The 113,441-nt window shown below is 67.5% G+C and carries 108 protein-coding genes and 1 tRNA gene (1 of these 109 running past the window's edge); 65 read left to right on the top strand and 44 right to left on the bottom strand.

What is annotated here, in order from left to right; genetic code table 11:
* Positions 1-233: 233 nt before the first annotated feature.
* Both LTI14_RS09650 and LTI14_RS09645 read right to left on the bottom strand, forming a co-directional pair.
* Positions 234-1,013, bottom strand: a complete 780-nt coding sequence (locus tag LTI14_RS09650) for a rhomboid family intramembrane serine protease (RefSeq protein WP_241476382.1) — start codon at positions 1,011-1,013, stop codon at positions 234-236.
* Between the two features lie 129 nt (positions 1,014-1,142).
* Positions 1,143-1,676 (bottom strand): peptidylprolyl isomerase, encoded by a 534-nt coding sequence (locus LTI14_RS09645; RefSeq protein ID WP_274616090.1) that lies wholly within the window; start codon positions 1,674-1,676, stop codon positions 1,143-1,145.
* Positions 1,677-1,811: 135 nt separating this feature from the next.
* Here LTI14_RS09645 and LTI14_RS09640 point away from each other — a divergent pair, with 135 nt between their 5' ends.
* Positions 1,812-2,774 carry a hypothetical protein gene (locus tag LTI14_RS09640; RefSeq protein ID WP_241465666.1) on the top strand — a complete coding sequence of 321 codons (963 nt, stop codon included), beginning with the start codon at positions 1,812-1,814 and terminating at the stop codon, positions 2,772-2,774.
* Between the two features lie 124 nt (positions 2,775-2,898).
* Here the strand turns inward: LTI14_RS09640 and LTI14_RS09635 are convergent, their stop codons facing one another.
* Genes LTI14_RS09635 through LTI14_RS09625 form a run of 3 tightly spaced genes read right to left on the bottom strand, consistent with a single transcriptional unit; the run spans position 2,899 to position 4,500 of the window.
* Positions 2,899-3,540, bottom strand: coding sequence for an anthranilate synthase component II (locus tag LTI14_RS09635; RefSeq protein WP_241476381.1), 642 nt, complete (start codon positions 3,538-3,540; stop codon positions 2,899-2,901).
* Entirely contained in the window at positions 3,537-3,737 is a 201-nt protein-coding gene (locus LTI14_RS09630) for a hypothetical protein (RefSeq protein WP_241476380.1), read from the bottom strand. Before LTI14_RS09630 ends, LTI14_RS09635 begins: the two co-directional genes overlap by 4 nt.
* Position 3,738: 1 nt before the next feature.
* Positions 3,739-4,500, bottom strand: coding sequence for a class E sortase (locus LTI14_RS09625; RefSeq protein WP_241476379.1), 762 nt, complete (start codon positions 4,498-4,500; stop codon positions 3,739-3,741).
* Between the two features lie 146 nt (positions 4,501-4,646).
* Between LTI14_RS09625 and LTI14_RS09620 the strand changes: the two genes are divergently transcribed.
* A complete protein-coding gene (locus tag LTI14_RS09620) occupies positions 4,647-4,943 on the top strand; it encodes a cell division protein CrgA (RefSeq protein WP_241476378.1) in 297 nt (98 codons plus the stop codon).
* Positions 4,944-4,979: 36 nt separating this feature from the next.
* Here LTI14_RS09620 and LTI14_RS09615 read toward each other — a convergent pair whose 3' ends face one another.
* The 9 genes from LTI14_RS09615 to LTI14_RS09570 all read right to left on the bottom strand — a co-directional run bounded on the left by LTI14_RS09615 (position 4,980) and on the right by LTI14_RS09570 (position 17,394).
* Entirely contained in the window at positions 4,980-5,729 is a 750-nt protein-coding gene (locus LTI14_RS09615) for a type 1 glutamine amidotransferase (RefSeq protein WP_241476377.1), read from the bottom strand.
* On the bottom strand, positions 5,729-7,042 hold the full coding sequence (locus tag LTI14_RS09610) for a Mur ligase family protein (RefSeq protein ID WP_241476376.1): 1,314 nt from the start codon (positions 7,040-7,042) through the stop codon (positions 5,729-5,731). The genes LTI14_RS09615 and LTI14_RS09610 overlap by 1 nt, the downstream gene beginning before the upstream one ends.
* Before the next feature lie 95 nt (positions 7,043-7,137).
* Positions 7,138-9,471 carry a protein kinase domain-containing protein gene (locus LTI14_RS13095; protein WP_274616089.1) on the bottom strand — a complete coding sequence of 778 codons (2,334 nt, stop codon included), beginning with the start codon at positions 9,469-9,471 and terminating at the stop codon, positions 7,138-7,140.
* The gene (locus tag LTI14_RS09595) at positions 9,468-11,297 is read right to left on the bottom strand and encodes a protein kinase domain-containing protein (protein ID WP_241476375.1); all 1,830 of its coding nucleotides are present in this window, start codon (positions 11,295-11,297) and stop codon (positions 9,468-9,470) included. The genes LTI14_RS13095 and LTI14_RS09595 overlap by 4 nt, the downstream gene beginning before the upstream one ends.
* Positions 11,294-12,739, bottom strand: coding sequence for a penicillin-binding transpeptidase domain-containing protein (locus LTI14_RS09590; RefSeq protein WP_241476374.1), 1,446 nt, complete (start codon positions 12,737-12,739; stop codon positions 11,294-11,296). Before LTI14_RS09590 ends, LTI14_RS09595 begins: the two co-directional genes overlap by 4 nt.
* On the bottom strand, positions 12,736-14,196 hold the full coding sequence (locus tag LTI14_RS09585) for an FtsW/RodA/SpoVE family cell cycle protein (RefSeq protein ID WP_241476465.1): 1,461 nt from the start codon (positions 14,194-14,196) through the stop codon (positions 12,736-12,738). The genes LTI14_RS09590 and LTI14_RS09585 overlap by 4 nt, the downstream gene beginning before the upstream one ends.
* 59 nt (positions 14,197-14,255) lie before the next feature.
* Positions 14,256-16,085: a PP2C family protein-serine/threonine phosphatase gene (locus tag LTI14_RS09580; protein ID WP_241476373.1), complete on the bottom strand. Its 1,830-nt coding sequence runs from the start codon at positions 16,083-16,085 to the stop codon at positions 14,256-14,258.
* Positions 16,086-16,088: 3 nt separating this feature from the next.
* Positions 16,089-16,589, bottom strand: coding sequence for an FHA domain-containing protein FhaB/FipA (locus tag LTI14_RS09575; RefSeq protein WP_241465656.1), 501 nt, complete (start codon positions 16,587-16,589; stop codon positions 16,089-16,091).
* Positions 16,590-16,602: 13 nt separating this feature from the next.
* Positions 16,603-17,394 (bottom strand): FhaA domain-containing protein, encoded by a 792-nt coding sequence (locus tag LTI14_RS09570; protein WP_241476372.1) that lies wholly within the window; start codon positions 17,392-17,394, stop codon positions 16,603-16,605.
* 259 nt (positions 17,395-17,653) lie between these two features.
* On the opposite strand from LTI14_RS09570, the gene LTI14_RS09565 reads away from it, so the two are divergent.
* From LTI14_RS09565 to LTI14_RS09540, 6 genes are all read left to right on the top strand, one after another.
* Entirely contained in the window at positions 17,654-19,024 is a 1,371-nt protein-coding gene (locus LTI14_RS09565; protein ID WP_274616124.1) for an ABC transporter substrate-binding protein, read from the top strand.
* Positions 19,025-19,026: 2 nt separating this feature from the next.
* Entirely contained in the window at positions 19,027-20,031 is a 1,005-nt protein-coding gene (locus LTI14_RS09560) for a carbohydrate ABC transporter permease (RefSeq protein ID WP_241470816.1), read from the top strand.
* The gene (locus LTI14_RS09555) at positions 20,028-21,005 is read left to right on the top strand and encodes a carbohydrate ABC transporter permease (protein WP_241476370.1); all 978 of its coding nucleotides are present in this window, start codon (positions 20,028-20,030) and stop codon (positions 21,003-21,005) included. Before LTI14_RS09560 ends, LTI14_RS09555 begins: the two co-directional genes overlap by 4 nt.
* A complete protein-coding gene (locus tag LTI14_RS09550; protein WP_241465651.1) occupies positions 21,002-22,447 on the top strand; it encodes a GH1 family beta-glucosidase in 1,446 nt (481 codons plus the stop codon). The genes LTI14_RS09555 and LTI14_RS09550 overlap by 4 nt, the downstream gene beginning before the upstream one ends.
* Positions 22,448-22,493: 46 nt before the next feature.
* Positions 22,494-23,498, top strand: coding sequence for a LacI family DNA-binding transcriptional regulator (locus LTI14_RS09545; protein ID WP_241465650.1), 1,005 nt, complete (start codon positions 22,494-22,496; stop codon positions 23,496-23,498).
* A gap of 123 nt (positions 23,499-23,621) precedes the next feature.
* Positions 23,622-24,155 (top strand): YceI family protein, encoded by a 534-nt coding sequence (locus tag LTI14_RS09540; protein ID WP_241465649.1) that lies wholly within the window; start codon positions 23,622-23,624, stop codon positions 24,153-24,155.
* Between the two features lie 179 nt (positions 24,156-24,334).
* On the opposite strand, the gene LTI14_RS09535 is transcribed toward LTI14_RS09540, so the two are convergent.
* Complete coding sequence (locus LTI14_RS09535; protein ID WP_241465648.1) at positions 24,335-24,976, bottom strand: TetR/AcrR family transcriptional regulator; 642 nt, start codon at positions 24,974-24,976, stop codon at positions 24,335-24,337.
* Positions 24,977-25,302: 326 nt separating this feature from the next.
* Here LTI14_RS09535 and LTI14_RS09530 point away from each other — a divergent pair, with 326 nt between their 5' ends.
* The 10 genes from LTI14_RS09530 to LTI14_RS09485 all read left to right on the top strand — a co-directional run bounded on the left by LTI14_RS09530 (position 25,303) and on the right by LTI14_RS09485 (position 34,787).
* Entirely contained in the window at positions 25,303-25,530 is a 228-nt protein-coding gene (locus LTI14_RS09530; protein ID WP_241476369.1) for a Flp family type IVb pilin, read from the top strand.
* 101 nt (positions 25,531-25,631) lie between these two features.
* Entirely contained in the window at positions 25,632-26,036 is a 405-nt protein-coding gene (locus tag LTI14_RS09525) for a TadE/TadG family type IV pilus assembly protein (RefSeq protein WP_342357747.1), read from the top strand.
* Positions 26,024-27,070: a TadE/TadG family type IV pilus assembly protein gene (locus LTI14_RS09520; protein WP_274616086.1), complete on the top strand. Its 1,047-nt coding sequence runs from the start codon at positions 26,024-26,026 to the stop codon at positions 27,068-27,070. Before LTI14_RS09525 ends, LTI14_RS09520 begins: the two co-directional genes overlap by 13 nt.
* Before the next feature lie 7 nt (positions 27,071-27,077).
* A complete protein-coding gene (gene cpaB, locus LTI14_RS09515) occupies positions 27,078-27,788 on the top strand; it encodes a Flp pilus assembly protein CpaB (RefSeq protein ID WP_241476366.1) in 711 nt (236 codons plus the stop codon).
* A gap of 155 nt (positions 27,789-27,943) precedes the next feature.
* Positions 27,944-28,972 (top strand): AAA family ATPase, encoded by a 1,029-nt coding sequence (locus LTI14_RS09510; RefSeq protein ID WP_241476365.1) that lies wholly within the window; start codon positions 27,944-27,946, stop codon positions 28,970-28,972.
* On the top strand, positions 28,969-30,456 hold the full coding sequence (locus tag LTI14_RS09505; protein WP_241476364.1) for a CpaF family protein: 1,488 nt from the start codon (positions 28,969-28,971) through the stop codon (positions 30,454-30,456). The genes LTI14_RS09510 and LTI14_RS09505 overlap by 4 nt, the downstream gene beginning before the upstream one ends.
* Positions 30,453-31,406, top strand: coding sequence for a type II secretion system F family protein (locus tag LTI14_RS09500; protein WP_241476363.1), 954 nt, complete (start codon positions 30,453-30,455; stop codon positions 31,404-31,406). Before LTI14_RS09505 ends, LTI14_RS09500 begins: the two co-directional genes overlap by 4 nt.
* The gene (locus tag LTI14_RS09495; protein ID WP_241476362.1) at positions 31,403-32,311 is read left to right on the top strand and encodes a type II secretion system F family protein; all 909 of its coding nucleotides are present in this window, start codon (positions 31,403-31,405) and stop codon (positions 32,309-32,311) included. Before LTI14_RS09500 ends, LTI14_RS09495 begins: the two co-directional genes overlap by 4 nt.
* Positions 32,312-32,325: 14 nt before the next feature.
* On the top strand, positions 32,326-32,955 hold the full coding sequence (locus tag LTI14_RS09490) for a prepilin peptidase (RefSeq protein WP_241476361.1): 630 nt from the start codon (positions 32,326-32,328) through the stop codon (positions 32,953-32,955).
* A gap of 353 nt (positions 32,956-33,308) precedes the next feature.
* Positions 33,309-34,787, top strand: a complete 1,479-nt coding sequence (locus tag LTI14_RS09485) for an ice-binding family protein (RefSeq protein ID WP_241476360.1) — start codon at positions 33,309-33,311, stop codon at positions 34,785-34,787.
* A gap of 126 nt (positions 34,788-34,913) precedes the next feature.
* Here the strand turns inward: LTI14_RS09485 and LTI14_RS09480 are convergent, their stop codons facing one another.
* The 5 genes from LTI14_RS09480 to LTI14_RS09460 all read right to left on the bottom strand — a co-directional run bounded on the left by LTI14_RS09480 (position 34,914) and on the right by LTI14_RS09460 (position 40,887).
* Complete coding sequence (locus tag LTI14_RS09480; RefSeq protein ID WP_241476359.1) at positions 34,914-35,915, bottom strand: sugar phosphate isomerase/epimerase family protein; 1,002 nt, start codon at positions 35,913-35,915, stop codon at positions 34,914-34,916.
* A 5-nt stretch (positions 35,916-35,920) separates the two neighbouring features.
* Positions 35,921-37,171: a Gfo/Idh/MocA family protein gene (locus tag LTI14_RS09475; protein WP_241476358.1), complete on the bottom strand. Its 1,251-nt coding sequence runs from the start codon at positions 37,169-37,171 to the stop codon at positions 35,921-35,923.
* A 9-nt stretch (positions 37,172-37,180) separates the two neighbouring features.
* On the bottom strand, positions 37,181-38,236 hold the full coding sequence (locus tag LTI14_RS09470; protein ID WP_241476357.1) for a substrate-binding domain-containing protein: 1,056 nt from the start codon (positions 38,234-38,236) through the stop codon (positions 37,181-37,183).
* Between the two features lie 66 nt (positions 38,237-38,302).
* The gene (locus tag LTI14_RS09465) at positions 38,303-39,370 is read right to left on the bottom strand and encodes an ABC transporter permease (protein ID WP_241470832.1); all 1,068 of its coding nucleotides are present in this window, start codon (positions 39,368-39,370) and stop codon (positions 38,303-38,305) included.
* Complete coding sequence (locus LTI14_RS09460; protein WP_241476356.1) at positions 39,367-40,887, bottom strand: sugar ABC transporter ATP-binding protein; 1,521 nt, start codon at positions 40,885-40,887, stop codon at positions 39,367-39,369. Before LTI14_RS09460 ends, LTI14_RS09465 begins: the two co-directional genes overlap by 4 nt.
* Before the next feature lie 108 nt (positions 40,888-40,995).
* Between LTI14_RS09460 and LTI14_RS09455 the strand changes: the two genes are divergently transcribed.
* Positions 40,996-42,213: an ROK family transcriptional regulator gene (locus LTI14_RS09455; RefSeq protein ID WP_241465633.1), complete on the top strand. Its 1,218-nt coding sequence runs from the start codon at positions 40,996-40,998 to the stop codon at positions 42,211-42,213.
* Positions 42,214-42,222: 9 nt separating this feature from the next.
* On the opposite strand, the gene LTI14_RS09450 is transcribed toward LTI14_RS09455, so the two are convergent.
* The 9 genes from LTI14_RS09450 to LTI14_RS09410 form a co-directional block, all read right to left on the bottom strand.
* Positions 42,223-42,480, bottom strand: a complete 258-nt coding sequence (locus tag LTI14_RS09450; protein ID WP_241476355.1) for a hypothetical protein — start codon at positions 42,478-42,480, stop codon at positions 42,223-42,225.
* Positions 42,481-42,600: 120 nt separating this feature from the next.
* On the bottom strand, positions 42,601-43,143 hold the full coding sequence (locus tag LTI14_RS09445) for a Na+/H+ antiporter subunit E (protein WP_241476354.1): 543 nt from the start codon (positions 43,141-43,143) through the stop codon (positions 42,601-42,603).
* Positions 43,140-44,987: a complex I subunit 5 family protein gene (locus LTI14_RS09440; protein ID WP_241476353.1), complete on the bottom strand. Its 1,848-nt coding sequence runs from the start codon at positions 44,985-44,987 to the stop codon at positions 43,140-43,142. The genes LTI14_RS09445 and LTI14_RS09440 overlap by 4 nt, the downstream gene beginning before the upstream one ends.
* A complete protein-coding gene (locus LTI14_RS09435) occupies positions 44,987-46,540 on the bottom strand; it encodes a complex I subunit 5 family protein (RefSeq protein WP_241476352.1) in 1,554 nt (517 codons plus the stop codon). Before LTI14_RS09435 ends, LTI14_RS09440 begins: the two co-directional genes overlap by 1 nt.
* Positions 46,534-48,171, bottom strand: a complete 1,638-nt coding sequence (locus tag LTI14_RS09430; protein WP_241476351.1) for a complex I subunit 5 family protein — start codon at positions 48,169-48,171, stop codon at positions 46,534-46,536. The genes LTI14_RS09435 and LTI14_RS09430 overlap by 7 nt, the downstream gene beginning before the upstream one ends.
* A gap of 8 nt (positions 48,172-48,179) precedes the next feature.
* On the bottom strand, positions 48,180-48,611 hold the full coding sequence (locus LTI14_RS09425; RefSeq protein WP_241476350.1) for an NADH-quinone oxidoreductase subunit K: 432 nt from the start codon (positions 48,609-48,611) through the stop codon (positions 48,180-48,182).
* Positions 48,608-49,552, bottom strand: coding sequence for a hydrogenase subunit MbhD domain-containing protein (locus tag LTI14_RS09420; protein ID WP_241476349.1), 945 nt, complete (start codon positions 49,550-49,552; stop codon positions 48,608-48,610). Before LTI14_RS09420 ends, LTI14_RS09425 begins: the two co-directional genes overlap by 4 nt.
* Positions 49,549-49,905: a cation:proton antiporter gene (locus LTI14_RS09415; protein WP_241476348.1), complete on the bottom strand. Its 357-nt coding sequence runs from the start codon at positions 49,903-49,905 to the stop codon at positions 49,549-49,551. Before LTI14_RS09415 ends, LTI14_RS09420 begins: the two co-directional genes overlap by 4 nt.
* On the bottom strand, positions 49,902-50,189 hold the full coding sequence (locus LTI14_RS09410; protein WP_241476347.1) for a hypothetical protein: 288 nt from the start codon (positions 50,187-50,189) through the stop codon (positions 49,902-49,904). Before LTI14_RS09410 ends, LTI14_RS09415 begins: the two co-directional genes overlap by 4 nt.
* Positions 50,190-50,431: 242 nt before the next feature.
* Here LTI14_RS09410 and LTI14_RS09405 point away from each other — a divergent pair, with 242 nt between their 5' ends.
* The 8 genes from LTI14_RS09405 to LTI14_RS09370 all read left to right on the top strand — a co-directional run bounded on the left by LTI14_RS09405 (position 50,432) and on the right by LTI14_RS09370 (position 58,037).
* Complete coding sequence (locus LTI14_RS09405; RefSeq protein WP_241465623.1) at positions 50,432-51,361, top strand: carbohydrate ABC transporter permease; 930 nt, start codon at positions 50,432-50,434, stop codon at positions 51,359-51,361.
* A 95-nt stretch (positions 51,362-51,456) separates the two neighbouring features.
* Positions 51,457-52,317, top strand: coding sequence for a carbohydrate ABC transporter permease (locus LTI14_RS09400; protein WP_241465781.1), 861 nt, complete (start codon positions 51,457-51,459; stop codon positions 52,315-52,317).
* Between the two features lie 97 nt (positions 52,318-52,414).
* Positions 52,415-53,734 (top strand): ABC transporter substrate-binding protein, encoded by a 1,320-nt coding sequence (locus LTI14_RS09395; protein ID WP_241476346.1) that lies wholly within the window; start codon positions 52,415-52,417, stop codon positions 53,732-53,734.
* A gap of 99 nt (positions 53,735-53,833) precedes the next feature.
* On the top strand, positions 53,834-54,559 hold the full coding sequence (locus LTI14_RS09390) for a dienelactone hydrolase family protein (RefSeq protein ID WP_241476345.1): 726 nt from the start codon (positions 53,834-53,836) through the stop codon (positions 54,557-54,559).
* 99 nt (positions 54,560-54,658) lie between these two features.
* A complete protein-coding gene (locus tag LTI14_RS09385; RefSeq protein WP_241476344.1) occupies positions 54,659-55,204 on the top strand; it encodes a dimethylamine monooxygenase subunit DmmA family protein in 546 nt (181 codons plus the stop codon).
* A complete protein-coding gene (locus LTI14_RS09380; protein ID WP_241476343.1) occupies positions 55,201-56,136 on the top strand; it encodes a PDR/VanB family oxidoreductase in 936 nt (311 codons plus the stop codon). The genes LTI14_RS09385 and LTI14_RS09380 overlap by 4 nt, the downstream gene beginning before the upstream one ends.
* Positions 56,133-57,131 (top strand): heme-dependent oxidative N-demethylase family protein, encoded by a 999-nt coding sequence (locus LTI14_RS09375; protein ID WP_241476342.1) that lies wholly within the window; start codon positions 56,133-56,135, stop codon positions 57,129-57,131. The genes LTI14_RS09380 and LTI14_RS09375 overlap by 4 nt, the downstream gene beginning before the upstream one ends.
* Positions 57,132-57,140: 9 nt before the next feature.
* Positions 57,141-58,037, top strand: coding sequence for a LysR substrate-binding domain-containing protein (locus tag LTI14_RS09370; RefSeq protein ID WP_241476341.1), 897 nt, complete (start codon positions 57,141-57,143; stop codon positions 58,035-58,037).
* Here the strand turns inward: LTI14_RS09370 and thiE are convergent.
* From thiE to LTI14_RS09355, 3 genes are all read right to left on the bottom strand, one after another.
* Positions 57,934-58,644: a thiamine phosphate synthase gene (thiE, locus tag LTI14_RS09365; RefSeq protein ID WP_241465616.1), complete on the bottom strand. Its 711-nt coding sequence runs from the start codon at positions 58,642-58,644 to the stop codon at positions 57,934-57,936. The two genes, LTI14_RS09370 and thiE, sit on opposite strands and share 104 nt — an antisense overlap.
* Positions 58,645-58,825: 181 nt before the next feature.
* Entirely contained in the window at positions 58,826-59,380 is a 555-nt protein-coding gene (locus LTI14_RS09360; protein ID WP_241476340.1) for a type 1 glutamine amidotransferase domain-containing protein, read from the bottom strand.
* Between the two features lie 158 nt (positions 59,381-59,538).
* On the bottom strand, positions 59,539-60,150 hold the full coding sequence (locus LTI14_RS09355; protein ID WP_241476339.1) for a malonic semialdehyde reductase: 612 nt from the start codon (positions 60,148-60,150) through the stop codon (positions 59,539-59,541).
* 202 nt (positions 60,151-60,352) lie between these two features.
* Between LTI14_RS09355 and LTI14_RS09350 the strand changes: the two genes are divergently transcribed.
* The 8 genes from LTI14_RS09350 (at position 60,353) to LTI14_RS09315 (ending at position 66,950) form a co-directional block, all read left to right on the top strand.
* A tRNA-Gly gene (locus tag LTI14_RS09350) sits at positions 60,353-60,423 on the top strand.
* Positions 60,424-60,425: 2 nt separating this feature from the next.
* Positions 60,426-61,667, top strand: coding sequence for a glycine oxidase ThiO (thiO, locus tag LTI14_RS09345; RefSeq protein ID WP_241476338.1), 1,242 nt, complete (start codon positions 60,426-60,428; stop codon positions 61,665-61,667).
* Positions 61,668-61,785: 118 nt separating this feature from the next.
* Complete coding sequence (gene thiS, locus LTI14_RS09340) at positions 61,786-62,025, top strand: sulfur carrier protein ThiS (RefSeq protein ID WP_241470852.1); 240 nt, start codon at positions 61,786-61,788, stop codon at positions 62,023-62,025.
* 12 nt (positions 62,026-62,037) lie between these two features.
* On the top strand, positions 62,038-62,847 hold the full coding sequence (locus LTI14_RS09335) for a thiazole synthase (RefSeq protein ID WP_241476337.1): 810 nt from the start codon (positions 62,038-62,040) through the stop codon (positions 62,845-62,847).
* 15 nt (positions 62,848-62,862) lie between these two features.
* Complete coding sequence (gene moeB, locus LTI14_RS09330) at positions 62,863-64,140, top strand: molybdopterin-synthase adenylyltransferase MoeB (protein ID WP_241476336.1); 1,278 nt, start codon at positions 62,863-62,865, stop codon at positions 64,138-64,140.
* A gap of 28 nt (positions 64,141-64,168) precedes the next feature.
* The gene (locus tag LTI14_RS09325) at positions 64,169-65,155 is read left to right on the top strand and encodes a carbohydrate kinase family protein (protein WP_241465609.1); all 987 of its coding nucleotides are present in this window, start codon (positions 64,169-64,171) and stop codon (positions 65,153-65,155) included.
* A gap of 4 nt (positions 65,156-65,159) precedes the next feature.
* Positions 65,160-66,116 carry an HAD family hydrolase gene (locus LTI14_RS09320; protein WP_241476335.1) on the top strand — a complete coding sequence of 319 codons (957 nt, stop codon included), beginning with the start codon at positions 65,160-65,162 and terminating at the stop codon, positions 66,114-66,116.
* Positions 66,117-66,950 (top strand): glycerophosphodiester phosphodiesterase, encoded by an 834-nt coding sequence (locus LTI14_RS09315; protein ID WP_241465607.1) that lies wholly within the window; start codon positions 66,117-66,119, stop codon positions 66,948-66,950.
* A 30-nt stretch (positions 66,951-66,980) separates the two neighbouring features.
* On the opposite strand, the gene LTI14_RS09310 is transcribed toward LTI14_RS09315, so the two are convergent.
* Positions 66,981-68,819, bottom strand: coding sequence for an alpha/beta-hydrolase family protein (locus LTI14_RS09310; protein ID WP_241476334.1), 1,839 nt, complete (start codon positions 68,817-68,819; stop codon positions 66,981-66,983).
* Positions 68,820-69,019: 200 nt separating this feature from the next.
* Here LTI14_RS09310 and LTI14_RS09305 point away from each other — a divergent pair, with 200 nt between their 5' ends.
* Positions 69,020-69,406 (top strand): PLD nuclease N-terminal domain-containing protein, encoded by a 387-nt coding sequence (locus tag LTI14_RS09305; RefSeq protein WP_241465605.1) that lies wholly within the window; start codon positions 69,020-69,022, stop codon positions 69,404-69,406.
* Between the two features lie 250 nt (positions 69,407-69,656).
* Here the strand turns inward: LTI14_RS09305 and LTI14_RS09300 are convergent, their stop codons facing one another.
* The 5 genes from LTI14_RS09300 to ectA form a co-directional block, all read right to left on the bottom strand.
* Complete coding sequence (locus tag LTI14_RS09300; protein ID WP_241465604.1) at positions 69,657-69,827, bottom strand: hypothetical protein; 171 nt, start codon at positions 69,825-69,827, stop codon at positions 69,657-69,659.
* Between the two features lie 108 nt (positions 69,828-69,935).
* Positions 69,936-71,084 carry an ABC transporter ATP-binding protein gene (locus tag LTI14_RS09295; protein WP_241465603.1) on the bottom strand — a complete coding sequence of 383 codons (1,149 nt, stop codon included), beginning with the start codon at positions 71,082-71,084 and terminating at the stop codon, positions 69,936-69,938.
* A gap of 296 nt (positions 71,085-71,380) precedes the next feature.
* Entirely contained in the window at positions 71,381-71,779 is a 399-nt protein-coding gene (locus LTI14_RS09290; protein WP_241465602.1) for an ectoine synthase, read from the bottom strand.
* A 45-nt stretch (positions 71,780-71,824) separates the two neighbouring features.
* Positions 71,825-73,111: a diaminobutyrate--2-oxoglutarate transaminase gene (gene ectB, locus LTI14_RS09285; protein ID WP_241465601.1), complete on the bottom strand. Its 1,287-nt coding sequence runs from the start codon at positions 73,109-73,111 to the stop codon at positions 71,825-71,827.
* A gap of 119 nt (positions 73,112-73,230) precedes the next feature.
* Positions 73,231-73,776 (bottom strand): diaminobutyrate acetyltransferase, encoded by a 546-nt coding sequence (ectA, locus tag LTI14_RS09280; protein ID WP_241465600.1) that lies wholly within the window; start codon positions 73,774-73,776, stop codon positions 73,231-73,233.
* Between the two features lie 287 nt (positions 73,777-74,063).
* Between ectA and LTI14_RS09275 the strand changes: the two genes are divergently transcribed.
* Together LTI14_RS09275 and LTI14_RS09270 are read left to right on the top strand one after the other, a co-directional pair.
* A complete protein-coding gene (locus LTI14_RS09275) occupies positions 74,064-75,461 on the top strand; it encodes a uracil-xanthine permease family protein (protein ID WP_241476333.1) in 1,398 nt (465 codons plus the stop codon).
* Between the two features lie 118 nt (positions 75,462-75,579).
* Entirely contained in the window at positions 75,580-75,780 is a 201-nt protein-coding gene (locus LTI14_RS09270; RefSeq protein WP_241465598.1) for a CsbD family protein, read from the top strand.
* Between the two features lie 135 nt (positions 75,781-75,915).
* Here the strand turns inward: LTI14_RS09270 and LTI14_RS09265 are convergent, their stop codons facing one another.
* The gene (locus LTI14_RS09265) at positions 75,916-77,442 is read right to left on the bottom strand and encodes an amidase (protein WP_241476332.1); all 1,527 of its coding nucleotides are present in this window, start codon (positions 77,440-77,442) and stop codon (positions 75,916-75,918) included.
* 87 nt (positions 77,443-77,529) lie between these two features.
* On the opposite strand from LTI14_RS09265, the gene LTI14_RS09260 reads away from it, so the two are divergent.
* Complete coding sequence (locus LTI14_RS09260) at positions 77,530-77,859, top strand: rhodanese-like domain-containing protein (RefSeq protein WP_241465596.1); 330 nt, start codon at positions 77,530-77,532, stop codon at positions 77,857-77,859.
* On the top strand, positions 77,856-78,818 hold the full coding sequence (gene pheA, locus LTI14_RS09255; protein ID WP_241465595.1) for a prephenate dehydratase: 963 nt from the start codon (positions 77,856-77,858) through the stop codon (positions 78,816-78,818). The genes LTI14_RS09260 and pheA overlap by 4 nt, the downstream gene beginning before the upstream one ends.
* A 199-nt stretch (positions 78,819-79,017) precedes the next feature.
* Here pheA and LTI14_RS09250 read toward each other — a convergent pair whose 3' ends face one another.
* Entirely contained in the window at positions 79,018-80,238 is a 1,221-nt protein-coding gene (locus LTI14_RS09250) for a diacylglycerol/lipid kinase family protein (RefSeq protein WP_241476331.1), read from the bottom strand.
* 124 nt (positions 80,239-80,362) lie between these two features.
* Here LTI14_RS09250 and serS point away from each other — a divergent pair, with 124 nt between their 5' ends.
* The 6 genes from serS to LTI14_RS09220 all read left to right on the top strand — a co-directional run bounded on the left by serS (position 80,363) and on the right by LTI14_RS09220 (position 88,440).
* Positions 80,363-81,652, top strand: a complete 1,290-nt coding sequence (gene serS, locus LTI14_RS09245) for a serine--tRNA ligase (RefSeq protein ID WP_241476330.1) — start codon at positions 80,363-80,365, stop codon at positions 81,650-81,652.
* A gap of 115 nt (positions 81,653-81,767) precedes the next feature.
* Positions 81,768-82,271: a Dps family protein gene (locus LTI14_RS09240; RefSeq protein WP_241465592.1), complete on the top strand. Its 504-nt coding sequence runs from the start codon at positions 81,768-81,770 to the stop codon at positions 82,269-82,271.
* A 452-nt stretch (positions 82,272-82,723) separates the two neighbouring features.
* Positions 82,724-84,016 carry an extracellular solute-binding protein gene (locus tag LTI14_RS09235; protein ID WP_241470863.1) on the top strand — a complete coding sequence of 431 codons (1,293 nt, stop codon included), beginning with the start codon at positions 82,724-82,726 and terminating at the stop codon, positions 84,014-84,016.
* 87 nt (positions 84,017-84,103) lie between these two features.
* Entirely contained in the window at positions 84,104-85,015 is a 912-nt protein-coding gene (locus LTI14_RS09230) for a carbohydrate ABC transporter permease (protein ID WP_241465590.1), read from the top strand.
* Positions 85,012-85,953, top strand: coding sequence for a carbohydrate ABC transporter permease (locus tag LTI14_RS09225; protein ID WP_241465589.1), 942 nt, complete (start codon positions 85,012-85,014; stop codon positions 85,951-85,953). Before LTI14_RS09230 ends, LTI14_RS09225 begins: the two co-directional genes overlap by 4 nt.
* 120 nt (positions 85,954-86,073) lie before the next feature.
* The gene (locus LTI14_RS09220; protein ID WP_241470864.1) at positions 86,074-88,440 is read left to right on the top strand and encodes a glycoside hydrolase family 3 N-terminal domain-containing protein; all 2,367 of its coding nucleotides are present in this window, start codon (positions 86,074-86,076) and stop codon (positions 88,438-88,440) included.
* A 182-nt stretch (positions 88,441-88,622) separates the two neighbouring features.
* On the opposite strand, the gene xylB is transcribed toward LTI14_RS09220, so the two are convergent.
* Both xylB and xylA read right to left on the bottom strand, forming a co-directional pair.
* Positions 88,623-90,068 carry a xylulokinase gene (xylB, locus tag LTI14_RS09215; protein WP_241476329.1) on the bottom strand — a complete coding sequence of 482 codons (1,446 nt, stop codon included), beginning with the start codon at positions 90,066-90,068 and terminating at the stop codon, positions 88,623-88,625.
* 204 nt (positions 90,069-90,272) lie between these two features.
* Positions 90,273-91,454 carry a xylose isomerase gene (gene xylA / locus LTI14_RS09210; protein WP_241465586.1) on the bottom strand — a complete coding sequence of 394 codons (1,182 nt, stop codon included), beginning with the start codon at positions 91,452-91,454 and terminating at the stop codon, positions 90,273-90,275.
* A 114-nt stretch (positions 91,455-91,568) separates the two neighbouring features.
* On the opposite strand from xylA, the gene LTI14_RS09205 reads away from it, so the two are divergent.
* Entirely contained in the window at positions 91,569-92,948 is a 1,380-nt protein-coding gene (locus LTI14_RS09205) for an ROK family protein (protein WP_241465585.1), read from the top strand.
* Positions 92,949-93,025: 77 nt separating this feature from the next.
* On the opposite strand, the gene LTI14_RS09200 is transcribed toward LTI14_RS09205, so the two are convergent.
* The gene (locus LTI14_RS09200; protein WP_241476328.1) at positions 93,026-94,399 is read right to left on the bottom strand and encodes an aldose epimerase family protein; all 1,374 of its coding nucleotides are present in this window, start codon (positions 94,397-94,399) and stop codon (positions 93,026-93,028) included.
* A 329-nt stretch (positions 94,400-94,728) separates the two neighbouring features.
* On the opposite strand from LTI14_RS09200, the gene LTI14_RS09195 reads away from it, so the two are divergent.
* Positions 94,729-95,517, top strand: coding sequence for an HAD family hydrolase (locus LTI14_RS09195; protein ID WP_241465780.1), 789 nt, complete (start codon positions 94,729-94,731; stop codon positions 95,515-95,517).
* Positions 95,518-95,666: 149 nt separating this feature from the next.
* On the opposite strand, the gene LTI14_RS09190 is transcribed toward LTI14_RS09195, so the two are convergent.
* A complete protein-coding gene (locus tag LTI14_RS09190; RefSeq protein ID WP_241465583.1) occupies positions 95,667-97,382 on the bottom strand; it encodes a carbon starvation CstA family protein in 1,716 nt (571 codons plus the stop codon).
* A 135-nt stretch (positions 97,383-97,517) separates the two neighbouring features.
* On the opposite strand from LTI14_RS09190, the gene LTI14_RS09185 reads away from it, so the two are divergent.
* The 17 genes from LTI14_RS09185 to LTI14_RS09105 all read left to right on the top strand — a co-directional run.
* Entirely contained in the window at positions 97,518-98,243 is a 726-nt protein-coding gene (locus tag LTI14_RS09185; protein ID WP_241465582.1) for a GNAT family N-acetyltransferase, read from the top strand.
* Positions 98,236-99,525, top strand: coding sequence for a DNA glycosylase AlkZ-like family protein (locus LTI14_RS09180; protein ID WP_241476327.1), 1,290 nt, complete (start codon positions 98,236-98,238; stop codon positions 99,523-99,525). Before LTI14_RS09185 ends, LTI14_RS09180 begins: the two co-directional genes overlap by 8 nt.
* 119 nt (positions 99,526-99,644) lie before the next feature.
* Positions 99,645-100,124, top strand: coding sequence for an inorganic diphosphatase (locus LTI14_RS09175; protein ID WP_241465779.1), 480 nt, complete (start codon positions 99,645-99,647; stop codon positions 100,122-100,124).
* Positions 100,125-100,221: 97 nt separating this feature from the next.
* Complete coding sequence (locus LTI14_RS09170; RefSeq protein WP_241466360.1) at positions 100,222-100,359, top strand: hypothetical protein; 138 nt, start codon at positions 100,222-100,224, stop codon at positions 100,357-100,359.
* Positions 100,360-100,440: 81 nt separating this feature from the next.
* Positions 100,441-101,511: a zinc-dependent metalloprotease gene (locus LTI14_RS09165; protein ID WP_241470871.1), complete on the top strand. Its 1,071-nt coding sequence runs from the start codon at positions 100,441-100,443 to the stop codon at positions 101,509-101,511.
* Positions 101,508-102,566, top strand: a complete 1,059-nt coding sequence (gene tilS, locus LTI14_RS09160) for a tRNA lysidine(34) synthetase TilS (protein ID WP_241476326.1) — start codon at positions 101,508-101,510, stop codon at positions 102,564-102,566. Before LTI14_RS09165 ends, tilS begins: the two co-directional genes overlap by 4 nt.
* 38 nt (positions 102,567-102,604) lie before the next feature.
* Positions 102,605-103,156, top strand: a complete 552-nt coding sequence (gene hpt, locus LTI14_RS09155) for a hypoxanthine phosphoribosyltransferase (RefSeq protein ID WP_241466357.1) — start codon at positions 102,605-102,607, stop codon at positions 103,154-103,156.
* A 40-nt stretch (positions 103,157-103,196) separates the two neighbouring features.
* Positions 103,197-103,841, top strand: coding sequence for a GntR family transcriptional regulator (locus LTI14_RS09150; RefSeq protein WP_241466356.1), 645 nt, complete (start codon positions 103,197-103,199; stop codon positions 103,839-103,841).
* Between the two features lie 278 nt (positions 103,842-104,119).
* Positions 104,120-105,565 carry a 2-hydroxycarboxylate transporter family protein gene (locus LTI14_RS09145; RefSeq protein WP_241476325.1) on the top strand — a complete coding sequence of 482 codons (1,446 nt, stop codon included), beginning with the start codon at positions 104,120-104,122 and terminating at the stop codon, positions 105,563-105,565.
* A 146-nt stretch (positions 105,566-105,711) separates the two neighbouring features.
* Entirely contained in the window at positions 105,712-107,673 is a 1,962-nt protein-coding gene (gene ftsH, locus LTI14_RS09140) for an ATP-dependent zinc metalloprotease FtsH (protein ID WP_241466354.1), read from the top strand.
* On the top strand, positions 107,666-108,325 hold the full coding sequence (gene folE, locus LTI14_RS09135) for a GTP cyclohydrolase I FolE (RefSeq protein WP_241476324.1): 660 nt from the start codon (positions 107,666-107,668) through the stop codon (positions 108,323-108,325). Before ftsH ends, folE begins: the two co-directional genes overlap by 8 nt.
* 29 nt (positions 108,326-108,354) lie before the next feature.
* Positions 108,355-109,179, top strand: a complete 825-nt coding sequence (folP, locus tag LTI14_RS09130; RefSeq protein ID WP_241466352.1) for a dihydropteroate synthase — start codon at positions 108,355-108,357, stop codon at positions 109,177-109,179.
* A gap of 4 nt (positions 109,180-109,183) precedes the next feature.
* The gene (folK, locus tag LTI14_RS09125) at positions 109,184-110,113 is read left to right on the top strand and encodes a 2-amino-4-hydroxy-6-hydroxymethyldihydropteridine diphosphokinase (protein ID WP_241476323.1); all 930 of its coding nucleotides are present in this window, start codon (positions 109,184-109,186) and stop codon (positions 110,111-110,113) included.
* A complete protein-coding gene (locus LTI14_RS09120; protein WP_241466350.1) occupies positions 110,110-110,658 on the top strand; it encodes a DUF3180 domain-containing protein in 549 nt (182 codons plus the stop codon). The genes folK and LTI14_RS09120 overlap by 4 nt, the downstream gene beginning before the upstream one ends.
* On the top strand, positions 110,639-111,151 hold the full coding sequence (locus LTI14_RS09115; RefSeq protein WP_241466349.1) for a PH domain-containing protein: 513 nt from the start codon (positions 110,639-110,641) through the stop codon (positions 111,149-111,151). Before LTI14_RS09120 ends, LTI14_RS09115 begins: the two co-directional genes overlap by 20 nt.
* A gap of 8 nt (positions 111,152-111,159) precedes the next feature.
* Positions 111,160-112,974 carry a PH domain-containing protein gene (locus LTI14_RS09110; RefSeq protein WP_241476322.1) on the top strand — a complete coding sequence of 605 codons (1,815 nt, stop codon included), beginning with the start codon at positions 111,160-111,162 and terminating at the stop codon, positions 112,972-112,974.
* Positions 112,964-113,441 carry the 5' portion of a Rossmann-like and DUF2520 domain-containing protein gene (locus LTI14_RS09105; protein ID WP_241466347.1) on the top strand. It continues 449 nt past the right edge of the window, so 478 of the gene's 927 nt are visible here — the first part of the coding sequence; its start codon is at positions 112,964-112,966; its stop codon lies off the right edge, out of view. The genes LTI14_RS09110 and LTI14_RS09105 overlap by 11 nt, the downstream gene beginning before the upstream one ends.

Below are 113,441 nucleotides of genomic sequence, written 5' to 3'. Positions count from 1 at the left end.
CTGGATCATCCAGCGGAACATGACGATGACGCCGAAACCACGGTCTGTGGTTTCGGCGTCGTCGTATCTGCTGTGAAAGCCCAGATCAAAAGGTTATCCACAGGGTTTATCCACAGTGTGTATAAGTTACACAGGTGTGATTCCCCAGGTCAGACCGCTATCCACAGGTTTCTGTGAATTGTGCACAAAACTGTGGATTAGTCCTGCACAGCCTGGGGAGGAAGCGGGGTGGTTCATGCGTAGGGATTCACCAGGGTCATGCCCAGGCCGGTGAGCAGCACCAGGACCACGGCGATGCCGAGCAGTCCGAAGCCCTGCCAGCGCGCGCGTCGGCGCGCGTCCTGGCGCCGGTCGGTGGAGGAGCGGGCCGGGGCCTTGGAGAACACCAGGGCGCACAGCGCGCCGATGACGAGTCCACCGAAATGCCCCTGCCAGGAGATGCCGGGGACCACAAAGCTGACCACCACGTTGATCGCGATCAGCGCCAGGATCCCGCCGGTCTGGGAGCCGGTGGCGCGCATCAGGATGAACAGCGCACCGAAGAGGCCGAAGACTGCTCCGGAGGCGCCGAGCGTCGGGGTCCACGCGGGAGTCAGGAAGAGCACAGCGACAGAGCCGCCGAGAGCGGAGAGGGTCAGCAGGGCGATATAGCGCAGGGGTCCGAGCGCCGGTTCGATGGCCCGGCCGATGAACCAGAGCGCGAACATGTTGAAGAGCAGATGCATGGCGTTGGCCGGAGAATGCACCAGCGCGGAGGTGAGCATCCGCCAGGGCTCGAAAGCCCAGGAAGACGTCTGCAGCGGGGCATACCAGAGGGCCCCGGTGACGGGGTCAGGGTTCGCGTCGGTGACGGCGCTGCCGAGCAGCTGCAGGGAGAAGAGCAGGACGCAGAGCCCGATGACCGTGAAGGTGACAACCGGGCGCTGATCGTCGCGCAGCACGGCACCGAACTGGGAGCGCGCCGGGGGCCGGCGGCGTTGGAACTCATCCCTGGCCCGGGCCAGGCAGTCCACACATTGGAAGCCGACCGGGGCCTCCCGCAGACACTCCGGACAGGCCGGCCGCTCACAGCGTTGACACTGCACGGTGGCTGGCCTGTCCGGGTGCTGCGGACAGAATGTTGCGTTGATCGGTCTAGATCCTCAGAGCTTCTCGATGTCGATCTTCTCGATGACGACATCTTCCTTTGGACGGTCCCGGTTGTCGGTGGGGACCGTGTTCAGGGCGTCGACGATCTTCTGCGAGGCGGGATCAGAGACCTCGCCGAAGATGGTGTGCTTGCCCTGCAGCCAGGTGGTGGCCACCGAGGTGATGAAGAACTGGGACCCGTTGGTGCCCGGTCCTGCGTTGGCCATGGCCAGCTTGTACGGGGAGGTGAAGTCCAGCTCCGGGTGGATCTCGTCGCCGAACTTGTAGCCCGGGCCGCCGACGCCGAGGCCCAGCGGGTCTCCGCCCTGGATCATGAAGTCGGAGATGATCCGGTGGAACACGGTGCCGCTGTAGAGCGGGGTGTCGACCATCTTCTCGCCGGACTCGGGGTGGGTCCACTCGCGCTCACCGGTGGAGAGACCGACGAAGTTGTCCACGGTCTTGGGAGCGTGGTTCCCGAAGAGCTCGACGAGGATCTCGCCCTGGGAAGTACGGATAGTTGCCTTGTGTGTTGCGATAGCACTCATGGACCCCATTCTCTCACTCTTGGTGGCGCGCGGTGCCAGCTGGGGGGATGATGAAGGGATTGGCCGTGCCATAGCAGGTCACGGAGAGACCACGTAAGCTGGAGCCAGCAACCGATCCGAATTCGGAGGACATGCATGTTCGGCAAGAAGAAGAAGCGGAACCACGGCTGGGAGCACCTGGTGCTCGCAGGGGTCGAGACCGCACGTGATTGGACCGCCCCCAAACTGGGTGCGGCAGCAGACTGGGCCGAAGACACCTACCGCAAGGGTGCCCCGAAGGTGCACGACGCTTCGGGTCGCGCACTGACGGCGGTCAACGACAGCGCCTCAGTGGCCGGCAAGAAGATCAAGGAGTACTCCTCGGTCGCCGGAGGCGGCATCTCGTCCCAGTACGAGAAGCTCCCCCCACAGGCCAAGGCTGAGGTGACCAAGATCCTCTCCAAGTACGACACTGCCAAGACGCAGTTCACCTCGGAGTACGTCCCTGCCACCTCGGCGAAGCTGGGCGGCTATGCGGACAAGACCGCGAAGCTGATCCACCGCGCTGAGCTTGATCCCCGCGTCGAGAAGGCGCTGATCAAGGCCACCGGTGACAAGAAGATCGTTAAGAAGCTGCGCAGGAGCTCCGAGCGCTACGCGAAGGACGCTGCCAAGACGCTGAAGAAGCACCAGCGCTCCAACAGCCGCAAGAAGGGTCTGCTGGTCTTTGGACTGGTGGCCGCGGCTGTGACGGCAGGGGTGGCCGCATGGCGCGCCAGCCAGCCGGTGGAGGATCCGTGGAAGAAGCCTGCGCCGGTCACCCGGCCAGCGACCTCCTCCACGGCAGCTCCCAAGCCGGTGACCTCGGCTCCCAAGCCAGCCGCCTCGGCTTCGCAGCCCGCAACATCGGCACCGAAGCCGGCTGCCCAGGGCGGTCCGGCTGCGCCGAGCACCGTCGCTGGCACCCCGGCCGCCGCGCCGAAGGCGACTCCCGATGCCCCCAAGACCTCCGGTGCGCCGGAGTCCAAGGCTGGGCCCTCGGGAGCGACCAACGTCAACGCGCAGAATGCTGACGAGGCAAAGGGCAAGAACGTTCCCTCACCGAAGCCGGCCACCTGAGCCGAGCGTCGATTGAGAACGTAGAAACACAAGAGCGGACCTGGCGTGATCGTCAGGTCCGCTCCTGTGTGTCGTGCTGTCTGCGCCGACGCGTGTCGGGCTCCTGCTGGGCCTGCGCGGGCACTCAGCGGATGGGGTTGAGCTTCGCAGCCTTCTCCGCCGCGCCGGTCTGCCCCATGGTCTCGAGCCAGTTGCCCAGCATCCGGTAGCCGCCCTCGGTGAGCACCGACTCAGGGTGATACTGCATGCCCCACAGCGGGGCCGTGCGGTGGGCCAGGCCCATGATGACCCCGTCCTCGGTGCGCGCGGTCACCTCGAGCACCTCAGGAATGGTCTCCGCGGCCACGATCAGGGAATGGTAGCGAGTGGCCACGAAGGTCTCGGGCAGTCCGGCGAAGGAGACGTGCCCGGTGTGGGTGACCGGGGAGGTCTTGCCGTGCATCAGCTGCTCGGCATGGGTGACCGTTGCGCCGAAGGCCTCCCCCAGGCCCTGATGTCCCAGACAGACCCCGAGCATCGGCTCCTGGGCCTCGGCGCACCAGCGGATCAGCTCCACCGAGACACCAGCCTCACCGGGGGTGCCGGGGCCGGGGGAGATGAGCACGCCGTCGTGCTCGGCGGCGAGCTTCTTGGCCTCCTCCACCGAGAGGTCGTCGTTGCGGATCACCGTGGTCTCGGCGCCGAGCTCGCGCAGGTACCCGACAAGGGTGTAGACGAAGCTGTCGTAGTTGTCGATGACGAGGATGCGGGCGGGGGTGTCGCTCATGCGGGGGTCCCTTCGGCCCGGCCCAGCGCCGGGAAGGTCATCGTTTCAAGCGTGGAGTCATTGAGCGGGCTGTACTGGCTCAGCCACGGGAAGGCGAACTGCATCAGGAGGAACACGATACCGGCCACGAGGGCCAGTGCCAGAAGGATCTGCACCACCAGCGGACCGGGAAGCGAGCGGAAGAGCCAGGCATACATCTCAGGAACCTCCCTGGCCGAGCGCAGCCGGCGCCTCGGCGGTCAGTGGTGCGAAGTCGACCAGCTCCGCGTGGGTGATCAGTCGCTCGCGGTTGGAGAAGAGCGGATGACAGGTGGTCAGCGTCAGCAGCGACCGATCAGCCTCTGCCTCCGGCTCGCCGGGGACCGGGAGGATGACCTCGGACTGCTGGGGCAGCACCACATGGGTCTCGTAGACCTCATAGGTGTAGTACCCATCGGGGGACTCCACGTAGACCTCGTCCCCGGGAGTCAGGCGGTCCTGATCGCGCAGCACGTCGCCATAGGTGAGTCGGTGTCCGGCCACCGCGAAGTTGCCCGGCTCTCCGGGCAGCTGGGTCTCCGGGTAGTGTCCCAGACCGCCGGTGTTCAGCGTCTGGTCGTCGACTCCGGAGCGGACAGGTGCTGACCAGTCGGCGCCGATGGCGGGGGCGTAGATCATGGCCATGGCCCCGGAGTCCACGGCGGCCATCTTCTCTGGACACGCCGCAGCCTTCCCGTTGGGAAGTTCCTGACAGTATTGCTGTGACTCCGGCTGCTCCTGCCGTGCCGGGTCAGCGTCCAGCTGTTCGATTCGGGTGTGGAACTCGTCTTCGATGGTCTGGGCCTCGCGATTCGCGTCGAGTCCGGTCCACCAGACCTCCCACACCACGAAGAGCAGCCCCAGCACCCCCAGGGTGATCAGCAGCTCGCCGGCGACACCGAGGATCCGGGCGCCTGTGCTGCGGCCGCGGTGTCCCGACATGAATCCTCCGAAGGTTGAGTGGGGCGACCATCACACCGAAACGGTAGAATGGCACGCAGACCACGGCCGGGCCCCAAGGGGGCACGGCCGTGAGACCAGGATACCGAACCGAGATCCGTGCCAGACCCAGAGGGGACCGAACCGACGTGGCTGAGTCCAAGCACCGCAAGAACCGCAGGACGCGCGACAAGACCGAGACGAAGAAGTCTCCGCTGAACGACGCCGATCCCAAGGAGGTCAAGGACCTCGAACTCGAGGACGACTCGTTGCCGCTCTGGTACCGGGCGACGATGATCGGGCTGATGATCCTGGGCCTGCTCTGGCTGATCGTCTGGTACATCACCCAGGGCGCCGCCCCGTTGCAGGCCGCCGGCGGCTGGAACGTCATCATCGGCTTCGGCATCACCATGGTCGGCTTCTTCATGACGATGCGCTGGAAGTAGTGCGTCGAGGCATCGACGATGAACTGATGTGAGGACCTAGCGGGGCCGCCGGGTCGCCGTCGTCCTGGCCTTGCGGGTCAGCTCATCGATCGGCTGGGCAGACCCGGCCGGATCGATCTGCGGCTGGATCGTCTCGGCGTAGCGGTTCTGAACGGCCTGCGCGATCAGGAAGTCCGCGATCGCCGGGTTCTTCGGCAGCAGCGACCCGTGCAGGTAGCTGCCCACGATGTTCTTCCGGCGCGCGCCCTCGTGTGAATCCCGGGCGTTGTTCCCCTCGCCCTTGGTGACCCGTGCCAGCGGCTGGACCTCAGGCCCGAGATAGGTCTGTCCGGAGTGGTTCTCGTAGCCGAGGATCTCGCCGAACTCCTTGGACTCGGCCACCACATTGCCGATCAGCCGGGTGTCGGTGCCCTCGGTTCTCAGGTCCAGGAGGCCCACGCCCTTGATCTCCCGGCCCTCCCGGGTGCGGAAGGAGTGCCCGAAGAGCTGGTACAGACCGCAGATCATCAGCATCGGGGTGCCGTCCTCGGCCAGGGCGTGGAGCTTGTCACCGATCCGCAGCAGGTCCTGCTGGATCTTGTCCTGACCGCTGTCCTGACCGCCGCCGCCGATGACGATGTCGACCTGCTCCGGGAACTCATCCTCCGGGTCGTAGCTGTGCAGGATCGGCTCATAGCCGCGCCACTGCAGACGTCGCTGGAGCACCAGCGCATTGCCGAAGTCTCCATAGATGTTCATGTCCCGGGGATAGAGCTGGAGCACGTGGATGGGCTTGGACTCTGCCATCAGAAGGCCTCGACTTCGGTATAGGCGCCAAGCCGCTTTCGCAGCCCGAGCATGGCGGTGTAGGTGCAGAAGATCCGAGCCGGCTTCCCGGGGTTCTCGTCGAGGAAGCGGGTGAGCGCGAGCGACAGGTCAGGCTCCACCGCGTCGAAGTCGACCTCGTCATATTTCAGCCGCAGAGCCATGTCGTAGGCGCGCACTCCGGAGATCATCCGCACGCCCTCCTCCGCGAGCGAGGCGAACTCCACGTCCCAGAGCCAGCTCATGTCCCGGCCGTCGGCGTAGTTGTCGTTGATCGCGATCATCGTGGCCACACCGCCGGCAGGGAAGGAGCTCAGTCCGAGCCGGAAGCCGGAGGGGTTCTTCACCAGCACCAGGTCCAGCGGACGTCCCTGCACGGTGAGGCTCTCGCCACGTCCGAAGGCCGGAGAGACCTTGGAGAGGGAGTCGATGAGCGCCGGAGGGTCCACGGTGTCGCCCAGCGCCTGGCGGACCACCGCCATCGCGGCCGCAGCGTTGAAGGTGTTGTAGGCGCCGTTGACGGTCAGTGAGGTGGTCACCGACTCACCGTCGACGGTGAACCGGCCACCGCCCTCGATGAGCTCTTCGAGGACGACATCGGCGTGCGGGTGATCCGCCGCGCTCGCGGGTCCTGAGTGGAAGTCATCGTCGCTGGGGAAGTGTCCGCGCAGCGACTCGCTGAGGCCGAAGTAGTCGACCCGCTGGGCGCCAAGGGTCTCAGCGATGGCCCGGACCCGGGGGTCCTCACGGTTGAGCACCACGGCCTCGACCGTGTGCTGGGCGATGGTGCGCAGCATCCCTGCGGTGGTGTCGATCTCCCCGAAACGGTCCAGCTGATCACGCATGACATTGAGCAGCAGGCTGTGGTTGGGGCGCACCGCCTTGACGAAGTGCACCGCGTGGGCCTCATCGAGCTCCAGCACCGCGATGTCGGCGTCGAGCTTCCCGGAGAGCTTGACCTCTTCGAGGATCGAGGCGACGACGCCGCGGGTGAAGTTGGAGCCGCTGCGGTTGGTGAAGACCTTCAACCCCTGGCCCTGCAGCAGCTCCACGACCATCTTGGTGGTCGTGGTCTTCCCGTTGGTCCCCGACACGACGATGACCCCGCGCGGGAGCCGGTGCAGCGTGCGGGCGAGGAAATGCGGGTCGAGCTTCTCGACGACCAGTCCTGGGAAGGCCGACCCGCCGCCGCCGCGCAGCTTCGTCACGGTGCGGGCGGCCCGACCGATGAGCACCGAGCCGGCCGAGCCCAGAGCCGTGCCGAGGGTTCGCGGTGAGAAGGAGAGTCTGGACATGGCGCTGATTATTTCATCTCATTTCTGGGGTGCCGCGCAGGTCGGTGCCGCGCGGTGGTCGAGGAGGTGGTCCTGGTGGCGGTCCGTGAGGCGTCTCAGTCGCCGTCGCCACCGTCACCGTTGCCACCGTTGCCGTTCGTGTCCTCCGAGTCTGCTGAGTCGTCGTCCGCGTTTCCCGGGGATTCCTCGGTGTCGCCGTTGGATCCGCCGTTCGCCTCAGGGGATTCCTCCTCTGCGGGGGACTCCTCGGGTGCTTCGGAGTCTTCGTCCGCTGCGTCTTCGTCCTCGTTGCCGGACTCGGCTCCGCCATCGTCGGCTTCCTCAGCGTCCTCACTGGGGGACTCCTCGGGGTCTTCCCTGGGGGATTCACGGTTGTCGCCGTCATCGGTGTCCGGCTCGGGCGCCTCTTCCTCTTCCGGCTCCGGGTCAGGCTCCGGCTCCGGGTCAGGCTCCGGCGCGGGAGCGGGAGCGGGAGCCGGCTCCGGGGCGACCGCGACGACCAGCGTCACGGTGGAGCGCTGCGGGATGGTGTCTCCGGCGACGACGGACGCGCCGCCCACCCGCTGGCCGACGACGGTGTCCTCGGCGTAGTCGGTGCGCTCATCTTCGACGATGGCCACGCTGAGCCCGAGGTTCTCGAGGATCGTCTGGGCCTCGGTGCGGGTGCGGTTGAAGACTCCCGGCATCTCCACCAGACCGGTGGAGAGCACCAGATCCACCTCGGATCCTGGCGCCACCGAGGAACCGGCTTCCGGGTCGGTGCTGATCAGCATGTCTTCCTCGATGCTGGGGTGATTCTCCTGGCTGATCTCGCCGACCTCCAGGCCCACCTCGTCCAGCGCCTCACGCACCTCCTCCTCGGAGGAGCCCTGCAGACCGTCGGGGATGCGCACGCTCTGCGGCCCGGTGGAGATGTAGAGCACCACGGCGCTGTCAGGAGCCACCGCGGTCTCTGCCTCGGGGTCGGTGCGGATCGCTAGGTCTTCCTCGATCTCGGGGTGAGCCTCCGTCTCCACGGTGGGGTTCAGGTTCAGCGCGGTCAGCTCCGCCCGCGCGTCCTCCTCGGTCATCCCGGTCACATCGGGGATGGAGACCTCGGGGCTGTCGAGCATGTTCATCAGCGCCCAGGTGCCGCCGCCTGCCAGCGCGAGGATCAGCAGCGTCCAGATCAGGATCAGGCCGCCACGACGACGACGCGGTCGTTCCTGAGGCTGGTCGTGGCTCTGATAGAGGTCGGGGTCCTCCGGGGTGCGCGCGGAGAGCTGGGTGGCCGGTGCGACGCCGCCGGCGGCGAGGACCTGATTGAAGTCCTGCCGGCCGCCGATGGCCGCCATCGCCGCGGTGGGGTGGTCGTCGTCGTCCACGCCGATGCCGATCAGCGCCTTCTGGATGGCCTGGTTGAACTCCTCGGCGGTCTGGAACCGGAACGCGGGATCCTTGGTCAGGGCCTTGCCGACCACTGACTCCATCGCCGGGCTGACCTGGTGGTTGAAGTCGCTCACCAACGGTGGGGCCTCGCGCACATGCTGGTAGGCCACCGAGACGGGGGACTCGCCCTGGAAGGGCGGACGGTTGGTCAGCAGCTCGAAGAGCACGCAGCCGGCCGAGTAGAGATCCGACCGGTGGTCCACCACTTCGCCGCGCGCCTGCTCAGGGGAGAGGTACTGGGCGGTGCCGACCACGGCGGAGGTCTGGGTCATGGTCGACGCGGAGTCAGCCAGGGCTCGGGCGATCCCGAAGTCCATCACCTTGATCTGTCCGGTCTGGGAGACCATCACATTGGAGGGCTTGATGTCGCGGTGGACGATGCCCTTCTCGTGGCTGTAGCCCAGTGCGCCGAGGATCCCGTGCATATAGCCGGCCGTCTCCCGCTCGGAGAGCGGCTTGTTCAGCGCATGGTCGATCTTCGACTGCAGCTGGGAGCCGACCTGCGCGGCGGGGAGGTGGTCCTCGCCGTCGTGGACCCGGCCCGTGTCGCCCAGGGCCAGGACGTCGTCGTCGGGCTCACCGGGTGCCGGTGCATGGTTCGTCTCCCCGGCGATCCGGGTCTGCTCATCATCGACGTCTGCGGTGTCGGTGATGCGCGGAGTGCCATGCAGGATATGGCGCAGGGTGACCCCGTCGACGTATTCCATGACGATGTAGGGAGTCTTGATCTCGTGGTGCGCCTGGTCCTCGACCTCGGCGCGGCCGGAGTCATACACCGCCACGATGTTGGGGTGGTTCAGCGAGGCCGACGACTGGCCCTCGCGGCGGAAGCGGCCCTGGAACTGGGGATCACGGGCCAGGTCGGGGCGCAGCATCTTGACCGCGACCTGGCGATCCAGCGTGAGGTCATGGCCCAGGTAGACATCAGCCATCCCGCCGCGTCCGATCAACGAGGTGATTCGGTAGCGGTTGTTGAGGACGCGCTCAGCAGTCTCGGTCATATGTCGGTTCCTGTCTCCGATCCTGGCCCATCCTCGGCTGAGAAGCCAGCCCGATCGGGATCCTCGGTGCCCTCGGCACCGGATTCGCCACCGGCCTGCCCGTCCTGGGGTGACTCGTCCTCGACCACGTCGGACTCCGTCGGCTCCGGCTGGGTCGCCTCGGGGTCCTCAGCCTCGTCCTGGTCCTCGGGCGAGGGGGATGGGGCGGGAGTCGGCGTGGGGGCCGGGGAGGTGTCCTGCTCGGGCTCCTCCTCCTGCTGACCGGTGCCGTTCTGCCCGTCGCCGTCCTGCTGGTCCTGGCCGTTCTGACCCTGATCGTTCTGGCCGGGGGCCGGGTCCTGGTTCTCAGGCACGGTGTCGTTCGAGACGGCGGAGTAGAACACGGTGACCGTCGACCCCGCCGGGACGCTGCCCGACGGTGCCACCCCGGTGACCACGCCCGTGGGCTCGCCTGACTCCACGGGTTCGGCCTGGACCTGGAGCCCAGCGTCCTGCAGCCGTGCGGTGACCTCCTCCAGGGAGAGTCCCAGGAAGTCGCTCTCGGAGATCTCGACCATCTCGGCGCCGGGGATGAAGGTCTCGGTGACCGTCGGCGTCGGGCTCGGCTCGTCCTCGCCGCCGTTGCCGCCGAACCGCGGGAACAGCCACGAGCCGATCAGGGCCAGCAGGACCAGCAACAGCAGTGCGATGAGCGGCCAGTACCACCGTCGACCCCCATGGAGTCGGCGCGGCTCCTTCTCCGCTCCGGCCTCCGAGCCAGCCGTGGGCGCGCCGGGGCGCGGGTGTGCGCCGCCGGCCGCGGCGGGGGCGGCTCCCTGCTGGGCAGTGTGCTCGGCGGCCTCGGCAGGCTGCTCCGGCGTGCGCGCCGACGGGGCCCGGCTGCTGCCGGGGACGACGGCGGTCGGTGTGGTGTCGGTTCGTGGGATGGCGGTGGTCGCGTCCGCGTCGGGCTCGGCGCCGTCCATATGGGCTGCCATGGCGGGAACTGCCTTCAGCGCAGACTCCGTGTCATGGCGCAGCAGGGCGTCGGCTGCTTCGGCGAGCTTGGTCGCGGTGAGCGGTCGCTTGCTGGGGTCCTTCTCCAGCATCGACATGATCAGCGCCCGCACCGGCTCAGGGACGGTGTCCGGCAGCGCCGGCGGCGGCTCGTTGACCTGTTTCAGCGCGATGGCGATCTGCGATTCGCCGGTGAACGGGCGGTGCCCGACCAGCGCTTCATAGCCGATGATGCCCAGTGCGTAGATGTCCGAGGAGCCGGTGGCGTGCTGGCCGGTGGCCTGCTCCGGGGAGAGGTACTGGACCGTGCCCATCACCTGTCCGGTGGCGGTCAGCGGCACCTGATCAGCCAGTCGGGCGATGCCGAAGTCGGTGATCTTCACCCGCCGGGTGGGGGTGATCAGCAGGTTGCCGGGTTTGACGTCGCGGTGGACCAGGCCCTGGTCATGGGCGACCTGCAGGGCGCGGCCGGTCTGGGCGAGGATCGAGAGGGTCTTCTCCCAGGAGAGCGTCTTGTCCGTCTCGAGCAGGACCGAGAGCGGGCGTCCCGGCACGAGCTCCATGACCAGGTAGCCGGAGCCGGACTGTTCGCCGTAGTCGTAGATGTCAGCGATGCCGGGGTGGTTCAGCAGGGCGGTGTGGCGCGCCTCGGCGCGGAACCGACGCAGGAACGCCTCGTCCCCGGTGTACTCCTCCTTGAGGATCTTGATCGCCACGGTGCGTCCGAGTACCTGGTCAGAGGCCTTCCAGACCTCGCCCATGCCGCCGATGGCGATGCGTTCGGTGAGCTGGTAGCGCTCACCCATCAGGATGCCGACCACGGGCCTCATTCGATCGCCGCCTCGAGCATGGTCAGCAGCTGCGGTCCGGTGAGCGAAGATCCGGTGTCGAAGTCGATCCGCTCGTAGGCCACGGTCACCGCATACTGCGGGTCGTCGGCGGGGGCGAAGCCGGTGATCCAGGAGTTCACCTCTCCGGTGTCGCCGACGTCTGCCGTGCCGGTCTTGGCCGCGACCTGGAAGCTCTCGGTCTGCGCGCGGGTGCCCGTGCCGGACTCGACGACCCCGACCATCATCTCGGTGATCTCGTCTGCCACCTGCTCCGAGGTGACCTCGGAGAGCGTCTCTGGTTCGGAGGTGGAGAGCAGCTGCAGGTCGGAGCCACGGATCGCGTTGACCAGGTTGGGCTTCATCAGGGTGCCGTCGTTGGCGATGGCGGCGGCGACCATGTTCATCTGCAGCGGGGTGGAGGTGACGTCGAACTGGCCGATGGAGGACTGGGCCAGGGCGGCGTCGGAGAGGTCGGTGGGGAAGTTCGAGGTGTCCACGCGCAGCGGGATGCCCAGGCCATCGGAGTTGAACCCGAAGGCCTCGGCGCTGTCCCTGATCGAGCCCTCGCCGAGGTCCATGGCGGCCTGCGCGAAGGGCGTGTTGCAGGACTGCGCCACGATCCACGAGAGCTCCGCCTGGGAACGCTGCGCGCAGATGCCGCGATCGAAGTTCGCCAGCTCGGTGTTCGAATCCGGCAGCGTGATCGAGTTCGGGTTGGCCAGGATCGTGTCCGGCTCGTAGTCCCCGGACTCCAGCATCGCCACCAGATCGACGAGCTTGAAGGTGGAGCCGGGGGCGAGGGTGCTGGAGATGGCCCGGGAGATGTAGCGCAGATCCGGGTCGGACTCCAGCTCCTCCTGGTTCTGGATCAGTTGGGTGGAGTCCTGCACGGCGAGAGCATTGTTGTCATAGCTGGGCTTGGCGGCCATGGCCTTGATGTCGCCGGTGGCGATCTCGGTGACGATGATGCTTCCGCGGGTCCCCTCGGGGATCTGGTCGTAGGCGAGCTGCTGCAGCTCGGCGTCGAGGGTCAGCTCGACCTGACCGCCGTCCATCGTGTCGCCGGTGAACACCGAGGTGATCCGGTCGAAGAACTGGCTGTCGGACTGCCCCGAGAGGTACTCGTTGAGCGTGCCCTCCAGTCCGGTGGGGTTCGCGGCGATGGAGTAGGTGCCGGTGATCCCGGAGTAGAGCTCGGGCTCGTGGTAGACCCGCTGGTAGGCGAAGCTGGAGTTCTCCGAGGGGACGGATTCCGCGACGGCGGTGCCGTCCACCGTGATCGCGCCGCGCGGGGCTCCGCGGTCCTCATAGACCTGCCGCACGTTGTTGGGGTTGGCATTGAGCTCATCGGTCATCGCCACCTGGATGATGGAGAGCGCGACGAAGAGCGTGAGGAACAGGCCCACCGCGACGACCCAGGTGTGACGAATGGCGTTGTTCATCTCGTCGTCCCTCCCTGCTCAGCTGGCACATGGTCGATGCCGGTGTGGTCGTCGTCGTGGCGGTCATGGTGGTCGGGCTGTCGGTGCGCACCGTGCCGGTGGACGGCGGTCTCGCGTGCCCCCGGCCCGTCGGAGTGCAGTCGCGACTCGATGCCGGAGGAGGATTCCCCGGTCGCGTTGACCATCGGTCCCACGATCACCGGCTGCCGGGCGGAGTGGGAGATCAGCAGCACCAGCGCCACGATCAGCCAGTTAGCCAACAGCGCGGAGCCGCCTGCGGCAAGGAAGGGCGTGGCCAGTCCGGTCAGCGGGATGACTCGGGTGATGCCTCCGACGACGACGAAGACCTGCAGCACCAGGACGACGGCGAGGCCCACGGCGAGCAGCTTGCCGAAGGTGTCGCGGGTTCCGAGCCCGGCGCGCATGTAGCGGCTGAAGAGCAGAAGGTAGAGCAGCAGCATGGCGGAGAGCCCGATGAAGCCGAGCTCCTCGCCGAAGGCGGCGATGATCATGTCCGAGTTGGCCAGCGAGACCATGTTCGGGTTGCCCGAGCCCAGGCCGGTGCCGGCGAGTCCGCCGTGCGCCATGCCGAACAGGCCCTGCACCACCTGGTGGGAGCCGCCGAAGGCGCGTTCGTAGATGTCCTGGTCGAAGGCGTTGAGCCAGATCTCGACCCGGTCGCGGAAGTGGGACACGAACCGATAGGCCAGGGCGGCGCCGATGAGCATGAAGACCGAGCCGATCGCGATCCAGGAGAACCGGGAGGTGGCCACGTAGATCACGGCGACGAAGAGGCCGAAGAACATCAGCGCGTTCCCGAGGTCGTTCTGCACCACGAGCACGCCGATGGCGATGATCCAGGCGATGAACATCGGGGCGAGGTCACGCAGCCGGGGGAAGGTCACGGGCCCGAACTTCCGGCCCGCCAGCAGGATCAGATCGCGGTTGTTGGCGAGGAATCCGGCGAAGAACACAGCCAGGGTGATCTTGGCGATCTCGCTGGGCTGGAAGGACAGCGGGCCGAGGTTCACCCAGATCCGGGCGCCGTGCAGCTCCTGGCCCACTCCCGGCACGATCGGAAGGAAGAGCAGCACGACGCTGGCCGCCAAGGAGATGTAGGTCAGCTGCCGGAGCCGACGGTGGTCCTTGAGCAGCCACAGCAGCGCCACGGCGGCCACGATCGAGACCCCGGTCCACATCAGCTGCCGATCGGCGACCCCGGAGTAGGCGGGGGTGAAGTCGAGCCGGTGGATCATCGCGAGGCCCAGCCCGTTGAGGGTCACCACGATGGGAAGGATGAAGGGGTCCGCGTACTTCGCGCGCAGCCGCAGGACCACATGGAAGGCGAGGACCAGTCCGGCGAAGACGGCGCCTTCGACGTAATAGTCGGCGGTGATCGGCTCGTCGAGGGCGAGCGCGACCAGCATCTGGGCGCCGATCGCCACAGTCAGGGCCATCAGGAGCAGCACCAGCTCGAGATTCCTGCGGGGCTTGTACACCTGCTGAGATGCTGCGTTCACTGGTCACCTCCCTGATTCTCGGCTGGCTGGTCCTGGGCTGGCTGATCCTCCGCGGGATCCTCGGCCGTCTCATCGGCGGGCTCGTCGGCCTCATCCGCCCCCGGCTCGTCCTCCGGGCCGGGTTCGTCCTGCTCGGCATTGGCGGTGGCCATGGCGCGCAGCTGGCTGACGATGTGTTCCGCGTGATCACGGTCGTCGGCGGCGATGCCTCGCTCGATCCGCTCCTGGTGGTACTGGGTGAGGTCTCCCAGGGCGATATCGGCGTGTTCGTCGACCTCGGAGAGCCTGATCGGCCCCAGGGACTGGGAGACGCCGCTGTAGATGGCGACCTCGCCCTGGTCCTCTCCGACGTAGTACTGGGTCTGGGTCCAGACGTACCCCAGGAAGGTGACGACGGCGACCAGCACGGCCAGCAGCGCCACAAAGGTGGGCAGGAACCAGGAGCTGCGTCGTCGAGTCGTCTCCAACGCGTCGAGCTCCTCCTCATCGAGGACCAGCTCCTCCTCCTGGATGCTCTCGGGCTCCTCGGCGAGTCCGGCGCCGGCCCGGTGCGGCCCGTCGTCACTGGGGGCCTGCGCCGCGGATGAGTCCGGATCACGTGGAGCCGGCTGATCGGCGGAGGGTTCAGCGGATTCGGGGTCGGTCGCGCCAGCGGGGTCAGCGGGGTCGGAGGCACCGACGGCGGCGCCTGAGTCGGCCCCGGTCTCGTCTGCTTCGCCGCTGGCCGCGGCGGGGTCGTGCGGATGCTCCTCGAGCAGCTCGGAGTAGGTGTGGCGCACGGGACGCAGCGGCTGGCCGGTGAGCAGCGAGGCCATCGGGTGCTCATCCACATTGCGCGCGACCACGGGAATCGTGCCGGTGTCGGCTGCCTTGTTGGCGGCGCCGACCAGCAGGTGCGGACGCGCTCCGAGCTTCTTGCGCACCATGGCGGCCGACAGCGGGGAGAGCGAGTCCTCGTCGTCGTGGGCGGAGAAGGCCTCGGAGTTGACCACTGGGACCACGTCGAGCTCCATGGTCGCGTCGGCTCCGCCGTAGTTGTGGGAGGCGGCGGCCACGGCGGCCTCGCTGAGCGGCAGTTCGTTGCTCGGTGCAAGGGCGGCCTCATCGGCCTCCACGACCTCCAGGCAGACCACTGTCACATTGTCCGGGGCGCCTCCGCCGAGGGTCAGGTCGACAAGGTCATCGACGATCGACTCCAGGGTCTGGGTGGAGCGCAGCTTCTGTTCGATCAGCCGTTCGGAGACGACGGCGTTGAGCCCGTCTGAGCAGAGCAGCCAGCGTTCACCGGCCTCCAGCGGGAAGGAGGTGATGTCCAGCTCGGGTGAGGCATCGACATCGCCGAGCACGCGCATCAGCACGTTCTTGTGCGGGTGGTGCTCGGCCTGGTCTGGATCCAGCCGGCCTTCGTCGACCAGTCGCTGGACGAAGGTGTGGTCCTTGCTGACCTGCCGGAACCGTCCACGCTTGAGCCGGTAGGCGCGGGAGTCACCGATGTGGGCGAACTGCAGCCGTTCCTGGGTGATCAGCAGCGAGGTGATGGTGGTGCCCATCCCGGCGAGCTTCGGGTTGGCCTTGACCAGCTTGTTCAAGAAGGAGTTCGCGGTCTGGATCTCATCCGGCAGCACCGTCTCGGGGTCCGCGAACCCGCGCGTGTCCAGGTGCGCGAGGTCCAGCACCGTGGAGGCGGAGGCGACGTCGCCGCCGGCGTGGCCGCCCATGCCGTCTGCGACCACGGCGAAATAGCGGCCCGCGTAGCCGGAGTCGTCGTTCTTGGAGCGCACGGCACCGGTGTCGGAGCGCGCTGCGAAGCGGAATACCAGAGCCACGGGCTAGGTCCTCAGCTCCAGGACGGTCTTGCCGATGCGGATCCGGTCCCCGGGCTCGACCGTGGAGGCGCGGGTCAGCTGCTCCTCACCGAGCCAGGTGCCGTTGGTGGAGCCCAGGTCTTCGAGGAACCAGCGGGAACCCTGCGGGAAGAGCCGGGCGTGCTTGCCGGAGGCGTAGTCGTCATCGAGCACCAGGGTGCATTCCTGTGCCCGGCCCATCATGATCGAGGCTGAGCCGAGCGGGAGCTCGGTCCCGGCCAGGGGGCCCTCGCTGACCAGCAGGCGTCGGGGTCGCGGACGCGGAGTGGGGCCGCTGTGGTTGCTGCCGGCGGGGGCGGGGGGTCCGCTGCGCGGGGCCGGTGCAGCGTGTGGGGCGGCGGCCCGGGCCCGTGAGCGCTTGGAGATGGTCATGTCCCGGCCCTGCGCTCCGATGATCGAGAGGATCAGGATCCAGAGCAGCAGCAGCAGCCCGAACTGCAGCACCGTGACAGCGAGTTCACTCATGTGTAGGCGTCCTTCAGCTCTGGCGGAAGCGCATGCGCGCGTTGCCGAGCGAGATCAGGGCGCCGTCGATGAGCTGCACCTTGGGCGTGTCACCGGTGAGCTGCTCCCCGTCCACATAGGAGCCGTTGGTGGTGCCCAGGTCACGGGCGTACCACGCGCCGCCGGAGCGGAAGAGCTCCAGGTGCTTGCGCGAGACCCCGGTGTCGGGAACGGTGACATCGGCCGAGGTGGAGCGCCCGATCACGGTGGAGTCCGGGCGCAGCGGGTAGGTCTGCTCCTCATACTCCAGGCTCGCCGTGGGCTGCGGGGCAGGAGCTGATGTCGGCGCGGGCGGAGGGGTGACCGTGGGCTGGGACATCGTGGCCGGAAGCGGGGCGGCGGCGCTGGGGCCGGCTGCCGGGGAGGACTGCTGGGGCGCGACGGGGCTGGCCAGCGGGTCCTTGTCGGTGCGCGACTCGATGCTGAGCTGACCGCGCTTGAGCTCGGTGTTCTTCACGAAGGTCGCCTTCACCGGGCCCAGCAGGGTGTACCCCTGGGATTCGGCGTGGCGCAGGATCTCCTCGCAGAGCTCCTCGGCCAGGGCGACGCCATATTTCTTGGCCTCGCTGAAGTCCTCGCCGGCGAGCCGGACCTTGTACAGGTTCGGTGCCAGGTGCTGGCCCTCGGCGATGGTCTTGGACTCTCGGTCCATATGACGGCGTACGGCGGTGGCGATCTCCACGGGTCCGAGACTCCCTCCTCGTCCTGAGAAGGCACCGCGGACGGCCTTTTCGATGCCGTGTTCAAGCTTGTCTAGCAGTCCCACCGGCACCTCCTTCTACTGATGAATGTGTGCCCAGCCTTGAAACGGCTGCGTGCTGAACTGGGCAATAAGTCCAGAGTCTACTGTCTCACCCCTGCACCGTGCCGCCCAGTGGCTCCTCCCGCAGGGCCTCAATGGCGGGACGGGGCTGTGACCCTTGCCACAGTCTTACCAGGGGTGCTACTTTCTTCTCACCGTGAGAGCGCTCTCACAAGACGGCTTGGGGACTCGCTCGCACCTCATATCGAAGGAGATTTCTGTGATGAGGACTACTGATCACGCGGAGGAGAACACCTCCGCAGCCGCCCACCCGGGGCGTCGGCCAGGCTCGGCCCGAGGCGCGCATCGCCGCGCCCATGTGCTGCGGGGCATCGCGCTCACCTCCGGCCTGGCGCTCGCCCTGACCGCCTGCGGAGGTGCCGCCGGCGGGGACGACGACGGCGGCGTGGCCGAGGGGGAGGACGTCAGCTTGAGCGTGACCACCTTCAACGAGTTCGGCTATGAGGAGCTCTTCACCGAGTACGAGGAGCTCAACGAGAACGTCACCATCGAGCACAACAAGATCGACACCGCAGAGAACGCCCGTGATTCGCTGCGCAACAGCCTCGGCGCCGGGCAGGGCGCCTCGGACATCGAGCCCTTGGAGGTGGACTGGCTCGCCGAGTTCAAGCAGTACCCGGACCGCTTCGAGGACCTCTCGGATCCCGAGGTCGAGGGCCGGTGGCTCGATTGGAAGTACGAGGATGCTCTGCTCGAGGACGGCAGCCTCATCGGCTACGGCACCGACAGCGGTCCGCAGGCCGTCTGTTACCGGGCGGACCTGTTCGAGGAGGCCGGGCTGCCCACCGACCGTGACGAGGTGGCCGACTTCCTCGGAGACACCTGGGAGGACTACTTCGCGGCCGGCCGGGAGTTCGTGGCTGAGTCCGACTCCGCCTGGTACTCCGGTTCCGACAACGTCTGGCAGGGCATGATCAACCAGGTCGAGGTGCCCTTCCAGGATGCGGAGGGCGAGGTCATCGCCGATACGAATCCCGAGGTGAAGGACCTCTACGACCAGCTGCTCGAGGCCTCGGTTCAGGACGAGCTCTCGGCGGGTCTGACCCAGTGGAGCGGCGACTGGTCTGACGCCTTCCAGCGCGAGGAGACCTTCGCCACCATGATGTGCCCGGGCTGGATGCTGGGCATCATCGAGGGCAACGCCGCGGAGGTCGAGGGCTGGGACATTGCCAACACCTTCCCGGGCGGCGGCGCCAACTGGGGCGGCTCATATCTGACCGTGCCGTCGCAGGGAGACAACGTCGAGGCGGCCAAGGAGCTGGCAGCCTGGCTCACCGCTCCGGAGCAGCAGCTGAAGGCCTTCGAGGTTGTCAACGCGTTCCCATCCACCGGGGAGGCGCTGGAGTCCGAGGAGCTGCTCTCAGCCACCAATGAGTTCTTCAACGACGCTCCCACCGGCGAGATCCTGGCCGAACGCGCCGAGGCTGTGGAGACCCAGCCGCTGAAGGGCACCGAGTACCTGACCATCAATGTGGCGATCCAGGACGCGATCAACCGGGTCGACGTCGACGGCTCCGACGATCCGGAGTCCTCCTGGCAGAAGTTCGTCAACGACATGGAAGCCCTGCGCTGATCATGACCGCACCTTCAAGGGCCGAGGCCGCCGCCACGGGATCCCGTAGCGGCGGTCCGGCGGGCCGGACCGGGACCGGTCGCCGGAAGCCGCGCATCAGCTTCCGGCACCGGGCCTCGGCCTGGGACCGCCGGTATTCGCCCTACCTCTACATCAGTCCCTTCTTCCTGCTCTTCGCCGTGGTCGGGCTGTTCCCGCTGGTCTACACCATCTGGGTCGCCGCCCACGACTGGGACCTGATCATGGGCCAGGGCGAATTCGTCGGCACGGACAACTTCGCGCACGTGCTGGGTCAGCGGGCCTTCTGGATCTCGCTGCGCAACACGCTCTCGATCTTCATCCTCTCCTCGGCCCCGCAGGTGGTGGCGGCAATCCTGATCGCCTACCTGCTCGACTACAACCTGCGCGCCAGAACCTTCTGGCGGATGGGCGTGCTGGTGCCCTATGTGGTCACTCCGGTGGCCGTGGCGCTGATCTTCTCCAACCTCTTCGGTGACCGGTTCGGGCTGGTGAACTCGATGCTCGAGACCGTGGGCATCGACGCCGTCGGCTGGCATTCGGGCGTGCTGCCCAGCCACCTGGCCATCGCCACCATGGTGAACTTCCGCTGGACCGGGTACAACGCACTGATCTTCCTGGCCGCCATGCAGGCTGTCCCGCGAGACCTCTATGAGGCGGCCGCGATCGACGGTGCGGGGAAGGTCCGTCAGTTCATCTCGGTGACCATCCCGAACCTGCGCCCGACCATCATCTTCGTGATCATCACCTCGACCATCGGCGGGCTTCAGATCTTCGACGAGCCGCGGATGTTCGACCAGTACGGCCGCGGCGGCGCCGACGGCCAGTGGCAGACCATGACTTTGTACCTCTACGAACTGGGCTGGACCCGGTCCGACTTCGGGCTCGCCTCCGCGGTGGCGGTGCTGCTGTTCCTGCTGATCGTGGCCATCGGGCTGGTCAACTTCGTCATCACCCGCCGCATCTCAAGCTCGGAGGTCAAGCGATGAGCGCGCTCGAAGAGAGGCCGCTGCCGATCATCCCGCGCACGGGACCCGCGACAGCGCCCAAGAACGACGACGACCCCTTTGGCCGCCGCGGGTCCGGATCCGGGGCAGGATCCCGACCTGAGGGACGCCGCCGCCGACGCGGAGGCTCCGGCGGGCCGGGCCGCGGACCGGGCTGGATCGTCTACGGGTGCCTGGCGGCGGTGATCCTGGGCAGCATGTTCCCGCTGTGGTGGTCCTACCTGATCGGCAGCCACGACTCGACGATCCTCTCCCGGGACTCCTTCCCGCTGCTCCCGGGCGGAAACTTCCTGGACAACGCCGCCTCGGTGATCAACACCGTGCCCTTCTGGCGGGCGACGATGAACTCGATCATCGTCTCCACCGTCACTGCGGTCTCGGTGGTGTTCTTCTCCACCCTGGCCGGCTACGCCTTCGCGAAGCTGCGCTTCAAGGGTGCCGCGCCGCTGCTGGTCTTCGTGATCGCCACCATGGCGATCCCCACCCAGCTCGGCGTCGTTCCGCTCTACCAGGTGATGGCGCGGCTGGGCTGGATCGGGGAGCTGCAGGCCGTCATCGTGCCGGGCCTGGTCACCGCCTTCGGAGTGTTCTGGATGACCCAGTACCTGCGGCAGGCGATCCCCGATGAGCTCATCGAGGCCGCCACCGTGGACGGGTGTTCCATGATCCGCACCTTCTGGCACGTGGCCCTGCCGGCCGCGAAGCCGGCGGCGGCGATGCTGTTCCTCTTCACCTTCGTCCTGAACTGGACGAACTTCTTCTGGCCGTTCATCGTGCTGGGCCCGCAGAATCCCACCCTGCCCGTGGCGCTGCAGCAGCTGCAGGCGGCGCACTTCGTGGACTACTCGCTGGTGCTGGCCGGGGCCACCATGGCCACCATCCCGCTGCTCATCCTGTTCATCTTCACGGGCCGTCAGCTCGTATCCGGAATCATGCAAGGAGCCGTCAAGCAATGAGTTCTTCCCTCACCACCCAGGCAACCAGCGCACCGCGCACCGTGGCCTTCCCCGCCGACTTCCTCTTCGGCTCCGCCACCGCGGCCTACCAGGTCGAAGGTGCTGCCGCAGAAGGCGGCCGCGCCCCCTCGGTGTGGGACACCTTCGCCCACACCCCGGGGAAGGTCCACGCCGGGGACACCGGGGACGTCGCCTGCGACCACTTCCACCGCTTCCGTGACGACGTGGCGCTGATGAAGCGGCTGAACCTCAAGGTCTACCGGTTCTCGGTCAGCTGGTCCCGCGTGATGCCCGACGGGGTGACCGTCAACCCGGAGGGACTCAGGTTCTACTCGGATCTCGTCGATGAGCTGCTCGCCGCCGGGATCCTGCCCTGGCTCACGCAGTACCACTGGGATCTGCCCCAGGCACTGGAGGATCAGGGCGGGTGGACCAACCGCCGGACCGCTGAGCTCTTTGCTGACTACGCGGTGGTGCTGCACGAGGCGCTGGGCGATCGGGTCCGACACTGGACCACCCTGAACGAGCCGTGGTGTTCGGCCTTCCTGGGCTACGCCAACGGGCACCACGCGCCGGGGCGGACCTCCCCGGAGGACGCTCTGGCCGCGGCGCATCACCTGCTGCTCGGACACGGGCTCGCGGTGAGGCGGCTGCGTCGTCGTGATCCGCAGCTGGAGCTGGGGCTGACGCTAAACTTCACCGACTACCGGCCGGCGGATCCAGAGTCACCGGGAGATGTGGATGCCGCACGCCGGCTCGATGGCAGCTTCAACCGCTTCTTCGCTGGGGCGATCTTCGACGGGGCCTACCCGGAGGATGTGCTTGCCGACCAGGCAGGGCTCTGGCGCGAGGGGCTGGTCCAGCCGGGAGACCTGGAGATCATCTCGACGCCCATCGACGTGCTGGGGGTCAACTTCTACACCGGGGAGCTGCTCACCGGTGTAGAGCCCGAACGCGCCGCGCAGGCGGCGGCCACGGCGCGGGCGACGGGGGAGCCGAACCCGAACGTGGGTTCCGAACACGTCTCGGCGGTGCCGAGGGGACTGCCGGCCACCGCGATGGGATGGGAGGTCTTCCCTCAGGGACTGCATGATCTGCTGCTTCGGCTGCACCGCGAATACACCGGTCCCGCCGGAGTGGCGCTCTATGTCACCGAGAACGGCGCGGCCTACCCGGATGCGCCCGACGCCGCGGGCTTCGTCCAGGACGATCAGCGGCTCAGCTATATCCGAGAACACCTCCATGCCGTGCATCAGGCTAGGGAGGCCGGTGCGGATGTGCGGGGATACTTCGTATGGTCGCTGTTGGACAACTTCGAATGGGCCTTCGGCTATGACCGGCGCTTCGGGATCGTACGGGTGGATTACGATACGCTCACGCGCACTCCGAAGGCCTCCGCGAACTGGTACGCACAGGTCGCGGCAACAGGTGTGGTGGACTGAGAGAAGCAACGACGCCGTGGTGACCACATCCGACGAAGGGGGACCGATGCCTGCTCGGCGACTGCCGACCCTGGAGGATGTGGCAGCCAGGGCAGGTGTTTCCCGCGCCACCGCCTCCCGGGCGGTGAACCTGGATCCACGGGTCCGCGCGCAGTCCCGGATCGCAGTGGAGGCGGCGGTGACCGAGCTCGGCTACCGCCCGAACCGGGCCGCGCGCTCGCTGGTGAACCAGGAGGTCGACTCGATCGCCGTCGTCGTGCCTGAGGCCGAGGACCGGGTCTTCGCGGATCCGTTCTTCGCGTCGATGCTCGCCTCGATCACCCAGCGGCTGGCGGATTCCCCGGTGCAGGTGCTGCTGGCCATGGGCCAGCCCGGGGGACGGCAGAAGATCGAGCGGTATCTGCGCGGCGGCTACACCGACGGCGCGATCATCGTCTCGCACCACCGCGACGATGACCTCTCCGATGTGCTCCACGAGACGAAGCTGCCCGCGGTCTACGTCGGCCGGCCCTACGCCGGAGATGTCGGCATCCCCTGGGTGGATGTGGACAACCGCTCGGGTGCGGCGCTCGCGGCAGACCACCTGATCAGTCAGGGACGACGTCGACTGGCCACCATCGCCGGTCCGCAGGACATGGCAGCCGGGTCGGATCGGTTGACCGGGTGGACCGAGGCGCTGCAGCGCGCGGGCCTGGACTCCGGCCTGGTCGAGTTCGGCGACTTCACCTCCGCCTCGGGTGCGGTGGCGATGGAGCGGCTGCTCGAGCGCGCTCCGGACCTCGACGCCGTCTTCGTGGCCTCGGATCTGATGGCGGTGGCCGCCATGCATGAGGTCCAGTCTCGAGGGATCGCCGTGCCGGAGCAGATCGCAGTCGTGGGATTCGACGACACGCACGCCGCACAGCTGACCCGCCCGCCGCTGACCACCGTGATCAACCCGGTGGGGGAGCTAGCCGGGCGTGCAGTGGACCTGCTGCTTCAGCTGATGCAGGGGGAGAACGTGGACCCTGTGGTGCTGCAGACCGCCATGGTCAAACGGACATCGGGATGACACTCAGGTGAACTTGCTTCAGTTTTGAAATAAAATGAGGCAGACTGCTGTTGTCCCCATTGACCAACCACGGTGGTTCTGCGCGTTCGGCGCGGGGCCGTAACCCTAAGAGGAGTCCCATTCATGGCACATCTGACCCCCGGCACCTGGAACCTTGATTCTTCGCACTCCGAGATCGGCATGACCGTGCGCCACGCCGGCATCTCGAAGGTGAGGGCCATCTTCGAAGAGGCCGAGGCCACCCTCGTCGTCTCCGAGGGTGATGAGGCGACTGTTGACGCGCACGTCAAGGCCGTGTCCTTCAATTCTAAGAGCCCCGACCGCGACGCCCACGTCCGCGGCGAGGACTTCCTGAACTCCGAGGCCCACCCCGAGCTGACCTTCGTGGCGAACAACATCGCCGCAAGCGGTGAAGAGTTCGAGATCTCCGGCGACCTGACCATCCGCGGCGTCACCAAGCCGGTGACCTTCGAGGTCGAGTTCGGCGGTCAGGCGGTGGACCCCTTCGGCATGACACGTGCGGGCTTCTCGGCCAACACCGTGATCTCCCGCAAGGAGTTCGGCCTGACCTGGAACGCAGCCCTGGAAGCCGGCGGCGTGCTGGTCGGCGACAAGGTCTCGATCGACCTCGAGGCAGCCTTCGTCCTGGCTCAGTGATTCGATTCTGAGGCGGTGCTCAGCGCACTGGCGATGAGGGCTCAGGCCCTCTGCTGAGAGAGGCCCGGTTCCGTGCCGGTGGAGTTGATCTCCATCGGGGCGGGGCCGGGCCTCTCCTTGTTTGGCGTCATCCGTTCGGGCGCTTCATGCTCGCAGGGCGCGTGCCGACCTGGTGGTGTTCAGGCGTCCGCGATCTGAACCTTCCTGGCCTCAGCGGGCGGGTGTGGATAGCCGGCGGTGAGGATGTTGAAGGCATCCTGGATGAGCGCCGGGAGCTTCTCATCCGGCAGGTTATTCTGCGACCAGAGGGCCAGCGAGGTGACCATCGCCGAGACCGCACCTGAGGCGGCGAGCGAGGGATAGAGGTCCGTGCTGACATTGGTGCCGGAGTGCACGGCGATGCGCGCGCTCAGAAGTTCCACCAGCTCCACCTGCTGGGTGACGCGGAAGGGGCGCAGTGAGGGATTCTTCTCCTCCAGCTGTGCGAGCTGAGAGGCCCTCCGCAGCTGCTCGGGATGCTCGCGCGCATACTCGCTGAGCTGCTCGCAGAGCACCTTCAATGGTGGCTCGTCAGACTGCTCGCCTCCGCATTCATCCAGGACCTGCTCCGCGCCGATGCTGCCGGCCGCGAGCACGGCTTCTTCTTTGGAGGGGAAGTAGTTCGAGACCGTGCGCGGGGAGACGAAGGCTTCGCGCGCGATCTCATCGATGGTGACATCACTGAGTCCTTTGGCCAAGGTCAGCTTCAATGCGGCCCCAGCGATCGCTTCTCTGGTTATCTGCTTCTTGAGCTCGCGTAGGCCCACCTGCTCTTCATCCATTGTTCAAGATTACCGCAGGCCTGCTGATTGAGACTCTTTGCCTAACCTGCAAAATTCTTTGGAATCTCGGCAGAGACGCTGCATCGTGCTCATGTCGGTTGTCCCCGATGTCCGGTCATTTTCTTTAGCTGCCCGCACACCGCATTCGCACAGGTCTGAATGCTTTCGGGGCAAGCATGCATGAAACGCAATTTCATTCAAAAAGAAACTTGCGCAAACCGCAAAACGCTGTAATGATCAAGGCGGCACCTGATTCCTGAACGGGGGCGGGGCCAAAGTCCACAGGGCCTCTCCTGGGCTTCCATTTTGATGAGAAGGAATCCGCCATGAATCGTGCATACGCGCTTGTCGCCACCCTCCAGTCCTTCATGACTGACCGCTTCGAAGGCCGCAAAGACCGCGGCGCCACCGCCGTGGAGTACGGGCTCCTGGTTGGTTTGATCGCGGTTGCGATCATTGGAGCTGTGTTGGCTCTGGGGGGGTCACTTACGGACATGTTCACCGGTGTTGAATCCAAGCTTCCTGCGGTGGATACCGGTACCGGCACCAACTAATCGTTTCCCCGCAGTGGTTGCCGGTGGAACCCTAGCGGGATCCACCGGCAACTTTGGTTGCTTCGCCCGTATAAGTTGCACTGCTCCGGAAGGTATGAGACGTGAGAATACGAGAGCGAGATCGGGGTGCTTCCGCAGTGGAATTCGCCATTGTGACTCCGGTCCTTGTACTCATGCTGCTCGGCATCATCGCCTTCGGTCACGCCTTCCACGTGCAATCCGTGCTCTCGAATGCTGCCCGTGATGGCGTCAGGGTGATGGCGTTACAGGACACTTCCGGCGGCGCGGATCCGCAGACCGCCGCAAAGAACGCCGCCATCGCCTCCGCCGCACCCTCGGCGGTTGTCTCCCCTGGACAGATCAGCATCACTCCCGCCAATTGCGCGGCGGCAGGAACCTCTGGCCCCGGTACCGCGACGGTGACTATCCGATATCCGATGGAACTTCTGGGTCTCGGTCGACCGATCGAGCTCACCGGCAAGGGGACCATGCGATGCAACGGCTAAAGTCCCTGTTCACGCGACCACCGAACCACGATGACCGCGGCGCTTCCGCCGTCATCGTCGCGCTGATGATGGTGCCGATCATGATCCTCGCCGCTCTTGCCATCGATGTCGGTGCGATGCACGCCGACCGGCAACAGTTGCAGACCGGCGCCGATGCAGGAGCCCTCGCCATTGCCCAGGATTGTGCCCGCGATGACTGCGACACCGACACCTCCCGCTCCACAGCTGAGACCATGGCTGCAGCCAACCTGAACGCCACCGGTGCCGTCGGCGATGTCACCACGCTGGATGCAAACACAGGTGAAGTCAGTGTTCGGACCAGCGCCGTCCGGGACCACTGGTTCGCCCCGATCATCGGCATCAACTCTTCCCCGATTCAGGCCCAGTCAAGCGCGCGTTGGGGATACCCCACCGGCGGAACCGCCGTCATGCCGCTGACATTCTCCTGGTGTGAACTCGAGGATCAGATCGGGATCACCGTATTGCGAGATGCGGAGAACAACGTCATCGGTGTAGACATCCCAGATGAGACCCCGGAGGTCACTCTCTTCAATAAGGGTGGCGAGCAGGACCACAACTGCCACGGAACCTCCGGGAGTCAGTCGGGTGGGTCCTCGGGAAATGTGGTCCCCGGTGGATTCAGATGGATCGTCCCGGGCCCGGGTGGATGCGGGAAGACGGAATCGATCATCGGCGGCTGGGTCAGGTCTGACACCGGTGCCAGCGTCCCGTCGGGTTGCACCAAGGGGCACTTTGAGAAGTGGGTCGGGAAGACCGTCTTGCTGCCCATCTTCGACAGGACCAACGGGCTGACGGGTAACAACGCCGAGTACCAGGTCTTTGGGTATGCGGCATTCACGCTGTCTGGCTTCTACTTCGGACAACAGATCCAGCATCCATCGCCGGCGCCCTGTGGCAGTCCAGACCGCTGCATCAAGGGAAGCTTCGACCGTTTCGTCGACCTGACCGAAGATTTCGACTACAGCCCCAGCGGTCCGCGCCTCGGCGCCGCCGTCGTCGCCCTGACCGAGTAAGGCCTAAATGTCCCGTCGCCTGATTGCCGCACTTGCCGCCGTCGTCCTCGCTGCCCTCGCGGCCATGTTGGTGATCAGCTACGTGAACCAGGCCGATGAGCGCGCCATGGCGGATATGTCTCCCGAAACCGTCTTGGTGGTGACGGAACTTGTCCCTGAGGGGACTCCTGCTGGAGAGCTGAGCGAGTTCGTCGCCTCCGATGAGGTGCCTTCAGCCGCGGTCGTCCCTGCTGGTATTGACTCTCTGGAGGAAGTGGCGGGGCAGGTCACGATCGCGCCTCTCTACCCGGGAGAACAGCTGGTGGCAGGCCGTTTCGCCTCCCCGGAGGACCTTGAAGGCGCCGGAGCGGTCGAAGTACCTGAAGGATTCCATGAGATCACCGTTCAGCTGCCTACGACCCGAGTTGTCGGTGGTCATCTGGAGGCCGGGGACACCGTGGGATTCTTCCTTACGTCCGAGAGTGAGACCGAGCTCGCGCTACAGAAAGTGCTCGTTACGCGAGTGCAGGGGGGAGTGAGCGTCGTGGAGGAGGAGGACGGAACCGAGACCACCCAACCTGCCGCAGACACTTTGATGGTCACATTCGCCGTAGAGGTCGCTGATGCGAAGCTCGTGGCCAACGCTGCGGAGTCTCTCGGCATCTGGCTTTCGCTCGAACCCGAAGACGGCCCCGAAGACACCAGCGGCTCGGTCACACCAGAGGACATCTTCGAATGATCCGTATCGCTGTAGCGGTAGCAGACGCCGATCTCGAACCTGCATACGCCCAGGCCGCGGGTGCCGGGTACCTCTCATTGCCAGTGCCTTACTCAGAGAACCCGGCAGATCTGCTGGGAAGACTCAAGGCGGGTTCCGTTCCAGGTGTCCTGGTGATGGACTCCCGGCGCGACCCCGATCTCTGCCTCGCGCTGGCAGCTCGATTCCACACCGAACATCCGGACACCGTGGTGCTGCTGATCACCGATCAGCCCGAGGCGCTCGGTCTGCGCGCCATGCGCGCCGGCGTCACCGACCTGCTCGCCCCCGGCGCTGACCTGCAAGAGGTCAATCGGGCCCTCGCCGAGGCGAAGCAACAGGCGGAGGCCCTTGCGGCTCGGCACGCCAGCACCGAATCACAGGGGCCGACCGGCCGGGTGATCACCGTCGTGGCCTCCAAGGGCGGCGTGGGCAAGACGACGGTGATGACCAACCTCGCCGTCGCCCTGGCTCAGGCCGTCCCGAACTCGACAGTGATCGTGGACCTGGACCTGCAGTTCGGCGATGTGGCCACGGCGCTGAACCTCTCCCCGGAGCATTTCCTCCCCGACGCGCTGCAGAGCGTGGCCAGCGGAGACACCATCGCGCTGAAGACCCGGCTGACGCTGCACGAATCGGGGCTCTACGTGCTGCCGGCCCCTGCAGATCCTGCCGCCGCCGATGGCATCACCAGCGCCCAGATCAGTCAGCTGCTGCAGGTGCTCACCCAGGAGTTCCCGTTCGTAGTGGTGGACACATCCCCAGGTCTGGCCGATCACACGCTGGGAGCGCTGGATCACACCACCGATCCGCTGCTGCTCACCACGCTCAGCGTGCCTGCGCTCAGCGGGCTGCGAAAAATCGTCGACACCCTTTCGGTGCTCCAGATGTTCACCGAGCGGTATCACGTGGTGGTCAACCACGCCGACGCCGCCGACGGCGTCACGCTGAGCGACGTGGAACAGACCCTCGGGGTCCTGGTGGGTACCGCGATCCCCAGGTCCAAAGGTGCACCTGCTTCGATCAACGTAGGTGTGCCGCTGATGCAGTCCCAGACGCGCGATCCGCTGGTGAGAGCGCTGGCTTCGCTGGCGAACAGGCTGCTCCCTGCGGGAGTCCAGCTCGACCGGCGGGGCCGGCTGCGCACGAAGGGGAAGAAGTCATGAGCCTCTCCGAACGGCTGAAAGCCGCGCAGGCGGGGTCCGCGCCGACGAAAGCCGAGGCAGCACCGGTGGCGGTGGACCTGGATGAACCCGCGATCGTCCACGACGCATCAACAGCAGTTCCTGCGCAGCCGATCACCCGCCGGACCGCCGCCAGTGCCCGCGAGCGACCACCCGCTTCGCCTCGTGCCGATGAGCCCGACGACGCACTGCGGCGCCTCAAAGACAGCGCCGCCGCGACGCTGTTCCAACGCATCGGAGCCCGGCTCAACGACCCCTCCCTGGATGAGCGCCAGCTCCATGCCCTGGTCCGGGCCGAGCTGAACGCCGTCATCGAGAAGTCCGCCATCCCGCTCAGCACCGAGGAGCGCAAACGGCTCACCGCCGAGGTCCAGGACGACGTGCTCGGATATGGCCCGCTCCAGCGGCTCCTCGACGACGAGACCGTCACCGAGGTGATGGTCAACGGACCGGACATGATCTACATCGAGAAGTCCGGCCAGCTGCAGCGCGCGGCCAGCCGGTTCGCCTCCGAGCAACACCTGCGCCTGGTCATCGAGCGCATCGTCTCGCGCATCGGACGTCGGATCGATGAGTCTGCGCCCATGGTTGATGCTCGGTTGCTGGACGGCTCGCGCGTCAATGCCGTGATCCCGCCACTGGCCTTCAACGGGTCCTCGCTGACCATCAGAAAGTTCAGCAAGGACCCCTTCAAGGTTCATGACCTGGTCCGCTTCGGCACGCTCAGCCCGGAGATGGCAGAACTCCTGGACGCCTGTGTCGCGGCGAAACTCAACGTCATCGTCTCCGGCGGCACCGGCTCAGGAAAGACCACCCTGCTCAACGTGCTCTCCTCCTTCATCCCCGACGGCGAGCGGATCGTCACCATCGAAGATGCGGTCGAGCTCCAGCTCCAGCAGGACCACGTGGTCCGGTTGGAATCTCGGCCGCCCAATGTGGAGGGCAAGGGCGAGGTCAGCATCCGGGATCTGGTGCGCAACTCGCTGCGCATGCGACCGGACCGGATCGTGGTCGGCGAGGTCCGCGGTGGAGAGAGCCTCGACATGCTCCAGGCGATGAACACCGGCCACGACGGTTCCCTGTCCACCGTCCACGCCAACTCACCCCGCGATGCGATCGCCCGGCTGGAGACCCTGGTCCTGATGGCCGGCATGGACCTTCCGCTGCGCGCCATCAGGGAACAGATCGCTTCAGCGGTGGACCTCATCGTGCAGCTCACCCGCCTGCGGGACGGCACCCGCCGGGTCACCGCGGTCACCGAGGTCCACGGCATGGAAGGTCAGACCGTCACTCTCCAGGACGTCTTCCTCTTCGACTACTCGGCCGGCGTCGACGACGACGGGAAGTTCCTCGGCAAACCCGTCTCAACCGGAATTCGTCCGCGGTTCACCGAACGCTTCGCTGACCTGGGCATCACCGTCTCCCCGGGCGTCTTCTCCCGGCCAGAGACCAGGCCAGGACCATGATCGGGGTCATCGCCGAGAACCTCCTGCCTACGAGCGGTGTCCTCATCGGCGCGCTCGCCGTGGGAATCACCAGTTACCTGGTGATCTCACCGGGTCCGGTGCGAGTGCCCGTGGAGCGCAGGCAGCCCGGCCACCTTCCCACGCCCAGCGCGCTGGAGCGTGGAGCTGGGATCGCGACGGCTCTGGTGGAGCGGCTCATCCACCGGCGGGGAACCCCGGTGGGTGCCTCGACCCTGGAGCTGGCAGCGGTGAAGCTGCGCCCCCAGGACTTCGTCTTTCTGGTGCTCGTCGGCTCAGTGGTGGGTTTTGCCCTGGGTCTGCTGCTCAGCGGTGTGCTGCTGGCGATCATGCTCGCCGGTGTTGTCCCGCTGGGAGCCCGGATACTGCTCGGGTTGAAGATCTCCAAAAGGCAGAAGCAGTTTGCTGATCAGCTCGATGACTCGCTGCAGCTGATGGCCTCGAATCTGCGCGCAGGGCACAGTCTTCCGCAGGCGCTGTCCTCGGTCGCCAAAGAGGCCGAGAGTCCCACCTCCGATGAGTTCGTGCGCATCGTCAACGAGACCAGAGTGGGGCGTGACCTTGGCGTCGCCCTGGACATGACCGCTGCCCGCATGGCCAGCGACGACTTCTCCTGGATCACCCAGGCGATCGCGATCAACCGCGAGGTCGGCGGAAACCTCGCCGAGGTGCTCGACGGAGTGGCCAACACCATCCGGCAGCGCAATGAGATCCGCGGCCAGGTAGCCACGCTCAGTGCCGAGGGCCGGCTCTCGGCACTGATCCTGATGGTGCTCCCAATCGGCCTTGCGGGCTTCCTGCTCATGACCAACCCTGGATACCTCGCCCCCTTCACCGAGAGCGCACTCGGCTATGGTCTGATGATCCTCGGCGTGGTCATGCTCACCATAGGTGGGCTCTGGCTTCGCAAGGTTGTGGAGATCAAGTTTTGAACTCCCTGACTACGCCCATCGCGCTTGCGGCCGCCTGCGCCGCACTCGCTGTCGGGATGGCGGTCTGGCTTATCTGGATTGCGGTGGACCCGACGCGACGCCAGGTCCGGGAGAACCTGCGGCGCGCCGGAGTCACTCTGGTGGCGGCCACAGACATTTCGGGCCAGGACGAGAGCAGCTTCTCGCTGTCCTCGTTCGCCAGGAGGGCGACGCCCTCGGTCATCGTGAAGACCCTGGACCGGCAGCACACCCTCGCCGGCCGCCCAGCCGCATGGACCGTAGAGAAACTTCTCACGCTCAAGCTCCTCTGGCTCCTCGTCGCCGGGGTGATCAGTGCATTCATCCTGCTGTCCGGACCACCGCCGCTCATGGTGCTGATGACGCTGGGCGTCACGGTGGTCGGGTACTTTGTGCCGGAGCTGCTGCTCAACAGCGAGGGGACCAAACGCAACCAGCAGATCGAGTTGGAGCTCGCCGACACCCTGGACCAGATGACCATCGCGGTCGAGGCCGGACTGGGATTCGACTCCGCCATGGCGCGCGCCGCGCAGAACGGCAAAGGACCGCTGGCCAACGAGCTGGTCCGCACGCTTCAGGACATCCAGATGGGCAACTCGCGCAGGCAGGCCTTTGAGGCATTGACCGTGCGCACCACCGTCGTAGACCTGCGCCGCTTCGTCCGTGCCGTGATCCAGGCGGATGCCTACGGAGTCTCCATCGCCAGCGTCCTGCGGACCCAGGCGGATGAGATGCGGCTGAAGCGACGCCAGCGCGCTGAGGAGAAGGCCCAGAAGATCCCGGTCAAGGTGCTTGCTCCGTTGATGCTCTTCATCCTCCCGGTGATCTTCATCGTGGTCATGGGCCCGGCCGCGATCAACATCGTCGAGTCCTTCAGCGGCATGTGATGGGTGAAGCTGTCATGATCCCTCTCCTGACCGCGTTGCTGGCCGCAGTGCTGGGTGGGCTGCTCACCCCGGCCCTGCGGCCGTTCCTCGAGGACGATTCCGAGCGGGTGGGGAGTCTTCTGCGTGTGCCTGTTGCGGTGCTTGCAGCGCTGGCCGGATTCGGTGCCGCGGGCGTCGCGGACAGTGCCGCGGAGCTGGTGGCCTTCGCGGCGGTCGGAGTCGGTTGCGCGCTGCTGGTTGTGATCGACCTGATGGTGCGTCGGCTGCCCGATGTCTTGGTGGCATGTACCGCTGTGGCACTGCTGGTGCCACTTGCGGTGGCGGCAGCTACCGCGGATGAATGGTCCACGTTCGGTCGGAGTCTGCTGGCGGCCGTGGTGCTCCTCGCCGGGTACTTGCTGCTGGCGCTGATCGCGCCGACCGGGCTGGGTCTCGGTGACGTGAAGTTCGCTTTTCTGGTCGGCGGATTCCTGGGCTGGTTCGGGTGGTCCCACGTGGCCGCTGGCACGGTACTGGGATTCACCATCAATGGGGTCATCGCGCTGGTGGTTTTGGTCAGCCGAAATGGAGGCCGGGACACGCAGATTCCCTTCGGCCCGTCGATGGCCCTCGGCGCAGTCTGCGCCGTGGCGCTGCTGCCGTAACTCGAACGGGCAGAGAAACGTTCTTAGGGCACAGGCGAACGAGAATTCTTCACCGATGACAGCGTCTTCGGTCGCCTCCAGGCAGTGCTCGCGCCGTTTTCCGCCTCCGCGGATTTGTGTTTTCTGCATCGTCATGCAAGGCAGAGAACCTGATGATACTCACTCGGTATTTTCTACTGATGAATTACGTAGTACTTACTAGGCCGGCTAAAAATGGCATTTGCCACCATCACTGCACCTCAGAACGCGCCTGGTGAATCTTGCGAGGCATGGCGATGAAATTGGACTTGTGGATCTTCAGACTGCGCCGTAATCTCAGCGACAAGTGACCCAGATCGCCCAGATCTACATGGGTGAAAAATCTGTTGGAACTTGTGCGAACGACTAGGTTCGATCGGCAGAAAGTGCATTCCATTCCGGGGGGAAAAATGAATAATACGACCAGCTCGGCTCGATCTGCGCCAGCAGTCCAGCGGCCTCACTTCACTTCGCAGGCGAGGCTGCTGCTTGCAGTCTTGTTGGCCTCGTTCCTGGCGATGGCAATCACCTTGTCCTACTCCTCCGTCGCCTCCGCGATGACGACGCCGTCGAGCTCACTGGGGGCTGCCGGGTCCTACGCGGTCCTCGCCGGATCAACGGTCACCAATACCGGAACCACCGTGCTCAATGGAGATCTGGGACTGACCCCGGGGACAGCGGTGACGGGCTTCCCGCCGGGACAGGTGGCGGAAGGAAATGAGACCAACATCGCCAATGGCCCGGCGCTGCTCGCACAGCAGAGCTTGACCACTGCATACAACACCTATGAGGGACTGCCCGCGACGGAAGAAAACGTCATGGTCCTGGACCGTGAGGATCCCTTCGTGGCGGGCGTCTACAACTCACCGAGTTCGATGATGCTCAGCGGCCGCATGACGCTGGACGGTCAGAACGACCCAGATTCGGTGTTCGTCTTCCAGGCGGGATCGTCGCTGACCACCGCCTCAGGAAGCAGCATTGAGCTCATCAATGGCGCCAACGTCTGCAACGTCTACTGGCAGGTGGGAAGCTCGGCAACGCTTGGTACCGGTTCCTCATTCATGGGCTCCATCCTTGCGCTCGAGTCGATCACTGTCACGACAGGCACTCTGGTCACGGGTCGAGCGCTCGCGCGGAACGGGGCAGTGACCCTCGATACCAACGTCTTCAACGCTCCGAGTTGTGGCGAACCCACCACCGACCCGACGGAAGAACCCACCGAGACTCCAGTCCCGACAGACGAGTCCACCACCGACCCCACGGAAGAACCCACCGAGACTCCAGTGCCCACGGATGAGCCCACTGAGGTTCTTGTCCCGACCGAGGAGCCGACCGAGGTTGCGGTCCCGACCGAGGAGCGCACAGATGTTCCAGCCGCGACGGACGAGCCGACTGAGGTTGCGGTCTCAACCGAGGAACCCACTGAGGCTCCGGTTCCGACCGATGAGCCCACCGATTCGGCCGTGCCTACGAACACTGAGAGCCCGGAAGCTTCGGCATCACCTACGGAATCCGATGCCCCGAGTGGATCGGATTCTCCAACCGCATCTGACACAACGGACGATGCCGTGACGGGCGATGACGCGACAGAATCCGCTGCCCCGTCAGACTCAGACGACACGACCATTGAGGCAGACGCATCGGCGGCTGACACGGACGACGACTCAGCCGAGGTGGCATCCGATTCCTCGGATCTGCCCTCTACCGGCATCGGGACGCTGACCAGCGTGCTCGTCGGGCTGAGCGTGCTGCTCATCCTCGGAGGCGCCACGCTGCTGATCATCAGGCGGCAGCGCTCGACCTCGAGCGACTAGTTCGATCCTGGGCCTGATCCAAGGTCCAGACAGCCGAAGGGCCCGAGCCTGACACCTGGTGGGTGCAATCACCAGGTGTCAGATCGGGCCCTTTGTCATGTCCTGGGCTGATGCGTCAGCCCCGCCTCAGGAGGAGGAGAAGGCCGCATCGAACGCGGCATCCGAGGGTTCGAACGCATTGGCCCGGACGAACTCCAGGGCCTGGGGTGCTCCGATCAGCCGGTCCATCCCGGCGTCCTCCCACTCCACCGAGAGCGGACCGGTGTATCCGATCGCGTTGAGCATCCGGAAGGCGTCCTCCCAGGGCACATCGCCGCGGCCGGTGGAGATGAAGTCCCAGCCGCGCCGCGGATCAGCCCAGGCGAGATGCGAGGACAGCCGGCCATTGCGCCCGTTCAGCCGCTTCTTCGTGTCCTTGCAGTGCACGTGATAGATCCGGTCCTGGTAATCCCAGAGGAACGCCACCGAATCGATGTCCTGCCAGACCATATGGGAGGGATCCCAGTTCAGGCCGAACGCCTGCCGGTGCCCGATCGCCTCCAGTGCGCGCTGGGTCGTCCAATAGTCATAGGCGATCTCCGAAGGATGCACCTCATGGGCGAAGCGGACCCCCACCTCGTCGAAGACGTCGAGGATCGGGTTCCACCGGTCAGCGAAGTCCTGGTAGCCGGCCTCGACCAGCTCCGCGGAGACCGGAGGGAACATCGCCACATACTTCCAGCTCGCGGACCCGGTGAAGCCGGTCACCGTCTTGACCCCCAGCCGGGCCGCGGCCCGCGCCGTGTACTTCATCTCCTCGGCCGCCCGCTGTCGCACCCCCTCGGGGTCGCCGTCGCCCCAGATGTGATCGGGCAGGATGTCGCGGTGCCGGGCGTCGATCGGGTCGTCGCAGACCGCCTGTCCCCGGAGGTGATTGGCGATCGTGTAGACCTTCAGCCCGTTCTTCTCCAGGATGTCCAGGCGATCCTTCACGTAGGCATCGTCTTCTGCCGCCCGCCGTGGGTCGAGGTGATCACCCCAGCAGGCGATCTCCAGGCCGTCGTAGCCCCATTCACCCGCGAGCCGGGCGACCTCCTCGAAGGGCAGGTCCGCCCATTGTCCGGTGAACAGCGTGACTGGTCGTGCCATGGTCTTCATCTCCGTTCGTGATCGTGGATCTCGGTCCATTGATGCGCGGCCCCGCTGGAGCGCTCCACTGCCTCCAGCACCCGCTGCACGTGGAGGCCATCCTCGAATGAGGGCCGCGGATCCTCCCCGGCAGCGATCCCGCGCACCAGATCCACCACCTGATGGGTGAATCCATGTTCGTAGCCCAACCCGTGGCCGGCCGGCCACCAGGCTTCGAGATAAGGGTGCTCCGGTTCGGTGGCCATAATCCGGGTGAACCCTGCGGTCCGCGCCGGTTGCGTCGCATCGTAGTAGTGCAGGACGTTCATGTCCTCGAAGTCGAAGCTGACCGCCCCGCGAGACCCGGAGACCTCGATGCGCAGCGCATTCTTCCGACCCCAGGCGAACCGGGAGGCCTCCAGGATCACCGGGGCGCCCGAGCTCAGCCGAGCGGTGACCAGGGCGGCGTCGTCCACCGTGACCGGGCCCGTCGCGGCCGTGCCAGACGCTTCGGCGGAGGCTCCCGGCCCGCCACGGAGACCACCGCTGCCACCGCCGATCCCACCTGCGGCGACGGCGGCCGCAGCGGCCACCGGGCGTTCCGCGACGATGGTGTCGAGCATCCCGGAGACCCCGGCGAAACGCTGACCGGTGAGGAAACAGGTCAGGTCCACGATGTGGGCGCCGATGTCGCCCAACGCCCCTGACCCCGCGCGGGCCTTGTCCAACCTCCAGGACAGCGGCGCGGTCTCATCGCCGAGCCAGTCCTGCAGATATTGGGCCCGCACCTGGCGCACCTCACCGATCCGGCCCTCAGCGATCAGCTCCTGGGCCAGCTTCAGCGCCGGCACCCGGCGGTAGGTGAAGCCGACCATCGCATGGATGCCCTGGGCTCGCGCTCGGTGGGCGGCGTCGTTCATCCGCTGCGCCTCCGCCACCGAGTTGGCCATCGGCTTCTCCACCAGCACGTGCTTGCCGGCCTCCAGCGCCGCCGCGGCGATCTCCGCGTGGGTGTCACCCGGGGTGCAGATGTCGATCAGATCCACATCCTTGCGTTCGAGCACCCGCCGCCAGTCGGTGGCGGACTCGACCCAGCCCAGCCGCTGCGCAGCGTGCTTGCTCCGCTGTGCATCCCGGCCGACGAGCACCCGCATCCGCGGCTCCATCGGAAGGTCGAAGAACCGTGAGGCGGACCTCCAGGCCTGGGAGTGGACCCGGCCCATGAAGGCGTGCCCGATCATGGCCACGCCCAGTCGTGGCTTCTCCAGCTCTGCCATCGCTGCCGCTCAGGATTCGAAGGCGTAGGGCAGGTACTGGTCCACGTTGTCCGCGGTGACCACCGGTGCGTAGAGCTGGATCTCGCGAGGGACCTCGATCTGCACCAGGTCACCCAGGGCCCGACCCTGCGCGAGCAGCCGAGCCAGCCGGACGCCGTCGGCGGCCTGGGTGGCGGGATAGATGACCGTGGCCTCCACCACGGAGTCCCCGGACTCGATCTCGCGCATCATGTTCGCGGAGCCTGCGCCGCCGACCATGAAGAACTCGTCGCGCCCGGCGTTCTCGATGGCGGCCAGGACTCCGACGCCCTGATCGTCGTCGTGGTTCCAGATCGCATCGATCTCGGGTGCGGCCTGGAGCAGGTTCGCGGTGGCGCTCTCGCCGCCGGCGACGGTGAAGTCCGCGGCGACCCGGTTGTCGACCTCGAGTCCGCAGTCACTGAGGGCCTGTTCGAACCCTTCGCTGCGGTCCTGGGTCAGCGGGAGCGAGTCGATGCCGGCGATCTCAGCGACCACCGCATCCTCCTGGTCGCCGAGCTGTTCACAGATGTACTCTCCGGCGGAGACGCCCATGCCGTAGTTGTCCCCGAGGATCGTGGTGCGCGCGGCGAAGGGGCTGGAGAATTCGCGGTCGACGTTGACCACGGGGATCCCCGCCTCCATCGCTTCGGTGGCCACCTCGGTCAGTGCGGCGCCGTCGAAGGGAAGGACCACGATCGCGTCCACGCCGTCGTTGATGAACTGCTCGATCTGGCTGATCTGCTGATTGACGTCATCGGTGCCCTCGGAGACGCGCAGCTCGACGTCTTCGAACTCTTCCCCCTGGGACTGGGCGCCTTCGGTGATGGCCCCGATCCAGCCGTGTCCGGCGGCAGGGCCGGAGAACCCGATGACGACGTCTTCACCGGGCTCGGCGTTGTCGCCCGCAGGTTCAGCGGCGGCGGCCGCGGCGTCGTCGTCGCCGGACTCCGCCTCCACCGGGTCGTTGGAGAGGCAGCCGCTGACGAGCAGGGTGGCTGAGATGAGCGCAGCGGCCGAGAGGTACCGGCGTGGGGTGCGAGACATGATTCCTCCTGATGGAAGTTGATTCAGCTGTGCGAGTGGGTTGATTCAGGTGGTGAGGTGCTCAGGTCACGTTCGACTGTGGCTGGAGAAGCGCTGCTGCAGCAGCACGGCACCGACGATGATCGCGCCGGTGACCAGCGCCTGGACGGACGAGTCGAGGTTGTTCTGCACGAAGACGTTGCGCAGCACCGCGAAGACCATGACTCCCAGGACGGTGCCGAAGATGGTGCCGCGGCCGCCTGCCAGCAGGGTGCCGCCGACGACGACGGCGGCGATGGCGTCCAGCTCATAGAGCAGGCCGTGGGTGGAGGAGCCCGAGGTGGTCCGGCTGAGCATCATCACCGCGGCGATGCCGGCGCAGAGCCCGGAGAGGGCGTAGACCATGACCAGGTGGCGCTTGACCTTGATGCCGGCCAGCCGGGCGGCCTCGGGGTTGCCGCCCACGGCGATGGTGCGGCGCCCGAAGGTGGTGCGGTTGAGCAGGAACCATCCAGCGGCGGCGACGATCAGGAACATCCAGACGATGATCGGGATGCCCAGCAGGTCTCCGCGGAAGGTGCTGGTGAAGCCCGGCACGGTGACGATCTGGGTCTGCCGTCCGGAGATCAGCTCGGCGAAGCCGCGGGCGGCGACGAGCATCGCCAGGGTCGCGATGAACGGGACCACCCGCCCGTAGGCGATGATCACGCCGTTGAGCAGTCCAGCCGCGGCGCCGACGGCCAGCGCGGTGAAGAACATCATCGACCAGTGGACGTCCATCGCGATGGCCTGGGTGCCCAGCGTGGTGGCCCAGACCGTGGCCAGTCCCATCACCGAGCCCACCGAGAGGTCGATGCCTCCGGAGGTGATCACGAAGGTCACGCCGATGCAGATCACCCCGATCACCGCGGCCTGCTGCAGGATCACCATGAGGTTCGCCACGCTGAGGAAGCGATCGCCGCCGGTGACGACGCCCAGGACCACCAGTGCCGCCAGGGCGAGGATCAGGCCGAGGCTGTGTCCCAGGCTGAGGTTCGACCCGCCGACCGTCTTCGGTGCCTTCTCCTCGTCCGGGCTGAGGTCCCGGCTCGGGGGCTCCTCGCCGGCAGGAGTCTCCGCACCGGCGGGGGCGCCTGTTTCTTTCGTCTCACTCATCCGTGAGCTCCTTCCATCACAAGATCAAGCACCTGGTGTTCGTCGATGTCCCTGGTCGCTCCGGTGTGGACGACCCTGCCGTCAGCGACGACGAGGACTCGATCGGCGAGTCCCAGGACCTCCTCGATCTCGCTCGAGACCATCAGCACCGCCGTGCCCTGCCGGCTCAGCTCCCTGACCAGTCCGTAGATCTCCGCCCGGGCCCCGACGTCGACGCCGCGGGTGGGCTCGTCGAGCAGCAGCACGTCGCACCCATGCACGAGCCAGCGCGCGAGCATCGCCTTCTGCTGGTTTCCGCCGGAGAGGGTGCGGATGCTGCGCTGGACGTCGGCGGGGGAGAGGTGGAGCGCCTCGGCCTGTTCGCGGGCCGCGGTGCGTTCGGCGCGCTCGTTGAGCAGGCCGGATCGGGCGAAGCGGGCGAACGTGGAGAGGGTGATGTTGCGGTAGATCGGCTCGTCCAGGAGCAGGCCCTGACTCTTGCGCTCCTCCGGGGCGAGTCCCACCCCGTGGTTGACCGCATCGGCGATGGAGCCGCGGCGCAGCTTCTTGCCCTTGACCCGGACCTCGCCGGCGGTGGCGCGGCGGGCTCCGTAGATGGTCTCGAGGATCTCGGAGCGGCCCGCGCCCACCAGTCCGGCCAGTCCCACGACCTCACCGGGGCGGACGTCGAAGGAGACCGGCTCGAAGACTCCGTCGAGGCTGAGTCCGTCGACCTCGAGCAGCGGCTGATCGCTGGTGGCTCCGATCGCGGTGCCGCCGAAGTCGGAGATGACCTCGTGCCCGGTCATCAGCGCGATGAGCTCCCTGGTGGGGGTGTGCTCGACCTCGAGGCTGGTGGCCGCGGTGCGCCCGTCCTTGAGCACCGTGATCCGGTCTCCGATCCGGCGGATCTCCTCGAGGCGATGTGAGATGTAGACCACGGCCACGCCTTCGTCCCGGAGAGCTCGCACCACTCGGAACAGGTTCTCCACCTCTTCGGGATCAAGCACCGCGGAGGGTTCGTCCATGATGATCAGCTGCGCGTCATGTGAGAGTGCCCGGGCCATCGAGACGATCTGCTTCCCCGCTGCGGGCAGACGTCCGACCTCGCGCTGGGCGGGGATCTCGGGGTGACCGAGGCGCCGGAGCAGGTCGCGGGTGCGCTCCAGGGCGGTGGCCCGACGCAGCACGCCCCCCGAGCTGAGCTCGTGACCGAGGAACACGTTCTCGGCGACGCTGAGACCGTCGACGACGTCGAGCTCCTGATACATCGTGGCTATGCCCAGTCGCAGCGCGGCCATCGTGGTGGGGATGGTGACCCGTTCACCCTTCCAGAGGATCTCGCCCTCGGTGGGCTGATGGGCGCCGGAGAGCACCTTGATGAGGGTCGACTTCCCGGCGCCGTTCTGACCGAGCAGGCAATGGACCTCACCGGCCCGGATGTCGAGATCGACGCCGTCGAGGGCCTTGGCGCCGGGGAAGTGTTTGATGATCCCTCGCATCCGGAGGAGCTCGGACCCACCATTTTGTGTGACCATGCTCACAAATTTAGAGGGCACTTCTGTCGGCTGTCAATCAAAAGTCAAACTAAACACGTAAAACTTTCGGACTCACTCTGACTGAACACTGGGTGGTTTACTTGAACCATGGCCTCCTTCTCCGTGATCGATGAGCAGAACAGCGTGGCGTTCGCGCCGGCGGGGAACACTCTTCCCAACAGCGCGGGAGCGTTGTTCCAGCTCCTGCGGGACGGGACGCCGCGGACGCGCTCAGACCTGACGGCGATGACCGGTTTCGCGCGATCGACGATCTCCGCGCGGGTGGAGGAGCTGCTGGATGCCTCGCTGATCCGCCCTGCGGGGGAGAACTCCTCCACCGGGGGCCGGCCGCCGAGCACCTTCGCCTTCAATCCCGACGCCCGGTCGGTGCTCGCCGTGGACCTCGGCGGAACCCACGCGCGGATCGCCGTGACGGACCTGGCGGCCCGGGTGCTGGCGGAGAAGGAGCAGGAGCTCGACATCACCCGGGGCCCGGTGGCGGTGCTCGACGCGGTGGGCGCGATCGCCATGGAGCTCCTCCAGGAGACCGGACGCAGCCCCGAGGACCTGCTCGGTGTCGGGGTGGGCGTACCGGGTCCGGTGGAGTTCGCCACCGGCCGGCCGATGAGCCCGCCGATCATGCCGGGCTGGGACCACTTCGACATTCCCGGACATCTGCGCCAGTGGTTCCCGGTGCCGATCATGGTGGACAACGATGTCAACGCCATGGCCCTGGGGGAGCACGCGGTGACCTACCCGGGTGTGGCCAACATGATGTTCGTCAAGGTCGCCACCGGCATCGGCTCCGGCATCATCAGCGATGGTCGGCTCCAGCACGGCGCCCAGGGAGCGGCAGGGGACCTCGGCCATATCGCGATCCCCGACGGCGACACCACACCCTGCACCTGCGGGAATGCGGGCTGTCTCGAAGCGGTCGCCTCCGGGCCGGCGATCGCCGCCCAGCTGCGCGAGCGCGGCTTCGACGTGCCGCACCATGCAGCGATGCTGGACCTGGTGCGCTCCGGTGACGTGGAGGCTCTGCGCACCGTGCGCCAGGCCGGGCGGCAGGTCGGATCGGTGCTGGCGGGCTGCGTGAACCTGCTCAACCCCTCGGTCATCGTGATCGGCGGGGTGGTCTCCACGGCGGGGGAACACTTCCTGGCCGGGATCCGCGAGGCGGTCTACTCCCGCTCGCTGCCGCTGGCCACCCAGCACCTGCGCATCGTGGTCACCCAGACCAGGGCGCGCGCCGGGGTGCTCGGCGCCTCCGCGCTGGTCACCGGCCACGGGCTCTCGGTCGAGAACGTGAACCGACTGGTCGGCTGAGGTCAGCGGTCAGTAGACCTTGTCCGGGGTCTCAGCGTCAGGCTGAGCCTCGCCGTTCTGCTGAGCCTCGCCGTCCCGCTGAGCCTTGCCGTCCCGCTGGGCCTTGGCGCTGCGCAGCGCCAGGACCAGGGCGGTGCCCACCATCAGCAGGGCCAGTCCCCAGCCGAGGGTCGCCGTGTAATCCGGTGCCTGTGGGATGGCGGAGAGCACGATGCCGATCGGGGCGAAGAACAAGAGTCCGTTGATGACGTTTTTTTGGCGTGCCATGCGATCAACCCTACGGTGAAACACCTCGAGCGAGACCTGCGCAGGAACGCCCGCGCGCCGCGGCTGCCCCGGATCAGCCAGCCTCACTGTCCAAGCGAACCGCACTGGGCGAAGCCAGCCTCAGTCCCCGAAGGCGGCACCGACCCGGCGCTGCAGCCGGGCCCATTGGTCCGCCGGGTCGAGCGCGGGGGAGAGCGTGTGCAGCTGCACCGCCGCAGGTGGAAGGACCGGTCCCTCGGCGGTGTTGTCCGCTGGTTCACCGTCGGCGGTGACCACCTGTTGGACCATGGACCCGGGCATCAGGTTCATCAACGCCAGGGCGAGCTGGCGGGCATGACCCGGTTCCAGCGCAAAGGGCGCCACGACGACGTCGGGGTCGATGTCGACCGGACGGGCCAGCGCTCGACGTGCCACGTCGAGTCCGCCGAGCACCGACTGCCCCAGGAACCAGCCCAGCAGCACGATCGATGATCCCAGCCGGCGAGGCCAGTCGCGCGGTGAGCGCCGCGCGGAGGGCGGCAGCAGCAGCAGGCTCATCCCCGTGGCCAGCGCCACCGAGACCAGCCCGTAGATCAGGTAGTCTGCGCCGGCTCCGGAGAGCGCCCACCAGAGGACGCCCAGCACCACGGCGCGCAGCACCCCGGCCAATACCCAGCTGCTCATGAGAACCTCCCTGCCACGAGCATCGTGGCCACCGTGACCACGGTCAGCAGCACCACCAGCATCAGGCCGGTGGACTCCCAGCCGCCCAACCGAGCCTCCGCCCAGGAGACTGCGCGTCGTCCCCGCTGCGCCGCGGCGGACCAGAGGCTGCCCCAGCGTTCGGCGGCGGACGTGGTGAACCCATGTGCACCATCCAGCGCCGACCCGCCGGCAGCCCCGACGCGACGCAGCAGCGACTCCTCCGCCAGCAGCAGGTCCCCGGGCGGGACCGCCGGCGTCGTCTCGCCGCGCAGCCGCGCCGGAAGCAGCCCGCGGCGGGCCGCGCCCCAGACCAGCGCCGCGAGGAGGATCCCGAACAGGATCGGCCAGGTCGCGTCCCACAGGGTGCTCGGCTCCCAGCTCGGCACGGCGACGCCGTCTGCCTGCACCGGATCGGTCACCCACCGGGCGCCGATCACCCAGGGGACCACGATCCCTGCCGCGCAGACCCCCAGCCAGGACGACAGCTCCCCATCGGCCCGCCGGCGCGGATCACGGTCCGCCGCCCAGATCACCACGGCGAAGCGCAGCAGCAGCAGGGTGGACCCGGTCGCGACCAGCGGCAGCAGCAGATCCAGCCCCACCCCGAGGACCTCGATCCCACTCACCGCCTCCTTGGACACATACTTGCCGAAGGCCCCGGAGGTCAGCGGAGCCCCCGCCACGGCCAGCCCCGCCCCGAGCATCCCGAGCAGCACCAGGATCCCGGTCCGACCCCGGGCATAGTGCTTGACCACCGGCACCCCCAGGAACAGCGCCCCCTTGGCGAGGCCATGGTGGACCGCGTAGATGACCGCGGCAGCCGACGTCGCGGCGCGCAGCTCGGGGACCATCAGCCCCACCGCGACCAGCACGGTGATGAACCCCATCTGCGAGATGGTCGAATAGGCCAGGACCACCTTCGGATCATGCTGGAGGACTCCGACGGCGACGGCGGCGAACGCCCCGATCAGCGCCAGCGTCAGCAGCACCGCCCCGGCTGTCTCGCCCTCGGGCAGGAACCGCAGCCAGCCGATCATGCCGGCCTTGACCATCGCCCCGGAGAGCACCGCCGAGGCGGCCGGCGGCGCGGCCGGATGGGCCAGCGGCAGCCACACGTGCAGCGGGACGGTGCCGGCCTTGACCCCGAATCCGAAGATCAGCAGCCCCTGGATCAACCCGGTGTGCGCGGTGCCTGCCGCCTCGGAGGTCTCGGCGAGCAGGAACCCGCCGGCGGAGGTCATCAGGATCAGCGCGGCCAGGATGGCGGTCTCGGAGAGCACCGACATCACCAGGTAGACCCGGGTGGCGCGCTGCGCGGCCGGGGTCCGGTAGTGGATCACCAGGCCGGCCGCGGAGAAGCTCATCAGCGCGAAGGCCAGATAGAAGCTGGCGGCGTCGGCGGCGAGGTAGGTGCCGATGTTGCCGGTGAAGCTGAGCAGCAAGAACGCCGAGAGCGCGCCCGAGCCCCGCTCCGCATCACGCAGCTTGATCCAGCTGATGGACAGCAGCGCGGCCCCGTAGAGCAGCGCGGCGATCAGCAGCAGCGGCCTGGCGTAGAGGTCCACCCCGAAATGCGCCCCGAACAGCAGCCAGGGCACCTCGACGGTCTCAGCGGCGGAGCCGGGTTCCGCCAGCAGCGCCAGCAGCACCGCCGGGGCCACGGCCAGCGGCGCGAACAGGGTCAGCCGGCGTCGAAGCGTGAACGCCTGCAGCGGGCGCAGCAGTCCCGCGAGCCCGAGGACCAGCACGATGACCAGCGGGGTCAGCAGGGACAGTGCAATGAGCAGCGACGGTGAGAAGAGCGAAGGGGGTGAGATCAGCATCAGCCCAGCACCCCCTCAGCGATGAACCGGGCGACCTGCAGCGGGGCGAAGGCCAGCGAGGCGGCGATCCCGACGAAGAGGGTCAGCCCGGCGGTGATCAGCGCCGGGATCAGCAGGCTCTTGGGCTCGCGGACCCGCAGCGGATCTGAGGCGTCGGATCCGCGGCTCACCAGCGTCTCGGGCTCCACCTCCTCGGGATCGACGAACCACAGCGCGTAGACCACGGGCAGGAAATATGCCGCATTGAGCAGCGAGGAGCCCACCAGCACCCACAGCACCCAGGGGTGCTCCGAGGCCAGCGCTCCGGTGCCCAGCTGCCATTTGGAGATGAACCCGGCCGTCGGCGGCAGCCCGATCATGCCGAAGGCGCCCACGGTGAACGCCGCCGAGGTCAGCGGCATCCGTCGTCCCGCCCCGCGCAGCTGGCTCACCGTATGGGCGCGGATCACCTCCGCGAAGAGTCCCGCGCAGAAGAACAGCGTCACCTTCATCAGTCCCTGGTGGACCAGGTGCACCACCCCGCCGGTGGTGGCGAGCACGTTGACCATCGCCACCCCCAGCACCACATAGCTGACCTGGGAGATCGTGGAATAGGCGAGCCGCTTCTTGATCTCCTGCTGGCGCAGCGCCTGATAGGAGCCATAGAGGATGGTGAACGCCGCGAGGATCAGCAGCGGGGTGAGCACCCCCAGCTCGGCGGCGGCTTCGACCCCGAAGACGTCGTGGAGCACCCGCACGATCCCGAACACGCCGGCCTTGACCACCGCCACCGCGTGCAGCAGCGCCGAGACCGGGGCCGGTGCGACCATCGCCAGCGGCAGCCAGCCATGCAGCGGGAACAGCGCGGCCTTGACTCCCAGACCGCCCACGAGCAGCCCGAAGATCAGCAGCGCCGGCACCGGATTCGAGGCGACCAGCTCGGTGACACCCTCGGCGCCGCCGTCGGCGAAGTCGACCGGGCCCACGTACATGGTCAGCCAGACCACTCCGATGAGCACCGCGAGTCCGCCGCCCAGGGCGTAGCGCAGGTAGATCCGGGCCGCCCGCAGCGAGGCGGGGGTGCCCCAGTGCGCCACCAGCGGGTAGGTCACCACGGTGAGCAGCTCGTAGAACACCAGGAAGGTGACCAGGTTCCCGGAGAAGGAGATGCCCACCGTGGCGGTGACACACAGGCTGAAGAACCCGAAGAAGCGGCTCTTGTTCTTCGTCCCGCGCAGGTATCCCAGGGCATAGACGGTGGTCAGCAGCCACAGCAGCGAGGAGAGCCCGGCGAAGAACAGCGCCAGCGGGTCCACCCGCAGCACCAGGTCGATGCCCGGAAGGAAGGGTGCGGAGAACTCGGGCCGGGCGCCGTCGGCCACCACGGCCGGGACCAGGGCGATGATCAGCAGCACCTTCGCCACCGCGGCGGTGAGGTTGATCCCGGCGCGCAGCTTCACGCTGTTCTCCGGCAGCGGGAAGATCGCGACGGCGGCGGTCAGCGACAGCAGCACCATCACCACCGGGATGGCGGGCAGGAGCTCCCCGGGCATCTGCTCGAGCCAGGTCACCATGGGGCGCCCACCTCCAGGACCCCGGTGAGCCAGACGCCGAGGAACCCGGTGAGCACGGTGAGCAGTCCCAGCACGAAGGGCGCCAGCTGCGCCTTCCCGGTCAGCGTGGGGTCTTCGGGGCGGGTCTGGGCCTGCGGCAGGGTCAGCTCGGTCTGATCGTCTTCACTCATCACCAGCAGCGGGGCCACCGCCTTGAGCAGATAGGCGGCGCTGAACAGGGTTCCGGCCACCAGGACCACCAGCATCCAGTAGTGTCCGGCGGCGACGGCGGAGGTGGCCAGCAGCCACTTGCCGGAGAAGCCCAGGGACAGCGGCAGCCCGATCAGGCCCACCGCGCTGAGACCCATGCTCATCACCAGCATCGGGTGTGCCCGGCCGGCGCCGCGCAGATCTGCGATCTCATCGGTGCCGTAGAGGTCCTTGAGGTGCCCGGCGGAGAGGAAGAGGCTGGCCTTGGCCAGCCCGTGCCCCAGGGCCAGCGCCACGGTGCCGCTCAGCGCGCCCGCCAGCACCGCGCCCTCGTCCAACGTGGTGCCCGGCTGGGCTTCGAGTGCGCTGGTCTCGGGGTCCAGCAGCAGCGGCAGCAGCAGGAACCAGTATCCGACCTGGGCCACGGTGGAGTAGGCGATCAGCGGCTTGAGCCGGCTCTGCCGCAGCGCCATCACCGACCCCACCAGGATCGCGGCGGCGCCCATCCCGGCCAGCACCCAGGCCAGGATCACCAGCTCCGGCAGCGGACCGGCGACCCACAGCCAGACGCGCAGCAGCACGAACAGCGCGGCCTTGATGACCAGCGCGGAGAGCAGCGGGGAGACCGCACTGGGGGCCGAGGAGTGCGCCGGGATCAGCCACCGGTGCAGCGGCACCAGGGCCACCTTCAGCGCCAGGCCGAGACTGATCAGGCACAGCGCCAGCACGACGGCGGCGAGGTCGGCGTCGTCCTCGGCGGCGAGCCCGGTGATGATCTCGCCGGAGTCGATGATGTCCAGGGTGCCGGTCACCGAGTAGATCAGCGCGACCCCGATGAGGAACAGCAGCGAGCCCAGCACCGCGATGAACAGGTAGCGCAGCGCCGCGGGCCAGGCGTCACGGCCGCCGAGGGCCACCAGCGCCACCGCGGTCAGTCCCACCAGCTCCAGCCCGACATAGGTGTTGAACAGGTCCCCGGAGAGGAAGACGGCGTTGAGCCCGGACCAGCAGCCCAGCCACAGCGGCCAGAAACCGGCGTGACCCGCGCGCCAGACTCCGGGGGGCTCCGTGCGACGGTGATGCTGCTTGTCCGCATCCCGGTCCGGTGTGCCTGGGACCAGCCGCTTCCCGGTGGAGGCGGGGCGCGCGGCGGCATAGCAGCTGACCACCGCGCCGACCACGGCGGTCATCGCCAGGAACAGGGCTGAGAGGCCGTCGGCGCGCAGAGTGATGCCCAGCGGGGACTCGAAGCCGCCCAGGGCGAGCTCGAGGGTCTGCCCGGAGGTGACCTGGACCAGGATCGGGGTGCTCAGGCCGAGCACCGCCGCAGAGGTGATCACGCCCAGGACCCGCCGCGCCACTGAGCCCAGCAGCACGCTCAGCGCGCTGGCCAGCAGCGGAACCAGCACCACAGCGCCCAGGCAGAACAGGGTCAGGCTCATCGGTGCGGTCACTCCTCGGCCTCCGCGTCCTTGGAGCCGTTGGAGTGTCCAGAGTCTCCGGCGTCTTTGGTGTCCGCGGGGCCTTCGACGTCTTGGGCACCTTCGATCCGGCGGATCAGCACCGCGCCGAGTCCGGTGAAGGCCACCGTGATGACCAGCCCGGTGATCACCAGTGCCGAGAGCACCGGATCGGTCCCGTCCCCCGCGCCGGCCGCATCACCGGATTCCGCCGTGCGGGCCGCCAGGGCGAGGATGAGCATCAGCGAGCCGATCCCGGTGACGTTCAGCGCGATCAGCCGGGCGACCAGGTCCCGGGTGAGCAGCATCCGCACCATCCCGATCACCGCGATCGCCGTGCCGAGAAGCAGGTACCACTGCACCTGGGACAGGTTGATCGCGCCCACGCCAGCCATACCGAGGGCCACAGACAAGGGCATCATGTGGTGACCTCGCGCCGCGCGGGGTTGTCCAGGCACAGGTAGATCGCGTAGAGCCCGGCCGCGATCCCCAGCGTCAGCAGGATCTCGATGGTGAGCAGCACCGGGAAGGAGAAGGGCGCGTTCAGGTGTGCCAGGGCGGCCAGGATGAAGACGACGACGCCGGCCACCAGCACTGGGCGCAGCCAGCTCACGGTGAGCTTCCCCAACGGCACGTGGGCGCTGTGCAGCAGGATCAGCACCGCGCAGAGCACGGCCCCGGACTGGAAGGCGCCCCCGGAGTCGGTGCTGCCGGCGAAGAGCAGCCACAGTCCGGCCAGGAACAGCACCGGGGCGAACACTCGGATCAGCCAGTGCAGGCTCGCCGGGATCGGCGGCGCCGGGCTCAGCGCGCCGCTGAGTCCGGCCCGAGGCCCGACGTCACCGTGACCCAGCGCGAGCACGGCGACGGCCGTGAGCATCAGCACCGCAGATTCCAGCAGGGTGTCGTAGAAGCGGAAGACCAGCAGCACGCCGGTGATCTCATGCTCCACACCGGTCAGCCCCATATTCGCGGTGAGGGCCGCGTCCCAGGCGGGCAGCGACTGCTCGGCGCGGAGCCAGACGGCCGCGGCGACGACGATCAGGGTGATGGCGCTGAGCGTGCCCACCACAGGTCGCAGCCAGGTCCACCGCGGCGCGGTCGCGGCATCGGGGGAGGGCTGGGCGGGGGAGCTGACCGAGACCCAGACCAGGAGTGCTGCGAGGATCCCGCCGCCGATGCCCGCCTCGGCCAGAGCCACGTCCACGCTGCCCAGCCGCAGCCAGGCCAGCGTGGTCAGCACGCCCAGACCGAGCAGGCCCATGGACTGGGCGAACCGGGAGCTCGGAAGAACGGTGCACAGCACCGAGGCGAGCAGCCCAGCCCCGAGCACCAGGTCTGCGGCTGGGACTCCACCGGTCATGACTGGCGCTCCGGGGTGTCCGGCGTCGGTGGAGTCGCCTGCGTCGCCGAGCCGCCCCGGCGCTGCTGCGACTGCTCGGCGGCGTCGATGCCGCCGAGCACATGCGCCGAGATCGACGCCGCCGCCAGCGCCAACACCCAGGTCAGGACCAGCACCGCGGCGCTGGTCCAGCTCCCCAGCAGCAGCGCGACGCCGGTGAGGACCAGCCCGAGGCCCAGATTGTCCGCCTTGGTCAGAGCATGCAGCCGGCTGCGCAGGTCGGGGAAGCGGATCAGGCCCAAGGTGCCCACGCTGAAGAAGAAGGTGCCGGCCAGGATCAGCGCCAGGGCCGTCAGCTGGCTGAGTTCGCTCATGCGGGCTCTTCCGCGCCGGTTCGCCGGGGGCGCCTGCGCAGTCCGGCGCGCACCGCCGCCGCGACCGCCGCCGTGCCGGTGAGCACCAGCGCCACGTCGAGGTACCGGGCGCCGTCGTCGGACAGGGCGGCGAGCACCGCCGCCAGTGCGGCACCGGTGGTGCCGGTGAGCAGGACCACCAGCAGCCAGTCACCGGCCAGGCCGCGACGGGCGAACACGGCCAGGGCGAGAACGTAATTGGCGAGCAGCACTGCGAAGACGCCCAGCAACACTGCTTCGCTCATCACCGCTCCTCACTCACCAGGAATCTGTCACTCGGCAGGGATGTGTCACTGTCCGCGCCAGTCGTCAGCTGCTCGAGCCGACCCCCACCAGCCTAACGATCTGACCCCGCCGCCAGGACATACACTGAGGCACTGTGACCTGTCTCTCAATCTGAGACCGTTCATGTGGAGTTCACGCTCTGTCACCCAACTCGTCAGTGGTGTGGCTAACATGAGGTCAGTAAATACTGGAAGGAAGCTGGATGAGCTCTGCTGTGCAGACTGAGCAGGAACGGACGCGCGCTCGCGCGCACCGACGACGGCAATCGAAGAACTGGTCCCTGTTCCTGCTCTTCGCGGGTCCGAACATCCTGCTGATCCTCGCGTTCATCTATTACCCGCTGTTCTCCAACATGTACTACTCCACCCTGGACTGGCGGCTGGGCTCCTCCAGCGCCACCCAGATCGGGCTGGAGAACTACGTGGCCTTCTTCACCTCAGACTCCGGCCTGGAGGTCTGGCGGGTCACCGGCATCTTCACCGCCGGCGCGGTGCTGGGCTCGATGATCCTGGGCCTGCTGATCGCGCTGGTGCTGAACAAGAAGATCCCGGGCAAGACCGCCGCCCGCACCGCCGTGTTCTCCCCCTATGTGCTCTCCGGGGTCGGGGTGGCGATGGTGTGGAACTTCATCTTCGATCCCACCCGCGGCGGGCTCTCCCACATCCTCGGGTTCTTCGGCGTCAGCTCCCCGGAGTGGTACCTGAATGAGGACTGGTCGCTGTTCATGGTGATCATCGTCTATGTGTGGAAGAACCTCGGCTACTGCGCGGTGGTATTCCTCGCTGGGCTGCAGTCCATCCCGAAGGACCTGATCGAGGCCGCGACCATCGACCGGGCCGGCCCGATCCGCCGTTTCGTCTCGGTCACGCTGCCGCTGCTGACCCCCACGGTGTTCTTCCTGCTGGTCACCAACATCCTCTTCTCGATGACCAACGCCTTCGACATCCTGCGCACCATGACCCCGACCGGTCACGGCACCAACACCATCATCTTTGAGATCTACCTGCAGTCCTTCGGCGCCTATCAGCGAGCCGGCTACTCCGCGGCCATCGCCGTGGTGCTGTTCTTCACCCTGTTCTTCATCACCGCTGTCCAGCTGCGCTTCGTCGAGCGGAAGGTGCACTACTCATGAGCCTGACCCGATCGCGACCCCCCAAAGAGGATGCACAGCCCCGCGGCATCGCCCCGGAGAAGAAGCAGAAGCTGACCAAGGCCGAGCGCAAACAGATGCGCCGCGGCGGCTGGCTGGACGCGTTCAGCCGGCAGAACCTCGCCGACACCATCTTCACCGGCTACCTTCCGATCTTCGTGGCGCTGATCGTGATCGTGCTGCCGCTGGCCTGGATGGTCTCCTCCAGCTTCAAGCCGCCGACCGAGATCGTCACGCTCAACCCCACGCTGCTGCCGCAGGATCCCACCCTGGACAACTTCGGCAACGTCGTGGATCGAGTGCCGCTGCTGACCATGTTCGGCAACAGCATCTACGTGACCCTGGTGGGCTCCAGCATCAAGGTGCTGCTGGCGGTCACCACTGCCTACGCGCTGGTCTTCATCAAGGTCCCAGGCCGGAACTTCATCTTCCTGGGCATCCTGGTGGCTCTGATGGTCCCCCCTGAGGTCTCGATGTTGCCGAACTACCTGACGATCACCGGCCTCGGCGGCCGCGACACCCTCTGGGGCATCATTCTGCCGGGTCTGGGCACCGCCTTCGGCACCTTCCTGCTGCGCCAGCACTTCATGGCCCTGCCCAAAGAGATGTTCGAGGCCGCCGAGCTCGACGGCGCCGGACACTTCCGCAAGCTCTTCCAGATCGCGGCACCGGTGTCCATCCCGGCCATCGCCACCGTCGGTCTGGTCACCGTGGTCAACGAGTGGAACAGCTTCCTCTGGCCGCTGGTCATCACCGGCAGCGCCGAGAAGATGACCCTGCCGGTGGGCCTGAACCTGCTGCAGTCGGTCGAGACCCAGGCCGGCAGCTACGGGATCCTGATGGCCGGCGCGGTCATCGTGATCGCCCCGATGCTCATCATCTTCGCCGCGCTGCAGAAGTACATCGTGGCCGGACTGACCCAGGGCTCCGTGAAATGACCCAAGCCGAGATGCTCTCCGCCGCCGGTCCGCCGGGCGCCACCCAGACCTCCCTGTCACGACTCCGAATCAATCACCGCACCACAAGGAGCACCTGATGAAAAAGCTGAACAGCAGGACGACGACGGGCGTCGCAGCCCTGAGCATCGCCGTACTCGCGCTGAGCGCATGCGGCCCCGACACCTCCGGCGATGAGCAGGAGGCCGGCGAGGGCGTCGACTGGGCCGAGGTCGAGCCGGCCGAGGAGATCGTCTTCTGGTCCAACCACCCCGGCGGGTCGGTGGATCAGGAGGAAGAGCTGATCGCCGCCTTCGAGGAGGAGTCCGGCATCTCGGTCACCCTGGAGAACTCCGGCGCCACCTACGAGGAGACCTCCCAGGGGTTCCAGACCTCCCAGGGCACCGGCGCGACCCCCGACGTCGTCGTCCTCTCGGACGCGACCTGGTTCCCCAACTACCTCAATGACTCGCTGCTGGCAGTCGATGAGGTCCTTGAGGCGGCCGAGGTCGACACCGACGGCTATGTGGAGGCCCTCTACGAGGACTACGTCTATGAGGACTCCCACTACGGCGTGCCGTATGCCCGCTCCACCCCGCTCTTCTACTACAACGCCGATCACTATGAAGAGGCCGGCATCGAATCTGCTCCCGAGACCTGGGAAGAGGTCGCCGAGGTCTCCCAGCAGCTGGTGGAGGCCGAGACCGCGAACTCCGCGTTCTCCTTCCCACCCCAGGAGGAGTATCCCGCCTGGTGGATGCAGAACCTGATCTGGGGCTACGGCGGCAGCTGGTCCGATGAGTGGGACTTCGCCCCCGTTTCTTCCGAAGAGACTGTCGAGGCGCTTGAGTTCGCGCAGGACGCCACCGACGACTGGGCCTCGGTCTCCTCCGGTGATCCGGCCGATGACTTCGGCTCCGGCGCCACCAGCCAGATCGTGCAGTCCACCGGCTCGCTCGGCGGCATCCTGGACACCGCCGACTTCGAGGTCGGCGTGGCGTTCCTGCCCGGCGGCCCCGAGGCTGAGGGCGAGACCCCCACCGGCGGTGCCGGTCTGATGATCTCGGCGAACTCCGAGCCCGAGGAGCAGCTGGCCGCGGCCATGTTCATCGGCTTCATGACCAACACCGAGAACACCGCATTCTTCTCGGAGAACACCGGGTACATGCCGGTCCAGCAGGACGCCGACATGTCGGCCGTCTACGAGGAGACCCCGCAGTTCCAGGTCGCCGTCGAGCAGCTGGAGCGTGCGCGCTCGCAGGACAACGCGCGGGTCTTCCTCCCCGGCGGTGACCTGGAGCTCTCGCAGACCCTGCAGAGCATCCTCACCAACGACGTCGACGTGGCCGAGGAGATGGAGTCCGTGCAGTCCTCCCTCGAAGACCTCTACGAGCGCGATCTGGCTTCCGAGCTGGAGTAGACACCGCAGCATGTGAACACCAGAACCGCCGCTCGACCCACTGGGTCGGGCGGCGGTTCTGTGCGTTCGTCGGTTCTGCGGGTTCGCTACAGTCAGACCATGAGCGAACCGACCCCGCACCAGAACACCATCTTCTCCCTCAACGGAACCGGCACCGGTGAGCAGACCGGTGAGCAGACCGGGCACGGCTACCTGGCGCTGCCCGAGAGCGGCTCCGGGCCCGGGGTGATCGTGATCCAGGAGTGGTGGGGACTCACCGATCACATCAAGGACGTCACCGACCGGCTCGCGGCCTCCGGCTTCGTCGCACTGGCCCCGGACCTCTACGGCGGGTCGATCACTCACGACGGGGCCGAGGCCAGGGAGATGATGTCGAGGCTGCCTGCCGAGGAGGGCGCCAGACTGCTCGCCGGCGCCACCGATCACCTGTTGGGGCTGGATGCGGTCACCTCCGCCTCGGTCGGCGCCATCGGCTTCTGCATGGGCGGCGGGTTCGTGCTCGCCCTGGCCGCCCAGCAGGGGGACAGGGTCTCCGCCGCGGTGCCGTTCTACGGAGTGGGCCAGGGCGCGCCGAAGAGCTACGTCGGGGTCACCGCCGCGGTGCAGGGCCATTACGCCGAACACGATGACAGCTGCCCGGTGGAGCGGGCCCGCGAGCAGGCGCAGCAGATCCGGGCCGAGTCCGGCGCCGAGGTCACCTACTTCTACTACGACGCCGGCCACGCGTTCCACAACGACACCAACGCCGCCGGCACCTACGATCCAGAGCAGGCGCAGCTCGCCTGGGACCGTGCGGTGGAGTTCCTCGCAGAGAAGGTGGTCTGAGCCCCAGCGCTCCTCCCGCGTCCGCAGCCTCGGCAGGGTCACCCGGGGGAAGGTATCGTGTCCGCTACGGAACTCACTCTCTGTCACATGGGAGGACAGATGGCGTCGGTCCTGGACCATACGAGCATTCCCGCGTGGGCGCGTGCGCCTGCCGCGCAGCCAGTGGACCCGGCAGCCGCCTCATGCACGATCCTCACCTACGGGTCGTCGTCGCTCGCCGCAGGGTGGAGCAGCGAACTCACCGACCTCGGCATAGAACACCGCATCGTCGCCCTGGCATCGGGAGACAGCGCCCAGGAGCAGCTCATCATGGGTGAGGAGCTTCAGCGCGCCGTCGTCGGGTGGAGGTTGATGATCGTGGGACCGCTGGCGGACGTCCTGCGCGCCCGCTCCCTGGCGTTGCAGGCAGGGCTGCTCGGGGCGGAGATCATCGTGAGCACCACAGACGTGGATCGCATTGAAGTCAGCTGCGCCCACTGTGCGGCGACGACGCTCACCACGGCGCGGCCGGCCCAGCTCATCGCCTGTCATGGCTGCTCGGAGACCCTGGTCGTCCATCATCATCTCTCGCCTCTGAGAGGCAGCTTCCTCGGCTCCAAGCACGACGCGGAACAGCGGCTCGAGGCGAGGAGAGAGCCGGCATGAGCACCTTTGCCCTGGAGGTCACCGACGTGGTGGACGCCTCCCCAGAGGTGCGCACGCTCACGCTGGCGCGTCCAGATCGTGGCTGGCTTCCGTCATTCACCCCGGGCAGCCACCTGATCCTTGAATGTGGACCCTCGGTCAACGCCTATTCCCTGCACGGGGACTCCCAGATGCCGGACGCCTACACGATCTCGGTGCTCCGCACCGGGTCTGCCGAGGGAGGCTCGAGGTGGCTGCATGAGCGCCGCCCGGGAGACACGGTCCTCGCCCGACCGCCGCGTTCGCTGTTCCCCCCGATGCAGAAGGCCAGCAAGCACCTGCTGGTCGCCGCGGGCATCGGAGTCACCCCGATCCTCTCGCATCTGCGGGCGGCCGTCCGCTGGGGCCACGCGGTGGAGGTCCGCTACATGCATCGACCCGGTCACGGGGTCCACCTGGAGGAGCTGCGCAACCTCGCTCCTGGGTCACTGCGCAGCTTCACCGACCGCGTCCAGTTCCGCGCCGATCTTGAACTGTGCCTGCAGCGCCAGCCCATCGGAACCCATCTGTATTGCTGCGGGCCGGCGACCTTTATGGACGCGGTCCGCGAGGTGGCAGCACGACGAGGCTGGCCGCTCGAGCGGGTGCACACCGAACGCTTCGGTGCTGACGTACTGGACCCGGGGAAGTCTTTCGACGTCGCCCTCAGCGTCTCGCAGAAGGTCATCACGGTGGCTCCGGGTCGGAGCATCTTGGAGGAGCTCGAAGACCAGGGACTCGCGGTGCCGAACCTCTGTCGGCAGGGATTCTGCGGGGAATGCCGGATCGACGTCACCGCTGGGATCCCGCTGCACCGCGACCAATACCTGGAGGACGAGGAGCGGGCCGCCAACGATTCGCTGATGTGCTGCGTCTCCCGAGCCGCATCTGACCGTCTCGAAGTGCCGCTGTGAGCGCTGATACGGTCGCCAGGGATCTGGTCCGCACTTTTCCCTTCCCTTTTGCCGGTGACACGTACCGATACTCCACCAACCTGGAGCCAGCGCGTCAGTCGGTGCAGACGCCGGCAGGCCGATGGGGAGACGCCGTGGTGCACATCGACAGTGGATACGCCGCCGAGCTCGCTGAGCGAAGGGCCATTCTCAGCAGCGACCCCTCGCGGATGCAGGTGCTGCCGCATATGCGTCCCGCCGCGTGGGACGCCATGCTGACCCTGATGCAGGAGCTGACCCTCGCCTACCCGGACACGATGCGTCTGGACCGTGAAGCCGGGACGTTCCTGTGGACCAACCGGCGCAGGGGCATCGAACAGCGGTTCGTCTACGGGAACCCCAGCACGCTGCCGCAGGAGCCGCTGGCGTTCATCGGCGACCAGGTGCAGGAGGACATCGTCCTGCTGGACCAGCGCGAGGGTCAGCTCTTCGTGGATGCGGGACTGGTCTCCTTCGCGTCGAACTGGTCCTTCGGCTTCGACCTGGGGATGAGCTTCATCGAGATCCACGGGCCGGTGCCGCGGGTCCACGACACCGGGGTCATCGCCCGAGCCCAGAAGTTCCTCATGCGTCTGCAGCCGGACGCCCCCTATCGCCGGACCAACTGGTCGCTCTCCGTAGGGCGGCGCCTGGATCTGTCCACCGAGACGTATCCCGACTGGGGGTCTGAGAGAGGAAGGGTGCTCAGCCTCGACGACGCGACGTTCGGCGCCGAGGTGCACCTGCGGGTGGAGGTTCAGCATCTGGTGCGGCTCCCCGAATCCGGGTGTGTCATGTTCTTGATCCGCACCTACCTGCTCCCCCTGGAGGCGGTCGCGGAGGTGGAGCCCTGGCGGGACAGGCTGGCGGCAGTTCTCGCCGAGCTCCCTGAGGACATGGCCGACTACAAGGGCTTCCTCGCCTACCGCGATCGCGCGGTGGACTGGCTGGCGGCCCGAAAGTCCGAGGCTCCGTAGACTGACCCGATGAGACTGGGAGCCATACCGGGCGCGACGCCGGACAAATGGGTGACGCGCTGGCGTGAGCGGTACCCCGACTTCGCCCTGAGCGTGGACCGCTTCGACGAGGCGGGTCAGTTGGAGCGACTGCGCGCCGGCACGGTCGACGTCGGATACATCCGGTTCCCCGAGGACGCGCAAGCCCCCACCGGGGATGACCTGCACCGGGTCTGGCTCTACCGCGAGGCCCCGGTGGTCTGCGCCTCCCGCGATCACTGGGTGGCCGCCGCCGAGACCTCGGTGACCTGGGATGAGATCGCCGCAGAGTCGTTCTTCGACCCGGCCGAGATGCTCCCCGAGCCCGGTTCAGACACGTCAGCTCCAGACCCGTCCACTTCAGAGCAGTCAGCGCCGGAGTCAGAAGAACCGGAGGAGCATCAGCCGGCAGATCCGGAGCAGCTCGCCGCAGATGACATCCACACGCCCAAGCTGGGCGTCGATCTCGCCGCGGGGGAGCGGATGGCCTTGGAGGTCGTCGCCTCGGGTGCCGGACTGGTGATCCTTCCGAACTCGGTGGCACGGATGCTCGCCCGCCGAGACATCGTCATCCGCGAGGTCGAGGGCCTCCCAGGTTATGACGTGGGCCTGGCCTGGCTCCGCGAAGCCGACGGCCCGGTGATCCAGGAGTTCATCGGAGTGGCGCGCGGCCGGAAGCCCGGCAGCGGCCGCAGCGAGATCAGCACCGGCGTCGAGGCGAAGTCCGGGTCGAACTCTGGCTCGAAGCCTGAGGCGAAGTCTGACCCGAGGTCGAAGTCGACCCCTAAGCGGGCAGCTGCTCGCGCAGCGCCCGGGCGCTCGCGGCCGGGTCCGAAGCCTGGGTCACGGCGCGGACAACCACCACGCGGTCGGCGCCGGCCGCGGTGACCTCGCCGATGTTGGCCTCATTGATCCCGCCGATGGCGAAGAAGACCTTCGAGCTCTCCAGGCTCGCCGCCTGTGCCGCCAGCTCCAGTCCGACAGCGGCGCGGTCCGGTTTGGTCGGGGTCTCCCAGATCGGACCGGTGCAGTAGTAGTCCAGGCCGATGTCGGAGTCAGCTTCACGCACCTGCTCCCAGGTCTGGCAGGACCGGCCGATGACGACGTCGTCGCCCAAGATCATCCGGGCCTCTTCAGTGGTCAGGTCGTCCTGGCCGACGTGGAAGACGTCGACCCCGGTGATCGCCGCGACGTCGGCCCGATCGTTCGCGGCCGAGAGTCCGCCGTGCTCATTGGCGACCTGGCGCAGCAGGGTCAGCGCGGCGATCTCCGTCTGCACCGCGACACCCTTGTCCCGGATCTGGATGATGTCCACACCTCCGGTGTAGGCCGCGACGAAGAAGTCGTACAGCGCGTCGAAGTCCAGCTCATCCACCGGCCCCGCCTCGGGCCGGGTGATGAATCGCTGGAGGTCGGTGCAGACGTAGAGCCTGGCCGAGACCAGGCGATCCCGGCGCAGATGGCCCAGGTGGGAGGGGTGTGGGGTGTGTGCCATGGTCTCAGTCTCATCCATATCTCCACATTAGGGCACCCCCTGGGGCTGTGGCCTTGGGATTGGTGAACGACATGGCTCCGGCCTCCGCGGAGCGCCAGCGCAGACAGAAGCGGCCAGGACCCATCTCTGGTCCTGGCCGCAATGCTCGTCAGCCGTCAGCCTTTCGGCCGGCGTGGCCTGTTCAGCCCTTCGCGACCAGCGTCAGGAACGCGTGGTTGAAGTCATCCAGATCATCGGGGGTCCGGGACGTGACCAAGCCATCGCTGACGACGGCGGACTCGTCCACCCATTCGGCGCCCGAGTTCGTCAGGTCTGTCTTCAGGGACGGGAAGCTCGTGACTCGACGGCCCTTGACCTGATCGATCTCGGTGAGGATCCAGGGGCCGTGGCAGATCGCGGCCACCGGCTTCTCGGCAGCGAAGAATGCGGAGACGAACTTCTTGGCAGCATCGTCGATCCGCAGGCTGTCAGCGTTCAGGGTGCCGCCGGGCAGGATCAGCCCGTCGTAGTCCCCGGCCGAGGCGGAGCCGAGCTGGACGTCGACGTCGAAGTGATCGGAGTGGTTCCAGTCGCCCTCCATCGCCTGGAGGGACTTCTCGTTGGGGGAGACGATCTTCGCGGTCCCGCCGGCAGCCTTGATGGCGGCGATCGGCTCGGTGAGCTCGGGCAGCTCGACGCCGTCGGTGACCAGCAGCGCGATGGTCTTGCCAATGATCTGTGGTGAGTTCTCGGCCATGGTGATGCTCCTTGGTATCGGTGGTCATGTCAGGCCCGTGAGGGCCTTCTGCGCCTGTCGAATCTAGCCGGTGGCGCTGGTCGGTGCCATCGCACCTCCTGCACGCGAGCTGAAGATCGGAGGTGCTCGCGAGACCCGGGGCGCCCGCGGGACGAAGGTCAGAGGACCTGGGAGATCTGCTGGAAGCCGAAACGCTCTCCGCGCGGGTACTGGGCGTCGTCGTCGGTGCTGGGGCCGTGGCCCACGTTCAGCACCATCAGGGTCTTCCAGCCGGTCTCCGCGTGGACTTCGGCGTCGACCCCAGGTGCGTCGAGTCCGGCCATCGGTCCGACGTCGAGGCCGTGCGCGCGCAGCGCCACGATGAAATACCCGGCCTGCAGGAACGCGTTGTCGCGCCCCATCTTCTCGCGGAACTCGACTCGCTCGGCGAACTTCTCCCGCAGCCCCTCCACCTGGGGATAGAGCGTGGGCATGTGCTCATGCCAGTTCGGGTCATAGGCGAGGACCACGGTCATCGGTGCCGCGGAGGTCTTCTTGCCGTTGTCCCCCTTGAAATGCTCGACGACGGCGTCGCGCCGTTCCCCGGGGTTCAGCACGGTCAGGCGCATCGGCTGGCAGTTCATGGAGGTCGGAGCCCAGCGGGCGTCCTCGTAGGCCTGGTGGATCAGCGCCAGGTCGACCGCGCCCTCGGAGAAGAGGTTCGTGGTGTGGCGGCCTTCGAAGAGTTGATGCATGGTCTCGCGGTCCACTGCTGCAGTCGCCGTGGGCATGGGGGCTCCTCGTGCTCGTCGGTGTGCGCTTGAAGATGCCGGTTGCGGCACTATCAACACCAACGCCGAAGGCTTAGAGGTTCTTCCCTCCGCCGCTCCATCCCGCCTCTTCCTCATCTGAGCAACGGGTGTGGCTCGGGGGCGGCGCGCGTGACCCCGGTGCACCTGGTAATCTCGAAGCCTGGCTTCACCAGGCCAGAATGCGGGCGTAGCTTAATGGCAAAGCTTCTGCTTCCCAAGCAGACGACGCGGGTTCGATTCCCGTCGCCCGCTCTGTGAACACCAGGGCGAACACCGCAGTCATCGGCGCCGGCGTGATCGGGCTGTTGACCGCCTGGCAGCTGCGTCTGACCGGCCATGACGTCACCGTCATCGCCCCGAGCATCGCCCAGGACGCCTCCTACGCCGCCGCCGGAATGCTCGCCCCGATCAGCGAGGTCCAATACGGCCAGGATGATCTCTGGCCGATCATGACCGCCTCCCGGTCCGAGTACCCGCAGTTCCTCTCCACGCTTTCCCGCGCAACCTCGGTGCCCACCGGGTACCGCGAGAACGGCACGCTGCTCATCGCCGCCGACCGCTCCGACCGCGACGCCGTCGCGGAGCTGGCTGTTCTCCAGCGTGAGCACGGCATGGAGGTCAGCGCGCTGACCAGCTCCACCCTGCGACGTCGTGAGCCGGGCCTCGCCCCCGGACTCTCCAAGGGCTGGGACGTCCCCAGCGATCATCAGATCGACCCGCGCCAACTCGTCGCCGCCACCCGGGCCGCGCTGGAGGCAGACCTGGACCCGCGTCAGTTCCCCGGAGCCGGAGCTCCCGCCCGCTGGCACACCGCCACGGTCACTTCCGTCGAGGAGGCGCCTGACGAGCAAGAGGCACCCGGTCAACGGTTCATCCTCACCACCGACGACGGCGCGGCGCACCCGTTCCACTCGGTGCTGATGGTGCCCGGACTCGGCTACTCCGAGATCGCAGGACTGCCGGAGACCTGCCCGCTGGAACTGCGCCCGATCCACGGCGATGTGCTGCGCCTGCAGGTCAACCCGGCTCAGCTCATGCGCGGGGAATCCCACGTCCTCGATGCCACCGTCCGGGCCAAGGTCAACGGCCGCTCGGTCTACCTGGTCCCGCGCGCCGACGGGGGACTGGTGATCGGAGCCTCCTCCCGCGAAGACAGCCTGGCCGGCACCCACGCCGGCTCCGTCCAGGAGCTGCTCACCGACGCCGTCGCCGTGCTGCCCGGGGTCAAGGACATGGAGCTCACCGAGATCACCACCCGGGCCCGCCCCGGCACTCCCGACGAGCGGCCCTTCCTGGGGGAGCTGCGCCCCGGACTGGTGGTCTCCACCGGCTACTCCCGCCACGGCATCCTGCTGGCCCCGCTGGCCGCTCGGCTCGGCGCCGCACTGGTGAAACCTGCACTGTTGGGATCTGCATCGTCGGACCCCACACCCGAGCTCAGCGCAGAAGATCAGCAGCTGCTTAGCCGCATGCGGCTGACCCGGCACCGAGACTGACTCACTAGACTGGTCACGGCCCGCGCCGCGCGGGCCCGAGTCCTGGATCGGACCAGGAACACACCCGGCCCGTGCCGTGTTGTGCCAAGACCACCCGCACCTGATGACGTGGAGAACCATGCTCACCGTCCGCATCAATGAAGAACCCGTGACGCTGCCTGAGGACGCCACCGTGGTGGACGCCGTCGCGCAGACCACCGGGCGCAGCCTCAACCCCGATGGCACACCCGCCGACGGGGGTAGGCTCGGCGTCGCCGTCGCACTCGACGCCGCCGTCGTCCCGCGCAGCCGCTGGTCCGCGACCACCCTGACCGGTGGCGAAGACATCGAGATCGTCACCGCCGTCCAAGGCGGCTGAGAAGAGAGCCCTATGAACACACCACTGCGCGCAGCAGACCTTCCCGCCGTCGAAGTCGGTGACTACACGCTGACCAACCGCCTGATTATGGGCACCGGCGGAATCACCGACCTCGACGCGCTCGAACGCGCCCTGCTGGCCTCGGGCACCACGCTGACCACCGTGGCCATGCGCCGGTACAGCCCGGAGACGAAGACCTCGGTGTTCTCGATGCTGGAGCGGCTCGGGATCGACATCCTGCCCAACACGGCAGGCTGCTACACGGTCAAGGACACGGTGCTCACCGCCGAGCTGGCCCGCGAGGCGCTCGAGACCAACCTGATCAAGGTCGAGGTCATCGCCGATGAACACACCCTGCTCCCGGACGTCATCGAGACCCTCGAGGCCACCGAGCAGCTGGCTGACCGCGGGTTCATCCCGATGGTCTACACCTCCGATGACCCCGCCGTCGCGCTGCGCCTGGAACAGGCCGGCGCGGCCGCGGTGATGCCGCTGGGTGCGCCCATCGGCACCGGGCTGGGCATCCTGAACCGGCACAACATCGAACTCATCACCTCCCGGGCCAGCATCCCGGTGGTCCTCGACGCCGGCATCGGCAGCGCCTCCGAAGCCGCCCTGGCCATGGAGCTCGGCTGCGACGCCGTGCTGGTCGCCTCCGCGGTGACCCGCGCCCAGCGCCCCACCGAGATGGCCACCGCGATGCGAATGGCCGTGCACGCCGGCTACCTCTCCGCCCGGGCGGGGAGGATCCCGCGCCGCGAACATGCCCAGGCCTCCTCCGCTTTTGACGGCCGGATCTCCCCCATCGACGAACTCACCTGAGGAACCTCCCCCACGATGAATGATCTCTCCCAGTTCTCCCGCTCCCAGATGGAGCGGTTCCAGCGGCACTTCTCGCTGGACGGCTTCGGCATCGAGGCTCAGGCGAAGCTGCTGAACTCCCGTGTGGTGGTCATCGGCGCCGGCGGGCTGGGCGCACCGATCCTGACCTACCTGGCCGCCGCCGGGGTGGGCACCATCGATGTGATCGATCACGATGTGGTGGACCGCTCGAACTTGCACCGCCAGGTGATCCACTCCGAGTCCAGCATCGGGGAGCCCAAGACTGCCTCCGCCGCCGCGGTGATGCGCGGGCTGCACCCCGAGGTGGTCATCCACGAACACCGCGCACCGATCACCGCCGCCAACGCGCTGGAGCTGATCGCCGAGGCGGACATCGTGGTGGACGGCTCGGACAACTTCGCCACCCGCTACGTGGTCGCCGACGCCTGCGAGATCGCCGACAAGCCGATGGTCTCCGGGTCGATCCTGCGCTTCGCCGGACAGGTCAGCCTCTTCTGGGCTGGCCACGGACCCGCCTACCGCGACCTCTACCCCGAGGCTCCCGACGCCGGCGAGGTCCCCACCTGCGCCCAGGCCGGGGTGCTCGGGGTGCTGCCCGGGGTGATCGGATCCATCATGGCCACCGAGACCATCAAGTTCCTCACCGGCATCGGTGAGACCCTGTTGGGACGGGTGCTGATCTATGACGCGCTCAACGCCAGCTTCCGCGAGATAGGCCTGCACCCCGATCCCGAGCGGGTGCCGGTGACCAGCATCGGCGCCGATGTCGCCGGACTGGGCGGGTTCAGCGCCGACGCCCCCGCCGCGGCGGCCGCCCCGAACGCTTCGGCGCCCGCGACCGAGCCCGCGACCGAGCCCGCGACCGAGTCCGCCACCGGGCAGTCTGAACCGGAACCGGCAGCCGAGCCGGCCGCCGTCGACGATCTCGACTTCAATCCCTTCACCGGGGACCCCAAGCTCGACGATGAGCTGACCCCCAAACAGTTGCGTGAGCTCCTGGAGGCCGGAGCGATCGGCGGCATCGTCGATGTCCGGGAGCCGTGGGAGCACCAGATGGGCACCATCGAAGGCGCGGTGAACATCCCGCTGGGGGATCTCTGGCACGACGACGCCGGGGTCTCCGGTCTCGACGACGTCACCGGAAAGCCGGTGGTGCTCTATTGCAAGATAGGGGTCCGCTCCCGCCAGGCCCTTGAAGTCCTGCGCCAGCGCCACCCGGAGGCGGAGCTGCGCAACCTCATCGGAGGCTATGAGCTTTACAAACAGCTCTGAGCTTTCTTGGGTGCGGTAGTTTAGTAGTGTGAGTGCATACCTGGCGGTCATCGGAGAATGCCTGGTAGATGTCGTCCATTCGGAGACATCTGCCCCCAAAGCGCACGTCGGAGGTTCGCCGTTCAATGTCGCGGTGGGACTGGCCCGGCTTGAGCACGACGTGGTCTTCGCCGGTCGCCGCGGAGACGACGACTATGGACGGATGATCGCGCGCAGTCTGCGCGCCCAGGGCATCACCGCCCTGCTGGAGGCCGACGCCTCCCCGACTTCCGTGGCGCGCGCCACCCTGGACCCCACCGGACAGGCCAGCTACGAATTCACCCTGGACTGGACGCTTCCCAGCGCTGACGAGCTGGAAGAGAAGTTCTGTGCCCTGGCCCGGGAGACCAAGCCCGCCGCCCAGAACGGCGACGACACCGGCCCGCTGGAGCACCTCCACGCCGGTTCGATCGGGGCCATGCTCCAGCCCGGCGCCGAGACGGTCAAGGGGGTGCTGGACCGGGCGCGGGGGGTCGCGACCATCTCCTATGACCCGAACTACCGCCCCACTCTGGTGCCCAACCGCGAGGAAGCCCGCCTGCAGGCCGAGGAGTTCATCGCCCGCGCCGACGTCATCCAGGCCTCCACCGACGATCTGGATCTGCTCTACCCCGAGCGCAGCCACCGCGAGACCATGGAGGCCTGGCTGCAACTGGGTCCCGCCCTGGTCATCGTCACCCGAGGACCGTCCGGGGCGATGGGGCTGACCCGCGCAGGCTTCGCCGAGCAGGAGGCCTTCTCCATCGAGGTCGCTGACACGGTCGGCGCCGGAGACTCCTTCATGGCCGCCACGCTTTCCACGCTGCGCGGGATGAACCTGCTCGGTGCCTCCCGGCGGGCAGCGCTGCGCGAGATCAGTACCGACCAGCTCGCCACCGTGCTGCGCACCGCCGCCCGGGCCGCGGCGATCAACTCCTCCCGCTTCGGCGCCCAGCCTCCCACTGCGGATGAGCTCACCCAGGCTCTCAAGAGCTGATCAGATGACCGAGCTCTCCTTCCCCGCCTCCGTTCCGACGCTCACCGGTGGGCCGGTGCACCTGATCGCCAGCGACATCGACGGGACCATCCTCAGCTACACCCACACCCAGTCCGGCACGGTCTCCGCGCGCACGGTCGAGGCGTTCCAAGCCGCCCAGTCGGCAGGTGTCCGGGTCGTGCTCGTCACCGGACGCCCGGTGCGCTGGCTCAAACACATCAGCGAGACCCTCGGCGCACTGGGCACCGTGATCGCCTCCAACGGCGCAGTCATCTACGACCTCGCCGGCGACCGGCTCATCCACGAGGCCGTCCTGAACGCCGAGGCGCTGTTCAGCGTAAAGGATATGATCAGCCAGATCGATCCGCGGGCCTCCTTCGCCGCGGAGACCCTCCAGCACGTGCACATGGAGGAGCCCTTCATCGCCGGTTCGCTGTTCTTCGAAGAGGACCGCCGCCGCGCCGCCGGCGTCACCGAGGAAGACCTGCGGCTCGGGCCGCTGGACGAGACCCTGGAGCGCGATGGGCTCACCCACGCGGCCCGGACCCCGGGAAGCGACGTCACCAGCGCCCACGTGACCGATCGGGTGGTCAAGCTGCTATGCAAGACCAACACCATGGCCCCGGATGAGTTCCTCGGCCGGGTCCAGGAGAAGGTCGGGAACCTGCTCACCGTCACCCACTCAGCCCCTGGGGTCAGCCTGCTGGAGCTCTCCGCCCGCGGCGTGAACAAGGCCGCCGGCCTCGCCCGCTACGCTGCCTCCCATCAGATCGACCGGGAACGCGTCGTCGCCTTCGGGGACATGCCCAATGACATCGAGATGCTCCGCTGGGCCGGCACCTCCTGGGCCGTCGGCTCGGCCCACCCGGAGGCCCGCTCCGCCGCGAACCACACCGCAGCATCCTGTGACGAGGACGGCGTCGCGCAGGTGATCGAGAAGCTGCTCGCCGGAGAGCTCTAGATGCCCAAGCCCTACCGCAGGCACGCCTATCGGGACGTGGCGTACCTGCTGAACTCCCGGCCCGGGCCGCTGCACCACCGGCCGCTGGCCTTCGCCCACCGCGGCGCTGATCCGCGCCGTGAGAACACCATGGGCGCCTTCCGCCATGCGGTGGAGCTGGGGTACCGATACCTGGAGATCGACGTGCGCACCGCCGCCGACGGCACCCTGGTGGTCTTCCACGACGAGGAGCTGGACCGCGTCACCACCGGCAGCGGCCCGCTGGGCGAGAAGACCTGGGCTGAACTCGCCGAGCTGCGGGTGGGCGCCGGCGAGGACTTCACCGAACCACTGGTGCGCTTCGAGGAGCTGCTGGACGCCTGGGATGACGTCCACCTCAACGTCGACCTCAAGGACTCCGCCGCGGTGACCGAGTTCGCCCGGCTGGTGGACTTACACCAGGCCCACGACCGGGTGCTCTCCGCGAGCTTCAACGACGCCCGCCGGCACAGTGTTCGACGTCGGCTGACCCGGCCGGTCGCCGCCTCAGGCGGCTGGGCCGCCACCGCGCTGATCGTGCTCATGGGACCGCTCGGACTGATGGGCCGGCTGGGCGGGCGCATCGCCGAGATCGACTGCGTGCAGGTCCCGGTCTCCCAGGGCCGGCTGCGCGTGGTGACCCCGCGCTTCGTGCAGCGCTGCCACCAGGCGGGCCTGCAGGTCCACGTCTGGGTCGTCGATGACCCCGCGCAGATGCATGAGCTCCTGGACATGGGCGTGGACGGTCTGATGACCGACGACGCCGAGGCGCTCGCCGAGGTCATGCGCGAACGCTCCGTCTGGCCGCAGCGCTGACCTGGTCCGAAGAAGACGTCACCCCACAGTTCACTCCCAGGTCGGGTCGTGGGTGTCGATCTGCTCGATGACGGACTGGATCGCGTCCAGCTGCTCCTGGCTGCGTCCATGACCGGGCAGCACCTGCGCCCAGCCGTCCACCGCGACGTCTCCGAAGTTGTGGCCGTGGCTCGGCGGGACCGCCTCGCTGACCAGCATGTCTGCCACCAGGTGCAGGAACGTGACTCCGGGGATCCAGCGCATCGAGTCGCTGACATCAGCACCCCGTCCGCCCGAGGCCGCAGGTCCCTGCAGCCACTCGGGGGACCGGACTATCACGGCAGGGTCGAGCCAGGTGATCGGATCCGTGGCGTGCTGGAGGTAGCCCAGGCGAGGCTGCCGCCAGGATCCCCCGAGTGCGGCGAAGTCGCCGGGCTTGGACTGCCAGCGCACCTGCTCACCGTCCCGGTAGACCGGCCGCCAGATGGGACTGCCCGGATCCCGGTTCGCCTGCAGGGTGCGCCACGGCTCGGAGGTCGCCGGCGGTCCGGTGAACAGGGCGGCGTCGGTGCGCGCCAACAGATCCTCCAGGCTCAAGAAGCTGCCGGACATTCCCAGCGCGCCCAGGCTCAGCCCGTAGACCACCAGCCGGGGCCGGTCCGCCTCTGGCAGCTCCTGCCACCGAGCATGGACCGCGTCGAAGAGCACCCGGCTCGAATCTTTCGGGAGATCCGGGTCGAACAGGAAGGGGACCCAGCTGGGCTGCACCGAATACTGCATCGAGGCGGTGGCGGTGTCTCCGGCATAGAGGTGTTCCAGGGACGCTATGGCCTGCGGCTCGAGCCAGCCGGAGCCGGTCGGCGTAGCGACGAGCAGCACTTCACGGTCGAACCCGCCGTGGCGTTCGAGCTCCTCCACCACCAGGGCCGCGCGGGCCGCCGGGTCTTCCCCCTGCGAGAGCCCGGCGTAGGCCCGCACCGGCTCTTCTGCCTCAGCGCCGGTGACCTGCGCGATCTGCGCCGCGCTCGGGCCGCCGCCGGCGAAGGCTCGGCCCTGTCGGCCCAGCCCGTCCCACTCTGCGGCCGAGCCGGGCCCACCGGAGCGGCCAGGAAGAACCGGGGGAGAGCTGCCCTCGAGCGTGCCCGCGTCCCGGTCGTGATAGACCTGGCCGACGACGCCGAGCCCGCCGCCGACCAGCCCGAGGATCAGGGCGAGCACTGCAGTCACCCCCGTGGCCCGTGACGCCCAGCGGCCCCGTCGCTCGGAACCGCTCCGGCGGACCACCCACCGTCCCACCGCGCTCCGCAGTGCGGTGATCCCCCTGGCGATCCCGAGGAGCAGACCCATCGTGGCGACCATGCTCGCCACGAAGGCGACGTGACCGGCCCCGTCGACCGGTTCCATCTCCACGAGTTCGCGGACCTCGTTCTGCCAGGACACCACGAGCGCCCCATAGCCGACCACATAGGCCAGCAGCGCCACGACGAGGGCACCGGTGAGGCGCACGGTGCGACGCGGTGACCGCTGCTGCATGCCGGCAGAGGGAGGCGCGCCTCCAGGTCTGGGAGCTCGACGAGCGTGCGACGATGCGACCCCACGCCTGGTCGGCTGGCTGCCGGGAAGCTGGTCACCGACCCGCTGGTCACCGACCCGCTGGTCGTCGAAACGCTGCTTCCCGAAACGCCGTGCGAGAGCCCGCCCCCCACGGCGCACCGCGAAGCCGAGCTGGAAGCCGACCATGAACCACAGTCCCGCCATGACTCCCTGGAACACCGTCGGACGGGGCACCAGTGAAGGGGTCAGCGCGAGGGACGCTAGCGCCAGGGCGCAGACCAGGTTGATCAGATGCGCCCGCAGGAAGCCGGCGCAACGTGCAGCGAGGCTCATCATGCCGATCACCTCCGCGCTGACGACACCACTCGGTGGCCAGGGAGGGGCTCTGCAGGCTTTCCAGGTCACTCTGTGAGCGCAGTCTAAGCGCGCGGGGGTCGGTTGCGGGAGGGCTCAGGGATGAAGCCCGGTGGAACATCAGCGCTGATCTGGTCCCGCAGCATGAGGACCCGCTCAGGTGCGGCTTCTAGACTGGGGACGTGAATCCCTCCAACGCTGTCCTCGCCGCACGCCTGCTCACCGAGAGCAACCCCGTCTGGGCCTGGGCCATCGCGGTCACCGCGGTGGGGCTGCTGGTGGCGGCGCTGATGGTGCTGGTCCAGGACACGGGCAAGCCCGGCAGGCGCGCCGCGATCTGGGGTGTGGTGATCTTCATGATCCCGATCATCGGCCCTGCGTTCTACCTGATCTGGGAGACCGTGCGGTACCACCGTGAGCATGGCCGCCCGGAGAAGGGCATGGTGGAGAAGTATGCCCCCGAAGAGGTGGCGCAGCGCCGAGAAGAGGCCCGCCGAGAAGAGGCCCGCCGGGACGAAGACCGGCGCGGATCGAGACGGGGCGACGACGCCGACGCCGCTGCTGACTGACTCCCAGGCCGGGGGTAGGCGCGCCTTCGGCGCGATCGGGATCGAGGTCCTCCGTGCACAGCAAGAGGGCGGGATCCGAATACTCGGATCCCGCCCTCTCAGGTGTTGCTCGGTTCAGCGGATCACGTCACCAGGATGACGATGATCACGATGAGCAGGATGGCGGTGAGGCTGATTGGAAGAATACGTCCCATGTTGTGTCTTGCCTTTCGATGATGATTCGTCTGTGTCGGTCGTGAACTGTCTTGCGCTAACGTCGGGTCACTGCCCTGATGATGAAGAGAATCCCCACCACCACCAGGATCGCGAGAACGATGTTGAAGAACAGGTTCAGAACGACGCCAAACAGCCAGAGGGCGATCCGTAGGAACACCAGCACCAGCACAATGGAAATGACAATAGACAGTGCTCTATTGGCCATGACCCCCACTTTACGGGGTTTTACCTGTGCAGTTGCTGGGTACTGGGGTCTCTGCCCGGGTCAGGGCAACACGTAAGCCGTCTTGACCTGGGGTGATATCTGCGGCTGTCAGTCTTCGGCGTCGGCCAGTGCTTCCACGTCGGAGAGCGAGGCGTGGGGGGTGTGCTCCGGGACATAGCCGTTGAGGCGCAGCCCGTTCTCGATGTCGAACAGGTGTACATGGTTCGGGTTCGGCTTGATCGTGACCCGCTCTCCGCGCATGGGAGGACGGCGGCCGTCGACCCGGACGATGAAGGGCTGGAAGGTGTTGATGCCGTCGGGGGTGCCGAAGATGTAGGCGTCGGCGCCGAGCTCCTCGACCAGGTCCACGGTCATCGGCAGACCGCTCCCGTCGGAGGTGAGCTCCATGTCCTCGGGCCGAACGCCCAGGATGACCTGGTCGCCGTGGGCCTTGTCCAGGTGGCCGTCGGGGATCGGGATGACGTCCTGGCCCACGACGATGCCCTGTCCCTGGACCTTGACCTGGAACAGGTTCATCGCGGGGGACCCGATGAAGCCGGCGACGAAGACATTGGATGGGTTGTCGTAGAGGTTGCGCGGGGAGTCGACCTGCTGGAGCACGCCGTCCTTGAGCACGCAGACGCGGTCGCCCATGGTCATGGCCTCGACCTGGTCGTGGGTGACGTAGACGGTGGTGGTCTGCAGCTCGCGGGTCAGCGCGGCGATCTGGGTGCGGGTCTGGACACGCAGCTTGGCGTCCAGGTTCGAGAGCGGCTCATCCATCAGGAAGACCTTGGGAGAGCGCACGATCGCGCGGCCCATGGCCACACGCTGACGCTGACCGCCCGAGAGCGCCTTGGGCTTGCGCTCCAGGTAGGGGACCAGGTCCAGGATCTCGGCGGCCTTCTTGACCCGCTCGGCCCGCTCCTCCTTGGAGACGCCGGCGATCTTCAGCGCGAAGCCCATGTTCTCGGCCACGGACATGTGCGGGTAGAGGGCGTAGTTCTGGAAGACCATCGCGATGTCGCGGTCCTTCGGGGAGACGTGGGAGACGTCCTCGCCGCCGATCATGATGGCTCCCTCGTTGACCTCTTCGAGGCCGGCGAGCATTCGCAGTGCAGTGGACTTGCCGCAGCCGGAGGGTCCTACCAGGACCAGGAACTCGCCGTCGGCGATCTCGAGCTGAAGCTGATTGATGGCCGGTCGCGCGCCGGGGGTGTAGATCCGGCTGGCGGAGGCATAGGTCACAGAAGCCATGGTGATATGTCCCTTTCACGGGCAGGTACGTGCCCGACGATCCGTTGTGAAGGTGATTGTGGTGACACGCGGCTCACGTGTGATGGGCCACATCTCCTGTGCATCACATCACAGCGGCAGCCAGAAGTCCAAGACCGCCTCTTCGCAGTGCGGACCTCCGCCGGACCCCGCATATCGACCCCCAGACACGACGACGGCGCCCGCCCGCCTCGCGCACGGTGTGATCCGTGGTGGAGGTGAGCAGGCGCCGTCGCGCGCTGTGGCTGAGCTGAGCAGAAGGTCAGCTGTCGCGCAGATCAGGCGTTGTCGTCCTCGAGGATCAGCGGGTAGACGCCGTTCTCGTCGTGGACCTCGCGGCCGGTGACCGGGGGGTTGAAGACGCAGACCACGCGGATCTCCTCCTCCACCTCCACGCGGTGCTTCTCCTGGCCGTCGAGCATGTAGAGGAAGCCATCGGTGATGGTGTACTTCTCTCCGGTCTCCAGATCGGTCAACGTGCCCTTGCCGCCCACGCAGTACACGGCTTCCACGTGGTTGGCATACCAGAACTCATTGGTGGTGCCGGCGTAGAGGGTGGTCTCATGCAGCGAGAAGCCGACCTTCTCCTTGGCCAGCACCATGCGCCGGGAACGCCAGTTCTCCTGCTGGATGTCACGGTCGGTGCCGTTGAGGGCGTTGATGTTCAAGGTGTACACGCAGATCTCCGATCAGTGGCTGCTCTATTGCGGGGACGAAGGGTTCTACCGGGGTGCTCGCAGGCGGGAGGGCTCTCCGAGGTTCCCGGTGGCCGCGAGGAGTGACTCCTCGATGATGCCCAGGCCCTTCTGCAGATCTTCGGACTCGATGTTCAACGCGGGCATCAGCTTGATGACCTCGTCCTGCGGTCCGGAGGTCTCCACCAGCAGATTACGCTTATACGCCTCGGCAGCGACCTTGCCGGCCGTGTCGGGGTTCGGGAAGTGGATGCCGGTGAGGAATCCGCGGCCGCGGATCGAGGAGCCGGGAACGTGTTCTGCGATCCGCTTGAGTCCCTCGTTGAGCTCGGTGATGCGCTCCGCGAGCTGGTTCTGGAAGGTGTCATCGGCCCAGAAGAGCTCGAGTGCCCGTGCGGCGGTGACGAAGGCGAGGTTGTTGCCGCGGAAGGTGCCGTTGTGCTCGCCGCCCTCCCAGACATCAAGCTCGGGCTTGAACAGGGTCAGCGCCATGGCCAGGCCGTAGCCCGAGATCGACTTGGAGACGCAGACGATGTCCGGGTAGAGGCCGGCTTCCTCGAAGGAGAAGAAGCGGCCGGTGCGTCCACAGCCTGCCTGCACGTCATCGACGATGAGCAGGATCTTGTGCCGGCGCAGCAGATCGGCCAGTGACTTGAGCCAGTCGATCCGGGCGGCGTTTAGGCCGCCCTCGCCCTGGACGGTCTCAACGATCACCGCGGCGGGCTTGTCCACGCCGGAGCCGGAATCCTCGAGGATCTTCTCCAGCCACAGGAAGTCAGGCATGTCGCCGTCGAAGTAGTCGTCATAGGGGATCTTCGAGGAGTTCGTCAGCGGGATGCCGGCACCGCGGCGCTTCATCGAGTTGCCGGTCACCGAGAGCGCACCCAGGGTCATTCCATGGAAGGCGTTGGTGAAGGAGAGGATGTGCTGGCGGCCGGTGACCTTGCGGGCGAGCTTCAGCGCAGCCTCGACCGTGTTGGTGCCGGTGGGGCCGGGGAACATGACCTTGTAGTCCATGTTGCGCGGTTCCAGGATGATCCGTTCGAAGGTCTCCAGGAAGCGGCGCTTGGCCGGGGTCTTCATGTCCATGGAGTGGGTGACGCCGTCGTTGGCGACGTAGTCCACGATCAGATCGCGCAGCTCGGGGTGGTTGTGCCCGTAGTTCAGGGCGCCGGCTCCGGAGAAGAAGTCCAGGTAGCGGGTGCCGTCCTCGGTCCACTGGTAGGGGCCGGAGGCCTTGGCGAAGGTGGCGGGCCAGTTCATGCAGTAGCTGCGGACCTGGGATTCGCGTGTGTCAAAGATATCTGTAGGCATGGTGCTCATCTGTCCTTACGTTCCGGGGAAGTCGGGGTGGATATTCACTCAGCGCGACGGCGTGGCCGGCTTGGGCTGCGCAGCGAAGCGGGTGCACTCATCGGTGTGTGCGTGACCGGTCAGCTCAGTGGGGCCACGGTGTAGAGGTCCTCGGCGGCATGTACTTCTCCAGACTCGTCGGCTGAGGGGAAGACTGCTTCGGAGAACAATGCCGTGGTGGTGATCTCGGCGTTCTTGTCTCGTGCAAGACCGGTGAACAGCGCGATCGAGGCCGCGTTGTCGGAGGTGATGGTCGTCTCCAGCCGGTGCGGGGCGACCGAGTCTACGAGGGTGCCGAGCATCCGGGAGGCCAGTCGGCGTCCGCGGAAGCGGGAGTCGACGGCGACCTGCCAGATGAACAGGGTCTCTGGGTCGCTGGGGCGGCTGTATCCGGAGATGAATCCCGCGGGCTCTCCATCGACCTCGGCGATCACCGAGGTCTCGGCGAAGTCCCGCGCCCACAGGATGTAGGCGTAGGGGGTGTTCACATCCAGTACGCCGGTTCCGGCAGCGAGCCTCCACAGGGAGGTGCCGTCGGCCACGGAGGGCGTGCGGATCTCAACTCGTTCCGAGCCCGTGGAGGCATCGGCGGAGTTCTGGGCAGGGGTGTCTGCGGTATTAGCCATCGATCTCCACAGTAGTGAGCCAACATTGAGATTCAACCGAGAACTCCGCGAATACCGGGTGAAATCGCGGTTCAGAGTGCCCAGAAAAGTTTAGTCCCAGAGTTATCCGTAGCGTTGGATGCCATGTATGGCAAGGGAAGGAGGAGATCTGCCACTTCTTCACAACGAAATATGACGAATGTAATCATTATGTGATTAATTTTCAGATTGCCTAAAGTTGAGGACGTGATGGGTCCCATGCTCAGCGCCTGGTGTGACGGTGCTCAGGTGAAGCTAAGGTTGCTGTGATGACTACGCAGAAGAAGAGCCGCCTCCCAGGTTTCGGATGGACGCTCCACGGTGACGGCAAGACGGTTCGACCCGGCGCGGTGGTGACCCCTGACGAGCGGCTGGGCTGGCTGCAGACCACCGGCGTGGGTATGCAGCATGTGGTGGCGATGTTCGGAGCCACCTTCCTGGTGCCGCTGATCACCGGCTTCCCGCCGTCGACCACGCTGTTCTTCTCCGGGGTCGGTACCGTGCTGTTCCTGATCATCACGGCCGGTCGCATCCCCAGCTACCTCGGCTCCTCCTTCGCCTTCCTCGCTCCGGTCGGCGCCGCCACCGCGCAGTATGGGATGTCGGGTGCGCTCGGCGGGATCTTCCTGGCCGGGCTCGGACTGGTGGTGGTCGGCCTCATCGTCCACTTCGCCGGCAGCCACTGGATCCAGCGAGTGATGCCCCCGGTGGTCACCGGCGCGATCGTGGCGCTGATCGGGCTGAATCTCGCCCCGGCTGCCTGGAACAACGTCAACGAGGCCCCGGTCACCGCCACGATCACGATCGTGTCCATGCTGCTGGCCGGAGTGCTCTTCCGCGGTCTTCTCGGGCGGCTCTCCATCCTGGTCGGCGTGGTCGTCGGCTACGTCGTGGCCGTGCTGCGCGGTGAGGTGGACTTCTCCGGCATCGGCTCCGCCGGCTGGGTCGGACTGCCCGAGTTCACCACCCCGACCTTCCACATCGGCGTGCTGGGCCTGTTCATCCCGGTGGTGCTGGTGCTGGTGGCCGAGAACGTCGGGCACGTGAAGTCGGTGGCCCTGATGACCAAGCGGGACCTCGATCCGGTCACCGGGCGCGCGCTGATGGCCGACGGTGCTGCGACCATGCTGGCCGGCTCCGGCGGCGGCTCCGGCACCACGACCTACGCCGAGAACATCGGCGTGATGGCCTCCTCGCGGGTCTACTCCACCGCCGCCTACTGGGTGGCCGGTCTCTTCGCGATCGCGCTGGCCCTGCTGCCGAAGTTCGGCGCCCTCATCGCCACTGTGCCGGTCGGTGTGCTCGGCGGTGCCGGCACCGTTCTCTACGGCATGATCGGGGTGCTCGGGGTGCGCATCTGGGTGCAGAATCGTGTTGACTTCGCCAACCCGATCAACCTCGCCGTCGCAGGCGTGCCGCTGATCATCGCGATCGCGAACTTCACCATGGTCTTCGGCGAGATCGTCTTCGAGGGCATCGCCCTGGGCAGCTTCGCGGCCCTGGCGATCCACCACGTGATGAGCGCGATCGCCCGCTGGCGCGGCACTGACGTCGGCTTCGCCACGGACGACGACGACGCCCTGGCCACCCCTTTCAATGCCGATGACCTGGCCGCCCAGGAAGCGGATCACGTGCCTGCGGCTGAGCCGGATCGCCGCAAGCCATAGGTTGCGGTGCGGCATCGGTTCACTGGGAGTTCCCTGGAAAATGCCTAATCAGGGTGACAGTGCCCAGTGTGGTCGGTAGCGTGACAAGAGAATTGTCCGCCGACGAAAGGAATCACCTATGGGACTCGATGACAAGGCCAGCAACAAGACCGAAAAAGCCACCGGCTCCGCCAAAGAAGGCTTCGGCAAACTGACCGGCGATCGGGAGGCCGAGGCGGAGGGCAAGGGCCAGAAGAACCAGGCGAAGGCGAAAGACGTCGCTCAGGACGCGAAGGACAGCGTCAAGGGCTTTGCTGAAGGTCTGAAGAAGGACAACTGAATCTGACCTCTCTGAGGCTCCGCTCACCGCGGAGCGCAGGTGAGAGATTCCCGGCGCCGGGTTCGAGAAATCGGACCCGGCGTTGTTGTGTGTTCTGCCGTTCTCCGGCAGACCCTGGGCGCAGCTCCTGGCCGCTCAGGCCTGCGTCATGGTGGCGGCCAGAGCGAGCAGCTGCTCCTCTGACCCGGTGCGTCCGATCAGCTGGATCGACCAGCTCAGACCCTCGGCGTCGGTATGGGTCGGGACATTGATCGCCGGCAGGCCCATCACGTTGACCACCGAGCTGTAGGGAGTGAAGCGGCACTGTTCCCGGTAGTTCTCCTCGGGGGTCAGGCTCGCGAACCACCCGATCTCCGGCGGGGCGTAGGCCAGCATCGGTGTGGCCAGGACATCCCAGGGGCCCATGAAGGCCTCGGGGTCGTCCGCGAAGTCCTCCAGCGCGGCGATCGACTCGCGGGTCTGCTGTTCGGGGCGGCTCTTCGCGAGTTCGATGAAATAACGGGTCAGCGGGGCCATGGCGGCGAGCTGCTCGGCGGGCGGATCCAGTTCGCCGAGCGGGGTGGTCCACAGCGCCTGGAAATGCCGGTGGTAATCGGGGGGCCAGAACGCCTCCGCACCGGTGCAGTGGCTGCTGCCCTGCAGGATGTGACCGCGCTGTTCCAGCAGCGAGAGCCCCTGTTCCAGGGCCAGGACTGCCGATTCGGCCAGGACGATGTCCAGCTCCGGGGAGAATGGCGATTCCGTGATCACCCCGATGCTCAGCTGGTCCATTCCCTGGTGCAGCGCCTGCCGCACCCGGCGCAGCGCGGGCCCTGCCGGAAGGTCCTCGGGGGCAGGACCTGGGCGAAAACGGTGACCGGCCATCACGTCGAAGAGCAGGGCGGCGTCCTCCGCGGTGCGGGCGATCGGTCCAGCCACCGCCAGGTTGCGCACACTGCTGCGCCTTTCGTCATCGGGGAGCCGTCCACGCCCTGGCTTCAGCCCGATCAGACCGCAGGCCGCCGCCGGGATGCGCACCGAGCCGCCGCCGTCGCTGCCGGGCGCCAGCGGAAGCATGCCTGCCGCCACGGCGGCGGCTCCACCTCCGGTGGATCCTCCCGCGGTGCGCTCCGGCGCCAGGGGATTCCGGGCCGCTGGTGCGAGCTCGTTCTCCGAGTAGCAGGGCAGCCCGAACTCGGGGACCTGCGTCTTGCCGATGCTGATCATCCCCGACATGTGGACGCGGCGTGCGAGCGGGTCGTCGTGGGCCGGGATGCTGGCGGCAAGTGCGGCCGTGCCGCGGGTGGTGGGCATTCCCGCCACGTCGACCAGATCTTTGAAGGCGGTGGGCAATCCCAGCAGCGGCGCGCGCGCTGCGAGTTCCTGCATGGCGGCGCTTCGTGCGGCACCGGTGCGGGAATCGAGCACGGCGCGGCGGACCTGGTCGATCTCAGCCGCTCGCAGCAGAGCCGACTCGGGGTCGAGGTGGATGAAGGCGCCGAGCTCGGCATGGGCTGTGGCGGCGGTGACCGCGGTGGTGGTCAGCTCCACCGCAGAGATCTCACCGGCGACGAAGTCGTGGCGCCACTGCACGGCGCTGGCGGCGCGAAAGTCGACCAGCGGAGACGATTGGCTTGTGGAGGGTGCCAGGGCGAGTGGGGCAGGATCAGCGGGATGCACCATGGGCTCACTCTATGCGGACTGAACTGGGCAGGCGATAGTCTTGACAGCGCACCAGACCTGTTTGTTCCGCTCTGAAGGAGGCCGCAGATGGCAGATTTCGAGACCGTCCGCGCCGCAGACGTCCCCGCCGACGCCGCCCTGCTGGATGTGCGGGAGGGCTACGAGTTCGCCGAGGGGCACGCCCCGGGGGCTCTGCACATTCCAGTCGACGAGATCCCCGGACGGTTCGAGGCTGAGCTCGATCCGGACGAGGACTACTACGTCATCTGCCGCACCGGTGGTCGCTCGGTGCGGATCACCGCCTGGCTGACCTCTCAGGGCTACTCCGCAGTCTTCGTCGCCGATGGCATGGGCGGCTGGCTCGAGGCCGGGCGTCCGATGAGGTCCTCCACCGGGGAAGCACCCAAGGTCCGATGAATACCTCTACGAACCCCTCTGCGCAGTCTCAGGCCAGTGCTCCGAGGTACTCCTTCCTCGGGCCCGCCGGCACCTTCACCGAGGCCGCGCTGCTGCAGGTGCCCGGCTCGGACCACGCCGCGCGAGTGCCGGCCGGCTCGGTGCTGACCGCGCTGAACATGGTTGAATCCGGCGAGGTCGACGCCGCCATGGTCCCGATCGAGAATTCAGTGGAGGGTGGGGTCACTGCGACCCTGGATGCCATCTCGGTGAGGCATCAGCTGCACATCCTGCGCGAGGAGCTGGTGAAGATCAGCTTCGTGCTGGCCTCCGCGGCCCCGCTGCCCCTGGAGCAGATCCGCACCGTGGCCACCCACACCCATGGGTGGGCCCAGGTGCGCCGCTGGGCCGAGTCCGCAATCCCGGGTGCGGAGTTCGTCCCAGCCTCCTCCACCGCAGCGGCGGCCCGTGGGCTGCAGGCAGACGCACCCCTGGCCGACGCGGCGGTCTGTTCCCCGCTGGTGGCCGAGCAGCTCGGCCTGAACGTGCTGCAGCGCGGCATCGAAGACGTGACCGGTGCGGTGACCAGGTTCGTGCTGGTCTCCCGGCCCGGGGTCACCCCGCCGATGACAGGGGCGGACAAGACGACGATCATGATTCCGCTGCCGCAGGACCGGGCAGGAGCCCTGATGGAGCTGCTCGAGCACTTCGCGACCCGCGGGGTCAACCTCTGCCGCATCGAGTCCCGACCCACCGGCGATGGTCTTGGGCAGTATTACTTCTCCATCGACCTCGAGGGTCATATCGACGAGGCGCGCGTGGCAGATGCGCTCGCCGGGATCCACCGGATCGCCCCGGGGATCCGGTTCCTGGGCTCCTACCCCCGAGCCGATCGCAAGCCCCAGCAGACCACGGCAGAAGTCTCCGACGAAGCCTTCACCGCCGCCTCCGCGTGGATCAGCTCGCTGAGACACGCGTAAGAGAACCCGGCGCGGGCCCCGCGCTCGGCGAAGCCGAGGGTGGGAGCCGGGTGAACGGGATCAGCTCGCTTCAGACACGCGTAAGAGAACCCGGGGCGGGCCCCGCGCTCGGCGAAGCCGAGGGTGGGAGCCGGGTGAATGGGATCAGCTCGCTTGCACCACGCGTAAGAGAACCCGGCGCGGGCCCCGCGCTCGGGGATCAGCCGGTCTGATCAGGCCCCTGGGGCTCCTTGGTGATCCGACCCTCGGTGAGCCTCGGCTGCTCAGCATGATCGCTGGCCTGGTCCGCCTCGGAGTCTTCGTGCGCGGCCTCGATGTCTTGGATGCCCCGGACGGAGACGCCGTTGACCACCAAGGCACGCGGGCGGACCCGTGCTGAGACGCTGATGACCTCGCCCATGGCGTCGCCGTCGATCTGGAACGGCATCGGCTCGGCCATCGTGATCTTCACGCGCTTGGCCTGGCGCACGGTCATCACGGGGATGTCGGCGGCGAAGCGGGTCACGGTCTTGGCCATGATCCTCGCCCAGTCCCACGCGTGGCGGGGGGTGAAGAGCACCGCATCCATGTGTCCGTCGTCGAACTTCGCCGAGGGCACCAGCAGCATGTTGGCCTGCAGCGAGCCGCAGTTGGCGAGCAGGACCGAGCGCACCCGGTATGCCTGTGCGTCGCCGTCGTCGATGGAGACAGAGATGGCGGAGCGGGAGCCCATGATGTGGCGCAGCCCGGCCTCGCCGTAGGCGAGCCAGCCGGCGCGCTGCTTCAGGGCGTCCCGAGTGTCTCCCATGACCTCAGCGTCGAGACCGCCACCGGCGATGACCAGCGAGTTCTCCTCGTCGGTGCGCCCGTCCGGTCGTTCAAGGCTCAGATCAAGGGTGTCCACACGGTGGCTGCGGCCGTGTATGGCCTCATCCACGCAGGCCCGGAGGTCCTGGAACGGCAGCCCGATATTGCGGGCGAAGAGATTTCCGGTGCCCAGCGGCACGATGCCCAGCGCCGTCTGGGTGCCGACGATCTCGGCGGCCACAGCGCGCACGGTGCCATCCCCTCCGGCCGCGATGACGGTGACGGCGCCGGCCTCCAGTGCCCGCCGGGTCATCTCATGGCCGGGGTCCTCCGCGCTGGATGCCATCACCAGGGGTGCTGGCATTCCCGCCCGGGAACAGGCGGAGTGGATCTGGCGCACGACGTCGTCGGCGGGGTCCTTGGTGGGGTTCACGACCACCGCCACCAGTCGCCCGGGGCCATCGGCAGTCACCGAGGGGTGAACCGCAGGCTTGCTTTCGAGCTCCTGGGTGAGTTCGGCCGTGCTCCGGCGCAGCCGGTGGTGGGCGATGCCCAGCCAGACCACGGCGACGAGCAGGATCGCAGCAAGAGCGAGCGTGGACCAGAGGAGGGCGCTGAGCGTGGCGGTAGTCATCATCTTCAGTCTACTGCGGCCGGTTCCAGGGGGAACCGGTGCTGTCCGGAGTCATCTTCACCCTTGGCGGGGGGCCGCTGATCGATGAGCTCCCCAGGGGCGCCGGTGGCGATAAGCTGGGGGCGTGATCGACATCAAGGACCTCATCGAGAATCCCGAGAAGTACCGGGCCAGCCAGCGCGCACGTCAGGCGGACGAGTCCGCAGTGGACTCGCTCATCGCCGCGCAGCAGACACGCAGCGCCGCCATCACGCGCTTCGAGACGCTGCGCGCGGAGCAGAAGTCCTTCGGCAAGCAGGTCGCACAGGCCGCCGGGGAGGAGAAGCAGCAGCTCCTCGCCGAGGTCAAGGACCTCTCGAACCAGGTGAAGGCCGCCGAGGCAGAATCCCAGGGCGCCGCGGAGCAGCTGCGCCGCCTCCAGGCCGCCTTCCCCAACCTCATCCACGAAGGGGTCCCCGCCGGCGGCGAGGAGGACTTCATCGTGCTGCGCGAAGAGGGTGCCGCCCGCGACTTCGCCGCTGAGGGCTTCACGCCCAAGGATCACCTCGAACTCGCCGAGTCCTTCGCCGCGCTGGACATGGAGCGCGGAGCCAAGGTCTCAGGGTCACGGTTCTACTTCCTCAAGGGCATCGGTGCACGCCTGGAGCTGGCCATGATGCAGATGGGCATGGACCAGGCGATCGAAGCCGGCTTCACCCCGATGATCACCCCCACCCTGGTGCGCCCGGAGACCATGGCCGGCACCGGCTTCGATGTGGAGCACGACGACGAGATCTACCGGCTCGAGCGCGACGACCTCTACCTGGTGGGCACCTCCGAGGTGGCCATCGCCGGGTATCACTCCGATGAGATCCTCGACCTCGCGAAGGGGCCGGAACGGATCGCCGGATGGTCCACCTGCTACCGCCGCGAAGCCGGCTCCCACGGCCGCGACACCCGCGGGATCCTGCGCGTGCACCAGTTCAACAAGCTGGAGATGTTCACCTTCTGCACCGCCGAGGAGTCCGCCGCCGAGCACGCCAAGCTGCTGGCCTGGGAGGAACAGATGCTGCAGAAGATGGAGCTGCCCTACCGGGTGGTCGACATCGCGGCCGGAGACCTCGGCCTCTCGGCCGCCCGCAAGTACGACTGCGAGGCGTGGGTGCCCTCGCAGCAGACCTACCGCGAGCTGACCTCTACCTCGGACTGCACCACCTTCCAGGCTCGCCGGCTCAACATCCGCGAGCGCACGCTCAAGGAAGACGGCTCCAAGGGGCCGACGACGCCGCTGGCCACGCTGAACGGGACCCTGGCCACCACGCGGTGGCTGGTGGCCATCCTGGAGAACCACCAGCAGGCCGACGGCACCGTCCGGGTCCCTGCGGCGCTGCGCCCATACCTCGGCGGCCTGGAGGTCATCGAGCCGGTGGTGTGACCGAACTCGACTGAGGATAGGCTCGTCTGCCTAGCCAGCGCTTTTCTGAATCATTAGTATCAAGAGGGTCGGCGCCGAACAGCGCCAATTGCCTCAACAGCACAAGGAGTGTCACATGACTCAGAAGTACTCCGACTACACCGCGCCAGGTCTGGCGCAGGAGAACGGTCACGAGATCGCCGGTCTGCTGCAGAACCGCCTCTACGCCCTGAACGACCTCCACCTCGTGCTCAAGCACGTGCACTGGAACGTCGTGGGCCCGAACTTCATCGCCATCCACGAGATGCTCGACCCGCAGACCGAGGTCGTCCGAGGCTTCGCCGATGAGGTGGCAGAGCGCATCGCCACCCTCGGCGGGTCCCCCTCGGGTCTCAGCGGCGAGCTGGTCACCAAGCGCAGCTGGGAGGACTACCCGCTGTTCAAGGCCGATGGTGCCTCGCACCTGGCCGAGCTGGAGAAGGTCTACGACGGCGTCATCGGCGATCACCGCGATGTGCTCAACAAGGTCGGCGAGCTCGACCCGATCACCGAGGATCTTCTCGTCGGACAGGTCAAGGAGCTCGAGCTGTTCCAGTGGTTCATCCGCTCCCACCTGGACAAGGCAGGCGCAGCCTCCTGATCGACTGAGCCTGAGCTCCCTCGAAGAGCCCCCGTCAGCACCTCTCCGGTGCCGACGGGGGCTCTTCTGCGTCAGCCCACCGACTGACACCTGGACGCTTCAGCTCAAGGGGGTCTGGCCACCCGTGAATTTAACGTGCGGGCTCAGACCCCTGGTGGCCGAGGCAAGGGGCCTGTGAAGTCGCCGAAGACAGTGGTCATCCGTGTTGCGCGACTGTGACAGCGGTCATGTGGTGTGTCTTGACACACACCCAGGGCCTATTTAGTCTTACGGCAAGACGAAATCCAGATCACAGTCTGAACCAGGCCCGTTCTGGCTTCAGGACCGGATCTGGTTCGGACTTTGGCGCTGTACTGCTGAGTCACCCGTCCGGCCGATCCGGAGTGCTGGGGAGACCTTGGCGAGGTACCGGTACAGAGCTGGGGCTCGCACTGATGAGAAAGGACGCAACGATGCGCAGAACAACTCGAGTGGCCGCTGCAGGCCTCGGAGTGACATCCCTCCTGGCGCTCTCGGCCTGTGGCGGCGACGACAACGGCGGTGGTGGCGGCGATGCCGATGCTGACGCATGGATTCTCACCGGCGGCGGCTGGCCGGCCATCCAGGAGGACTTCGACCGCTGGAACGAAGCGAACGAAGATGCTCAGATCGACACCGAAGCCATCGAGAACGACTCCTATAAGGGTCAGATCCGTACGGCGGTCGGCTCCGGCGAGGCGCCCACGCTGATCATGTCCTGGACCGGCGGCGCGCTGCTGGAATACGCCGAGGAAGAGCGCATCGTCGACCTCAGCGAGCACACCGGCGAGCTGGAGTCCCGGGTCTTCGATTCGGTCTGGCAGAACGGTCAGGTCGACGACAGCACCTATGCGGTGCCGCTCAACGACGTGCAGCCAGTGGTCATGTATTACAACCAGTCAGTCTTCGATGAGGCAGGCGTGGAGATCCCTGAGACCTGGGAAGACGTCGAAGCCGCCATCGACACCTTCAACGAGAACGACGTCGCTCCCTTCTCGCTGGCCGGCGGCTCCGTCTGGCCGGCACTGATGTGGCTGCAGTACCTCACCGATCGCCACGGCGGCGAAGAGGTCTTCCAGGCCGTGGTCGAGGGTGAAGAGGGTGCATGGGACAACGAGTCCATCCTCTTCGCGCTCGAGACCATGCAGGACCTGGGTGAGAACGGCGGCTTCATCGACACCTACAACTCGGTGACCGCTGACCAGAACGAGGACGCCCAGCTGCTGGCCGATGGACAGGCCGCGATGCTGCTGCAGGGCTCCTGGGTCTATTCCACGATCCATCAGGACTTCCCGGAGTTCGCGGAGTCCGGTGACTTCGGCTTCACCTCCTTCCCAACTCTGGAGGACGGCGCCGGTGATCCCTCGAACATCGTGGGCAACCCCGCCAACTTCTGGTCGGTCTCTGCTGACGCCTCGGAGGAGGAGCAGCAGATCGCCTTCGACTACATCAGCGAGAACCTCTACAACGAGGAGACCGTGACCTCCATGCTGGAAGCCGGTTCGCTGCCGCCGCTGTCCGACATCGAGGATCAGATCGCGGAGACCGATGACGCGGACTTCCTCGAGTTCTCCAGCGGGCTGGTGGGCGAAGCCAATCACTTCCAGCTCTCCTGGGATCAGGCAGTCGCTCCTGAGGTGGCCCAGCCGCTGACGGACAACCTGTCACAGATCCTCCGCGGGGACATGACCCCCGAGCAGTTCGTCGAAGCGATGAACTCGCTCTGATGTACCCCCACAATCGGTTCGGGGCGGCTCCATCAGCCGCCCCGGACCGATTGCCCTGCACCGACAACAGGAATCTGAATCGAGCTCATGACTGAAACCGCTGCTCGAAGCAGGACGACCGGGTTGGGCCATAAGGGACCTTCATTCCTGATGGCGCTGCCGGCTGTTCTGTTCTTCGGAATATTCGCACTGATACCGCTCTTCGGGGTGGTCGTGATCTCCTTCATGGAGTGGAACGTTCTGGGCTCGCCCACCTGGGTGGGTCTGAGCAACTGGCAGGCGGTGCTCTTCGACCGGCCCTTCACCTGGACCGCTCTGGGCCTGACCATCACCTTCGTCATCGGCTCCTACCTCTTCCAGGCCCCCGTGGCCCTGCTGCTCGGCGTCTTCATGGCAGGACAGCAGCGCTACCGCGCGCTGCTCGCGGTCCTGTACTTCCTGCCGCTGCTGTTCTCCTCAGTGGCCGTGGGCCTGACCTTTCAGTCGCTGTTCTCCCCGAACTACGGCCTCTCCGCAGCCCTGCCCTTCGACTGGCTGCCCAATGACTGGTTGGCGAACTCCGACCTGGTCATGTGGGTGATGATCTTCGTGGTCGGCTGGTGCTTCGTGCCCTTCCATGGTCTGCTCTACCAGGCCGGGGTGCGCCAGATTCCCCAGTCCATGTATGAGGCCGCCACCATCGACGGCGCCGGCCGGGTGCGGCAGTTCTTCTCGATCACGATCCCGCAGCTGCGCTACACGATCATCACCTCTTCGACGCTGATGCTGGTCGGTTCACTGACCTACTTCGACCTGATCTTCGTGCTCACCGGCGGCCAGCCCGCCAACGCGGTGCGGATCCTGCCGCTGGACATGTACGTGACCGGCTTCAGCTCATACAACCTCGGCTACGCCTCGGTCATCGCGGTGATCTTGGTAGCCATCGGACTGACTCTCTCCTTGGCGCTGAACATCATCTCCGGTTCATCCAAGATGGAGAGCGACAAGGCAGGCGCATGATGACTCCCACCGCAAGCACCCAATCCGCGACCCCCGACGCCGGCATGGCCCTCGCCCCCGAGGTGCCCGGCTTCGAGCGCCGCGACGTGAAGCAGAACAAGGTCCGCCGCACCGGCGCCCCGGGAGAGAAGCCGAACATCCTCGGCGGCCTCGGCGGCTGGCTCTGGCTGGCCATCATCATCCTGCCGATCTACTACATCGTCATCACCTCGTTCCGCACCAGCGAGGATCTGCGCTCGTCCAACCAGCTGCTGCCCACCACGAATCCCACGATCGCCCCCTTCATTCGGGTGATCCAGAACGACTTCTTCCATTACTTCACCAACTCGCTGATCGTGACGCTTTCGACGGTCGCCGTCGTGCTCGCCGTCTCAGTGATGGCGGCCTACTACATCGCTCGGTCCACCACCCTGGGCGGGAAGCGACTGTTTCAAATCATCCTGCTGGGCATCGCGATCCCGGTGCAGGCCACGATCATCCCGGTGTACTACCTGATCCAGCAGCTGGGGCTCTATGACACCCTCTGGGCGCTGATCCTGCCGCAGATCGCCTTCGCGATCCCGTTGAGCGTGCTGATCATCGTGAACTTCGTCCGCGACATCCCGATGGAGCTCTTCGAGTCGATGAAGGTCGACGGCGCCGGAGAGTGGAAGATCCTCACCGCGCTGGTGCTTCCCATGGCCAAGCCGGCCCTGATGACCGTGGGAATCTACCAGGCGCTGCAGGTCTGGAACGGCTTCCTGTTCCCGCTGGTGCTCACCCAGAGCAGCGACGTGCGGGTCCTGCCGCTCTCGCTGTGGGAGTACAGCGGCCAGTTCGGCATCGACGTGCCGGCCACCCTGGCCGCCGTCGTGCTCTCCGCGCTGCCGCTGCTGGTGGTCTACATGTTCGCCCGCCGCCACATCGTGGCCGGTCTGACCGCCGGCTTCGGCAAGTGACACTCGGCACCACGCATTGATCCCCTCGGCGAAGCTGCCGGTCCTTCTCGATCGGCAGCTTTGTTGTTCCTCGACTGACCGCGACAGCTGCGCTGCGCCGATATCCCTAGGAGTTCACACATGAGCAACCCCACGACCGAACGCATCACCGGCCCCTGGAACGACACCTCCCTCTCGGCGGCGACGCGCGCCGAGGCGCTGCTGGAAGAGATGACGCTGGAGGAGAAGGTATCCCAGCTCGGCTCGCACTGGGAGATGCGCGAGGACAAGGACGCCCAGGGTGAGGTCGCGCCGATGGAGGACGCCATGTCCTCGGGCAAGCTGCCCTTCGAGTCCGAGATCCTCGACGGCGAGGGGCACCTGACCCGCACCTACGGCACCGTCGCGCTCTCGGTGCCCGAAGGTGCCGCGGATCTGCGGCAGCGGCAGGCCGCAGTGGTCGCCGCAAACCGCTTCGGCATCCCCGCGATCGCCCACGAAGAGTGCCTCACCGGTTACACCGCCTATCAGGCCACGATCTACCCGACCTCACTCGCCTGGGGTGCGACCTTCGACCCGGAGCTCATCGAAGAGATGGCCGCCGCGATCGGCGCGGACATGGCCGCCACCGGCGTCCAGCAGGGGCTCTCCCCGGTGCTCGACGTCGTCCGCGACGCCCGCTGGGGCCGGGTGGAGGAGACCATCGGCGAGGACCCCTATGTGATCGGCACGCTGGCCACTGCCTACGTCAAGGGTCTGCAGGGGAGCGGGATCATCGCCACGCTCAAGCACTTCGCCGGCTACGCCGCTTCCCGGGCGGCCCGGAACCACGCCCCGGTGCACATGGGCAGACGTGAACTCATCGACATGATCTTCTACCCCTTCGAGCTCGCCGTGCGCGAGGGCAAGGTCGGCTCGGTGATGAACTCCTACGCCGACATCGACGGCGAAGCCCCGGCCGCCTCGCACTGGCTGCTCACCGAGGTGCTGCGCGAGCAGTGGGGCTTCGAAGGCACCGTGGTCGCCGACTACTGGTCGGTGGCGTTCCTGGAGAAGATGCACCACGTGGCAGCCGACCAGGCCGAGGCCGCGCGGCTGGCCATCTCCGCCGGGCTCGACGTGGAGCTGCCGCACACCAGCGGCTACCGCACGCTGGCTCAGCAGGTCCGCGACGGGCTGCTCGAGGAATCGATCCTGGACGCCTCGGTGCGCCGGGTGCTGCGACAGAAGGCCGAGCTCGGCCTGCTCGACCGCCGGACGCACGACGCCGACTGGGAGCCCAGCATCGATGAGTCGGTGAACCTGGACTCAGACAGCAACCGGGCCCTGGCTCGCACCGTGGCCGCGAAGTCCCTGGTGCTGTTGAAGAACGACGGCGTCCTGCCGGTCACCGCCGATTCTCTGGCCGGCAGGCGGATCGCCGTCGTCGGGCCCTCCGCCGACGAGCCGCGCACCATGATGGGCTGTTATTCCTTCCCCAACCACGTGCTGGCCAAGTACCCCGCCGGGACCTTCCCGCACAAGGGAATCGGCGTGCCGATGCCCTCGGTGCTGGAATCTCTGCGTGAGACCTACCCCCAGGCCGAGGTCACCTACAGCTATGGCTCCCCGATCGTGAGCTACGACGACTCCCAGATCGCCGCGGCCGCTGAATCCGCGGCCGCGGCAGACCTGGCCGTGGTGACCGTCGGCGACCTGGCCGGCATGTTCGGCGCCGGCACCTCAGGCGAAGGCTGCGATGTCGCAGACCTCAAGCTTCCGGGCGCCCAGCACGAGCTTGTCGAAGCCGTGCTGGCCACCGGCACTCCCGTGGTGCTGGTGGTCATCTCCGGCCGCCCCTACGCCCTGGGCGGCCTGGCGGAGCGCTGCGCGGCGATCGTGCAGGGCTTCTTCCCCGGAGAAGAAGGCGGCCCGGCCATCGTGGACCTGCTCAGCGGGGCCATCGAGCCCACCGGGCGGCTGCCGATCGGCGTGCCGGTCCACCCGGGTGGACAGCCCTCGGGCTACATCGCGGCCCCGCTCGGCCTCAACAGCCAGGGCGTGTCCAACCTCGATCCCACCCCGCTCTACCCCTTCGGCCACGGTCTCAGCTACACCACCGTGGAGTACTCGGATCTCCTCGTCTCAGGCGCACAGATCCCGGTCGACGGCACCGTGGAGGTCTCGATGACGCTCACCAACACCGGAGACCGGCCCACCGAGGAGGTGGCCCAGCTCTACTTCGGTGACCGGGTCGCCTCCGTGGCTCGTCCGGTGCGCCAGCTGCTCGGCTACGCCAAGGTGCAGATGGCTCCGGGGCAGAGCCGCACCGTGACCTTCGAGGTCCACGCCGACCGGTTCTCCTTCACCGGGGTGCACTACCGCCGGATCGTGGAGCCCGGGGCGATCGACCTCTACGCAGGTCCTTCGGTCGGGGAGCTGCCGTTGCAGGCCGAAGTCACGCTGATCGGGGACATCCGGGAGATCAACGGCCAGCGCGTGCTGACCACTCCGACACGCGTCAGCTAGGTCCACGCTCAGCTGGCCGGCGGCCGAGGCATCAGCGAGGGATGAGGGAAGCCCCCGGCGCATCAGCGTCGGGGGCTTCCCTCATCGGGGCTCTGGGGGAGGGGCGGCTCACCTCGTGCAGCCAGACGATGTGCCACGGGTCCGTGATCCGGATCAGGGTCGCTCGGCACGGAGCGAGCGCCTCAGTGCTTCTCGGCGATGAGCCCGCGGCGGGCGGCGTAAACCTGGCGGACCTCCGGGGTCGGGGTGGCGGTGATCGTCTGGGTCTCCACCGTGGACCAGGCTGGTGGCTTGGGCGCTCCGGAGAGCACCCAGGCGGCCTGACGGGCGGCGCCGTCGGCGACATACTCGCCGGGAGCCGGGACGCTGACCTCGCGGCCCAGGATCGCCGGGGCGATCTGCTGGACGGCCGCGGAGCGGGCAGCGCCGCCGATCAGCGTGATGGACTCCACCGGGACGCCCTGGGAGGTCATCGCCTCCAGGCCGTCGGCGAGGCCGCAGAGCAGGCCTTCCACGGCGGCGCGCGCGACGTCCTGCGGGTTCATCGAGGCCAGCGTGAGCCCGATGAAGGATCCGGTGGCGTAGGGGAGGTTCGGAGTGCGTTCCCCCTCGAGGTAGGGCACCAGGGTCAGCCCGTTGGCGCCGGGCTGTGCGGCCAGGGCGAGTTCCGCGAGCCCGGCGTGGTCCACACCGAGCATCTTCGCGGCGCCGTCGAGGACTCGCGATCCGTTGAGGGTGACCGCCAGCGGCAGAAACTCCCCGGTGGCGTCGGCGAAGCCGGTGACCATTCCGGAGGGGTCCTGGATGGGCTCCGGCGAGACCGCGGAGACCACGCCGGAGGTGCCGATGGAGAGCGCGACGTCGCCGGTGCTCATGCCCAGACCCAGGGCCGCGGCGGCGTTGTCCCCGGCGCCGGGGCCCAGCAGCAGGTGCTCCCAGCCGCGGGCTGGGTCCCCGGTGCCCACCTGCTCCTGCGGTCCGCATACGCGCGGCAGGATGATCTCCCGGGCGGCGTCCTCGGAGATCCGCAGGGCGCGGGCCAACAGGTCATAGCGGTAGCTGCCGGCGGCGGTGTCGAAGTAGCCGGTGCCGGAGGCGTCGGAGCGATCGGTGGCCAGGTCCGCCAGCTCGGTGGAGCCCGAGAGCTTCCAGGTCAACCAGTCGTGGGGGAGTGCGACGGCGGCCAAGCGGGCGGCGTTCTCCGGCTCCGCATCGACGAGCCAGCGCAGCTTGGTCACGGTCAGCGAGGCCACCGGCACCGAGCCGGTCATCGCTGTCCAGGCTGCGGCACCCTCGGTCCCGCCGCCGTATTCGGCGATCAGCTCGGCCGCGGCATCGGCTGAGCGCGTGTCGTTCCAGAGCAGCGCGTCCCGGATGACCTCGCCCTGGGCATCGAGGGCGACCATCCCGTGCTGCTGCCCGCCCACCGAGGCGGCGGCGACGTCGGCGAGCCCGCCGGCGGCCGCAATGGCGTCGATCAGCGCAGCCCACCAGGCGGCTGGGGCGACCTCGGTGCCCTCGGGGTGCTTCGCGGAGCCGGTGCGGACCAGCTCTCCGGTGTGCGCGTCACGGATGACGACCTTGCAGGACTGGGTGGAGGAATCGATACCGGCGACCAGAGTGGGCATGCGGTGTCCTTTCGTGACGCTCGCCCGGGCAGGCTGCCGGTCAGGGTCGGCCCTTGGCGCTGGCGGGGGAGCTGGCGTGGGGGATGGTCTGGGGTCGTTTCTCGAGGGTCCCACAGCGGTGGCCGGCCGCTCCAGTGTCCTGATGCGACCGGCCACGCGGTGAAGCTCAGCTGTTCGGCCGAGGCCCGGCCGAACTGGTGAGGATCAGCCGATCAGGTGTTTCATGGCCAGCTGGTTGAGATTCACGAAGCCGTAGTTTCGCTCGGCTGCCTTGTCCACGTCGAACTTCTCGTAGCTGGAGGTGTCGGCGAGGAAGTCGGTGAGCGACTCGCCGGCGGCCAGGGTGGACTCGCCGAGCTCGTAGACGCCTGAGTCCTTCAACGCAGCCTGGACCTCGGGGTCCGCACGGAAGGCCTTGGACTTGTCGGCGAGCATGGTGACCATCTCGACGTTGGCCTTGGCCGAGTCCCAGATGCCCTGCACGTAATCGGTGCGGGAGGGCTTGTAGTCGAAGTGCATCCAGCCGTCGTAGCTCGGTCCGCCGCCTGGGAAGCCGTTGACCAGCAGGTCGACGGTGAAGAACGCCGAGGCCAGTTCACCGTGGCCGAAGACCAGGTCCTGGTCATACTTGATGGAGCGCTGACCGTTGAGATCGATGTGGAAGAGCTTGCCCGCCCACAGCGCCTGCGCGATGCCGTGGGTGAAGTTCAGTCCGGCCATCTGTTCGTGACCGGTCTCCGGGTTCAGCCCGACGATGTCGCCGTGCTCGAGCTGGGCGATGAAGCCAAGCGCGTGACCGATGGTCGGCAGGAAGATGTCACCGCGTGGCTCGTTGGGCTTGGGCTCCAGTGCGATGCGCAGATCGTAGCCCTTGTCCTTGATGTAGCTGGCGATGGTGTCCACGCCCTCGGCGTAGCGCTCGTGGGCGGCGAAGAGATCCTTGGAGCCGTCGTACTCAGCGCCTTCACGGCCGCCCCACATCACGAAGGTCTCGGCGCCGAACTCCGCGGCGCGGTCGACGTTGCGCAGCAGCTTGCGCAGGCCGAAGCGGCGCACCGAGCGATCGTTGGAGGTGAGTCCGCCGTCCTTGAAGACCGGGTGGGAGAAGGTGTTGGTCGTCACCATCTCGACCTTCAGACCGACCTCGTCCGCCACCTCTTTGAACCGGGTGAAGTACTTCTCGCGCTCGGCGTCGTCGGTGCCGAAGGGGGCGACGTCGTCGTCGTGGAAGGTGACGCCGGACGCGCCGGCCTCCTTCAGCTTCGGCAGGTACTCCCAGGGCTCGAACGCAGGGCGGGAGGCCGAACCGAACTGGTCCTGCGCGGTCCATCCGACGGTCCAGAGACCGAAGGAAAGCTTGTAGTCAGATGCTGGCGTCGATGCCATGGGGGCCTCCTGCAAGGAAAAGGAATGGTTCCGGGTGCACCGGGAAAGCTGTGACCCGGCACTCATTTTGTTTCTAGATGTAACCTAAATCCTATTGGGGCTAAGATCAAGTCCGTGAACCGAGACACTCCCCGCAGGACGGCAGGACCGAGCCCCAGTACGGCGTTCGGCGTGACCTCGCGCGGCTCGCTCGCCCGGCTGGGCCGCAGCTCCGGAGACGACCACGGCGACTTCTCCCGCGCCCCGCGCGGAGACGGAGCGGCCAGCGACCAGTCCTCCCGCCCCGGCGCCCGCCAAGAGACGCTGCGCGAATCCAACCTGCTGCTGCTGACCGAAGAGATCTTCTCCGCCGTCGAGCCGCTCTCCCGGGCTGACCTGGCGATGCGCACCGGCATGACCCGCTCCACCGTCTCGCGGCTGGTCGATGACCTGCTCGCCGCCGGGATCATCCGCGAAGGCTCCCCGGCCGTCGGCGGGGGCTCCCGCGGCCGGCCGGCCGTGCCGCTGCACCCTGCGCGCGCGACCCTGGCCGGGCTCGGCGTGGAGATCAGCGTGGACTTCATGGCGGCCCGTGCGCTGGATCTGACCGGGGAGACCCTGGCCGAGGAGATCATCGACGGAGACTTCCGCGGCTCGGATCCAGAAGCCGTGCTGCCTCGGGCTGGTGCGATGGCGCTGCGGGTGGCCCAGCAGGCCACCGCCCGAGGCGCGCGCGTGGTGGGCACCGTCCTGGCACTGCCGGGCCTGATCGGCGCCGACGAGCATTCGCTGGTGCTGGCCCCGAACCTCGGATGGCGCGGCGTGGACGCCGTGCCGCTGCTGGTCGGTGAGCACCGTGACGCCTTTGGTGGATTCATCCATGCCGCGAACGAGGCCAAGCTCGCAGCGCTTGCGGTGGCGCAGGAGCTGGCCGCGGCTGATCAGCAGGAGCAGACCTTCCTCTACGTCTCCGCGCAGATGGGCATCGGGGCCGCCGTGGTCATCGAATCAGTGGTCGACGTCGGACAGCACGGCTGGGCCGGAGAGATCGGGCACATCTCGGTGGAACCGGAGGGGCCGCAGTGCGGCTGCGGAGCGCTGGGCTGCCTGGAGACCTACGCCGGGAAGCGTTCTCTGCTCGCGGCCGCCGGGATGGAGCGCACCGCCACCGCGCAGGACCTGGTGGAGCTCAGTCAGCGCGACGACGACGCCGGCCGGACCGCCTGCCAGGCCATCGACCGCGCCGGATGGGCGCTCGGCGTGGCGCTGGCCGGGGCGATGAACCTGCTCGACGTCCACGACATCGTGCTCGGCGGGGTCTACGGCCCGCTCGCGGACATGCTGCGTCCGCGCATCGAGAAGGAGCTCAACTCCCGGGTGCTCTCCGCGCAGTGGAGCACCTTCCGGGTGCGCACCGCCTCGAGCCAGTCGGCACCGGCGGCAACCGGCGGTGCGCTGCGCGCGATGCGCTGCGTGGTGGACGCGCCGCTGCAGTGGGTCCCCCAGCCCGGGTGAACCCAGCTTGCATGAACCGAGCCTGCATGACCCCGGGCAGCGTGTGCCCATGAGTGGAGCGCCGCAGCTGAGGGGTGTCAGTCGGCTCGGATGGCTTCGATGCTGTAGCCCATGCGGAACCATTTCCCGGGCTCCAGGTGGATCAGGTCCTCACCGCTGTTGAGCGCATTCGGCGGGCAGGTCATCGGTTCGACGGCCACCCCGGCGCGATCGATCCGCTCCCCGGTGTAGACCTGGACCCAGGGCGAGTCGGCGATCATGCGCACCACGAACCCTGAGGGCCCGTGGATGAGTTCCGCGGTCCAGCCCTCCTCGGGCAGATCGGTGAAGGCGTGATCGATGTTGCGCCCGGCCAGCAGCGGGCCGTTGGTGAGGTCGAAGTCCTGAGAGACCGACTTGCGGCCGGTCACAGTGCCATCGGCCTTGGTCTTGAGCATCGTCCGGGCGGGGAGCCGCAGCCGGCATTCCCTCAGCGAGGCCCCACCAGCAGTCAGGTAGGGGTGGAAGCCGGCGCCGAAGGGCGCGGTCTGCGGGACCTGGGCGGGGGTCGCGTCGGTGCCATCGATGTCAGCATCAGGGGCGTCGGCGTCGCGGACTTCGGCTTCTGAGGCTTCGCCGTCGGGGACGTCGGTGTCGGCGACTTCGGTGTCTGTCGCGTCGGCATCGGCGACCGCGGCGTCTGGGGCCGCACTCTCCTGGTCTTCGCTGGCGGAGGCAGCCAGGTCGTGCTTGAGATCCTCGTCCTCGGCTGTTTCGCCGTCGGGGGTGTCGCCGTCAGGGGTGTCGCTGTCTGCGGCGAGGGCGTCTGCAGCGTCGGCGTCTGCAGCGTCGGCGTCAGGCGTATCGCTGTCGGGCTCGGCTGCACTGAGGCCTGCGCTGTCGGGCTCGTCGGCTCCGGGGCTCACGTCGTCGTCGTCCCTCGCGCCTTCTGAGGCTTCAAGATCACCGGCTTCGACGCCGTCTGCGGCCAGAACGCTGTCATCAGCTTCGACAAGAGGTGCCTCGGTCTCCGGGGCGCCGTCCTCCAGCTGCTCAGGGCGGTAGCGCGCCATCAGTGTCGCGGCGAGGCCGACGTCGGCGGAGACCCGGTAGGTCAGGGCGATGTCCAGGCCGAAGGGGTATCCCTCCGAGCTCTCCAGCCAGCCCGCCAGCTGCACCTCGGACTCCTTTTCGGAGATCACGCGCAGCGGCAGGTCGATGAGCAGTCCGTGCAGGGCGGCACCGGTGGCCTCTTCGTTGACCGGAAGCAGGTGCTCCACCCCGTTGTAGGTGTAGCTGCCACCCTTGGTCCGATTGGGCCACGGAGCCAGCACGGCCCCGGCGAAGGAGCCGTCGGTCTTCGCGGCGGGCACGATGAGCTCGTCCTCGTGATGTGTGAGGTTGAGCAGCTGGCCGCCGAGAAGGCTGACCTCTGCCGTGTATCCGCCGCCGGTGATGGATACCGAGTTCATCGCGTCCATTTGTGGTGCCTCCTACGAAGCGTCGCAATTCTCTGCGCTTCCCTGACACTGCCCCGACCCGGCTGAAGACCAGGCGGACGGTGGCAGTGAAACGCAGAGTTACATGTATGGCAACAGTACCCAAAAGGCGATAGTCCGGCCTATTCGTGCCGAACCTCGGGGTGCGGGGGTGCAAGACTGACCCATAAGGCATAATGACCGGTTACCCCTTCCGAGCGAGTGTGATGACAATGAATACATCTGCAGTGACGACTTCTGAAGAATTCTCGATCCCGGCGGCCGGCGCAGGCGGCAGCTTCTCCCATACCCCGGGGAAGAAGATGGTCTGCCTGGACGTGGACGGCACGATCGTCTTCCACGACGGTCGGATGTCCGACGCCGTGAAGGAGGTCGGTCGCGCCCTGGTGGCCGAGGGGCACACGGTGGTGGTCTCCACCGGCCGGTCCCTGCCGGCGACGCTTCCCGTGGTCGAGACCTTCGGCATCGAACACGGCTACGCGGTGTGCAGCAACGGCGCAGTGACCGTGCGGATCGATGTGTCCCTCGAGGACGGTTACGAGGTCCTGGACCGGCGAATCTTCGACCCCGCTCCCGCGCTGGACGCGCTGGTGGAGCGGCTGCCGAATGCCCGCTACGCCATCGAGACCTCCGTCGGCGACTTCCTCTCCACCGAACGCTTCGAGGACATGTCCTTCGGCCTCGATGCCCGCGGCGTGAGCTTCCAGGAGATGAAGGAGGCCGAGGCCGTCCGGCTGGTGGTCAACTCCACCGAGTCCACCGCTGAGGACTTCGCCACCGCGGTGCAGAGCATCGGCCTGCACGGAGTCACCTATTCGGTGGGCTGGTCGGCGTGGCTCGACATCGCCGCCTCCGGAGTCAGCAAGGGGTCCTCCCTGGAGGCGCTGCGCGAACGGCTCCAGGTGCCCGCCAAGGACACGGTCGCCGTCGGTGATGGGCGCAATGACATCGAGATGCTCGGCTGGGCCGCCCGCGGCGTCGCCATGGGGCAGGCGCCCCAAGAAGTGATCGACGTCGCCGACGAGCTCACCGCCCCGGTCGAGGAAGACGGACTGGTGCCGGTTCTGCGCAGCATTCTGAAGCAGGATTGAGGCGCGGGGGCGGTCACCCCGCGCCCAATCCGCCCCAGCCGCCCCACAAACACATCGAGTGGGCGATCCGAGTGGATTCAACGGCCGTTCCGGCCCGGAGAATCACTCGGAACGCCCACACGCAGAGGGTGGGGCGCTAGGAAGCGAGGTCAGCGCAGGGGCAGCTTCTCGTCTGCGGTGAGCGCGACGTCGTCCTCGGGCTCCTTCTCCCCGCTCCACGCCCGCTTCATAGACATGATGCACTCCACCAGGACCCAGACCGCGGCGAAGATGATGACCACGTTGATCGTCAACAGCAGCCACTCGCCGTTCTCGAGGAAGCTGAACACCTGGACCACAGCGGCGTAGGAGCTCATCACGAGCACGAACGCCATCGGGATCAGCACCGGCAGGAACGGGCGGTTCTTGCGCATCAGCATCACCACGATGATGCCCATGGTCAGCGAGGCCAGCAGCTGGTTGGTGGTGCCGAACAGCGGCCAGATCAGCATGCCGCCGGAGCCGTCGGCGCCCTGCGAGAAGGTCAGCCCGCCACCGATCACGATCACCACGATGGTCGCCGTGATGACGCCGATCCGGATCTTCGCGAGTTCGCCGATCTCCTGGACCACGAAGCGCATCAGGCGCACGCCGGTGTCCATGGTCGTCGCCGCGAAGAGCACGGCCATGGTCGCCAGAATGGTGGCCGAGAGACCCACCGGGATCCCGAGGCCCGCGTTGACGATCGCGCCGCCGCCCGCGACGAAGTTCCCGACCGGGTTGTCGTTGAAGGAGGAGTAGACCTCTTCCCACTGGGTCAGCGTCTGGAAGCCGGCGGTGGTGGCGATGATCGCACCCAGGGCCAGCAGGCCCTCGCCCACGGCTCCGAAGTATCCGACGAAGCGCGCATCGGTCTCCCGGTCCAGCTGCTTCGAGGTGGTCCCGCTGGCGACGGTGCCGTGGAAGCCGGAGATCGCGCCACAGGCGATGGTGACGAAGAGCAGCGGAATCATCGAGGGGGTGCCCTCAGGCAGGTTCGTGTTGATCGCCGGAGCCACGATGGTCGGGGTGGCGAACATCGTTGCGCCGTAGAGGATGCCCAGACCGATGAACAGCTGCACGCCGTTGATGTAGTCACGTGGCTGCAGCAGCACCCACACCGGCAGCAGCGAGGCGATGCCGGCGTAGAGGAAGAGCACGATGATCCAGACGCCGTTGGGCGCCAGGCCGAAGGTGCTCTCCGGCAGTTCGATCGGGTACGCGTTGCCCAGGATGATCAGGCTGTAGAGCGCGATGACGCCGACTGCGGTGACTGCCAGCAGGTTCCAGCGGAACCGGTAGATCGCCTGACCAACCAGCAGCGCGACGATCAGCGCGCCCCAGGTGGGTATGACCGCCCCCGGCTGGGAGACCAGCAGGTTCGAGATCACCACGGCGAAGGCTGCGACCACCATGAGCAGCAGCAGGAAGACCACGACCAGGAACAGGTTGCGGCCGCGGGCGCTGATGTAGCGACCCGAGAGCGTGCCGATCGACTGGCCACGGTTGCGCTGGGAGGCCCAGAGTGCGCCGAGGTCATGCATGCCCGCGATGAACACGGTGCCGACGGTGACCCAGATGAACGCCGGGAGCCAGCCCCAGATGACGGCGACGGCGGGGCCCACGATGGGCGCTGCGCCGGCCACCGAGGTGAAGTGGTGGCCCCAGAGCACGTAACGGTTCGTGGGGACGTAGTCCACGCCGTCGTTGAACTGATGTGCGGGCGTCTTGAACTCCGCGTTGAGCTTGTAGACCTTCTTCGCGAGGAACCGCGAATACAGGAAATAGCCGCTGAGCATCATAGCGACGCCGATCGCGGCGATGACCAGAGAGTTGACTCCGTCCATCTTGACCTCCTCATTGGGGGCGCCTGCATGAGGGCAGGCGCCGGTTACGGTGCGAATGATGTGATGGCAGACATAGTACGCAGATTGTGTGAGCGAGGACACCGCCGAGTCGTGACGCGCGACTAGGATCATCAGATGCCTCAGCCCAGCGAGCGCCCGTTGACCCCCGCACTGACCTTGGAGGAGCTCTGGCCGCCCTTCGGCCTGCGCATCCAATCCGCGCGGATTGAGCTGCGGGTCGTGCGCGAGACCGACTTTCCTGCGTATGTGGACGCCGCGACCTCGGGGGTCACCCAGACCAGCAGGAATCCGTTCCGCCATGCCAGGAACGAGCAGGAAGCTGCAGGACTGCCGAAGAGTGCGCTGCCGCGGCTGTGGTCCACTCGATCCGAGATCGGCCCAGACCAGTGGAGTCTGATGCTCGGAATCTTCCTCAAGGGTGCCGGCAGCGCCGAAGGTTGCCTGACCCAAGAGCCCGGTGAGCTCATCGGGATGCGGGACTGCCGCGCCGAGGATTGGTCCGTGCTGCGCACCATCGGATCCGGCAGCTGGCTGCGCGCCGACCGGCAGGGCCAGGGCCTGGGCACCGAGGCTCACGCCGCGATGCTGCTGTGGGCCTTCGACCACTTCGGCGCCGAATACGCCGAGTCCGGCGCCTCCACCTGGGACGAGCGCTCGCGGCGGGTCGCCGAGACGCTGGGCTACTTCACCGCCGGCACCCGTCGGGTCCCGGATGCCCACGGCGAGAAGTCCGAATGGGAGCACATGTTCCGGCTGCCGAAGAACGACCTGCTCCGCCCGCCCTGGCAGATCCAGGTCACCGGCAACGACCGACTCAGGGGCTTCTTCGGTCATGACTGAGTCAGAGGCAGGCCCCGCGCGCTCGACGCCGGCACCCCCGGCGACGACGACGCCCGCGCTGCCCGTGAGCACCGACTGGGTGCGCGCCGTCGTCACAGGTGCCCAGCACATCCCTGCCCCGGCCGGCCCCGGGTTCTACGCCAGCGCGGCGGGAGTCCTGCGCGGAATCGGGCTGATCCAGCTGGACCCGCTCACCCGGGTCTCCACCGCGCAGCGGCTCACCACGCTGACCCGGCTGCCGCGAAGCGCCCGGGCCGAGGACATCGACTCCTCGCTCTGGCCGGCGGGAGCTCCGCTGCACGGGGCGCCGGTCTCCTTCGAGGCCTTCACCAAGGTCGCCTGCGTGTTCCCGATCGAGGACTGGCCGCTGCTGCAGCTGCGCCGCGAACGCGTCCGCGAGACCTACGCGCTGAGCCTCGATCCGAAGATGCGCGCGCAGATCCGCGAGGTGGTCGCCGCGGCGGAGAGCGGCGCCCAGATCGGCGCCATCGAAGCCGCGATGGGCGCCACGCGCACCACCGGCTGGAACTGGTCTGAGATCAAGCACGCCGCCGAGCTCATGGTCCGCACCGGGGAGCTGGTGATCACCGCGCGCAACGGGATCATCCGGCTCTTCGACCTGCCTGAACGCGCGCTGCCTGCACCGATCCTCGAAGCGGCACACCTCCCGAGGGATCAGCTGCGCGCCGATCTCGCCCGCCGGGCCGCCGGAACCCTCGCGGTGATGACCGCGGCCGACTTCGCCCACCATTACCACCTCTCCACCGCCGACGCCGCCCGTGGCATCGCGCTCGCCGGGCTCACCGCGCTGCAGGTCCAGGGATGGAAGGACCTCGCCTACTGCCACCCACAGCTGCTGGACCCGGTGCCCGATCGCGCCGCCCCTGAGGAAGGCGCCACTCCGCAGCCCTCCCCACACACCACCTCGCCGCCCGGCACCGCACCGGCAGCCCAGTCCCGACTCATCGGCCCCTTCGACCCCTTGCTGCGAGACCGCGGTCGGGCCCGCCGGATCTTCGACTTCGACTACAGCTTCGAGGCCTACGTGCCCAAGGACAAGCGGCTCTACGGCCACTACGTCATGGCGGTGCTCTCCGGCACCGAGATGGTCGGCCGGGTGGACCTCCAGCGCGTGGGCGGGGTGCTGCAGCTCAATCGGATCTTCCCTGAACGTGGACACAGCACCCGCGCGGTCACGGCCCGGGCCCGCGCCGGGGCCGGGACGCTGGGCGCCCAGCTCGGCACCGAGGTGGAGCTCCGGGACGCCGCACGAGACCGTTGACCGGGCGCAATGTGTACGCTTGGCCGTGGAAGCGGACGCGCAGCGAGAATCCTTCACGGGCTTCCGGTGCGGCCGCACAGCAGTGCTCTTGACGCTCAACACTAGGAGAACCCGTGGCCCTGACTCACGATGTCACCATCGAAATTCCCGAAGGCTCCCGCGTGAAGTACGAGATCGACCATGAGACCCACCGTCTCCGGCTCGACCGCGTGCTCTTCACCCCCATGCAGTACCCGACCCACTACGGGTACTTCGATGACACCCTCGGTGAAGACGGTGACCCGCTGGACGCGATGGTCTGGATCCCGGGCGTGGACCTGGTCCCCGGCGTCGTCGTGGAGTCCCGCCCGGTGGGCGTGCTGAACATGACCGACGATGGCGGCGGCGACGCCAAGCTGCTCTGCGTCCCCAAGGACAAGCGCTTCGATCACATCCAGGAGCTCGAGGATGTGGATCAGTGGACGCGCCAGGAGATCGAGCACTTCTTCACCCGTTATAAGGACCTCGAGCCCGGCAAGTGGGTCAAGATCGAGGGCTGGGCCGGTCGCGAAGAGGCTGAGGCCGAGCTGACCCGCTCCATCGAGCGCTTCAAGGGCTGACCCAGCCCGACTTCACATCGAGTGGGCGATCTGAGCGACTTTTCCGCCGTCTTCGACGGCGATCTTCGCTCATATCGCCCACTCGCTGCGTGCGGCGGTGTTCGCGCGCTCGCGGACCCCGCCGCGTCCAAGCACCCGCTGCGCGCTGGGGCACCTTGCCTGGGCCGGACTCTTCGGCCGACGGATGCTCAGCGACAAGATGCTGGACCAGATCACCGGCCGGGTGATGGGCTGAGCGTCGCCGCCATGGGCTGAGCCCGGCCGCCCGGCTGGCGGCGCTGTCACGGAGCTGAGGTTGTTGTGGTGTGATGGACCGATGAACAGCACCTCCACGGCACAAGCCAGTGACCTGATGATCAATTGGGAGCTCGCCACCACGACGGCGGCACGAGTGGCCCCGGCGGGGCCCCGGTTCAGCGCGGCCCAGGTCCAGGAGGAGGTGGCCGCCCTGCGCGGCGCAGCCGCCGAGGCTGTCGACCACGTGCACCGGATCACCGGGCTTGAGGCGGCCCGGAACCTGGGCGCCGATCCCGCCGAGACCCTCGTGGTGGACCGCGCCACGTGGTCCAAGGCCAATGTGGAGAGCTTCCGCGAGCTGCTGGGCCCCGCGCTGAAGGTCGCCCTGGAGCAGAAGCCGGAACTCGGCAAGGAGGGCTCCAACGCGCAGGTCTTCGGCTCCTCCTTCGCCGGCGCCGAGCTCGGCGCGGTGCTGGCCTTCCTCTCCGCCAATGTGCTGGGGCAGTTCGATCCCTTCACGCAGAACCGGCTGATCCTGGTCGCCCCGAACATCGTGGAGATCACCACCGAGCTCAACGTGGTGCCCGAGGATTTCCGCCTCTGGGTGTGCCTGCACGAACAGACCCACCGGGTGCAGTTCGCCGCCGCACCCTGGCTCGCCGACCATCTCAAGGCCAAGATCACCGAGCTGAGCTCTTCCACCATGGGTATGGCCTCAGGACTGGGGGATCGGCTCGGGGAGATCATCGAGCAGGTCCGGGCCGGCCGGGGACTGGTCGAGGTCATCCAGACCCCGCAGGACCGCGAGACCATGTCCCACCTGACCGCCGTGATGAGCCTGCTCGAGGGTCACGCCAACGTCATCATGGACGGGGTCGACGCCTCGATCGTGCCCAGTGTGAAGACCATCCGGCGGCGCTTCGAGGCCCGCGGCAAGACCCGCACCCCGCTGGAGAAATTCATCCGCAAGCTGCTCCAGCTCGACGTGAAGGCCGCCCAGTACCGGGACGGACAGAAGTTCGTCGGACACATCGTGGATGCCATCGGCATGGACTCCTTCAACATCATCTGGGAGTCCCCCGAGCACCTGCCCACCGAGCATGAGCTGCACCACCCGCAGGAATGGATCGAGCGCATGGGACTGGCGTGAGCCCCCGCTTCCCCGACTCGGTGAACCGGGCGCGCCGCGCCGTCGAAGCCGTCCTTGATCCTGAGGGGCTGACCCTGGTGGCCTGTTCCGGCGGAGCCGACTCGCTCGCCCTGGCCGCTGCCGCCGGCTTCCACCAGCAGCGCCGCGACGGCGGCAGGGACAGCGCCAGCCCTGACAACAGCCCCAGCGCACCGGGCGGTGCACGGGTGGGTGCCGTCGTCGTGGACCACCAGCTGCACCCGGACAGCGAGGCCGTCACCACGACGGCGCGGGCCCAGCTGACACGCCTTGGGCTGCACCCGGTGATCTCCGTGAAGGCGACCGTGGACCCCGACTCCGGCGAGGGCCCCGAGGCGGCAGCTCGCTCGGCGCGCTACCGGGCCTTCTCCCAGGCGCTGGCCCAGACCGGGGCCACTCGGATCCTGTTGGCCCATACCCGTGATGATCAGGCCGAGCAGGTGCTGCTGGGCCTCGCCCGCGGGTCGGGGACCCGCAGCCTGGCCGGGATCCCTGCCGTGCGCGGCCCATTCCGGCGCCCGCTGCTGGGGCTGACCCGCGCCGAGACCGAAGAGATCTGCGCCCATGCGCAGCTGAGCCCCTGGCAGGATCCCGCGAACACGGATCCCCGCTTCCTGCGCTCGAGGGTCCGCACCGAGATCCTGCCCTATCTCGAGGACCAGCTCAGCAGCTCCATCCGAGAATCGCTGGCGCGCACCGCGCAGATCGCCGCAGAGGATGCGGCATACCTGGACCAGGAGGCGAAGGCCCACTTTGAGCTGCTGCTCGAAGATCCCGGGCTTCAGGGGCAGCTGCGGATGGCGCTGCCAGCGCTGCTCGGCGCGCCGCCGGCGATCCGACGCCGGGTGATCGCGCTCGCCGTCGTCGCCGCGGGAGGCGCCAACCCCTCGTTCGAGCGGCTCGGCGCGGTGGAGAAGCTCCTGGCGAAGACCGGATCGGCGGGCCCGATCGAGCTGGAGGGAGGGGTCAGCGCGCACCGCGGGACGCGGGGGAGCCCGGACTATGCGAAACTTGTCATCGTTCCACGCCTGAACTGAGGAACGCGAGACCTTCTACAAGGAGCTGGACACCACCCATGGACGCTCAGGATGTCAGTGCAGATCTCACCGAGGTGCTCTACACCAAGGATGAGATCGACGCGAAGATCAAAGAACTTGCCGCAGTCATCGATCGTGACTACGCAGACAAGGACGTGCTGCTGGTCGGCGTTCTCAAAGGCGCGGTCATGGTCATGGCCGATCTGGCCCGCGCGCTGAGCTCACACGTGACCATGGACTGGATGGCGGTGTCCTCCTACGGCTCCGGCACCAAGTCCTCCGGGGTGGTGCGCATCCTCAAGGATCTCGATGCGGACCTGATGAACCGCCATGTGCTCATCGTCGAAGACATCATCGACTCCGGCCTGACGCTGTCCTGGCTCAAGACCAACCTGGAATCCCGCGGACCCGCCTCGCTGGAGATCTGCACACTCTTCCGCAAGCCCGACGCCGTGAAGGTCGACATCGACGTGAAGTACGTCGGCATGGACATCCCGAACAAGTTCGTCGTCGGCTACGGCCTGGACTTCGCCGAGAAGTACCGGAACCTCGACTGTGTCGGGATCCTGGCTCCGCACGTCTACCAGTGAGCTGACCGCTCGCCGCGGCAGACACGGGAGGAGCTGGGCTGTGGATGAGATCGTACCGGTGCGGCCGGTGAGCAAGGCCGCAGCCGCCTACTCCAGCCTGCGCAGCAGCATCCAGGCCGGCGAGCTCGCGCCGGGGGAGCGCATCACGCTCAGATACCTGAGCGACATGCTCGACATGAGCCTGACACCGGTGCGCGAAGCGCTGAATCGGCTTCAGGCCGAAGGGTTCGTGGTTCACGACCCGCACGGCAGCACCTTCATCGCCGAGCTCACCCCGGAACGCATCGAGCAGGTCTACCGGCTGCGCACCGTGCTCGAGCCGCTCGCGGTGCGCCAGGCCGGGCAGCAGCTGACCCCAGGTGATCTCGAGGATCTGCGCGAGCTCGTCTGCGCCTGCGATCAGGCACAGACCGCGCTGGAGGTCGTGCAGCGCAACGAGGCCTTCCACTACGCGCTGTATCGGCTCAGCCGAGACGCCCTGTTGATGGGCTTCATCGACCAGCTCTGGGCCGGCATGCCCTATCCCTCTCTGGGCCTCTACGCAGATCAGGAGCGGGTGTCCCAGTCCAGCCGTGAGCACCACGCGATCCTCGACGCCCTGGTGGCCGAGGATCTGGATGCCGCAGCCGCACTGACCGCGCAGCACATCGAACACGGCCGTGAAGCCGCCCTGAACAAGCTCTGAGCCTCCGGCCGTCGAGCCGCTCCGGCCCGAGGACCCTGGCGCATCCCGGGCCACTGGCACACCGGCACCCGCCCCATGCCGGGTCCGTCCGCCGCCTCATGCAGGGTGCCGCTCGCCTCGCCAATCCTCGCACCGCTCGCCTCGCCAATCCTCGCACCGCTCGCCTCAGTTGATACTTTATAAAATGCAAAGTAGCGTAACGCTGGCCACACCGGTGACGTGCCACACACAGGCAGTGAGCCCGCGCGGTCAGGCATCTGAGACTTTCGAGGAGACACGTGCGCGGCGAGACTGAATCGCGGGCAATGCAGCCCGCAGGATCCCCCTCCGAGACGCTTCCGGGCGAGGGGACTTCCAGCGAGACCCACAGGATGACGACGCCGGCCGAGCCGGTCCACGCAGACGCCGCCGAGGAGTTTGACCGGCCCGAGAGCTGGACCCGCATCATGGGTCTGCCCATCGGATGGTTCGCCCTGCTGTTCGGCGTCATCCTGCTCTGCGCCGCGCTGGGAGTGCTGCCGAACACGATGCTCGCCGGCTTCGCCGTCGTCATCCTGGTCGGGGCGCTGCTGAACTGGCTCGGCGGACGAGTGCCCGGCCTGCGCAACTACGGCCTGCCCACCGTGCTGTGCATCCTGACCCCGGCGATCCTGCTCCACTTCGGCTGGTTCCCCCAGTCGCTTGCGGAGAACATGGAGATCTTCACCGACGGCTCCGAGATCGGCTTCATCGACTTCTACGTCGCCAGTCTCATCGCCGGCTCCATCCTGGGCATGCCGCGAGCGCTGCTGCTCAAGGCCGGCGCGCGGATCGCGGTGCCGCTGATCGGCACCATCATCACCGTCTTCGTCGTCGTCGGCGCGGTGGGAACCGCGCTGGGCTTCGGGCTGCGCGATTCGGTGCTCTTCGTGGCGGCTCCGATCATGGGCGGAGGTGTGGGCGCCGGCATCGTGCCGATGTCCGGGATCTACTCAGACCAGATGGGCGGCGACGCCGGAGCCTATGTGGCACAGCTGATCCCCGCGGTGATCATCGCCAACGTGCTGACCATCTTCTGCGCCGGCATCTTCAACGGCATCACCTATAAGGGCCAGCAGTTCTTCGTCGGCTTCAACGGCAACGGGCAGATCGTGCGGGTCGAAGGCAGCGCTGATCAGTTCAAGTCCAGGCCGAAGCCCACCAGCGGATCCTTCAACGTGCTCGTCGTGGGCCTGACCCTGGCCGCCACGCTCTTCCTGGCCGGCAGCATCATCGCGGAGTTCGTCCCCGGGCTGCACGCCTACGCCTGGACCATTCTGCTGGCTGCCTCCATCAAGATCTTCGGACTGATGCCAGCCTCCTTCGAGGACGCCGTCTCGAACTGGTTCGGGTTCGTCTCCGGAACGCTGACCCCGGCGCTGCTGGTGGGCATCTCGATCACCTTCTTCGAGTTCGACGAGCTCGGCCGGCTGCTCTCCGACTGGCGCTACCCGGTGCTCGTGGCGCTGGCCGTAGTGGTCGCGATCCTGGTCTCCGGTGCGCTGGGCTGGCTGGTGAAGATGTATTACGCCGAAACCTCGATCGCCATCGGCATGGGCATGACCGACATGGGCGGCACCGGGGATGTCGCCGTGGTCTCCGCCGCGAACCGGCTTGAGCTGATGCCGTTCCTGCAGGTCTCCTCCCGGATCGGCGGGGCCCTGGTGCTGCTGACGGTCTCGCTGCTGATCCCGATCATCGGCTGACCCGGTCGTTTCGCCCCCTCCGTTCGGCGCACGCTCCCGGCTGGGCGAGTTCTCCCGGAGGCGAACTTGTCCAGCCCGGGTTAGCCCCATCACCTCGAGCCCGAGTACCTTTAGATGCTAGGTATATCTGCGTCTGACGGAGCTGCATGAACTTCAAGAAGATCTTCACCGGGCCACTGTTCTGGATCGTCCTGGCGGTGGTGCTGCTGCTGCTTGTCGTGCCGATGATGTTCTCCTCCTCGGCCAACGGTCAGCGGGTGGACACGAATGTCGGCATGGAGCTCCTTGCCGAGGGTGAGGTCGTCGAGGCCTCCGTCGAGGACGGCGACCAGCGCGTCGATCTGAACCTGAGCTCCCCGTATGAGCAGGACGGGCAGGAGGTCGGCGACGTCGTCCACTTCTTCTACTCCTCGGCTCGCGCCGAGACCGTGGTCGAGGCCATCGCCGACGCTGACCTCGAGGGCTACACCGATGAGCCGGAGCAGTCGAACTGGCTGCTCTCCATGCTCGGCTTCATGATCCCCTTCCTGATCATCGCGCTGCTCTTCATCTGGCTGCTGACCCGCATGTCCGGCGGCAACTCCCGGGTGATGCAGTTCGGCAAGTCCAAGGCCAAGATGTTCGACAAGGACATGCCCCAGGTGGCGTTCGGCGACGTGGCCGGCGCTGAAGAGGCAGTGGAGGAGCTCCATGAGATCAAGGAGTTCCTCTCCGAGCCCGAGAAGTTCCAGCGCCTAGGGGCGAAGATCCCCAAGGGCGTGCTGCTCTATGGCGCCCCCGGCACAGGCAAGACGCTGCTGGCCAAGGCCGTGGCCGGCGAGGCCGGCGGCGCCTTCTACTCGATCTCAGGCTCGGACTTCGTGGAGATGTTCGTCGGCGTCGGCGCCTCCCGCGTGCGGGACCTCTTCAAGCAGGCCAAGGAGAACGCCCCGGCCATCATCTTCGTCGACGAGATCGACGCCGTGGGCCGCCAGCGCGGCGCCGGTGTGGGTGGAGGCAACGATGAGCGCGAGCAGACGCTGAACCAGCTGCTGGTGGAGATGGACGGCTTCGACGCCAACACCAACATCATCGTCATCGCCGCCACGAACCGGCCCGACGTGCTGGATCCGGCGCTGCTGCGTCCCGGCCGCTTCGACCGACAGATCCCCGTGGAGGCTCCCGACTTCGCCGGCCGCCGCGCGATCCTGGAGGTCCATGCCAAGGGCAAGCCGATGGTCGACGACGTCGACCTCAAGGCCGTGGCCCGCAAGACCCCCGGCTACACCGGTGCGGATCTGGCCAATGTGCTCAACGAGGCCGCGCTGCTCACGGCACGCTCCAACGCCGACCTGATCGATGACCGCGCGATCGACGAGGCCATCGACCGGGTCATGGCCGGACCGCAGAAGCGGACCCGGCTGATGAAGGACCACGAGCGCCGGGTCACCGCCTATCACGAGGGCGGCCACGCGCTGGTGGCGGCTGCGCTGAACTACTCCGCGCCGGTCACCAAGATCACGATCCTTCCGCGCGGCCGCGCCCTGGGCTACACCATGGTCGTGCCCGAGGAGGACAAGTACTCCACCACCCGCAACGAGCTGCTGGACACCATCGCCTACGCCATGGGCGGCCGCGTGGCGGAGGAGATCGTCTTCCAGGACCCCTCCACCGGGGCCGCGAACGACATCCAGAAGGCCACCGAGACCGCACGCCGGATGGTCACCGAATATGGGATGAGCGCGAGGGTCGGCTCCGTGAAGCTCGGTTCCGGCGACACCAGCCCGTTCCTGGGACGCGAGATGGCCCAGGGCAAGGAGTACTCCGAGGACCTCGCCTCCGTCATCGACTCCGAGGTCCGCGCCATCATCGACGAGGCCCACGACGAGGCCTACCACGCGCTGCATGAGAATCGGCATGTGCTCGACCGCCTCGCCGAGGAGCTGCTCCGCGTGGAGACCCTCAATGCCAAGGAGGTCGCCGCGATCTTCCACGACGTGATCAAGCGCCCGGTCCGCCAGATCTGGGAATCTTCCCCGGGACGACCGGTCACGATCACCTCCGAGGTGGTGCCGGAGGACGAGCGGGACCCCGAATACCAGTTCGGCGGCGAGAACTCCGATGCCTGACCGCCCTCCCACCCCATCCGTCGACCGGTCGGGCAGTCGCTCCGTCGGCGCCGCCGGTGCGGGCACCCCGCTTGAAGGCTCGGTGGATCTGCCGCGGATCGAGGCTGCGGTGCGCGAGATCCTGCTCGCCGTCGGGGAGGACCCGGAGCGCGAGGGTCTCAAGGGCACCCCGGCCCGGGTGGCCCGGGCCTATGAGGAGGCCTTCCAGGGTCTCCGCGAGGACCCTGCCGAGCTGATGTCGACCACCTTCGACATCGGCCACGAGGAGCTCGTGCTGGTCCGCGACGTTCCCTTCTACTCCACCTGTGAACATCATCTGGTGCCCTTCTTCGGCCACGCCCACATCGGCTACATCCCCTCCCCGGAGGGCAAGGTCACCGGACTGAGCAAGCTCGCCAGGCTGGTGGACATCTTCGCCAAGCGCCCGCAGGTCCAGGAGCAGCTCACCACTCAGGTGGTCGACGCCCTGGTCGAGCATCTGGCTCCTGGCGGGGCGATGGTCGTCGTCGAGGCCGAGCACCTGTGCATGTCCATGCGCGGGGTCTCCAAACCCGGGGCGCGGACCATCACCTCTGCGGTGCGCGGTCAGCTCCGCGACGCCGCCACCCGCGCCGAGGCGATGAGCCTGATGCTCCACGGCCGGCCCCACTAGCAACCCTCCTGACTGAATCGGAGAGCCAGATGCGCACTTCCATCATGGGGATTCTGAACCTCACCCCGGACTCCTTCTCCGACGGCGGCCGGTTCGACGACGGCGCGGGCACCCCCGACGTCGTGGCCGCGGTCACCGAGGCGCTGCGGATGACCCAGGCCGGCGCGGCACTGATCGACGTCGGTGGGGAATCCACCCGCCCCGGCGCGCAGCCCACACCGTTGCTCGAGGAGCAGCGCCGGATCCTGCCGGTGATCGAGGAGCTGCTGGGCTGCGGGATCGCCGTCTCGGTGGACACCCGTCGCGCGGCGACCGCCCGGGCCGCCTTTGAATGCGCAGATCGCCGCGGAGTCGACCCGCGGACGCTCATCATCAATGACGTCTCGGGCGCGCTCACCGAACCGGACATGCCGGAGCTGATCGTCGAGTCCGGGGCGCAGGTGGTGATCACGCACAACCGCGGAGACTCCCAGACGATGGGGTCGCTGACCGATTATGACTCGCTGCTCGAGGACGTGATCGCCGAGCTGCTCGCCGTGCGGGACCGCTATCTCGACGCCGGTGCCCGCCGCGAACAGCTCATCCTGGACCCCGGGATCGGGTTCTCCAAGACCCCTGAGCAGAACTGGGAGCTGATCCGCAGCCTGGAGAGCTTCGTCCGGCTCGGGCACCGAGTGCTCTTCGGGGCCTCCCGCAAGGGATTCCTCGCCCCGGTCACCTCCGGGGAGGCTCGGGACACCGCCACGGCGGTGCTCTCGGCGCTGGCGGCCCAGGCCGGCGTCTGGGGAGTCCGGGTCCATGACGTGCAGGGAAGCCGCGATGCTGTGCAAGTGATCGACAAGCTGAGAAGCTAGAAGGATGTCCAGCAGGAGCAGCTCCCGTGACACCATCCGGCTCACCGGACTCACGGCCACCGGCCACCATGGGGTCTTCGACTTCGAGAAGCGCGAGGGCCAGATCTTCCGGGTCGACGCCGAGCTCACGGTGGACTTCCGCGCCGCCGGTCGCAGCGATGCCCTCGCCGACACCGTCTCCTACGTGGAGATCGCCGAGCTGATCCACGCCGCCATCACCGGCGAGCCCTTCGACCTGATCGAGGCCCTCGCCGATCACCTGGCCCGGGAGATCCTTGCCGGCGATGAGCGCCTTGCCGCCGCGGAGATCACCGTGCACAAGCCGCAGGCGCCGCTGACCCAGACCTTCCAGGACGTCTCGGTGACCGCCCGCCGGGACCGCGCCGACCTGGTTCCCGGCCTGGACCCGGACGCCGCCCCCGCCGCGGAGGTCACCGCCGTGCTGGCGCTGGGATCCAACCTCGGGGAATCAGCGGTGACGCTGGCCTCGGCGGTCGCCGCGCTGGACCGCGTGGAGCAGGTGCGGGTGCTCAAGCAGTCCCCGGTGGCCAAGACCAGGCCGGTGGGCGGGCCTGCCGGGCAGCCTGACTTCCACAACCAGGTCATCGAGATCGCCACCACGCTGAGCCCGCATGCCCTGCTGGGATGCACCCAGCAGATCGAGCAGGAACATCACCGGGCCCGCGGCGCCGCGAACGGCGAGATCCGCTGGGGCCCGCGCACCCTGGACATCGACATCATCACCTACGGCCAGGCAGGAATCTCCTCGGTGACGCTGCAGGTCCCGCACCCGCGGGCCGCACAGCGTGGATTCGTGCTGGTCCCCTGGACCTGGATGGACCCGCAGGCGAAGCTGGCCGGAGCGCCGGTGGCCGAACTCGCTCGGCATGCCGCCGATGCCGGCGCCGTGGAACCGCTGGAGAGTGCGCGATGAGCCGGCTCTCCGTGCTGCGCCTGCTGATCATCGGCGCCGTCGCCGCCCTCGTCGGGTTCATCACCACCGTCTACTTGTCCGCCCACGGGATGGGCTCCCCGGTGCTGCCGCGGACCTCCTTGGTGACCCTGCTCGGGATCGCGCTGATCGTGCTGACCCTGGGGCTGATGGTCTGGCGCGATCAGCGCAGGATCGCGACCGCGGCGGCGAAGGGTCGGCGCAGCCAGCGCAGCCTGCACCCGCTCCACGCCGTCCGGGTCCTCACCGCCGGACAGGCCGGCGCCTACGCCGGGGCGCTGATCGCCGGCTGGCATGCGGGTATCCTCGGGGACCTGGTGCCTGCCGCAGCGCTGACCGCGCCGAACGTGAACTCATCCCTGCTGATGATCACGGGAGGAACGATCTGGGTGATCATTGGATTCGTCGTCGAGCTGCTCTGCAGGATCCCCCCGGACGAGAATCCACCGGGCGAGGGGCGCCGCAGAGAGCCCGAACGCAACACAGGACCGATACCCGAGGAGGGCTATGCCCGCGGAACCCATTGATCCCACAGGTGTCACCTGGACCCGGGTGGACGAGCGGTACATCACCGTGAAGTTCATCACCGGCATCCTCGGCTGGGTGATCACCCTGGCAGTGGTCGGTACCCCGATCGTGCTCGACACCCTCGGGGTCTTCGGCGGCATCCCGCTGTGGATCAAGATCGTGGTCTCCGCCGTGCTGCTGACCTGGGCGGCCGTGGACCTCTGGCTGATCCCGCGTCGGATCCGGGCCATCGGCTACCACGAGCGCCAGGACGATCTGCTGATCCGCCGCGGCATCCTCTTCCAGCGGGTCGTCGCGGTGCCCTACGGCCGGCTGCAGTACGTCGACATCGAGGCCGGGCCGCTGATGCGCCGCTACGGGCTCTGCACGGTCCAGCTGAAGACCGCCGCTGCAGCCACCGACGCCGTGATCCCGGGCGCCTCCCGCGAGGAGGGCGCACGGCTGCGTGAAGAGCTCTCGGTCCGCGGCCAGGCTCGCCTGGCTGGTCTGTGAGCCGGCGCATGAACGAACAAGCCACCGAGGACCACGCCACCGAGGACCACGCCACCGAGAAGCCGAAGCGCACCTCCGAGCGCTGGTTCGACGCGACCTGGACCAAGGTCCACCCGCTGAGCCCCGTCGTGCGCGGCGGGCTCGCCGTCGTCGCCATCCCGGGCCTCCTGCTCAGCTACAACTGGCAGAGCTGGCTGGATGCCTGGGAGGCGTTCCGCAGCGGCGAGATCCAGCGCAACGTGGAGTCCAACCCGATGCCGTTCCTGCTCGGCGCCGGCGGCGTGCTGCTGGTGGTCGCGCTGATCTTCGCCGGCTTCGCGCTCTCCTGGTGGTTCACCCGCTACAAGATCACCGCCGAGCATGTGATGGTGAAGTCCGGGATCTTCGTGCGCCAGCACCGTCAGGCCCGGATCGACCGGGTCCAGGCCGTGGACCTGCGCCAGCCGCTGCTCGCCCGGCTCACCGGCCTCGCCGAGCTGAAGTTCGAGGTGGCCGAGGGCGACGGCACCGCCGCCACCCTGGCGTTCCTGAAGAGGTCCCAGGCCGAAGAGCTGCGCTCCGAGATCATGGACCGCGCCGCCGGCCGGAGCGAGTCGCCGGCGGAAGTCGAGGGATTCGGGGAGGTGCCCGGTGGTGCGGGTCCCGACTCCGCGTATGCCGGCTTCACGCATCCCGACGACGCGGAGGCTGCCCACCGCTATGATCCCTACGCCGCGCACGACCCCTACGCCCCGATTCATCCCACCCCCACCGGCCGTGCAGCTGCGGGTCTGCATCGCGCCGCGCATCAGGACCGCCTCATCGCGAAGGTCCCCACCGGACGGCTGATCGGCTCGGTGCTGAGCGGCTGGGGGACGATCTTCGTCCTGGTCATCGTGGTCATGGCCGTGGTCGCCGTCGGGATCGGTCTCGCGGTCGGCTCCGACGGGGGGTCGGTGTCGATCTGGGCCGTGCTGACCGGAGCCGCACTCCCGGCCGTCATCCCGATGGGCATCGCGGCGATCACGATCTACTACCAGCAGTTCAGCTCCGGCTTCGGATTCACCTCCACCGCCACCAGCTCCGGGCTGCGCGTGCGCTACGGGCTGCTCGAGACCACCAATCAGACCATCCCTCCGGGTCGGGTGCAGGCGCTGCAGATCCAGCAGCCGGTGCTCTGGCGCCCGTTCAGGTGGTTCAAGATCGTGGTCACCGTCGCCGGCTACGGCATCGGGGAGAAGCGCTCGGTGCTGCTGCCCGTGGGTCGGCTCGACGACGTGATGGTCACCGCCGCGGAGATGTTCCCTGACCTGCAGGTCGAGAACCCCGAAGAGGTCTTCACCGCCGGGCTCACCGGTTCAGGCACGAAGCTCGGCTACACCGAGGTGCCCCGCCGGGCCCGCTTCTTCGACCCGATCGTGCGCCGTCGTCGCGGGTTCCGCACCACCCCCACCGCGCTGATGTTCCGCGACGGAAGGGCTTCGCGGCAGCTGACGATGGTCCCGCATGAGCGGATCCAGTCGCTGAGCCTGACCCAGGGGCCGTTGCAGCGCCGGCGAGCGATCGCTGACATCTTCATCCACTCCCCGGCCGGCCCGTTCGCGGCGAAGCTGAAGAACCAGGACCTCGACGCGGTCAAGGACCTCTTCGAATACGAGTCCGATCATGCCGCCCAGGCCCGCCGCTACAGCGATCGGAATCAGTGGATGCGCCTCGAGGAGCTCCGCGAGTTCGAGCGCAAGGCCGCCGAGGCGCTGGCGGCACCGGCGGAGCCCAGCACCACCGGACCGGCACACCCCGCTGCCCCGTCGACCTACCAGGAACAGGACCCCCGTGACCGTTGAGCAGCCCGTGGATCCCTATGCCGCGGAACTCCCGCCCTCCCAGCGGGAAGGTCGCCTCGGCGTCGGCGTGATCTCCGCCGGCAAGGTCGGCGCGGTGCTGGGCGCGGCGCTGCGCGGGGCCGGTCACTCGGTGATCGGCGCCCACGCCGTCTCGGAGGACTCGCGCAACCGCGCCGAATCCCTGCTGGGCGGGGTGCCGGTGCTGGAGATCCCGGAGATCATGCGCCGGGCTGAGCTGGTCCTGCTCGCGGTGCCCGACGACGCCCTCGCCGAGCTCGTCTCCGGGCTGGCCGAGGCCGGCCACATCCAGGCCGGTCAGCTGATCGTGCACACCTCCGGCCGCTACGGCACCGAGGTGCTCGCTCCCGCCCAGCGCAGCGGCGCCATCGGACTGGCGATCCACCCGGCGATGACCTTCACCGGGCTGAGCATGGACCTGCAGAAGCTGCACACCTGTGCCTTCGGGG

Origin of the sequence: Nesterenkonia sp. YGD6, assembly GCF_022565895.1 — a bacterium.
Classification (GTDB): Bacteria; Actinomycetota; Actinomycetes; order Actinomycetales; family Micrococcaceae; genus Nesterenkonia.
The sequence above is the reverse complement of the archived record's forward strand: the minus strand, read 5'-3'. Positions and strand labels throughout refer to the sequence as shown.

Bases quoted from the DNA above. Each gene is read 5' to 3' on its own strand.
- LTI14_RS09645 (WP_274616090.1), bottom strand. From the start codon at position 1,676: ATGAGTGCTATCGCAACACACAAGGCAACTATCCGTACTTCCCAGGGC.
- LTI14_RS09640 (WP_241465666.1), top strand. From the start codon at position 1,812: ATGTTCGGCAAGAAGAAGAAGCGGAACCACGGCTGGGAGCACCTGGTG.
- LTI14_RS09635 (WP_241476381.1), bottom strand. From the start codon at position 3,540: ATGAGCGACACCCCCGCCCGCATCCTCGTCATCGACAACTACGACAGC.
- LTI14_RS09630 (WP_241476380.1), bottom strand. From the start codon at position 3,737: ATGTATGCCTGGCTCTTCCGCTCGCTTCCCGGTCCGCTGGTGGTGCAG.
- LTI14_RS09625 (WP_241476379.1), bottom strand. From the start codon at position 4,500: ATGTCGGGACACCGCGGCCGCAGCACAGGCGCCCGGATCCTCGGTGTC.
- LTI14_RS09615 (WP_241476377.1), bottom strand. From the start codon at position 5,729: ATGGCAGAGTCCAAGCCCATCCACGTGCTCCAGCTCTATCCCCGGGAC.
- LTI14_RS09610 (WP_241476376.1), bottom strand. From the start codon at position 7,042: ATGTCCAGACTCTCCTTCTCACCGCGAACCCTCGGCACGGCTCTGGGC.
- LTI14_RS13095 (WP_274616089.1), bottom strand. From the start codon at position 9,471: ATGACCGAGACTGCTGAGCGCGTCCTCAACAACCGCTACCGAATCACC.
- LTI14_RS09595 (WP_241476375.1), bottom strand. From the start codon at position 11,297: ATGAGGCCCGTGGTCGGCATCCTGATGGGTGAGCGCTACCAGCTCACC.
- LTI14_RS09590 (WP_241476374.1), bottom strand. From the start codon at position 12,739: ATGAACAACGCCATTCGTCACACCTGGGTCGTCGCGGTGGGCCTGTTC.
- LTI14_RS09585 (WP_241476465.1), bottom strand. From the start codon at position 14,196: ATGGCCCTGACTGTGGCGATCGGCGCCCAGATGCTGGTCGCGCTCGCC.
- LTI14_RS09575 (WP_241465656.1), bottom strand. From the start codon at position 16,589: ATGAGTGAACTCGCTGTCACGGTGCTGCAGTTCGGGCTGCTGCTGCTG.
- LTI14_RS09565 (WP_274616124.1), top strand. From the start codon at position 17,654: ATGAGGACTACTGATCACGCGGAGGAGAACACCTCCGCAGCCGCCCAC.
- LTI14_RS09560 (WP_241470816.1), top strand. From the start codon at position 19,027: ATGACCGCACCTTCAAGGGCCGAGGCCGCCGCCACGGGATCCCGTAGC.
- LTI14_RS09555 (WP_241476370.1), top strand. From the start codon at position 20,028: ATGAGCGCGCTCGAAGAGAGGCCGCTGCCGATCATCCCGCGCACGGGA.
- LTI14_RS09550 (WP_241465651.1), top strand. From the start codon at position 21,002: ATGAGTTCTTCCCTCACCACCCAGGCAACCAGCGCACCGCGCACCGTG.
- LTI14_RS09545 (WP_241465650.1), top strand. From the start codon at position 22,494: ATGCCTGCTCGGCGACTGCCGACCCTGGAGGATGTGGCAGCCAGGGCA.
- LTI14_RS09540 (WP_241465649.1), top strand. From the start codon at position 23,622: ATGGCACATCTGACCCCCGGCACCTGGAACCTTGATTCTTCGCACTCC.
- LTI14_RS09535 (WP_241465648.1), bottom strand. From the start codon at position 24,976: ATGGATGAAGAGCAGGTGGGCCTACGCGAGCTCAAGAAGCAGATAACC.
- LTI14_RS09530 (WP_241476369.1), top strand. From the start codon at position 25,303: ATGAATCGTGCATACGCGCTTGTCGCCACCCTCCAGTCCTTCATGACT.
- LTI14_RS09520 (WP_274616086.1), top strand. From the start codon at position 26,024: ATGCAACGGCTAAAGTCCCTGTTCACGCGACCACCGAACCACGATGAC.
- cpaB (WP_241476366.1), top strand. From the start codon at position 27,078: ATGTCCCGTCGCCTGATTGCCGCACTTGCCGCCGTCGTCCTCGCTGCC.
- LTI14_RS09510 (WP_241476365.1), top strand. From the start codon at position 27,944: ATGGACTCCCGGCGCGACCCCGATCTCTGCCTCGCGCTGGCAGCTCGA.
- LTI14_RS09505 (WP_241476364.1), top strand. From the start codon at position 28,969: ATGAGCCTCTCCGAACGGCTGAAAGCCGCGCAGGCGGGGTCCGCGCCG.
- LTI14_RS09500 (WP_241476363.1), top strand. From the start codon at position 30,453: ATGATCGGGGTCATCGCCGAGAACCTCCTGCCTACGAGCGGTGTCCTC.
- LTI14_RS09490 (WP_241476361.1), top strand. From the start codon at position 32,326: ATGATCCCTCTCCTGACCGCGTTGCTGGCCGCAGTGCTGGGTGGGCTG.
- LTI14_RS09480 (WP_241476359.1), bottom strand. From the start codon at position 35,915: ATGGCACGACCAGTCACGCTGTTCACCGGACAATGGGCGGACCTGCCC.
- LTI14_RS09475 (WP_241476358.1), bottom strand. From the start codon at position 37,171: ATGGCAGAGCTGGAGAAGCCACGACTGGGCGTGGCCATGATCGGGCAC.
- LTI14_RS09470 (WP_241476357.1), bottom strand. From the start codon at position 38,236: ATGTCTCGCACCCCACGCCGGTACCTCTCGGCCGCTGCGCTCATCTCA.
- LTI14_RS09465 (WP_241470832.1), bottom strand. From the start codon at position 39,370: ATGAGTGAGACGAAAGAAACAGGCGCCCCCGCCGGTGCGGAGACTCCT.
- LTI14_RS09460 (WP_241476356.1), bottom strand. From the start codon at position 40,887: ATGGTCACACAAAATGGTGGGTCCGAGCTCCTCCGGATGCGAGGGATC.
- LTI14_RS09455 (WP_241465633.1), top strand. From the start codon at position 40,996: ATGGCCTCCTTCTCCGTGATCGATGAGCAGAACAGCGTGGCGTTCGCG.
- LTI14_RS09450 (WP_241476355.1), bottom strand. From the start codon at position 42,480: ATGGCACGCCAAAAAAACGTCATCAACGGACTCTTGTTCTTCGCCCCG.
- LTI14_RS09445 (WP_241476354.1), bottom strand. From the start codon at position 43,143: ATGAGCAGCTGGGTATTGGCCGGGGTGCTGCGCGCCGTGGTGCTGGGC.
- LTI14_RS09440 (WP_241476353.1), bottom strand. From the start codon at position 44,987: ATGCTGATCTCACCCCCTTCGCTCTTCTCACCGTCGCTGCTCATTGCA.
- LTI14_RS09435 (WP_241476352.1), bottom strand. From the start codon at position 46,540: ATGGTGACCTGGCTCGAGCAGATGCCCGGGGAGCTCCTGCCCGCCATC.
- LTI14_RS09430 (WP_241476351.1), bottom strand. From the start codon at position 48,171: ATGAGCCTGACCCTGTTCTGCCTGGGCGCTGTGGTGCTGGTTCCGCTG.
- LTI14_RS09425 (WP_241476350.1), bottom strand. From the start codon at position 48,611: ATGATGCCCTTGTCTGTGGCCCTCGGTATGGCTGGCGTGGGCGCGATC.
- LTI14_RS09420 (WP_241476349.1), bottom strand. From the start codon at position 49,552: ATGACCGGTGGAGTCCCAGCCGCAGACCTGGTGCTCGGGGCTGGGCTG.
- LTI14_RS09415 (WP_241476348.1), bottom strand. From the start codon at position 49,905: ATGAGCGAACTCAGCCAGCTGACGGCCCTGGCGCTGATCCTGGCCGGC.
- LTI14_RS09410 (WP_241476347.1), bottom strand. From the start codon at position 50,189: ATGAGCGAAGCAGTGTTGCTGGGCGTCTTCGCAGTGCTGCTCGCCAAT.
- LTI14_RS09405 (WP_241465623.1), top strand. From the start codon at position 50,432: ATGAGCTCTGCTGTGCAGACTGAGCAGGAACGGACGCGCGCTCGCGCG.
- LTI14_RS09400 (WP_241465781.1), top strand. From the start codon at position 51,457: ATGCGCCGCGGCGGCTGGCTGGACGCGTTCAGCCGGCAGAACCTCGCC.
- LTI14_RS09395 (WP_241476346.1), top strand. From the start codon at position 52,415: ATGAAAAAGCTGAACAGCAGGACGACGACGGGCGTCGCAGCCCTGAGC.
- LTI14_RS09390 (WP_241476345.1), top strand. From the start codon at position 53,834: ATGAGCGAACCGACCCCGCACCAGAACACCATCTTCTCCCTCAACGGA.
- LTI14_RS09385 (WP_241476344.1), top strand. From the start codon at position 54,659: ATGGCGTCGGTCCTGGACCATACGAGCATTCCCGCGTGGGCGCGTGCG.
- LTI14_RS09380 (WP_241476343.1), top strand. From the start codon at position 55,201: ATGAGCACCTTTGCCCTGGAGGTCACCGACGTGGTGGACGCCTCCCCA.
- LTI14_RS09370 (WP_241476341.1), top strand. From the start codon at position 57,141: ATGAGACTGGGAGCCATACCGGGCGCGACGCCGGACAAATGGGTGACG.
- thiE (WP_241465616.1), bottom strand. From the start codon at position 58,644: ATGGCACACACCCCACACCCCTCCCACCTGGGCCATCTGCGCCGGGAT.
- LTI14_RS09360 (WP_241476340.1), bottom strand. From the start codon at position 59,380: ATGGCCGAGAACTCACCACAGATCATTGGCAAGACCATCGCGCTGCTG.
- LTI14_RS09355 (WP_241476339.1), bottom strand. From the start codon at position 60,150: ATGCCCACGGCGACTGCAGCAGTGGACCGCGAGACCATGCATCAACTC.
- thiS (WP_241470852.1), top strand. From the start codon at position 61,786: ATGCTCACCGTCCGCATCAATGAAGAACCCGTGACGCTGCCTGAGGAC.
- LTI14_RS09335 (WP_241476337.1), top strand. From the start codon at position 62,038: ATGAACACACCACTGCGCGCAGCAGACCTTCCCGCCGTCGAAGTCGGT.
- moeB (WP_241476336.1), top strand. From the start codon at position 62,863: ATGAATGATCTCTCCCAGTTCTCCCGCTCCCAGATGGAGCGGTTCCAG.
- LTI14_RS09320 (WP_241476335.1), top strand. From the start codon at position 65,160: ATGACCGAGCTCTCCTTCCCCGCCTCCGTTCCGACGCTCACCGGTGGG.
- LTI14_RS09315 (WP_241465607.1), top strand. From the start codon at position 66,117: ATGCCCAAGCCCTACCGCAGGCACGCCTATCGGGACGTGGCGTACCTG.
- LTI14_RS09310 (WP_241476334.1), bottom strand. From the start codon at position 68,819: ATGATGAGCCTCGCTGCACGTTGCGCCGGCTTCCTGCGGGCGCATCTG.
- LTI14_RS09300 (WP_241465604.1), bottom strand. From the start codon at position 69,827: ATGGCCAATAGAGCACTGTCTATTGTCATTTCCATTGTGCTGGTGCTG.
- LTI14_RS09295 (WP_241465603.1), bottom strand. From the start codon at position 71,084: ATGGCTTCTGTGACCTATGCCTCCGCCAGCCGGATCTACACCCCCGGC.
- ectB (WP_241465601.1), bottom strand. From the start codon at position 73,111: ATGCCTACAGATATCTTTGACACACGCGAATCCCAGGTCCGCAGCTAC.
- ectA (WP_241465600.1), bottom strand. From the start codon at position 73,776: ATGGCTAATACCGCAGACACCCCTGCCCAGAACTCCGCCGATGCCTCC.
- LTI14_RS09275 (WP_241476333.1), top strand. From the start codon at position 74,064: ATGACTACGCAGAAGAAGAGCCGCCTCCCAGGTTTCGGATGGACGCTC.
- LTI14_RS09270 (WP_241465598.1), top strand. From the start codon at position 75,580: ATGGGACTCGATGACAAGGCCAGCAACAAGACCGAAAAAGCCACCGGC.
- LTI14_RS09265 (WP_241476332.1), bottom strand. From the start codon at position 77,442: ATGGTGCATCCCGCTGATCCTGCCCCACTCGCCCTGGCACCCTCCACA.
- LTI14_RS09260 (WP_241465596.1), top strand. From the start codon at position 77,530: ATGGCAGATTTCGAGACCGTCCGCGCCGCAGACGTCCCCGCCGACGCC.
- pheA (WP_241465595.1), top strand. From the start codon at position 77,856: ATGAATACCTCTACGAACCCCTCTGCGCAGTCTCAGGCCAGTGCTCCG.
- LTI14_RS09250 (WP_241476331.1), bottom strand. From the start codon at position 80,238: ATGACTACCGCCACGCTCAGCGCCCTCCTCTGGTCCACGCTCGCTCTT.
- LTI14_RS09240 (WP_241465592.1), top strand. From the start codon at position 81,768: ATGACTCAGAAGTACTCCGACTACACCGCGCCAGGTCTGGCGCAGGAG.
- LTI14_RS09235 (WP_241470863.1), top strand. From the start codon at position 82,724: ATGCGCAGAACAACTCGAGTGGCCGCTGCAGGCCTCGGAGTGACATCC.
- LTI14_RS09230 (WP_241465590.1), top strand. From the start codon at position 84,104: ATGACTGAAACCGCTGCTCGAAGCAGGACGACCGGGTTGGGCCATAAG.
- LTI14_RS09225 (WP_241465589.1), top strand. From the start codon at position 85,012: ATGATGACTCCCACCGCAAGCACCCAATCCGCGACCCCCGACGCCGGC.
- LTI14_RS09220 (WP_241470864.1), top strand. From the start codon at position 86,074: ATGAGCAACCCCACGACCGAACGCATCACCGGCCCCTGGAACGACACC.
- xylB (WP_241476329.1), bottom strand. From the start codon at position 90,068: ATGCCCACTCTGGTCGCCGGTATCGATTCCTCCACCCAGTCCTGCAAG.
- xylA (WP_241465586.1), bottom strand. From the start codon at position 91,454: ATGGCATCGACGCCAGCATCTGACTACAAGCTTTCCTTCGGTCTCTGG.
- LTI14_RS09200 (WP_241476328.1), bottom strand. From the start codon at position 94,399: ATGAACTCGGTATCCATCACCGGCGGCGGATACACGGCAGAGGTCAGC.
- LTI14_RS09195 (WP_241465780.1), top strand. From the start codon at position 94,729: ATGGTCTGCCTGGACGTGGACGGCACGATCGTCTTCCACGACGGTCGG.
- LTI14_RS09190 (WP_241465583.1), bottom strand. From the start codon at position 97,382: ATGGACGGAGTCAACTCTCTGGTCATCGCCGCGATCGGCGTCGCTATG.
- LTI14_RS09185 (WP_241465582.1), top strand. From the start codon at position 97,518: ATGCCTCAGCCCAGCGAGCGCCCGTTGACCCCCGCACTGACCTTGGAG.
- LTI14_RS09180 (WP_241476327.1), top strand. From the start codon at position 98,236: ATGACTGAGTCAGAGGCAGGCCCCGCGCGCTCGACGCCGGCACCCCCG.
- LTI14_RS09165 (WP_241470871.1), top strand. From the start codon at position 100,441: ATGAACAGCACCTCCACGGCACAAGCCAGTGACCTGATGATCAATTGG.
- hpt (WP_241466357.1), top strand. From the start codon at position 102,605: ATGGACGCTCAGGATGTCAGTGCAGATCTCACCGAGGTGCTCTACACC.
- ftsH (WP_241466354.1), top strand. From the start codon at position 105,712: ATGAACTTCAAGAAGATCTTCACCGGGCCACTGTTCTGGATCGTCCTG.
- folE (WP_241476324.1), top strand. From the start codon at position 107,666: ATGCCTGACCGCCCTCCCACCCCATCCGTCGACCGGTCGGGCAGTCGC.
- folP (WP_241466352.1), top strand. From the start codon at position 108,355: ATGCGCACTTCCATCATGGGGATTCTGAACCTCACCCCGGACTCCTTC.
- folK (WP_241476323.1), top strand. From the start codon at position 109,184: ATGTCCAGCAGGAGCAGCTCCCGTGACACCATCCGGCTCACCGGACTC.
- LTI14_RS09120 (WP_241466350.1), top strand. From the start codon at position 110,110: ATGAGCCGGCTCTCCGTGCTGCGCCTGCTGATCATCGGCGCCGTCGCC.
- LTI14_RS09115 (WP_241466349.1), top strand. From the start codon at position 110,639: ATGCCCGCGGAACCCATTGATCCCACAGGTGTCACCTGGACCCGGGTG.
- LTI14_RS09110 (WP_241476322.1), top strand. From the start codon at position 111,160: ATGAACGAACAAGCCACCGAGGACCACGCCACCGAGGACCACGCCACC.